Annotated in this window: 98 protein-coding genes and 1 riboswitch (2 of these 99 cut by a window edge); of the genes, 24 read left to right on the forward strand and 74 right to left on the reverse strand. The window is 48.3% G+C overall.

Annotation, left to right across the window (positions count from 1 at the left end; translation table 11 throughout):
* Positions 1 to 530, reverse strand: the 5' portion of a protein-coding gene (locus tag ABEW34_RS10615; protein WP_430158003.1) for a YhcN/YlaJ family sporulation lipoprotein. It extends 259 nt beyond the left edge of the window; only the first 530 of its 789 coding nucleotides appear in the window; its start codon is at positions 528 to 530; its stop codon lies beyond the left edge, outside the window.
* 168 nt (positions 531 to 698) lie between these two features.
* On the opposite strand from ABEW34_RS10615, the gene ABEW34_RS10620 reads away from it, so the two are divergent.
* On the forward strand, positions 699 to 1,742 hold the full coding sequence (locus ABEW34_RS10620; RefSeq protein WP_430158005.1) for a ketoacyl-ACP synthase III: 1,044 nt from the start codon (positions 699 to 701) through the stop codon (positions 1,740 to 1,742).
* A gap of 35 nt (positions 1,743 to 1,777) precedes the next feature.
* On the opposite strand, the gene ABEW34_RS10625 is transcribed toward ABEW34_RS10620, so the two are convergent.
* The 12 genes from ABEW34_RS10625 to ABEW34_RS10680 all read right to left on the reverse strand — a co-directional run bounded on the left by ABEW34_RS10625 (position 1,778) and on the right by ABEW34_RS10680 (position 16,315).
* Entirely contained in the window at positions 1,778 to 2,899 is a 1,122-nt protein-coding gene (locus ABEW34_RS10625; RefSeq protein ID WP_430158008.1) for a CgeB family protein, read from the reverse strand.
* A complete protein-coding gene (locus ABEW34_RS10630) occupies positions 2,892 to 4,010 on the reverse strand; it encodes a CgeB family protein (protein WP_430158010.1) in 1,119 nt (372 codons plus the stop codon). The genes ABEW34_RS10625 and ABEW34_RS10630 overlap by 8 nt, the downstream gene beginning before the upstream one ends.
* Before the next feature lie 292 nt (positions 4,011 to 4,302).
* Positions 4,303 to 4,587: a hypothetical protein gene (locus tag ABEW34_RS10635; protein ID WP_430158012.1), complete on the reverse strand. Its 285-nt coding sequence runs from the start codon at positions 4,585 to 4,587 to the stop codon at positions 4,303 to 4,305.
* Positions 4,584 to 4,904 carry a hypothetical protein gene (locus ABEW34_RS10640; RefSeq protein ID WP_430158015.1) on the reverse strand — a complete coding sequence of 107 codons (321 nt, stop codon included), beginning with the start codon at positions 4,902 to 4,904 and terminating at the stop codon, positions 4,584 to 4,586. The genes ABEW34_RS10635 and ABEW34_RS10640 overlap by 4 nt, the downstream gene beginning before the upstream one ends.
* Positions 4,901 to 5,239, reverse strand: a complete 339-nt coding sequence (locus tag ABEW34_RS10645; RefSeq protein ID WP_430158018.1) for a restriction endonuclease subunit S — start codon at positions 5,237 to 5,239, stop codon at positions 4,901 to 4,903. Before ABEW34_RS10645 ends, ABEW34_RS10640 begins: the two co-directional genes overlap by 4 nt.
* A gap of 25 nt (positions 5,240 to 5,264) precedes the next feature.
* On the reverse strand, positions 5,265 to 5,552 hold the full coding sequence (locus ABEW34_RS10650) for a nucleoside-diphosphate sugar epimerase (protein ID WP_430158020.1): 288 nt from the start codon (positions 5,550 to 5,552) through the stop codon (positions 5,265 to 5,267).
* Between the two features lie 127 nt (positions 5,553 to 5,679).
* Positions 5,680 to 7,038 (reverse strand): glycosyltransferase family 2 protein, encoded by a 1,359-nt coding sequence (locus ABEW34_RS10655; RefSeq protein ID WP_430158023.1) that lies wholly within the window; start codon positions 7,036 to 7,038, stop codon positions 5,680 to 5,682.
* Positions 7,035 to 7,760 (reverse strand): sugar phosphate nucleotidyltransferase, encoded by a 726-nt coding sequence (locus tag ABEW34_RS10660; RefSeq protein ID WP_430158026.1) that lies wholly within the window; start codon positions 7,758 to 7,760, stop codon positions 7,035 to 7,037. The genes ABEW34_RS10655 and ABEW34_RS10660 overlap by 4 nt, the downstream gene beginning before the upstream one ends.
* Before the next feature lie 31 nt (positions 7,761 to 7,791).
* Positions 7,792 to 8,646, reverse strand: coding sequence for a glycosyltransferase family 2 protein (locus ABEW34_RS10665; RefSeq protein WP_430158029.1), 855 nt, complete (start codon positions 8,644 to 8,646; stop codon positions 7,792 to 7,794).
* A gap of 261 nt (positions 8,647 to 8,907) precedes the next feature.
* Complete coding sequence (locus ABEW34_RS10670; RefSeq protein ID WP_430158032.1) at positions 8,908 to 13,959, reverse strand: WIAG-tail domain; 5,052 nt, start codon at positions 13,957 to 13,959, stop codon at positions 8,908 to 8,910.
* Between the two features lie 272 nt (positions 13,960 to 14,231).
* Positions 14,232 to 15,266, reverse strand: coding sequence for a FecCD family ABC transporter permease (locus tag ABEW34_RS10675; RefSeq protein WP_430158034.1), 1,035 nt, complete (start codon positions 15,264 to 15,266; stop codon positions 14,232 to 14,234).
* A gap of 2 nt (positions 15,267 to 15,268) precedes the next feature.
* Positions 15,269 to 16,315 carry a FecCD family ABC transporter permease gene (locus ABEW34_RS10680; RefSeq protein ID WP_430158037.1) on the reverse strand — a complete coding sequence of 349 codons (1,047 nt, stop codon included), beginning with the start codon at positions 16,313 to 16,315 and terminating at the stop codon, positions 15,269 to 15,271.
* A 224-nt stretch (positions 16,316 to 16,539) separates the two neighbouring features.
* Here ABEW34_RS10680 and ABEW34_RS10685 point away from each other — a divergent pair, with 224 nt between their 5' ends.
* On the forward strand, positions 16,540 to 17,121 hold the full coding sequence (locus ABEW34_RS10685) for a TetR/AcrR family transcriptional regulator (protein WP_430158040.1): 582 nt from the start codon (positions 16,540 to 16,542) through the stop codon (positions 17,119 to 17,121).
* Between the two features lie 63 nt (positions 17,122 to 17,184).
* The gene (locus tag ABEW34_RS10690) at positions 17,185 to 17,757 is read left to right on the forward strand and encodes an NAD(P)H-dependent oxidoreductase (protein WP_430158042.1); all 573 of its coding nucleotides are present in this window, start codon (positions 17,185 to 17,187) and stop codon (positions 17,755 to 17,757) included.
* 47 nt (positions 17,758 to 17,804) lie between these two features.
* On the opposite strand, the gene thiC is transcribed toward ABEW34_RS10690, so the two are convergent.
* The 3 genes from thiC to ABEW34_RS10705 all read right to left on the reverse strand — a co-directional run bounded on the left by thiC (position 17,805) and on the right by ABEW34_RS10705 (position 21,560).
* Positions 17,805 to 19,574, reverse strand: a complete 1,770-nt coding sequence (gene thiC, locus ABEW34_RS10695) for a phosphomethylpyrimidine synthase ThiC (protein WP_430158045.1) — start codon at positions 19,572 to 19,574, stop codon at positions 17,805 to 17,807.
* A 290-nt stretch (positions 19,575 to 19,864) separates the two neighbouring features.
* A riboswitch (TPP riboswitch) is annotated at positions 19,865 to 19,970 on the reverse strand.
* Positions 19,971 to 20,003: 33 nt separating this feature from the next.
* On the reverse strand, positions 20,004 to 21,173 hold the full coding sequence (locus ABEW34_RS10700; protein WP_430158048.1) for a glycosyltransferase family 4 protein: 1,170 nt from the start codon (positions 21,171 to 21,173) through the stop codon (positions 20,004 to 20,006).
* A 90-nt stretch (positions 21,174 to 21,263) separates the two neighbouring features.
* Positions 21,264 to 21,560: a hypothetical protein gene (locus ABEW34_RS10705; protein WP_430158051.1), complete on the reverse strand. Its 297-nt coding sequence runs from the start codon at positions 21,558 to 21,560 to the stop codon at positions 21,264 to 21,266.
* Between the two features lie 458 nt (positions 21,561 to 22,018).
* On the opposite strand from ABEW34_RS10705, the gene asd reads away from it, so the two are divergent.
* A complete protein-coding gene (asd, locus tag ABEW34_RS10710; protein ID WP_430158054.1) occupies positions 22,019 to 22,807 on the forward strand; it encodes an archaetidylserine decarboxylase in 789 nt (262 codons plus the stop codon).
* A 45-nt stretch (positions 22,808 to 22,852) separates the two neighbouring features.
* On the opposite strand, the gene ABEW34_RS10715 is transcribed toward asd, so the two are convergent.
* Together ABEW34_RS10715 and ABEW34_RS10720 are read right to left on the reverse strand one after the other, a co-directional pair.
* Entirely contained in the window at positions 22,853 to 22,975 is a 123-nt protein-coding gene (locus ABEW34_RS10715; protein WP_430158057.1) for a hypothetical protein, read from the reverse strand.
* 4 nt (positions 22,976 to 22,979) lie between these two features.
* Entirely contained in the window at positions 22,980 to 24,467 is a 1,488-nt protein-coding gene (locus ABEW34_RS10720; RefSeq protein WP_430158060.1) for a PLP-dependent aminotransferase family protein, read from the reverse strand.
* A 195-nt stretch (positions 24,468 to 24,662) separates the two neighbouring features.
* On the opposite strand from ABEW34_RS10720, the gene ABEW34_RS10725 reads away from it, so the two are divergent.
* Positions 24,663 to 25,304: a pyridoxamine 5'-phosphate oxidase family protein gene (locus tag ABEW34_RS10725; RefSeq protein WP_430158062.1), complete on the forward strand. Its 642-nt coding sequence runs from the start codon at positions 24,663 to 24,665 to the stop codon at positions 25,302 to 25,304.
* 132 nt (positions 25,305 to 25,436) lie between these two features.
* On the opposite strand, the gene ABEW34_RS10730 is transcribed toward ABEW34_RS10725, so the two are convergent.
* The gene (locus ABEW34_RS10730; protein WP_430158064.1) at positions 25,437 to 26,231 is read right to left on the reverse strand and encodes a helix-turn-helix domain-containing protein; all 795 of its coding nucleotides are present in this window, start codon (positions 26,229 to 26,231) and stop codon (positions 25,437 to 25,439) included.
* A gap of 199 nt (positions 26,232 to 26,430) precedes the next feature.
* Between ABEW34_RS10730 and ABEW34_RS10735 the strand changes: the two genes are divergently transcribed.
* The 3 genes from ABEW34_RS10735 (at position 26,431) to ABEW34_RS10745 (ending at position 29,586) form a co-directional block, all read left to right on the forward strand.
* Positions 26,431 to 27,726, forward strand: coding sequence for an aminotransferase class I/II-fold pyridoxal phosphate-dependent enzyme (locus tag ABEW34_RS10735; RefSeq protein WP_430158066.1), 1,296 nt, complete (start codon positions 26,431 to 26,433; stop codon positions 27,724 to 27,726).
* Positions 27,727 to 27,862: 136 nt separating this feature from the next.
* A complete protein-coding gene (locus ABEW34_RS10740; protein ID WP_430158069.1) occupies positions 27,863 to 28,582 on the forward strand; it encodes a response regulator transcription factor in 720 nt (239 codons plus the stop codon).
* Positions 28,579 to 29,586 (forward strand): sensor histidine kinase, encoded by a 1,008-nt coding sequence (locus tag ABEW34_RS10745; RefSeq protein ID WP_430158073.1) that lies wholly within the window; start codon positions 28,579 to 28,581, stop codon positions 29,584 to 29,586. Before ABEW34_RS10740 ends, ABEW34_RS10745 begins: the two co-directional genes overlap by 4 nt.
* A 50-nt stretch (positions 29,587 to 29,636) precedes the next feature.
* On the opposite strand, the gene ABEW34_RS10750 is transcribed toward ABEW34_RS10745, so the two are convergent.
* Positions 29,637 to 29,924 (reverse strand): DUF1330 domain-containing protein, encoded by a 288-nt coding sequence (locus tag ABEW34_RS10750; RefSeq protein WP_430158075.1) that lies wholly within the window; start codon positions 29,922 to 29,924, stop codon positions 29,637 to 29,639.
* Positions 29,925 to 30,144: 220 nt separating this feature from the next.
* Here ABEW34_RS10750 and ABEW34_RS10755 point away from each other — a divergent pair, with 220 nt between their 5' ends.
* The 4 genes from ABEW34_RS10755 (at position 30,145) to ABEW34_RS10770 (ending at position 34,477) form a co-directional block, all read left to right on the forward strand.
* Positions 30,145 to 30,915, forward strand: a complete 771-nt coding sequence (locus tag ABEW34_RS10755) for an ABC transporter ATP-binding protein (protein ID WP_430158077.1) — start codon at positions 30,145 to 30,147, stop codon at positions 30,913 to 30,915.
* Positions 30,890 to 32,830 (forward strand): ABC transporter permease, encoded by a 1,941-nt coding sequence (locus tag ABEW34_RS10760; RefSeq protein ID WP_430158080.1) that lies wholly within the window; start codon positions 30,890 to 30,892, stop codon positions 32,828 to 32,830. Before ABEW34_RS10755 ends, ABEW34_RS10760 begins: the two co-directional genes overlap by 26 nt.
* A 119-nt stretch (positions 32,831 to 32,949) precedes the next feature.
* Complete coding sequence (locus ABEW34_RS10765) at positions 32,950 to 33,885, forward strand: AEC family transporter (protein WP_430158083.1); 936 nt, start codon at positions 32,950 to 32,952, stop codon at positions 33,883 to 33,885.
* A 94-nt stretch (positions 33,886 to 33,979) separates the two neighbouring features.
* On the forward strand, positions 33,980 to 34,477 hold the full coding sequence (locus ABEW34_RS10770) for a nucleoside kinase (protein WP_430158085.1): 498 nt from the start codon (positions 33,980 to 33,982) through the stop codon (positions 34,475 to 34,477).
* Positions 34,478 to 34,613: 136 nt separating this feature from the next.
* On the opposite strand, the gene ABEW34_RS10775 is transcribed toward ABEW34_RS10770, so the two are convergent.
* The 4 genes from ABEW34_RS10775 to ABEW34_RS10790 form a co-directional block, all read right to left on the reverse strand.
* Positions 34,614 to 35,903, reverse strand: a complete 1,290-nt coding sequence (locus ABEW34_RS10775) for an ABC transporter permease (protein WP_430158087.1) — start codon at positions 35,901 to 35,903, stop codon at positions 34,614 to 34,616.
* Positions 35,900 to 36,652: an ABC transporter ATP-binding protein gene (locus ABEW34_RS10780; protein ID WP_430158090.1), complete on the reverse strand. Its 753-nt coding sequence runs from the start codon at positions 36,650 to 36,652 to the stop codon at positions 35,900 to 35,902. Before ABEW34_RS10780 ends, ABEW34_RS10775 begins: the two co-directional genes overlap by 4 nt.
* A 267-nt stretch (positions 36,653 to 36,919) precedes the next feature.
* A complete protein-coding gene (locus ABEW34_RS10785) occupies positions 36,920 to 38,458 on the reverse strand; it encodes a DEAD/DEAH box helicase (protein ID WP_430158092.1) in 1,539 nt (512 codons plus the stop codon).
* 26 nt (positions 38,459 to 38,484) lie between these two features.
* Positions 38,485 to 39,258, reverse strand: coding sequence for an SDR family NAD(P)-dependent oxidoreductase (locus tag ABEW34_RS10790; protein ID WP_430158095.1), 774 nt, complete (start codon positions 39,256 to 39,258; stop codon positions 38,485 to 38,487).
* 150 nt (positions 39,259 to 39,408) lie between these two features.
* Here ABEW34_RS10790 and ABEW34_RS10795 point away from each other — a divergent pair, with 150 nt between their 5' ends.
* Positions 39,409 to 39,666 carry a DUF2625 family protein gene (locus ABEW34_RS10795; RefSeq protein WP_430158097.1) on the forward strand — a complete coding sequence of 86 codons (258 nt, stop codon included), beginning with the start codon at positions 39,409 to 39,411 and terminating at the stop codon, positions 39,664 to 39,666.
* Positions 39,626 to 39,757, forward strand: coding sequence for a hypothetical protein (locus tag ABEW34_RS10800; RefSeq protein WP_430158577.1), 132 nt, complete (start codon positions 39,626 to 39,628; stop codon positions 39,755 to 39,757). The genes ABEW34_RS10795 and ABEW34_RS10800 overlap by 41 nt, the downstream gene beginning before the upstream one ends.
* 91 nt (positions 39,758 to 39,848) lie before the next feature.
* On the opposite strand, the gene ABEW34_RS10805 is transcribed toward ABEW34_RS10800, so the two are convergent.
* On the reverse strand, positions 39,849 to 40,310 hold the full coding sequence (locus ABEW34_RS10805) for a chemotaxis protein CheX (protein ID WP_430158099.1): 462 nt from the start codon (positions 40,308 to 40,310) through the stop codon (positions 39,849 to 39,851).
* Positions 40,311 to 40,473: 163 nt separating this feature from the next.
* On the opposite strand from ABEW34_RS10805, the gene ABEW34_RS10810 reads away from it, so the two are divergent.
* Positions 40,474 to 40,653, forward strand: a complete 180-nt coding sequence (locus ABEW34_RS10810) for a hypothetical protein (RefSeq protein ID WP_430158102.1) — start codon at positions 40,474 to 40,476, stop codon at positions 40,651 to 40,653.
* A 65-nt stretch (positions 40,654 to 40,718) separates the two neighbouring features.
* Here ABEW34_RS10810 and ABEW34_RS10815 read toward each other — a convergent pair whose 3' ends face one another.
* Positions 40,719 to 41,720 (reverse strand): HRDC domain-containing protein, encoded by a 1,002-nt coding sequence (locus ABEW34_RS10815; RefSeq protein WP_430158103.1) that lies wholly within the window; start codon positions 41,718 to 41,720, stop codon positions 40,719 to 40,721.
* Positions 41,721 to 41,979: 259 nt separating this feature from the next.
* Here ABEW34_RS10815 and ABEW34_RS10820 point away from each other — a divergent pair, with 259 nt between their 5' ends.
* Positions 41,980 to 42,264: a hypothetical protein gene (locus ABEW34_RS10820; protein ID WP_430158104.1), complete on the forward strand. Its 285-nt coding sequence runs from the start codon at positions 41,980 to 41,982 to the stop codon at positions 42,262 to 42,264.
* Positions 42,265 to 42,468: 204 nt separating this feature from the next.
* Here ABEW34_RS10820 and ABEW34_RS10825 read toward each other — a convergent pair whose 3' ends face one another.
* The 14 genes from ABEW34_RS10825 to ABEW34_RS10890 all read right to left on the reverse strand — a co-directional run bounded on the left by ABEW34_RS10825 (position 42,469) and on the right by ABEW34_RS10890 (position 59,140).
* A complete protein-coding gene (locus ABEW34_RS10825) occupies positions 42,469 to 43,878 on the reverse strand; it encodes a phosphodiester glycosidase family protein (protein ID WP_430158105.1) in 1,410 nt (469 codons plus the stop codon).
* A gap of 108 nt (positions 43,879 to 43,986) precedes the next feature.
* Positions 43,987 to 46,209, reverse strand: coding sequence for a helix-turn-helix domain-containing protein (locus ABEW34_RS10830; RefSeq protein WP_430158580.1), 2,223 nt, complete (start codon positions 46,207 to 46,209; stop codon positions 43,987 to 43,989).
* Between the two features lie 170 nt (positions 46,210 to 46,379).
* A complete protein-coding gene (locus tag ABEW34_RS10835; RefSeq protein ID WP_430158108.1) occupies positions 46,380 to 47,189 on the reverse strand; it encodes a helix-turn-helix transcriptional regulator in 810 nt (269 codons plus the stop codon).
* Positions 47,190 to 47,223: 34 nt separating this feature from the next.
* Positions 47,224 to 47,739 carry an adenylyl-sulfate kinase gene (locus ABEW34_RS10840; RefSeq protein ID WP_430158109.1) on the reverse strand — a complete coding sequence of 172 codons (516 nt, stop codon included), beginning with the start codon at positions 47,737 to 47,739 and terminating at the stop codon, positions 47,224 to 47,226.
* Complete coding sequence (locus ABEW34_RS10845; RefSeq protein ID WP_430158111.1) at positions 47,736 to 48,791, reverse strand: hypothetical protein; 1,056 nt, start codon at positions 48,789 to 48,791, stop codon at positions 47,736 to 47,738. The genes ABEW34_RS10840 and ABEW34_RS10845 overlap by 4 nt, the downstream gene beginning before the upstream one ends.
* A gap of 20 nt (positions 48,792 to 48,811) precedes the next feature.
* A complete protein-coding gene (locus ABEW34_RS10850) occupies positions 48,812 to 49,549 on the reverse strand; it encodes an NTP transferase domain-containing protein (RefSeq protein ID WP_430158113.1) in 738 nt (245 codons plus the stop codon).
* Between the two features lie 17 nt (positions 49,550 to 49,566).
* The gene (locus ABEW34_RS10855; protein ID WP_430158114.1) at positions 49,567 to 50,340 is read right to left on the reverse strand and encodes a class I SAM-dependent methyltransferase; all 774 of its coding nucleotides are present in this window, start codon (positions 50,338 to 50,340) and stop codon (positions 49,567 to 49,569) included.
* Positions 50,318 to 50,977: a gamma-glutamyl-gamma-aminobutyrate hydrolase family protein gene (locus tag ABEW34_RS10860; protein WP_430158116.1), complete on the reverse strand. Its 660-nt coding sequence runs from the start codon at positions 50,975 to 50,977 to the stop codon at positions 50,318 to 50,320. Before ABEW34_RS10860 ends, ABEW34_RS10855 begins: the two co-directional genes overlap by 23 nt.
* Entirely contained in the window at positions 50,944 to 53,274 is a 2,331-nt protein-coding gene (locus tag ABEW34_RS10865; protein ID WP_430158118.1) for a PEP/pyruvate-binding domain-containing protein, read from the reverse strand. Before ABEW34_RS10865 ends, ABEW34_RS10860 begins: the two co-directional genes overlap by 34 nt.
* A 20-nt stretch (positions 53,275 to 53,294) precedes the next feature.
* Entirely contained in the window at positions 53,295 to 56,069 is a 2,775-nt protein-coding gene (locus ABEW34_RS10870; protein ID WP_430158119.1) for an AMP-binding protein, read from the reverse strand.
* Positions 56,047 to 56,871, reverse strand: coding sequence for a hypothetical protein (locus tag ABEW34_RS10875; RefSeq protein WP_430158121.1), 825 nt, complete (start codon positions 56,869 to 56,871; stop codon positions 56,047 to 56,049). The genes ABEW34_RS10870 and ABEW34_RS10875 overlap by 23 nt, the downstream gene beginning before the upstream one ends.
* Before the next feature lie 3 nt (positions 56,872 to 56,874).
* On the reverse strand, positions 56,875 to 58,044 hold the full coding sequence (locus ABEW34_RS10880) for a beta-ketoacyl-[acyl-carrier-protein] synthase family protein (RefSeq protein ID WP_430158123.1): 1,170 nt from the start codon (positions 58,042 to 58,044) through the stop codon (positions 56,875 to 56,877).
* 14 nt (positions 58,045 to 58,058) lie between these two features.
* On the reverse strand, positions 58,059 to 58,334 hold the full coding sequence (locus ABEW34_RS10885) for a hypothetical protein (protein ID WP_430158125.1): 276 nt from the start codon (positions 58,332 to 58,334) through the stop codon (positions 58,059 to 58,061).
* Positions 58,331 to 59,140 (reverse strand): acyl carrier protein, encoded by an 810-nt coding sequence (locus ABEW34_RS10890; RefSeq protein ID WP_430158128.1) that lies wholly within the window; start codon positions 59,138 to 59,140, stop codon positions 58,331 to 58,333. The genes ABEW34_RS10885 and ABEW34_RS10890 overlap by 4 nt, the downstream gene beginning before the upstream one ends.
* Positions 59,141 to 59,284: 144 nt before the next feature.
* On the opposite strand from ABEW34_RS10890, the gene ABEW34_RS10895 reads away from it, so the two are divergent.
* Entirely contained in the window at positions 59,285 to 60,562 is a 1,278-nt protein-coding gene (locus ABEW34_RS10895; protein WP_430158131.1) for an MFS transporter, read from the forward strand.
* Positions 60,563 to 61,141: 579 nt separating this feature from the next.
* Here ABEW34_RS10895 and ABEW34_RS10900 read toward each other — a convergent pair.
* The 3 genes from ABEW34_RS10900 to ABEW34_RS10910 all read right to left on the reverse strand — a co-directional run bounded on the left by ABEW34_RS10900 (position 61,142) and on the right by ABEW34_RS10910 (position 65,829).
* Positions 61,142 to 62,251 carry a Gfo/Idh/MocA family protein gene (locus ABEW34_RS10900; protein ID WP_430158134.1) on the reverse strand — a complete coding sequence of 370 codons (1,110 nt, stop codon included), beginning with the start codon at positions 62,249 to 62,251 and terminating at the stop codon, positions 61,142 to 61,144.
* A gap of 330 nt (positions 62,252 to 62,581) precedes the next feature.
* Positions 62,582 to 64,990, reverse strand: coding sequence for a hypothetical protein (locus ABEW34_RS10905; protein WP_430158137.1), 2,409 nt, complete (start codon positions 64,988 to 64,990; stop codon positions 62,582 to 62,584).
* 86 nt (positions 64,991 to 65,076) lie between these two features.
* Entirely contained in the window at positions 65,077 to 65,829 is a 753-nt protein-coding gene (locus tag ABEW34_RS10910) for an SDR family NAD(P)-dependent oxidoreductase (protein ID WP_430158583.1), read from the reverse strand.
* Positions 65,830 to 66,217: 388 nt separating this feature from the next.
* Between ABEW34_RS10910 and ABEW34_RS10915 the strand changes: the two genes are divergently transcribed.
* Positions 66,218 to 67,474, forward strand: a complete 1,257-nt coding sequence (locus ABEW34_RS10915) for a helix-turn-helix domain-containing protein (RefSeq protein ID WP_430158140.1) — start codon at positions 66,218 to 66,220, stop codon at positions 67,472 to 67,474.
* Here ABEW34_RS10915 and ABEW34_RS10920 read toward each other — a convergent pair.
* From ABEW34_RS10920 to ABEW34_RS10975, 12 genes are all read right to left on the reverse strand, one after another.
* The gene (locus ABEW34_RS10920; RefSeq protein ID WP_430158586.1) at positions 67,464 to 68,354 is read right to left on the reverse strand and encodes a carbohydrate ABC transporter permease; all 891 of its coding nucleotides are present in this window, start codon (positions 68,352 to 68,354) and stop codon (positions 67,464 to 67,466) included. The two genes, ABEW34_RS10915 and ABEW34_RS10920, sit on opposite strands and share 11 nt — an antisense overlap.
* Before the next feature lie 12 nt (positions 68,355 to 68,366).
* Positions 68,367 to 69,296, reverse strand: coding sequence for an ABC transporter permease (locus ABEW34_RS10925; protein WP_430158142.1), 930 nt, complete (start codon positions 69,294 to 69,296; stop codon positions 68,367 to 68,369).
* 115 nt (positions 69,297 to 69,411) lie between these two features.
* Positions 69,412 to 70,917: an ABC transporter substrate-binding protein gene (locus ABEW34_RS10930; RefSeq protein WP_430158144.1), complete on the reverse strand. Its 1,506-nt coding sequence runs from the start codon at positions 70,915 to 70,917 to the stop codon at positions 69,412 to 69,414.
* 154 nt (positions 70,918 to 71,071) lie between these two features.
* A complete protein-coding gene (locus tag ABEW34_RS10935; RefSeq protein ID WP_430158147.1) occupies positions 71,072 to 72,265 on the reverse strand; it encodes a cytochrome P450 family protein in 1,194 nt (397 codons plus the stop codon).
* A gap of 280 nt (positions 72,266 to 72,545) precedes the next feature.
* Positions 72,546 to 74,180 (reverse strand): response regulator transcription factor, encoded by a 1,635-nt coding sequence (locus tag ABEW34_RS10940; RefSeq protein ID WP_430158149.1) that lies wholly within the window; start codon positions 74,178 to 74,180, stop codon positions 72,546 to 72,548.
* A gap of 17 nt (positions 74,181 to 74,197) precedes the next feature.
* Positions 74,198 to 75,937 carry a sensor histidine kinase gene (locus ABEW34_RS10945; RefSeq protein ID WP_430158152.1) on the reverse strand — a complete coding sequence of 580 codons (1,740 nt, stop codon included), beginning with the start codon at positions 75,935 to 75,937 and terminating at the stop codon, positions 74,198 to 74,200.
* 195 nt (positions 75,938 to 76,132) lie between these two features.
* Positions 76,133 to 78,604, reverse strand: coding sequence for a glycoside hydrolase family 3 N-terminal domain-containing protein (locus ABEW34_RS10950; protein ID WP_430158155.1), 2,472 nt, complete (start codon positions 78,602 to 78,604; stop codon positions 76,133 to 76,135).
* An 88-nt stretch (positions 78,605 to 78,692) separates the two neighbouring features.
* Positions 78,693 to 79,253, reverse strand: a complete 561-nt coding sequence (locus tag ABEW34_RS10955; protein WP_430158589.1) for a Gfo/Idh/MocA family protein — start codon at positions 79,251 to 79,253, stop codon at positions 78,693 to 78,695.
* 283 nt (positions 79,254 to 79,536) lie between these two features.
* On the reverse strand, positions 79,537 to 82,062 hold the full coding sequence (locus ABEW34_RS10960; RefSeq protein WP_430158158.1) for a glycoside hydrolase family 3 N-terminal domain-containing protein: 2,526 nt from the start codon (positions 82,060 to 82,062) through the stop codon (positions 79,537 to 79,539).
* A gap of 265 nt (positions 82,063 to 82,327) precedes the next feature.
* Positions 82,328 to 83,875 (reverse strand): ABC transporter substrate-binding protein, encoded by a 1,548-nt coding sequence (locus tag ABEW34_RS10965; RefSeq protein WP_430158161.1) that lies wholly within the window; start codon positions 83,873 to 83,875, stop codon positions 82,328 to 82,330.
* Positions 83,876 to 83,921: 46 nt separating this feature from the next.
* Complete coding sequence (locus ABEW34_RS10970) at positions 83,922 to 84,818, reverse strand: carbohydrate ABC transporter permease (protein ID WP_430158163.1); 897 nt, start codon at positions 84,816 to 84,818, stop codon at positions 83,922 to 83,924.
* A gap of 15 nt (positions 84,819 to 84,833) precedes the next feature.
* On the reverse strand, positions 84,834 to 85,754 hold the full coding sequence (locus tag ABEW34_RS10975; protein WP_430158166.1) for an ABC transporter permease: 921 nt from the start codon (positions 85,752 to 85,754) through the stop codon (positions 84,834 to 84,836).
* A gap of 153 nt (positions 85,755 to 85,907) precedes the next feature.
* On the opposite strand from ABEW34_RS10975, the gene ABEW34_RS10980 reads away from it, so the two are divergent.
* Together ABEW34_RS10980 and ABEW34_RS10985 are read left to right on the forward strand one after the other, a co-directional pair.
* A complete protein-coding gene (locus ABEW34_RS10980) occupies positions 85,908 to 87,491 on the forward strand; it encodes a response regulator (RefSeq protein ID WP_430158169.1) in 1,584 nt (527 codons plus the stop codon).
* On the forward strand, positions 87,488 to 89,284 hold the full coding sequence (locus ABEW34_RS10985) for a sensor histidine kinase (protein ID WP_430158172.1): 1,797 nt from the start codon (positions 87,488 to 87,490) through the stop codon (positions 89,282 to 89,284). Before ABEW34_RS10980 ends, ABEW34_RS10985 begins: the two co-directional genes overlap by 4 nt.
* Before the next feature lie 270 nt (positions 89,285 to 89,554).
* On the opposite strand, the gene ABEW34_RS10990 is transcribed toward ABEW34_RS10985, so the two are convergent.
* From ABEW34_RS10990 to ABEW34_RS11040, 11 genes are all read right to left on the reverse strand, one after another.
* Positions 89,555 to 90,415 carry a 5'-3' exonuclease gene (locus ABEW34_RS10990; protein ID WP_430158175.1) on the reverse strand — a complete coding sequence of 287 codons (861 nt, stop codon included), beginning with the start codon at positions 90,413 to 90,415 and terminating at the stop codon, positions 89,555 to 89,557.
* 63 nt (positions 90,416 to 90,478) lie between these two features.
* On the reverse strand, positions 90,479 to 91,714 hold the full coding sequence (locus ABEW34_RS10995) for an aminotransferase class I/II-fold pyridoxal phosphate-dependent enzyme (protein WP_430158178.1): 1,236 nt from the start codon (positions 91,712 to 91,714) through the stop codon (positions 90,479 to 90,481).
* A 7-nt stretch (positions 91,715 to 91,721) separates the two neighbouring features.
* Entirely contained in the window at positions 91,722 to 92,105 is a 384-nt protein-coding gene (locus ABEW34_RS11000) for an arsenate reductase family protein (RefSeq protein ID WP_430158181.1), read from the reverse strand.
* 109 nt (positions 92,106 to 92,214) lie between these two features.
* On the reverse strand, positions 92,215 to 93,210 hold the full coding sequence (locus ABEW34_RS11005; protein WP_430158184.1) for an RluA family pseudouridine synthase: 996 nt from the start codon (positions 93,208 to 93,210) through the stop codon (positions 92,215 to 92,217).
* Between the two features lie 17 nt (positions 93,211 to 93,227).
* Positions 93,228 to 93,800 (reverse strand): cob(I)yrinic acid a,c-diamide adenosyltransferase, encoded by a 573-nt coding sequence (locus ABEW34_RS11010; RefSeq protein ID WP_046233090.1) that lies wholly within the window; start codon positions 93,798 to 93,800, stop codon positions 93,228 to 93,230.
* A 211-nt stretch (positions 93,801 to 94,011) separates the two neighbouring features.
* A complete protein-coding gene (locus ABEW34_RS11015; RefSeq protein ID WP_430158187.1) occupies positions 94,012 to 95,229 on the reverse strand; it encodes an aminotransferase class I/II-fold pyridoxal phosphate-dependent enzyme in 1,218 nt (405 codons plus the stop codon).
* A 12-nt stretch (positions 95,230 to 95,241) separates the two neighbouring features.
* On the reverse strand, positions 95,242 to 95,733 hold the full coding sequence (locus ABEW34_RS11020; RefSeq protein WP_046233088.1) for an Lrp/AsnC family transcriptional regulator: 492 nt from the start codon (positions 95,731 to 95,733) through the stop codon (positions 95,242 to 95,244).
* A gap of 97 nt (positions 95,734 to 95,830) precedes the next feature.
* Positions 95,831 to 96,238 carry a spore coat protein gene (locus tag ABEW34_RS11025; protein WP_056034411.1) on the reverse strand — a complete coding sequence of 136 codons (408 nt, stop codon included), beginning with the start codon at positions 96,236 to 96,238 and terminating at the stop codon, positions 95,831 to 95,833.
* Between the two features lie 36 nt (positions 96,239 to 96,274).
* Positions 96,275 to 96,499, reverse strand: coding sequence for a hypothetical protein (locus ABEW34_RS11030; protein ID WP_430158191.1), 225 nt, complete (start codon positions 96,497 to 96,499; stop codon positions 96,275 to 96,277).
* 282 nt (positions 96,500 to 96,781) lie between these two features.
* On the reverse strand, positions 96,782 to 97,447 hold the full coding sequence (locus ABEW34_RS11035) for a DUF2642 domain-containing protein (RefSeq protein ID WP_430158195.1): 666 nt from the start codon (positions 97,445 to 97,447) through the stop codon (positions 96,782 to 96,784).
* 112 nt (positions 97,448 to 97,559) lie between these two features.
* Positions 97,560 to 98,276, reverse strand: a complete 717-nt coding sequence (locus tag ABEW34_RS11040) for a DUF6897 domain-containing protein (RefSeq protein WP_430158198.1) — start codon at positions 98,274 to 98,276, stop codon at positions 97,560 to 97,562.
* A gap of 353 nt (positions 98,277 to 98,629) precedes the next feature.
* Here ABEW34_RS11040 and ABEW34_RS11045 point away from each other — a divergent pair, with 353 nt between their 5' ends.
* Entirely contained in the window at positions 98,630 to 99,760 is a 1,131-nt protein-coding gene (locus ABEW34_RS11045) for a CotH kinase family protein (protein ID WP_430158201.1), read from the forward strand.
* An 8-nt stretch (positions 99,761 to 99,768) separates the two neighbouring features.
* On the opposite strand, the gene cysK is transcribed toward ABEW34_RS11045, so the two are convergent.
* The 5 genes from cysK to ABEW34_RS11070 form a co-directional block, all read right to left on the reverse strand.
* Positions 99,769 to 100,686, reverse strand: coding sequence for a cysteine synthase A (gene cysK, locus ABEW34_RS11050; protein ID WP_430158203.1), 918 nt, complete (start codon positions 100,684 to 100,686; stop codon positions 99,769 to 99,771).
* Between the two features lie 28 nt (positions 100,687 to 100,714).
* A complete protein-coding gene (locus ABEW34_RS11055) occupies positions 100,715 to 102,058 on the reverse strand; it encodes an MFS transporter (protein ID WP_430158206.1) in 1,344 nt (447 codons plus the stop codon).
* A 335-nt stretch (positions 102,059 to 102,393) separates the two neighbouring features.
* A complete protein-coding gene (locus tag ABEW34_RS11060) occupies positions 102,394 to 102,924 on the reverse strand; it encodes a hypothetical protein (RefSeq protein ID WP_430158209.1) in 531 nt (176 codons plus the stop codon).
* Between the two features lie 115 nt (positions 102,925 to 103,039).
* Positions 103,040 to 103,462 carry a DUF350 domain-containing protein gene (locus ABEW34_RS11065; RefSeq protein WP_430158212.1) on the reverse strand — a complete coding sequence of 141 codons (423 nt, stop codon included), beginning with the start codon at positions 103,460 to 103,462 and terminating at the stop codon, positions 103,040 to 103,042.
* A gap of 73 nt (positions 103,463 to 103,535) precedes the next feature.
* Positions 103,536 to 105,905 (reverse strand): endonuclease MutS2, encoded by a 2,370-nt coding sequence (locus ABEW34_RS11070; RefSeq protein WP_430158214.1) that lies wholly within the window; start codon positions 105,903 to 105,905, stop codon positions 103,536 to 103,538.
* A gap of 202 nt (positions 105,906 to 106,107) precedes the next feature.
* On the opposite strand from ABEW34_RS11070, the gene ABEW34_RS11075 reads away from it, so the two are divergent.
* The 3 genes from ABEW34_RS11075 (at position 106,108) to ABEW34_RS11085 (ending at position 108,037) form a co-directional block, all read left to right on the forward strand.
* A complete protein-coding gene (locus ABEW34_RS11075) occupies positions 106,108 to 106,485 on the forward strand; it encodes a phage holin family protein (protein WP_056034380.1) in 378 nt (125 codons plus the stop codon).
* Positions 106,486 to 106,699: 214 nt separating this feature from the next.
* Positions 106,700 to 107,071 carry a cupredoxin domain-containing protein gene (locus ABEW34_RS11080; RefSeq protein WP_430158217.1) on the forward strand — a complete coding sequence of 124 codons (372 nt, stop codon included), beginning with the start codon at positions 106,700 to 106,702 and terminating at the stop codon, positions 107,069 to 107,071.
* 285 nt (positions 107,072 to 107,356) lie between these two features.
* Positions 107,357 to 108,037, forward strand: a complete 681-nt coding sequence (locus tag ABEW34_RS11085) for an SDR family NAD(P)-dependent oxidoreductase (protein WP_430158220.1) — start codon at positions 107,357 to 107,359, stop codon at positions 108,035 to 108,037.
* Positions 108,038 to 108,205: 168 nt separating this feature from the next.
* On the opposite strand, the gene ABEW34_RS11090 is transcribed toward ABEW34_RS11085, so the two are convergent.
* The 3 genes from ABEW34_RS11090 to pheS all read right to left on the reverse strand — a co-directional run.
* A complete protein-coding gene (locus ABEW34_RS11090; RefSeq protein ID WP_430158223.1) occupies positions 108,206 to 112,111 on the reverse strand; it encodes a hypothetical protein in 3,906 nt (1,301 codons plus the stop codon).
* 578 nt (positions 112,112 to 112,689) lie between these two features.
* Positions 112,690 to 115,134 (reverse strand): phenylalanine--tRNA ligase subunit beta, encoded by a 2,445-nt coding sequence (pheT, locus tag ABEW34_RS11095; protein WP_430158226.1) that lies wholly within the window; start codon positions 115,132 to 115,134, stop codon positions 112,690 to 112,692.
* 24 nt (positions 115,135 to 115,158) lie between these two features.
* On the reverse strand, positions 115,159 to 115,343 hold the 3' end of the coding sequence (gene pheS / locus ABEW34_RS11100) for a phenylalanine--tRNA ligase subunit alpha (RefSeq protein WP_430158229.1). Its footprint extends 847 nt past the window's final position; 185 of the gene's 1,032 nt are visible here — the last part of the coding sequence; its start codon lies beyond the right edge, outside the window; its stop codon occupies positions 115,159 to 115,161.

Here is a 115,343-nt window from a genome sequence, read left to right on the forward strand (position 1 = left end):
CCTGGCTTCACCTTTCTGACTTCCTTGGCAATTTCAGCTTTAATTTGGTGGGTCAAAGCATTTTCGCCCGTGCTCATCGTATTCATGCCGCGTTGGTAATTTGAGCCGTCACGGCCCATATAGCTGGAGTTGGTGCGGCTCATCAGCTTTTTATCACCATTTTTGAGGTTGTCCTCAAACGATACCGCCACATAAGCGTTGTTATCGGTCAGCAGCACGTTTGCGGACTTAACGTTATGCTTATTGGTAATACGTTTCGCAATTTCTTCGCTCATTTCCATTTTATAATTTTTATGACTACCTACAATGTTATTTCCATAGATGTTTTTTCCATTCACATAATTTTTCTCATTCATATGATCATTAGCAAAACGATCGTTTAAAACTCTGTTTCCATTTGCATCTTCCCTTACCATTTTGGTGCGAATGTTTTTATTTCCCAAATCACCTTGATTGGCTGCACAGCCTGTCAACATGGCACTAAGCAGGGCGCCTGCGGACAAGACAGCAAGAAAATTCGTTTTACGCATGTGCTGTATTCCTCCCTTGTGGTTGTTTACAGGCCTCATGACCCGCTATTAGGATGAGCGTTCGCGATTCAGACTATGCACCAATTGGACTTGACAAAATGTATGGAGAGGAGTAATTTATTATCAGGTATTAGCATCTGGTACTAAATTATGAAGGAGTTGTTTTTCATGACCATTTCCACACTCGTACAATCCCATGCAGCAGTAACGGCTATCGGCACTTATGTACCTGAACGCATTTTAAGCAATCCAGATTTAGAAAAGCTTGTAGACACTTCGGATGAATGGATTTTTCAACGTACAGGCATCCGCGAGCGCCGAATAGTAGGAGAACAGCAATTTGCCAGCGATTTAGCCATTGAAGCTGTGCGCGATTTGATCCACAGATATAATAAAACCGTTCATGATGTCGACTACATCATCGTCGCAACCTCTACACCGGATTCTTTCGTTCCAAGTGTAGCCTCACGAGTACAGGCGTCATTCGGCATGAAAGGCTGCGGAAATGCTGATTTGCAAGCCGCATGCGCTGGCTTCACTTCCGCCCTGCAAATGGCAAATGGCCTATTGCTTTCCAAGCTATGCCGTAAAATTTTAATTATTGGCACCGAAACGCTTTCACGGGCTACAGATTACACAGACCGGACGACCTGCATTTTATTCGGCGATGGCGCAGGTGCCATGCTCGTTGAAACGACCGATACGGGATCCGATATTAGCAGCATGGCTGCCGCTGGTTCTACACTGCCTGCTGGCGACATACTCGCTTCAAATGCGAGCACCGATGGTGAGCAGGGTCATCACGTATACCGCAGCAGCCTGGCGCCACACATCGGCAGCTTCGAGCTTACACAAAATACCATGCTCGTCCAAAATGGCCGGGAAGTATATCGCTGGGCATTAAGCCGCGTAGCAGCAGGCGTTCAAGAGCTGCTGGATGGCAGCGGCTACACCGCTCAGACGATTGACTGGTTCGTTCCGCACAATGCCAATCAGCGTATTATAGATGCTTTATGCGAGCGTATCGGTTTTGAAGCGCAGCAGGCGCTGTCCAGCATTGAGCATTATGGCAACACCTCTGCCGCTTCCATTCCGCTTGCGCTGGATGCAGCCGTCAAAGACGGCAGAGTGAAGCCGGGTCATCTGCTGCTGTTATATGGTTTTGGAGGCGGACTTACGCAATCTGGCGTTATTATGCGGTGGTCCATTTAAGCTGCCGCAGCCAGTACAACATGCCCCAAGCCTCATTATGAAAATAAAATGGACAGCATCGCATGCAGCCTATGGGCATAAGTATGCTCGCTCAGCGTGCGATGCATGCCGCGAATGGCAATTTCCTTGCGCTCATTTTCATGATTCAAATAATAGTCCAGCTTTTCCACCATGTCCTGCGGAGATTCATACGTCACAATTTCTACACCCGGTGTGTAGAAAGAAGCCAAATCTTCCCGCACATCCGTTAACTGGAGTACAGCACAAGCCGAAATTTCAAATGTGCGCGGATTTGGCGAAGACGCCGTTATTCCTAGACTGTTGCTGTTAAATAAGGCATCATCATGAGCCCGGTGCATATTAATGACGATTTTGGACGCATTATAAGCAAGCGCCGTATCCTGCGGAGTCATCCATTCCCCTAGATTGATTTTAGATCGCAGTCTATCGAAATTTTCCAGCCGATCCCACCAAATCCCCGATATGAGCGTATCTTTGCTGGCCAAATAGGAAGCAGCCTCGTTAAAATATTGAACTCTGTTCAAATAGCCCGAGCCGATGAAGCTGATCTCCTTGCGCTTGCTGCGCTGCGGATTCATCGGCCTGAACTGGGCGGGCATGACGCAGAATGGCAAATAATGCACATTGTCACAACCTCGCTCCTGATAAAGCGCTACACAATTTCGATCAAGCGTAAACACGGCGTCATAATGCGGGGCAAGCGTTATCGTGATATCCGCGTAATAAGGGTCATCTGTAAACCAAATAGCTGTACGTATGCCTAAAGCGCGCATGGCATCAATTTGTGCTACATCAAACTGCAGCCCATCCAGCACAATAACATAGTCCGGACGAGCTTGCGCGGCGATTTCTGCTACAGGCTCACCCGTCTTCACGACAGTTAGCTGAGCGACCATTCCCGTTAATGTAGCGGCTACCGCTTCATCAAGCGGCGAATAAGGAAATCCCTTTCCTGTGGACACGTACATGACATGTACAGGCCATACTCCTGCTATGGGGGGGATATGGCTAATAACCGACTCGCATTGGCCAAACCAATAACCGTCCTCCCAGCCTTCATGGTAGCCTGCAGCTCTCCCTAGTTCTACTTCAGTGGGCGGATTCTGCCTTTGTCGCAAAGCCGATCGTTTAGCCATTCGACTCTCCCTCCCTCATAATAAGCTGTAATAACTGCACGGCACGTGATCTGAATGTATGGTCCCTCAGCGTGCGGCGCAGACCATTAACTGCAATCCGGCTGCGGGCTTCCTCATTTTCCAAATAAAAATCGATTTTTGCTGCGAGCTCCTCAGCATCTTGAAAAGTCTCAATTTCCTGTCCAGCCGTGTAATAATACGGCAAATCCTCACGAATATCCGTTAGTTGGAAAGCGCCGCAAGCGGCAATCTCATACGTTCGCGGATTGATCGAGCGCCCCGGGCTCTGTAACGCATTAAAATTGTCTGAGCCTGCCTCCGTCGTTCGATGAATATTAATGACGATTTTGGCGTTGTTATAATAAGGGATCGTCTGCTTTGCACTTAACCAGTCGGTATGAATAAACGGCTGCAACCGCTTATAGACCGCTAAACGCTCCCATAGACCCCCGGACAAAAAGATTTTGCGCCTCTTTGCCAGCAGCCGCTCGCTAATGGCATCAATTAGCCCGATTCGGTTCCAAAATCCTTGCCCAATAAAGCAAACATCGCTGGCAAAAGCTGAATTCGATCGCTGCGGCCGATACAAGCCGGCATGCACCGCCAGAGGCAAATAATGTACGTTGGTGCAGCCAATGCTGCGATACAGCTCAAGTGTCCCAAGCTCATGCGTCAGCACGATATCATAATGCGGCGCTGCTGCAACCGTCTTCTCCGTCATATAAGGATCATCTACGAACCATACTGCTGTACGGAAGCCCCGCTGCTTGACCTCGCCGATCTGCTGCAGATGATTGGCTGGAAAAGTATGCAGGCCGTTCATCACAAGCACGATGTCGGGGGAAATAGCTGCCGCTTGCTCGGCAAGCTGTTCTGCGCTTCCAACATGAAGCTCGGTCACACTCGCTTGCAGCGCCTCAATGAGGCCCGTGTCAATGGCCTCAAACCCTTGCGGGATATAGAGCATCCGCATGGGAACGGGCGTTAGCTCCGGCGAAGGCAACAGTCCGCTTAACGCTTCGCAAGCGCCGTCTCGCCAGCCGGTATGAAAGCCAGTTTCATACCCACTTTGCCGCACTTGCTTGCGGGAATTATTTTTTCTGGCCACCATTAGCTGCACCGCCTTGCTTCGATTTTAATCGCTGCACAACATGCTTCCAATATGTATATGTCAAAAAGCAGTCCAGCTAAGCGGCATTTATCCCTGCATCGCAAAAATTGGCGTTTAACCTGCTTTTTCCGTCAAGATTTTTGCCATATATGGATAGGAACACAGCTTGTCCTCAAGCCGGTAATCCAAAAAAACTCTAACCTGCTGGTGGCGAATAAACCATCAAGCAGGCAGAGCTAATTTAAATAAAATGTTCGCATACTTCCGAAAAGCATGACAAGGTACGTACGGCTTACGGCGTTTGCTCATACGCCAGCTGATGTCCATCTTCGAAGCCTTTCGCAAATCCAGCATTATAACCCGCATTATACGTCTGGTTGAAGCCCTCATTAAAGGTCTCCGGCACAATTACGCGTTGTCTGACCACTTTCCTGCGGCGGCGCAGCGATGAGCTGCTACCTGTTTTTTTCCCTGTTGCCCTGCGCTTACGCGAGCTTTTTGGGCGGCGCGTTACAGCTTTGCTGGCAGAGCGTTTCGTTGCCCGTTTGCGGACGGACACGCGTTTTTTTATACTCAATTCCCATTCCTCCTGTTCACTTGCGGATGCCACCGCACCTGCTTTCCTTGCAGCTCGTTACGGAGCCATGGCTCAGGCGGCTTGCCCTTCTTTACCCGGTAGCTGCGCACTGGCCAACCCGTCACGCTTTCCGCTAGCTGCTCCTGCATATTGGTCAGCAAGCGCACATTTTCACCAATTCGCTTGGCTGTTTGAGGTGCCAGCTCCGCTACATCAGCCACGCTGTTCAAAATGCGGGCAAGCGCGAGCTGGCTCCGCGCAATCGAAGCCAGCACCTCCAATTTAACCTCTCGCTCGCGGCGCACTATTTCTCTCAACGCCCGCCTCCGAATCCGCCACCAAAGTTGAAATCCGAACCACCGGAGGAATCGCCTTCCTCCCCGTCCTTCTGCAAAACGGCTTTGAGTACGGATACGATGCCTTGACTCATTTTATTAATACCCTCAATCGTCTCGACCATCTGGTCATGTACACCTAGCGTCTGCTTAAGCTGCGACTGGTCGCCTGGAAAAGTGCCCGAATGAATATGATTGCATATCCAATTGCGGGCCTTCTCTGCTTCCTCCGCCTTCGCCTCCAAAATTAGCGCCACGTTCCACTGCATATTGGCAGTAGCGCCCAACATGCGCATATAGGCTTGCTCTCGGTCCATGACATGCGCTCCCCTTTTCGCTCCGTCATTCTTCCTCACCCGGGTTCAATTCTTTTATCGTATAAGACAGCTGAGACGCCAGCGTCTCCTGCAGCTCAGCCATGCTGTTTAAATAAGCAATAACACTGCCCAGCAGCGCTTGCGATTCCCCGAGCAGATCATCTACGCCGCCAAAATTCGGTTGATGATCGGGTAGGCTTTTCACAATTTCGGCCATTCGTACCGTGACATGGCGCTTTGCCTCCAGCATTCGTGCCATCTGGCTGTTGGAATGGGATAAATGCTCAATAATTTCGGTTACGATATGCTGCATGGACAACGATCCTCCCTCAGGCTGTGGCTTGACTCTGTGCCGCCACTTGAATAGGTGCAGCTAATTACAGCATATGCACGGCAATACACAGTGATACTTGGCAGCAATCAGTGGCTCGAAGCCCATTCTAAAGTTGTTGGCGAAGCTTAACCGTTGGAATAATCGGCAATCCTTCCGGAATCGCATGCAGCTGCTCCAGTGTAAGCTGGACTGATGGCCTTGCCTTAAGCGCCCAGCCTTCAAAAGCAGCTTCCGTTATCATTTTCCGCTTCAGGCCCTGCTGCATATAATAATGAAAACCATCAAGCCCGCTAACAGTTTTGCCATGAAGGTCGCTGCCTTCCATCGCCAGCATTCGCTGCCACCTGGCATGAACCTCCTCGCTAGATATCGGCGAGCCCAGCGGCCAGCGTCTAATGTCAATTTGTCCAATGCGGACGGCTTCTCCGCTAAATTCGCCTTCAACAGGGCGCCTGTTGCCCCCTTCAATCCAATATACTCTACCATTTAATGAAGTAACGGCAATGCCATCCGGGTAATAGGCTGCTTCCCCAAGTGCCGCCAGCTCGGCCTTTAGCGCAGGCTGCTCGGCAGCACGATGCTTCATGACGCTGACCAGTTCATGCGGATTGCCCCATTTATTCATATAATGCTGCAGGTTGCGGTTATTGACCTCCTCAAGCTGTGCACCTAATGCTTTAATGCTGACACTGCCAAAATGATGAATAAACGAATCACGGGCAATGACAAGCGAATACCCAAGCAGCTTCACCCGAATGTTATAGTCATCATCTTCAAAATTGCCAATTTCAAATCCTTCATCAAAATAGCCAATTTTCTCCCACAGTTCTCTGCGTAGCAAGAGACAGAAGCCCGTCAGCCGTTCAACCTGCTGCCAGCGTCTGGCATCTGGCACATTATTAAGTCTAGCAAAGTCCGGCATATCCGCTACGTTCGTATAGGGAACCTCTATCAGCTGCTCCCCGCCAATATAATTCGTGACAGGCCCAACCATGCCAATTTGCGGATTGCTATTCAAGCAAGCCATCATATTGACCAGCCAATTGTCGGTTACGAGTGTGTCATTGTTCAATATAAGCATCATCGTGCCTTTAGCCATCATCATGCCTCTGTTGACTGCCCCAGCGAAGCCGTAGTTTTCGCTTAAAATCCGGTAGCGCACCTGCCCATCAAGCTGGGCCAAATAGCTTCCCGTCCCATCGGTTGAAGCATTATCAATAACGATAATTTCATAAGCAAGGTCCGTATGGTCCATAATGCTTTCAATGCACAGCTTCAAATATTGGAGCTGATTATAGCTCGGGATAATGATGCTCGTTCCTTGAAACTTTTCATTATAGCTAGTAAGTCCCGCTAGCCGACCATCCTGATAGCCTTGCTCGACCCCTTGGGCATACCACGCTTGCTGCTGCACGTGAGATTGTTTTGTAGTGCGGGGCCGCTTTCTTGCTGCTTTTCTTCTCATTCTCCCGTCTCCTTCAATAGCCTCGCTGCCGCTTCATGCAAGGATTCGAACGTGCCCGCATCCGACCACCATCCTGCAAGCGTATGGGAAGCGAGTGTTCCCGCACGGGCATACATATTGTTTAAATCGGTAATTTCCAGTTCGCCGCGGTCTGACGGCTCCAACCGATCAATCGCTGCAAAGACGCTGGAATCATACATATAAATGCCCGTTACACATAAATCCGATTGCGGCTCAGCTGGTTTTTCGTCTATATAAGCAATTTGTCCTGCTTCCTGAAACACCGCTATGCCATAGCGATGGGGGTCTGGTACTTGTTTGAGCAGCACCATCGCACCTTCCCGCTGCTGGGCAAACTTCCGCACATATGGAGCCAGATTATCCTCGAACAAATTGTCGCCGAGCAGTACAATAAACTTTTCATCATTCCGAATAAAATCGCGCGCCAGCACCAGCGCCTCAGCGATGCCGCCCGCTTCCTCCTGAATACGGTAAGTCAGCGAGACACCAAGCTCGCGGCCGCTTCCTAAATACGACGCAAACAAACCTATCGACTGCCGTCCTGTCACAAGCAGCATTTCTGTAATGCCTGCCTGATGCAGCTTATCAATGCCATAAAAAATCATCGGATGCTTGCCTACGGGAAGCATATGCTTATTCATTAAAGTGGTCAGCGGTTTTAGCCGCGTCCCTGTTCCTCCTGCCAAAATGACTGCTTTCACGGGTTAACCTCCATACCGCTTTAGCCATAGCCTAAAGCGCAAACTCGCGGCAGCGACGGTAATCCTCAAAACCGCCACGTTCATTCGATTGTGTAATGAGCCAGTGGATCGCTTCCAAATGATCCCCAACAATGAGATGCTCCAGCGGATTGCGCCGTTCGCGCTGCGGCCTGCGCCTGTTTATTTTGCCAACATTGACCGTATGCACAGCTTCAACCTTCAAACCAAGCCGAATAGCTCTCGCATGGGCAAGTGGTGGGACGCACAGCGCCTCTGCTCCGATTAGAGACAGGCCTTGCCTGCTTATGGCATGGGGGATTGCTGTGAAGGAGGCTCCTTTCAGATCCGGGCGTTCCAGCACAATATTGAGCGTGTGCTTCGCAAGCACGACGCTGTGCACAGCGGTTTTTTCCACGGGGCCGGTATAATCATTTAAAGCAGCATCTACGCCGCGATGCAGTATTGCATAGACAAAATGCCGCAATTGTGCGGTGCTGATGACCATATCTCCATCCACAAACAGCAACACCTCACCTAGGGCAGCCCTCGCTCCAACGCTTCGTCCAACATCATGGCCAAGCGCCTTTTCATAGCGGAGCACTCGTGCTCCTGCACGCTTGGCAATTTCGGCTGAACCATCCGTCGAGCCATTTGCAACGACGATAACCTCAGTCCTGGGATGGACACCCGCCGCCTCCCTTATGACCCTGCGAATGGTAGCCCGTTCATTCATGACGGGAATAATAACGGATACGACTGGAGACTGCATCGGCTGCGCATCTCCGGCATATTCGTCTGCGGCCAAACCGCTCTGGGCAGGATGCGGCTTTCTCACAGCGCGGAAATTCCGGGCTTTTTTCCCCTTCGCACCCTTCGCTTTCTTCATCCGCTTTGTTCACCTCGGTATACGCCTATAGTTCAAAATGGTGCTGCAACGTAATTACACCACATAATATGTACCTCCATCATCTGCGCAACGGCAAATGTACAACTCCCATGATGTCTGTCCCGCACCCATATCAACGGCTGTAGGCGGTTAACAGAAAAAAAATTCCCCTCGCGCCTTGCGTGAGAGGAATTTTTTTCCGTACTGAATTACAGCGTCTTATCAGCAAATCGCTGATGGCATTTTCATTTTAAGCAAGCCTTATTGTCCGATTGCAATCCAGTTAATGGTGCCGATGAAAGCCTCACTGAAAAAGCGGCGATTAATGGATAGGATGACATGCCCCGGCTCCTTCGCTTGAATGCATATATAGCAGGCCGGGTGATCGGTCGTTGCTGTCAGCACATATTGGTTGCTTGCGAACGGTTCGTCAAATAGAATAACCTGCTCTAACTGCTGTTTCTCAGGTGGAAAGCTGTACGGGCATAACCCAAATTGCTGCTTGCTAATGCTGCCGCTCCGACCAACGATTGGCGAAAAAGCAAGTGCCGATAGCGTTACGCTGGCAGGTGCTAGATGCTCGGCGGTGACAGCACCATCCGTGATTTTGTCACTTGTTACGCTGTCGGTCGACAGATGCTCCGCCTTCACGGCTCCTTCCGCCAGCGCTTCACTGCCTACGCTCGCAAAGCCCAGCTTCGATGACGTTATGCTCCCTTCACTCAGCTTTTCCGTTGTAAAGCAGCCATCCGCTAGCTTTTCGCTCGTTATGCTCGCTGCCGACAGATGCTCCGCCTTCACGGCTCCTTCCGCCAGCGCTTCACTGCCTACGCTCGCAAAGCCCAGCTTCGATGACGTTATGCTCCCTTCGCCAAGCTTTTCTGTTGTGACGCTGCCTTCCGCTAGCTTTTCACTCGTTACGCTATCCGTTGCCAAATGCTCGGCGGCAACAGCACCATACGTGATTTTGTCGCTCGTTATGCTGTCCGTTGACAGATGCTCCGCTTTCACGGCCCCTGCTGCCAGCGCCCCACCATCTACGCTCGCAAAGCCCAGCTTCGACGACGTTATGCTCCCTTCGCCAAGCTTTTCTGTTGTGACGCTGCCTTCCACTAGCTTTTCGCTCGTTACGCTATCCGTTGCCAAATGCTCGGCGGCAACAGCACCATACGTGATTTTGTCGCTCGTTATGCTGTCCGCCGACAGATGCTCCGCTTTCACGGCCCCTGCTGCCAGCGCCCCACCATTTACGCTCGCAAAGCCCAGCTTTGATGCCGTTATGCTCCCTTCGCCAAGCTTTTCTGTTGTGACGCAGCCACCCGCTAGCTTTTCGCTCGTTACGCTCTCTGCCGTCAGATGCTCGGTGATCACGGCTCCTTCTGCCAGCGCCTCACTGCTTACGCTCGCAAAGCCCAGCTTCGACGACGTTATGCTCCCTTCGCCAAGCTTTTCCGCCGTGACACTGCCATTCGCCAACTTTTCGCTTGTTACACTCTCTGCCGTCAGATGCTCGGCAATCACGGCTCCCTCCGCCAGCGCCTCAATGCCTACGCTCGCAAAGGCCAGCTTCGACGACGTTACACTCGCTTCGCCCAGCTTTCCCGTCGTGATACTACCATTCGCCAGCTTATCGCCCGTTACACACTCTGCTGTCAGATGCTCGGTAATCACGGATCCTTCTGCCAGCGCTTCACTGCTTACGCTCGCAAAGCCCAGCTTCGACGACGTTATGCTCCCTTCACCCAGCTTTTCCGTCGTGACACTGCTATTCGCCAGCTTATTGCCCGTTACGCTCCCTGCCGTCAGATGCTCGGCGATCACGGATCCTTCCGCCAGCGCCTCAATGCCTACGCTCGCAAAGGCCAGCTTCGACGCCGTTACACTCGCTTCGCCCAGCTTTTCCGTCGTGATACTACCATTCGCCAGCTTATCGCTTGTTACACTCTCTGCCGTCAGATGCTCGGCAATTACGGCTCCTTCTGCCAGCGCTTCACTGCTTACGCTCGCAAAGCCCAGCTTTGACGACGTTACACTAGCTTCGCCCAGCTTTTCCGTCGTGATACTACCATTCGCCAGCTTATCACCCGTTACACACTCTGCCGTCAGATGCTTGGCAATCACGGCTCCTTCTGCCAGCGCTTCACTGCCTACGCTCGCAAAGCCCAGCTTTGACGACGTTACACTCGCTTCACCCAGCTTTTCCGTCGTGACACTGCTGTTCGCCAGCTTATTGCCCGTTACGCTTTCTGCCGTCAGATGCTCGGTGATCACGGTTCCTTCCGCCAGTGCTTCACTGCCTACGCTCGCAAAGCCCAGCTTCGACGCCGTTACACTCGCTTCACCCAGCTTTTCCGTCGTGACGCAGCCATCCGCCAGCTTATCGGCACGGATCGTGCCATTTTTCAGCTTGCTTCCAAAAATGCTCTCATCCTCAGCACGGTCAACCGTAATAACATCGGCTGCAAGATGGGCTAATGAAAGCGAGTTTTTACGAATATGATAGCCCTGCACCGTTTCGGCCCGAAGATGCTTGCCGGCTATCGTCTCCAGTTGCAAATGCTCCCCAGACACGGAATCCTTTCCAAGCTTTACCTCTGTCACACTGCCATCCTGCAAATTAGCACTGGCGATGCTGTTTATTGCTAAATGCCCCTCGCTGATGCAATACGGCTGAATATGCTTTTCTCCTACGGAAAGCGGGGCCAGCTGTTCAGCAGTTACCGCCTGACTTTGCAAGTGCTCCGTACTGATAATAAGTGGTTTGAGCGCTGCACTGTCGATTGCCGCCTCCTGAATATGCTCGCTTGCAACGCTTGCTTCCGCCAGATTCGCCGCCGTTACAGCTCCTTCCGCTAAATGAACATCGCGAATGCTACCTTCCTGCACGTGAATGCCCAACACCGAACCATTGGATAAATGACGACTGTGTATCGCTTCGCCCGCAATATGCTTCGGCTTCACAGCATCCAGCGCCAATTTCGCCGAGTGAACCGCCAAATCAGCAAGCTGCTCACTGCCAACCGCTCCTGGCTGCAAATGAGGGGCTGCAATAAGCCCGTTTTGCAGATGCTCTTTCGCAAGCGAGCCTGCCTGAATATGCTTGCCTTCAATTACAGCTGGAGCGATATGCTCGCCTTGCACCGTACCTGGAGCAAGCTTCGTTCCCGTCACGCTGGCTTCAGCAAGCTTTGCTCCTGTTACGCTGTAATCGGCCAGCTTATCTGACGTCACCGCTTCTGGGGAAAGCTTGAGCGAATTAACGCTGTGATCTGCCAAATGATGGGAAGATACAACACCAGGCGCAATATATCTTTCTGTCACAGCTTCATAAGCAAGCTTTGCGCTCGTCACGGCGCTATCATGGAGCGTTCGAGTTGTAATCGCATCATCCGCCACATGCTTCTCATGAACAATATGCGGCTGCAAATGATTAGCAGCTATCGCATCAGGAGACACAGCTTCCCCCGTCACAGCTCCATTTGAAAAATGGTACGCCCGCAGCGCCTCCGGCGCGATTTTGTGAAACGTAATGGCTTCATCGCGCAATTGCCTCGTATCTACCGAATTGTCTGCAAGATGTGCAGCAGAAACGGCTCCTGCGGCAAGCTTTGTTGATGTAACGCTTTGCTGTGCAAGCTGTCTGCTCCCCACAGCCGCATCCGTCAGATGCTGCACCCGAATCGCTCCCGGCGCAATTTTCTCATCGGTGACGGAGCTGCTGCGCAAATGCTCCGTTCCAACCGCCTCTTCCCGCAGCTGGACGCCGGATACGGTATTGACCGCCAAATGGCGATTGTGTATCTGTCCGTCTGCTATTTTCTCAGAAGTTATGCTGAGACGGCTCAAATGACGGGTTTGCACCGCATCATCGGCGAGCTTCGCCGCGGTTACACTTTGCTCCGAAAGCTTGGAAACGGTAACCGCATGATCAACCAGTTTGATCGTCGATACGGACTGATCCATCAGCTTGGAGGCCGTTACGGCTTGATCACCGAGATGCCCGCTTTCGATTTGGCGAGGTGAGATATGCGGCCCCAGAACGGCCCCTGCCTGCAGATGTGCGCTGGATACTGCTCCGCTTGCTAGACGCTCTGCGTCTACTGCGCTGGGCTGCAATTCCCTTGCTCCGACCGCGCCGACTGCCAGATGCTGGGCGCCTATTTCGCCTGGGGCCAAATGCTTTCCCAATATGACTCCGACGGCAACATGCTCGGCGAGCAATACGCCCGGTTTAATATGCGTAGAATCGATCGCCCCTGCAGCAAGCTTCTCTGCATGCACAGCGCCATCGCGCAGCTTGGAGCGTGTTACAGCTCCATCGGCGAGCTTGGAATTGTTTACTGCATCATTCGAAAGGTGCTCAGGACGGATGGCTCCGCTTTTGATTTTGCTAGAAGTAACAGATTGCTGCCCAAGCAATTCCTCCGTTACAAACTGTCGTTTCAAATGCCTCGCTTCAATTGATTCATCGGCGAATTTGTCGGAGCCGATCGTACGATCGGCGAGCTTCTCGGAAGTAACGCTGTTATTTTGCAGCTTATCTCCCGTAACGGAGCCATCTGCCAGCTTAGATCCCGCGATCGCATTGTTCGCCAGATGATCAGCTATTATTGATTCTGGTGCAATTTTGCTGCCGGATATAGCTCCCTTAGCGATATGAATCGCTTCAATCGCATAATCCTGCACCGCTGCTGTACCTACGCTGCCCGCACCTAGTTTGGTGGAATCAATAGAAGCTGGTGCAATTTTGTCACTGGTAACCGAACCATCTACTAAATCGTCGGTATAAATAAACGGATTCGGCCCGCCGAGCTCAGGATTTTGCTTCTCCGCTGCCAACGCCAGCTTCTCTTCATGGCTCAGTTCGGCATTTTCTTCATCTTCACTGGCAATTTCAAGCTCAATTGGCTGGCGTACGTCTAAAGATATTTCCTCCTGCCCGCCGTGCGAAGACGTCTCTTGCTTAAATGTTTGCGATGGCACTCCTCCTTGCTGCCCATCCAAACGTATACTTTGCGTTTCTGCTGCATCCTCGTCTGGCAGCTGCTGTTCGTTTTCAGCTTGCGGCTGCTCGCCTCGGAATGATACTCTGGACGGCGCTTCCGGAGCCGAAATCGCATTAATGCGAACCTCCTTCGACTGCCCTGCATCCGCTTGCTTTGCTTCAGCCTGCTTCTGGGCCACTTGTGCCTGGGCTTGCGCCTTTTTGCTATTTAATTCATCGAGCCATTTCAATTCAGAAGCATTCGGATTATCAACGTAAAAAAGCGGCCTTTTTCTTCTCGAGCTTCCTGTTTTTCTGCTTTTCGCCATTGCCCTCTCCTTCTTCCACCTGATTTGTCTTAGGCAATATATGCACAAACCTATGGGCTCGTTACTTGATTTTCAGGGCTGGCGGGCAAAACGTTGACAGATGACCGATTACTTTAAAGCAACCACCCCCAGCAATTACGCACAAGCTCAAAAGGACATTCCCGTTCTCTCACAGCATCGCCCGTCTCACTTTTATACAGTAAAAGGCCTTCCGAAAACGCAAAGCGCTTCGAAAGGCCTGAACAAACGATTATAAACGGAGCTGCAAACGCCTATTTGGAACGGGATAGCAAGTAAAGGAAATAGGGAGCGCCAATGACGGCGATTACGATTCCCGTCGGAATTTCCGAAGGCTGGAACGCCCAGCGAGCCAGCGTATCGGACACAATGACGAGCAATGCTCCCGCCATCGCGGAAGCTGGTACGAGTATTTGATGCGTCGGTCCAACAAGACGGCGAGCCAAATGCGGACCGATCAGTCCGACAAAGGAGATACCGCCGCCAACGGCCACACATGTTGCAGCCAGACCTACCGCTGCTGCAAGCAGCTTCATCCGATCCTTCTCAACCGGCGAACCTAGTCCTGTTGCCATCTGTTCGCCAAGGTTCAAAACGTTCATTGTCCGCGACTTGTACATCACGTATGGAATTAAAATTAAAATCCACGGGAGAGCTGCACGCACGAAATTCCAGTTTGTTCCATAAATATCTCCTACAAGCCAAGTTTGAACGAGTTGATAGTCATTCGGGTCAAGCGCAAGGCTGAGTACAATCATTAGCGCACTTATCCCCGCCTGCACCGCAACACCGACCAAAATCATACGCGTAGGCAGCAGTCCGTGGTATCGCTTGTAAGACAACATATAAATTAGCAAGGCAGTAAGCGCAGCCCCGCCGAATGCAAGCATCGGCATAAAATATGGCGAGGCCATCTGGTTATCACGAAAAAAGGAAACATACAAAATAACCATTAGTCCTGCTCCAGCATTAATGCCGAGCAAGCCTGGGTCTGCCAACGGATTGCGGAACAGCCCCTGCATGACACAGCCGGAAACCGCAAAGCCTGCACCAATCAATACGGAAATAACGATGCGAGGCAGCCGAAAATCAAATAATATGAGCTCTTGCTTCGCCGTTCCATATCCGAATAACGTTTTAAATACATCAAATGGAGTAAGCTTAATATAACCTGTATTCATACTAATTACAAAAGCCGTAATAATGAGCACGCCCATAATAGTCATCACTACTATAGCTCGTCTCGTTCTGCGCTGTTCGCTTTTTGGAATTAAAGCAGCGGTGCTCATAACTATAAATTCCCCCTTTGCTTAACGGCAAGATAAAGGAAGAAGGGAACACCGATAATCGCAATCAGTGCGCCAACCGGCGTCTCAGATGGACTATTAATCGTACGCGCTACAATATCAGCTACGATGAGCAGAAGCGCACCAAGCACGGCGGAGCAAGGAATGATCCAGCGGTAATCCACGCCTACCAAATAGCGAGCCAAATGGGGAATAATAAGTCCGATAAAGCCGACCGCTCCGACAACGGATACCGATGCGCCGGCCAAAATGAGCGTGACGATAATGCCGATCGTCTTCGTCAGCTTCGTACGCTGACCGAGGGACACCGCCACATCATCGCCTAGACTGAGTAAGGATATAGAGCGTGAAATCGCAATGGCTGCCAAAATGCCGCCGATAATCCAAGGGGCAACGATTCCGATTTGCGACCATTTAGTACCAGCAATGCCCCCCGCATACCAGAAGGCTATATCCTGTCCAATTTGAAAGTGAATTTGAACCCCTTCCGACAGGCTCACGAACAACGTACTAATAGCTGCGCCCGCAAGCGTCAGCCGGACAGGCGTCAAGCCGCCCTTGGCGAGCGAGCCGATCCCGTAGACGATACCTGCGGCAAGCGCCGCTCCAGTGAAACAAATAAGCATAATTTCCAAATGCGACATGCCGCGAAAAAAAGCAAAGCAAAGCGCCAGCGCAAAGCCTGCGCCAGCATTAAGCCCCAGCAAGCTCGGATCGGCCAGCGGATTTCGGGTCATCCCCTGCATAACGGAGCCTGATACCGCGAAGGCGGCCCCTATAAGTGCAGCTGCAAGCGCCCTTGGCATTCTCAGCTCTTGAATAATCTGATGCTGGGTAATATCCGGATTAAAATTAAAAACGGCAGTCCAGACCGTGGATAAGCTAATTTTAGCCGCTCCGACTGAAATAGATAAAGCAAGTCCAAATAATACAGCGGCTGTGCCAACGATAAGAATGATCGTCGCTACTAACGGCCTTGATCGCTGCCTCATCTGCTTTAATTCCTGTTTTTGCTCCTGTTTCAACGACATGATGCAGCTACCTTTCCCTTCACACCAAACCAAATGGTATCATGATAACGATTCTCGTTTTCAAATATACCAAAGTTTGTTTGTTTATTCAAGCGAAAACGGCTACCGCCATCCTCTGGCGGCAAAGCTACCATTTCAATGAAAGAATAGTATCCACTTAAAATCCATCCTCTCTACTTTTATGGCCTCTTGATTTTTAGTTAGTGTTCACTTACAATAAAAACATGAACAAAAAATCACATGCCGATAGTAAAAAAAAGGATATTTTGCAGGCGGCGATGCTGCTCTTTGCGACGAAGGGTGTTGACGGCGTTTCCGTCAAAGAAATCGGGCAGGCTGCAGGAGTAACGGATGCGGCGATTTACAAGCATTTTAAAAGCAAGGATGCCGTTGCTTTGGAAATCTTTGAGCAGGATTGTGCCAGCTACACCGCTTTAATCGATTATTACGTGCAGAAGGATGGAAGCAGCGCCAGCCGGTTTCGCCAATTAATCGACGAGGTGCTGCATATGCACGATGAAGACCAGTACGGACTGCTGCTGCTTTCCCAGCAGCATGAGCTGTTTTATACAGCAAGGATGGAAGGGCAGCTCAGGCAGCCGCTTGATGCATTAATAGACTTTATAGAGCAAGGCATTGAGCGCGGCGAGCTTCCAAAGCAAAATGCACGCCTGTCGGCTGTCATGGTGATTGGCATTATAACCCAGCTAGCCGTGTCAAGCATGCATGGCGATCTTCCCGCACAGCTTGCGCCGGACGCCGAGCAAATTAAGCTGCATCTATTAGCCTTAATAGGTCATTCGTGACCTTTTCTTTTTAATCCATTGGTTAGTGTTCATTAACTAAAATTCGAGGAGTGTTTCAAAACGATGAAAAACATTTTAATTATTCAAAGCAATCCCGCTGAAGGAAGCTACGGCGAGGCGCTGGCTGCCGCTTATGCTGAGGGTGCCGCTGGCGCCGAGGTTCGTACCATTCACTTGTCCCAGCTCGACTTTAATCCCAACCTAGTCGGAGGCTACAACAACAAAGCACCGCTGGAGCAGGATTTGCAGGAGGCGCAGGCGCATATCAAATGGGCCGATCATCTTGTTTTTGTATATCCAACCTGGTGGGGCGGGCCACCCGCTTTGCTTAAAGGCTTTATTGACCGCGTCTTCCTGCCCGGCTTTGCTTACAAATATGTGAAAGGAAAGGCGCTTCCCGAGCAGCTGCTCAAAGGAAAAACAGCCCGGATCATCGTTACGATGGACGTACCGGGCTGGTACTATCGTTTTTTCCAAGGCATGGCTGGCCACAAAATGATGAAAATCAACACTCTGCAATTTTGCGGCGTCAAATCCGTCCGTTTCACCACGCTGTATGAGGTCAGAAAATCATCGCTTGCCAAAAGGCAAGGCTGGCTTTCCAAAGTGAAGCAGCTCGGGGAAAAGTTCGCCTAACAGCGCCTGCCTCCCCCTGCTTATAGCAGCCTTTTGACTGTAATCGTCTATGTCCCGCTAACATATATATGGCTTCCCGCTTCCTTGAACGCCTCGGACTTTTCCTTCATTCCTGCTTCAATGGCCTCTGTCGTCTCCAGCCCTTTCTGCTCGGCATAATCCCGAATGTCTTGCGTAATGCGCATGCTGCAAAATTTAGGTCCGCACATCGAGCAGAAATGCGCGGACTTGGCTGCTTCGGCAGGCAGCGTTTCATCGTGGTACGCCATGGCGCGCTCAGGATCCAGCGATAAGTGGAACTGGTCGCGCCAGCGGAACTCGAAGCGCGCTTTCGACAGTGCATCGTCCCGCAGGCGGGCCCTTGGATGGCCCTTGGCCAGGTCGGCGGCATGGGCCGCTATTTTATACGTAATAACCCCTTCCTTCACATCATCCCGATTCGGCAGCCCCAGATGCTCCTTCGGCGTCACATAGCAGAGCATCGCGGTTCCGAACCAGCCGATCATAGCTGCGCCAATAGCCGATGTAATATGGTCATAACCGGGAGCTATATCCGTTGTCAGCGGCCCCAGCGTGTAGAAAGGCGCTTCATCGCACACCTCCAGCTGGCGGTCCATATTTTCTTTAATCAAGTGCATAGGCACATGTCCAGGTCCTTCGATCATCACTTGGACGTCATGCTTCCAGGCGATTTTCGTCAGCTCGCCCAGCGTATCCAGCTCGGCAAACTGCGCTGCATCGTTGGCATCGGCTATCGAGCCCGGACGCAAGCCATCGCCTAGCGAGAACGAAACATCGTAAGCCTTCATAATTTCGCAAATGTCCTCAAAATGCGTATATAAAAAGTTCTCTTGATGGTGGGCCAGGCACCATGCCGCCATAATCGACCCACCACGCGACACGATGCCTGTCACCCGCTTGGCTGTTAGAGGAATATAGCGAAGCAATACGCCAGCATGGATCGTAAAATAATCAACCCCCTGCTCCGCCTGCTCAATAAGCGTATCGCGGTATACCTCCCAGGACAGATCCTCGGCTTTGCCATTTACCTTCTCCAGCGCCTGATAAATCGGCACTGTGCCAACCGGAACCGGGGAATTGCGAATAATCCATTCGCGCGTCGTATGAATATTTTTCCCTGTGGACAAATCCATAATCGTATCCGCGCCCCAGCGCGTCGCCCATGTCATTTTCTCTACCTCTTCCTCAATAGAAGAGGCTACTGCTGAATTGCCAATATTCGCATTGATTTTCACATGAAATTGCCGCCCAATAATCATCGGCTCGATCTCGGGATGATTAATATTGGCTGGTATGATCGCACGCCCAAGCGCAATCTCCGAGCGGACAAATTCAGGGTCCATCCCTTCTCTGATCGCAATAAACTCCATTTCATGCGTGATGATTCCCTGGCGCGCATAATGAAGCTGGGTGACGTTATGTCCTTTTTTCGCCCGCAGCGGCCGCGTCTTTATTGGAAAAAGCTTTGCTCCGCGCTCATTCGCCTTCTCGGCCGTCATAAAACCGTTATCCTCCGGCTTTACGCTGCGTCCGTCATACCGCTCCACATCACCTCGCCCTTGGGTCCATTCTCCCCTTACATGCGGCAGCCCTTTGTGAACATCCGCCTCATAAGCGGTATCGGTATATGGCCCACTCGCGTCATATACGCGGATCGGCGCATTCGGTATTTTTTCTCCGTTTCTGCCTGTACTCGCTTCGAGCTCAATTTCGCGCATTGGCACCCAAATATCCAAGCTTGCTCCTGATTCGTACACTTTGCTGCTGCCCGGCAGCGGATTCATAAAGATCGTCATATGCTAAAAAACCTCCCATGGCATTATGAAGATCCACCAGGAGGCCTTTAGACGTAAATTCAGCTGGAAAATGCAGCGCCCGGCGCCTGTTCCTTTGCTCCCATTCCATTAGGCGAGATGACGACGCCCCACAAACAAATACGCCAAGAGGCGCTCCGCTTGCATGCATGCTTGTTCAACCAGAGGGCAACAAAAAAGCCGCTCCGGCGAAGAAGCGGCAGAATGTGCAAACATACGCGAATAACAGAGCTTCCCCAATGCTAAAAAAGCAAAACGAAGCTGCTCGCGATGAACTCACTTTCCCACTTTCCTACGCTGGCATAACCCAGATCAGGTTCAAAGGGACCAAAGCTCATTCGCTTTATCTCAGCCATGAAGGCGCCCCTAGTGGATTTCCTTGTTAGACTATACCGCCCCGTATACTGGTTGTCAATCCAAATCGGGCAATTTCCGTTCATTCAGCACATTCATCCAACTGCGTCCCGTATGCTTCCAGGTATAGTATTGCTCCACCCGCTCACGGCTCTTCTTTCCCATGCTCGCCCTAAGCTCGGAGCTAGCGAGTAGAGCAAGCAGCTTGGCTCTCAGCTCATTTTCCAGATTTTTCTGCGAGATCAAATAACCGGTGACGCCATCCCGGACGATCTCCTTCATGCCGCCTGCCCGTGTTGCTACTACCGGAAGACCCGTTGCCATTGCTTCGACGTTCACGAGACCGAAAGCTTCACGCTGTCCCGAAGGGACGATCGCCATATCTGCGGCCAAAAACCATCCTGGCACTTCAGTATATGGCACATAAGGAACGAAGCGTACATGATTCGGATAAGCGCGGCCGAGCTGCTGGAGCTTGCGGGAATAAGCGGTGGAGCGGTGCGAGCCATAGAAGGGGCTGCCGACGATAACGGCCAGCATATTCGGATGTTTTTTTACCAGCTCAGGCATAATATGCAGAAGATGGTGAGCGCCTTTGAGCGGAATGAGCCTGCCGAGAAAAATAACGACCTCGCGGCCCTCCAGCTTTTTCGCCTGCCGCTCCCGCTGCCGCTTATCTCTCCCTTCTGAGGTAAATCGCGATGGAAAAAGCTCCGTCTCCACGCCGGGATACACGACCCGTATTTTCGCCGCAGCTTCAGGTGCCCTCGTCGCAACGACGCGGCGTAAAAACTCGCTGTTTACAATAATCCGATCAGCCGCTTTCAGGCTTCGGTGCAGGCTGGACGGCGAAATATGACGGGGACTTAGAAAAGTAGAGGAATGCAAGCTCAGCCAAATTCGGGCGGTCGGCAGCTTTTTCTTAAGGACAAGCACGTTATGGGGACGATTCTCCACCTGAATAACATGCGGCTTGTAAGCAGCTAGGGAACGTCCAACAGCGGCAATATAGCTTGCTTTGTTCACCGCTGGGAATCTGACGCAGGCTACGCCATGGACTAGCCCATTGCGTTTAAATCCTTTTGTCGTCCGCCCATAAATGCGGGGATGAATCCGATTTTTCAGAAGTGGAACGAATTTTTCGACTACCCGTTCGACCGAGCTGCTTTTTGCGGATGGGATCGGAAATGACCCTGGCGTAACAAACGCCACTCTGGCAAACGTCATTTCGTTCAACGGCCTCCTAGCTCATTAAAATGGCAATAAGTTTTTGCGATAGCATACGCGCTATTTCCGCAAATTGCCACTAGCTTGCCGCTATCCGGACGGCCGGAGCACATTTATGGCCATTCGCGCGGGAGTATAGATGGCTAAATAAGCCCCTCCTATTATAAATACAGGATTAAGTAGAACCGCATGAATTTCCGTCATAAACACCGTGCCCTTCAGCATCGTTCTCGCTATAGCTGAAGCGATGGTAACAAACGTTGCAAAAAGCAAAATGGCTGCCAGCGCATCCATAACAAGCAGCGCCTTCCGGCTGCGGCAGCCGATCCATCCTGCTGCCAGACAGCAGGCCGCAAGTATAAGTGTGAATGAAACGGTGATGGTCATTTAAGCAATTCCCCCTTCTCAGTTTGGGTTTCTTACATGAAGCTTGAGCTTTTTGTTCAAGAAATAAACAGGAAGGCGTGAAATAAATACAAGGCATGGTGTTTATTAGATATTTCCTTCCAGTCCCAAGTTAGGTTTGGCGAACACAGCAGCAGCTATTTCAACCGGATCATAGGTTATGGCACAGGGTGCGGACTCAGGAGCCGCTAAAGCGCTGCAAACGGCCATTTTGGAGGGAGGTTTTACATATTCGCATTTCTCTTTTTAGCTCATTTACCAAGCATCCATGTGCTGGATCGAGCATCCTTATAAAAAATTCAAATCGGTTAATCGTCCCTTCCTGTTACCCAACCTGTAAAGGTCGCGAATCGAACCTATTGCTTTGTGATGCGGGTTGTGGCACACTGTTTGGGACAAGCACCACTATTCGAAGCAAGAAAGGACGTGACGGTACGAGCATGCTAGATGGATTACTTCGTGCCATGACGGAATTAAGCTCACGCAAGTCGATTTCGAGGATGACTGGGCGTTTTGCACAATCCAGAGCGAGCCGCCGTTTTATTCCGCGCTTTGCTGCCATGTATGGAATTAAGGTGGCGGAAGCCGAGAAAACGCTAAATGAATACGCTACACTAAATGAATTTTTTACCCGCCGATTAAAACCAGGCATGCGACAAATAGACATGAGTGCAGACAGCCTTGTAAGTCCGGTTGACGCTCTTATTACAGGCATTGGCCCGATTGAAGACGGTACAATTGTCAATGTAAAAGGACAGGACTACACGATAGAAGAGCTGCTGAACCGTTCGCCAAGAGCGGAAAACTACCGCAACGGTCATTATTTTGTCCTGTATTTAAGCCCGACCGATTACCACCGAATTCATGCTCCTGTGGATGGCACAATTGTGGAGAGTGAGCATATTCCCGGTAAGGTATATCCGGTCAATGAGTTCGGCTTAACCAAAATGCGCCGGGTGCTCAGTCGCAATGAACGGCTCATTACGTATATTAAACATGGCGGCGGCGAAACGGCTGTCGTGAAAGTCGGCGCCATGAACGTCAGCAGCATCCGCTACGTTGACCCGCTGCCGCCGCATACGGTAAAGGGTGGCGATCTTGCTTATTTTGAGTTCGGATCTACAGTCGTGCTGCTGACTGAAAATAAAACCTTCTCCCCGCTGCCTAGTCTAAAGCTCGGCCAAAAGGTGAAAATGGGCGAGGCGCTTGGCCGCTTGCTGCCGCGTTAACCCACTCGCTCGCCATTCGAGAGTAATTACAACATAAACGTCAAATTAAAAAAAGCTCGCTGCCCGTGCGGAGAAATCTCCGCCAGGTAGCGAGCTTTTGTCTGCTTCAGCAGTTGCAGTTGCTGCTGTTGCTGTTGCTGTTGCTGTTGCTGTTGCTGCTATTGCCATTGCTTCAGCCGCGTTGCTGCTGAACGTCCTCCCAGCATGCGGCAATCCGCCGCATGCCTTCCTTAATATCGGCTTCGGCCAAATGCGCGAAGCCGAACAGCGCCGCCGGAGCGCGCTGCTCCTCCGGCTGCCGCCACAGCCGCTCGCCGCGGTTCCAGCTGACGCCTTCCCGCTGGCAGCGCTCAATCAGCCGCTCATAATCCGCGGCTTCCCCAAGCCATACGCCGTACTGATGCAAGCCTGCATCCGACGGCGTAAACCGGAACAAGCCCGCGAGCTGCTCCGCGGCTTGTTCCTTAAAGAGCTTGAGGCGCCGCCCGCAGCTGCGCCTCATCCGCCGCAAATGCCGAACATACTGCCCGCTCGCCATAAATACGGCGAGCGCCCGCTGCTCCGCGATTGAGCTTGGGCTTGGCTCAAGCAAAAACTTCGCCTGCCGCAGCGGTTCCCGCAGCGCATCCGGCGTAATGACATAGCCAAGCCTCAGGTCGGCGTACATCGTCTTGGAGAAAGTGCCGACGTACACGACACGCCCCTCGTGGTCGAGCGTCTTGAGCGGCTCCGCCGGGCGTCCGCCCCAGCGGAATTCGCTGTCATAATCATCCTCGATGATGACAGCGTCATGCCGGGAAGCCCATTGCAGCAGCTCCAGCTTGCGTTCAGGCGCAAGCTGGGCTCCGGTTGGATACTGGCGCGTCGGTGTTACAAACAGCAGCTTCGCATCCCAGTCCTGCGGAACGATTCCATAATCGTCAACAGCGGCATCTATAAGGACGCCGCCCGCAGCTGCAATCGCCCGCCTAATGCCAGGGTAGCAAGGGTCTTCAACTACAACCTGGTCACCCGGGTCAATCAATAGCTGGGCGAGCAGGGCAATGCCATACATCGAGCCGCTCGTAATAAATAAATGGTCTACATCTGTGATCATGCTTCGCTCGCGGCGCAGCTCGCTAGCAATCGCTTCTCGCAGCGGCAAATGCCCTTCTATCACCCCGTAATCCTCATACTGGCGCTCCAGCACTCCTCTGACCTGTGCGAACATGGCCGTCTTCCATTCATCCTGCGGAAACAGCTCAGCATCCGCATAGCCAACATCAAATGCTATGCAATTCTCCTCATGTGCAGGCCGCTTCGTATACCCTTTAATCTGCGGCAGCCGCTGCGCCCAAGCGGATAAAGCAAGTGTACTCGCCTTGCCTTCCAGCTCAGCCCCAGCTTTGGAAGCTGGCGGCTTGCTATAGGAAACATAGGTGCCGCTCCCCCTTCCCGGCCGAACAAAACCTTCTGCATACAGCATATCGTACGCTGCATTCACCGAACCGCGCGACATGCCATAGCTTTCGGCCAGCCTTCTGCTGGAGGCGAGCTGCTCCCCATCCTCCAGCATCCCCGCGACTATAGCTTCGCGCAGCGCCAGAAACAGCGCATCCGCCTTGCGCCCCATCTCCTCATAATACCGCTCATAAGCCGCACGGCAGCGATCATCCATCATTCAACCTCCTATGATCATCCTGTTGCCTACTACTTCCTCCTGTTTCCTGCTATTGCGAAAGTGGTTCAATAAAATTACTGTAAAGTGGATCTTTTTATATGTCAATATTCCGTTTAAACTTGCCATTAACGAGCTGAACGCTTGGCACATCCCCTACTCAAGTTATCGCTATTGTAACGAAAGGAGCAGTCCGCTATGCGCAGAAAAGAATTTGCAATCGGAAGCGAAGATGAACAAGAGATTACCGCCTTTTTGGAGGAAATGAGCTATGGCTTTCTAGGAACAGCAAGAGCGGATGACGCCCCTTCCATTACCCCGCTGAATTATATTTATTTGAATGGAAACATTTATTTTCATGGCAGCCGCGCAGGAGATAAAATGACACTGCTCGGGGCAGATTCGCGCGTTACCTTCTGTGTGGCCAAGGAATATGCGATTATTCCTTCCCATTTTACCGATCCGCTGATGGCCTGTCCGGCAACCGCTTTTTTCAAATCGGTCATTATTGAGGGCACGGCAGCGGTGGTCGAGGATTTGATGGAGAAAGGCGAAGCGCTGCAAGCGCTGATGGCCAAGCTCCAGCCAGAAGGCGGGCATTTGCCGATTGCCGGAGATGATCCCGCCTACAGAGGCAGGCTCAAGGGCGTTGCCGTCGTGAAAATCGAGCCGCAGCACATCAACGCGAAGTTCAAATTCGGCCAAAATGCCGACGAGCACAAACGCGAGGCTATTACAACGGGCCTGCTGGCACGCGGACGGGAGCTTGATGCGGAGACGGTCGACCTCATGCGCCGTTACTGCCCGCACCATAACGAAAACGCTCATCCGGGCGACTAACTATACTCAATCCGTTTGCATCTGTGACATTTATACATCCTCATTTATCAAAAAAAGCCGAGCGCCTCTCCCCCTCTGTTGTCGGGAATAAAGGCCGCATCGGCTTTTTTTATGAACTGCTTATTCTTACGACTAACGGATTTCCGACGGACTCCGTCCGGTGTATTGCTTGAATTGGCGGCTGAAGAAAAAAATATCGCGGTAGCCGAGAGCGTCCGCCACCTCCGTCACATTCATGCCTGCGTGCATCAGCAGATGCTGGGCGCGGTCAATGCGGGTGCTGATCATATACGTCTGGACCGACATGCCGATCAGTTCCTTGAACTTCATTGAAAAATAACGCGGCGACAGCTGGGCGCGCATTGCAAGATCCTCGACCCGGTGGGCAATGCCGGGATTTTGCCGGACATAATTGGCGACCTCATGAATCGCCTCAGTCAGCTGATTGCTCGCTTTTTTCTCCACGGGCGTTTGCTTCGTCGCACGGTCCTCCCGCAGCAGATGGATCATCAGCTGCTTCAGCACTAGGCGCGCTTCAATTTCCGCCGCATAGGTTTTGACCAAAAACAACCGCACATAACGCGACAGCATATATTCAAAATCTACCGTATCAAGCAGCTGGCGGTACCGTTCCGGCACCAGCACCGGCTCTTCTGCCGTATCAAAGTGTATGTAAGTAAGGACTAGAGGCTTCTGCGGATTATGGGTTGCGCTCGTATAGTCGCCTGGACGGAACAGGAAACAGCTTCCTTTACCCACTGGGTAATGAATGCCGCCCACTTCGACTTCCCCTTCACCGCTCCACACATAAAATAAATCGAAATTAGCCATCGGCTTTTCACGGCGCTGCCATTTCCAATTCGGCTCGCAAACGATCTTCGCGAAAGGCGGCAGCAGTAAATAGGCATCGGGTGTTAAATGCAGCATAAAACCCTCCTGAAACGTAAGCTTATGCCGTCATCATACACCAGCGCGAAACTTTCGCGCAACCCCAGCTGGAAGTCGTCACATTTTCCAAAAAAATTTGAAATTGAAATGGTTCCGACACGTTAAAAAATGATATAATAGCTCCCGATAAGTATGATCAGAAAATGAATTGATTTTTCGGAAGGATGGAATGAAGTTCATGAACCCACTTGCTCAGCAGTTGAATGAGACGCTCTCGGCAGAAAGTCCGAACGTCCATGCCATGTTGTCAGCTTTAGGAAAAGCCATTTATTTCCCGAAGGAAGGCATACTTAGCCAATCCGCGGAGGCGAAGGCGAAGGCGCGGACGTTTAATGCCACAATCGGCATTGCGATCGAAGGCGGACAGCCGATGCATCTTAAGGTAATTCAGGATACGCTGACTGCTTATAACCCTAAAGATCTATATGAATATGCGCCCCCTGCGGGCAAACCTGAGCTGCGCGCAGCTTGGCTTGAGAAAATGCTGAAAGAAAATCCTTCGCTCGAAGGCAAGCGTCTGAGCAATCCTATCGTCACAAACGCTTTAACGCATGGGCTGAGCATTGTCGCCGACCTGTTCGCAGAAGCGGGCGATACCGTTATTATTCCAAATAAAAACTGGGAAAACTACGAGCTGACCTTCGGCATCCGCCGCGGCGCGGAAATTGTGGAATACCCTCTGCTTAATGATAGAAACACATTTAACAGTGAGGGCTTGCGCGAAGCGCTGCTTGCACAGAAGGACAAAGGCAAAGCCATCGTTTTGCTTAACTTCCCGAACAACCCGACTGGCTATACGCCAGGCCTTCAAGAGAGCGAAGAGATTGTAGCCGCTGTCAAGGACGCTGCGGAGGCAGGCATTAATGTCGTTGTTGTAACCGATGACGCTTACTTCGGCCTCTTCTTCGAGGATTCGGTTCACGAGTCGCTGTTCGGCAAATTTGCCGATCTGCACCCTCGGGTTCTAGCTATCAAAATCGACGGCGCAACGAAAGAGGATTATGTGTGGGGCTTCCGCGTCGGTTTCATTACGTACGCTGCAGCTTCGGACAAAGTATTAAATGCGCTAGAGCAGAAGACGCTCGGCATTATTCGGGCTACAATTTCCAGCGGACCACACCCTTCGCAGACGTTTGTGCTGAAGGCTTTGCAATCGCCTGAATTTGACGTGCAGAAAGCGGAGAAATACGATATTATGAAGGGTCGTGCCAACCGCGTCAAAGCGCTGCTTGATAGCGGCCGCTATGGCGATACGCTTGCCTATTACCCGTTCAACTCCGGCTACTTCATGTGTCTCAAGCTTAGCGGCGTGTCTGCCGAGGCTGTACGTGTGCGCCTGCTTGAAGAATACGGCATCGGTACCATTGCTCTTGGCGAGACCGATCTACGCGTCGCTTTCTCCTGCATAGAGGAAGCGGACCTGGAGTCGCTTTACGATACGATTTATAAAGCAGTAACCGAACTGCTCGCTTAATCCCTTCAGTATTTCATTCCTTCCCCTTAGGTAGCAGCCGTGTATAATCGGTTACTATCCAAGGGGTTTATTTTGTTTTATGATAAAATGAGAACAACTGAAATAGAGCCTATGCTGCGTAAGGAGCGGAATAACGATGTATACGATCATGATTGTCGAGGACGATGCGAAGATCGCTGAGCTTCTGCGGGCGCATATTGAGAAATATGGCAACACCGCGATTGTGACGACTGATTTTGCCGGTGTCATGGAGCAATTCAGGCATGTAAAGCCGCATATTGTGCTGATGGATATCAACCTGCCAAGCTTTGACGGGTTTTATTGGTGCAGGCAAATTCGCACCGTTTCCACCTGCCCGATTATTTTCATTTCCGCCCGCAGCGGTGAAATGGATACCGTGCGCGCCATCGAAAATGGCGGGGACGACTATTTGACCAAGCCCTTCCATTATGAGGTCGTAATGGCGAAAATCCGCAGCCAGCTGAGGCGTGTTTACGGCGACTATGCCCAAGCTGCTGGGGAGCGGATGGTCGAGCATGACGGTTTGATTTTGTATCCCGAGCGAATGGAGCTTCATCTATCAGGACAATTTGTAGCTTTGACGAAAAAGGAAACCGTGCTTGTGGAGACGCTGCTCCAGCGCTGCCAAAGGCTTGTAAGCCGGGAAACGATTTTGGAGAAGCTGTGGGATGATTATACATATGTCGATGACAATGCGCTTAGCGTCAATATAACGCGAGTTCGCAAGAAGCTGGCTGAGCTGGGCATTGAAGGAGCGCTCGAAACGGTGCGCGGCACAGGCTACCGCCTGAACGACAGCTGGACAAATGGCGAGCAGCAGAGCGACCGCCGATGAAGCTTTTTTTACGGGACCAGCTTGCACTCGTATTATTTATGCTCATCCAGCTCGTCGTAGTGACCGCCGTGTTCTGGCTGGACGGCTATAAAGATATGGTTATCGCCTCGTATGCCCTGCTGCTTGGCCTCTGCGTATTTATTGCGTTTCTGGCTTACCGTTATGTGACCCACCGCCGATTTTATACGCTGCTCAGCAGCAGACAGGCAGGCCTTGAAGAGTCGATCCAGCAGCTTGAGTCTGCCCCCCTCCCTGCGTCGCTTGCCGAGCTGCTGCAGCTTCAATATCGCCACTACCAGAAACAGATTATTGAAGGCGAGCGCAAACAGCAAAGTCATTTGACCTTTATGAACCAGTGGGTGCATCAGATGAAAACGCCGCTCTCCGTGCTGGAGCTTATGCTATCGGAGGAAGCAGACGCCCGTAACAACAGCATGAGGGAAGAAACAGATCGCATTCGCAAAGGGCTTGATATGGTGCTGTACGTCGCCCGATTGGAAACGTTCGAGCAGGATTTTCAGGTGGAGAAAATGCAATTGCGGGAGCTTGCCAACGAGGTGATTTTGGAAAACAGACGGCTGTTTATTCGCAGCCTCGTGTACCCGGATATGCAAATGGAGGAAAATTTAGTCGTGGAGACAGACGGCAAATGGCTGCGTTTTATTATGCAGCAGCTGATTGCCAATGCGGTCAATTATTCAGCGGGCAGCGGCGCAAAAATAACGATTAGCGGCTTTCGAAGCGAGCGCTCGGTCATCCTTGAGGTGAAGGATTATGGCGTCGGCATTCCTGCCTCTGATTTGGGACGCATTTTCAACGCCTTTTTCACTGGGGAAAATGGACGGGCTTTCAAGGAATCGACGGGCATGGGCCTTTATATCGTCCGAACCGTGCTCGATAAAATGAATCATGCAATCGAGGTTGAATCTAAAGTAGGGGAAGGCAGCGGTACGACGATGCGGATTATTTTCCCCTTTGCCGCTATTCAGTCCGTTGATCATTAAACGTACAAGCAGACTGCCCTTATGATGGCAATCTGCTTGTTTTTCGTAAATTACAAGCCTTCCACGACGATCGCTTTCCCGGTAGAGTTTGCCCATCTGATTTTTTTCAACGGTTCGTACATTTTTGAATTGTAGAAGGCCTCGATGCTCGGTTTGTTAGGAAACTCCAAAATGACAATTCTCTTCGGCTGCCAATCTCCTTCCATCGTCGTTACGCTGCTATCATGAACGATCGGGCGGCCCCCGAAGTGTGCTATGACAGCAAAAATCTGATTTTCGTATTCCTTGAAGTCAGCCGGGTTTGAAATATCAATATCAATTACAAGGTAAGCGCTCAATCCCACAAGCTCCTTTCGTTGATGAGGAAAGGCCATATTCCCCTTCCATGCATTCAGTATACGAATTAGAGCAGGAAATGGATCACGCAGCCCTTGAAGATGCAAAAGCGGGCAGCGTTATCTTACAAAGCTGTAAGGTAAATGAAAGCTATGCTCATAGGAGCGGACGCGCATGAGGGGTATACTGGGTTTATTGATAAACAAGCAAGGGGAGATCAAATTGGAATTGCTATTTGCACGAAATCTGAACAAAATTTATCCCGGCAAAGTAACCTATAAAGCGCTGACCAACATTGATTTAACGATCCAGCAAGGCGAGTTCGTCGGCATTATGGGGCCATCGGGCAGCGGCAAAACAACGCTGCTGAACATGGTATCGACGATCGACAAGCCCACTTCCGGCGAGCTGCGCATTGCGGGCCAAGACCCGTATGAGCTGTCGCGGGAAAAGCTTGCTTTTTTCCGTCGGCGGGAGCTTGGCTTCGTCTTTCAATCATTTAATTTGCTTGATACGCTGACGGTCAGCGAAAATATTATGCTGCCGCTCACGCTCGACGGCTCGAACATCGTGGAAATGAAGCTGCGGGCCGCCTCCATCATGGAAAAGCTCGGCATTGCTGAGCTTTCAGACAAGCGGACCTATGAAATATCCGGCGGCCAGGCGCAGCGTACGGCCATTGCCCGAGCGCTTATACACAGCCCAAAGCTGCTGCTCGCCGATGAGCCGACCGGCAACCTCGATTCAAAATCAGCCCGTGATGTCATGGAGCTGATGAGCAGGCTCAATCGGGAGGATAACACGACGATGATGCTCGTTACACATGACGCTATGGCGGCGAGCTATTGTCACCGGGTTATTTTTATTAAAGATGGCCAGTTTTACAGTGAAGTGAATTGCGGCGACAACCGCGCGGCTTTTTATCAGAAAATTATTAATGTGCTTGCTCTGCTTGGAGGGACTGAAAATGAATTTCCGACAGTTCGCGTTTAATAACGTACTGCGCCGCAAACGGACGTATGCTGCACATTTTATGAGCAGCTCGTTCGCGGTTATGATTTTTTTCATCTATTCGGTGCTGCTGTATCACCCGGATTTGCAGGGGGAAATCGCCGCTAGCAGTCCAACGGCCTCTATGCTTGGGACGATGGGGCTGAAAATTTCGCAATATTTAATCGTAATTTTTTCATTTCTGTTTTTGATGTATTCGGCTGGTGCCTTTCTGAAGGCGCGTAAACGTGAATTCGGCATTTTGATGCTGCTGGGCATGTCCGACAAGCAGTATCGCAGGTTGATTTTTGTGGAAAATATGATCATTGGCCTCATCTCCACTGTATTTGGAATCGGCTTTGGCATTTTGTTCACCAAGCTGTTTTTGCTTATAACCGAACGGCTGCTGCTCCTGCAGCAAGGGCTCGAATTCCTCGTTCCTATCCAGAGCGTGTTTATAACGGCAGGCGCTTTTTTAATCGTATTTCTGCTTCTGTCCATACTCGCGTCGCGCCTTGGGCGGAACACTCAGCTGCTTGAGCTGATTCGTTCGGATGAGAAGCCGAAGAAGGAGCCGAAAGCTTCTGTACTGCTGTCGCTGCTCGCTGCTGTTCTGCTGCTCGCAGGCTATGGCATGGTCTTTTATTTTGTACTCGGCCGCGCCTTCTCACTGGCACTGCTCGCAGCCGCCGTTGGCTGTGTCATATTGGGGACGTATTTTCTGTTTACGCAGCTCAGTGTCTATGTCATTCGTGCGCTGCGCAAACGGGAAAGCCTGCTGCTCCGAAAAATCAATTTGCTAACACTCTCCGATCTCGCTTACCGAATGAGAGACAATGCCAATATGTTTTTTATGGTGGCAACGGTAACGGCGGTCGCCTTGTGCGGTATGGGCACTTGCCTTGCGATCGGTGATCCGAAGCTGTCGGAAAAAGACAATCCTTACGCTTTTATTTATGAATCCTTTGGCGGTGATAGCGAATCTCTGGCGCAAAGTGAATTACAAACGAAGCAGCACCTGGCGTTATTGGAGCATAGACTATCAGAGGGCGGCTTTACTTATACAAAAGGCGCTTCACACATTAAAAACACGGAAGAATGGCAGTCGGTCATGAGCCTGTCCGAATACAATCAGCTTGCCACTGCACTCGGGTTCGCCGCCGAGACGCTAAATGTGCCCAGCGAAGCTTTTATCGCCTCAGGCAAAGTCTCGCGCGCCCAGAACGTGACGGCCTTTGAGCCCATTTTGGATTTAGGAAACGTCGCGCCAGGCGAAAAGCAGCGGAAGCTTACTGTAGTAAAGAGACTTCCTTCTTTCGTATTAAATAATTACAATGATGTTTATGTCGTTTCGGACGATTATTTCCAAGCAATGAACCGCATGAAAGACGACACGAACCAGGTCACGTATTATTATGTCATTCCCAATTGGATCGACACGATCGGCGTGGCGCAAAGCGTTATGAAGGAAATCCCACAGGACACGCAGGGCTATTATAATATACGGTCACTCGTGATTGAATGGTATGAATTCAAGCAGCTTAACGGGCTATTGCTTATTATAAGCGTGCTTGTGGGCGGGGTCTTTTTCACCTATGCTGTCAGCTTTATTTACTTTAGGCTGTATGCCGATTTGGAGCGGGATGAGAAGCAATACCAGATGATTAGCAAAATCGGCCTCAGCGGCAAGGAGCTGAATCGGCTGGTTACAAGGCAACTGCTCATTATGTTTTTCCTGCCCTTTACGATTGCGCTTGTGCATGGCATCGTCGCTTTTATAAATATTGCGCTGCTGCTCGATATTTCGATGCTGAATGCAGCATTCCTGATCTATATTAGCTTTTTCCTCCTCCAGCTAACGTATTTCCTCATGATTCGCTGGCGGTATTTGCGCCATATGCATCTGAAGCTGACGTAGGCGAGTGGGAAAACCGTATATAGCCAAAGCTTATGAGTATATAGGAAAAGGGTCTTGGACGCTAACAGACGCTTTATGCAAAAATAAGGCATATTGATTTAGGCAAAGGACTGATTCGTATGCTGCATTCATTTTTGCTTATCGTATATGGCGTGTTTCTGCCGATTTCGCTGCCTGTGCTTGGAGGAGCAGCCTTGAAGCGCTGGCGTGGACTGGAGACGAAGCCCTTATCGACCATTGCCCTTTATTTGCTCAGTCCGGCTCTTATTTTGGAGACGCTGATCAGCGCCAAGCTGTCAATGGCAGATATTATTCAGACGAGCGCATTCAGCATCATTAATCTGGTCGCTCTCTGGCTCATCGCCGTTCTTGCCTCTAGGCTGCTGCAGCTTTCTCCAGCAGATCAAGCCGGCCTCACGCTTGTGTCTGTATTTACGAACTGTGTCAACTATGGACTGCCGCTGGTGCTGCTCGCCTTCGGTCAGCTGGGGCTAGCCAAAGCATCCGTCTACGTCATTTCGCAAATGATTCTTGTCAATACCGTCGGTGTTTATTTCGCTGCCCGCTCCCATTTCTCGGTGAAAAAAGCGGTCCAATCGGTTTGCAAGCTTCCCGCTTTATACGCCGTTGTGCTCGCCGTCATTATCCGGTTCACCGATTTGATTATGCCTGGGGCTGTGGCAGAAGGCCTATCCATGCTATCGAGCGCCTATGCGCCTGTCGTGCTGATTTTGCTAGGGGCACAGATGGCCGGGGCGCGCAGCAGCAAAAAATCAGCAGATTCGGTCATGAGCAAGCCGCTCTGGACAGCTATCGCGATCCGGCTGCTGCTTTCTCCAATCATAGCAGCGCTGCTGCTCTGGCTGCTGCAAGTAAAGGGCATGCTGTTTGCCGTCCTGCTTATACTGGCCTCTATGCCGACGGCAGTCAACGCCGTCATTATGGCGGAGCAATTCGAAGCATCGCCTAAGCTCGTTTCCCGCTGTATTTTGTGGACGACGCTCGCCTCCTTTATCGTGCTGCCTCTGTTGATTGTCCTTGTACAGCCTACATGACTATTTATCCAGCTCGACGAATAACAATCCCCTTTATATCGTTCAATTACACGCTATAGTTGTTTCATATGAATAGATTAAGGGGGCATAAAAATTGGAAAATAGGCTGCCATTGTTTGTTGTAACAGGTGCAAGGGGGTCAGGAAAAACATATGTCATTAAACAACTACGAGAAATAATGCCGGAATTCGATGTCTTCGATCCTGATAACCTGGTTGAATTTATTGGACATGATTGGGAGAAAATGCGAAATATTTGGCTTCGGGTTGCACGAAATGTCGCTCAAAGTGGACGTATGACGATCTTATGCGGTACTATGATGCCTTGGGATATTGAAAAATGTATAGACTTTCCTTACTTTAAACATGTTTATTACCTGAACCTGCATTGTAATGAAGAAACTCGTGAGAAGCGTTTGCGTGAAAGAAATTGGACAGATGAAATGATTCAAGTCCACATAAACTTTGCTGAGAAGTTGCTTGAAATTGCCGATAAAGAGTATAATCCACCCATGCCTACTATTGATACAACGGAAACGGATGTAACCATAGTTGCATCACATATAAAAGAGTGGATTCTGCGATATACTTGAACTCCCTCGGGAGACGCCTAAAAAAAACCGTCCAAACCCACATGTTTCAGTGGATTTGGACGGTTTTTGCGAGCTTTTCGCCGCAAGAGCTGGGCTCTCATCTATTATAAGCAGCCACCCTGGCAGTTGCGGGTGCCTAATCCTCTTCCGCATCAGCAGAAAAAGCGCGGCGCAGCCTCAGCGGGCGAATCGTAAACAAATAGACGAGCGCTGCAAGCGGTGCTGCTGCAGCAGCCAGCAGGCAATTGGCACGCAGCAGCATGACGCATGCAGGAAGCCACATAAGCAGGGCAATGATCAGCATCGTCCAGCGGTCCAGCCGGATGAGACTTTCCATCCTTTGGGCATCAGGAAGCGGATAAACATGCCGCCAAACCGTATAACGATGCGTATGGCGAAGTCCGCCGAGCTGGGCCCCGACAATGAGCATAAATACCGCATAGGCACAGGCAGCCCCCCAGCCGGACAACCAGACCGCTTCCGCCATCCAATAGGCAATAAGTGCGAACAGAACGAGCAGCCTTAGCAAAATGCCTCCCATTTCCATTCGCAGCATAGAAGCTGCATATAAATAATCGTAAGTAAAGCGGCGGCGATACGGAATAATGTTCATGATCCAGGAAAGATATTTTCGGCCGGCTGTTCGCGATGGCATCGTAGGCACATCGATAAACAACCCGAAAAAGACGTAATACCTTCTTCTTGTCGCCAACTCTTCTTCGACCAGCCGTTCCCAAGGGATGACGAATCGGCTCGGAAGCTTGTACAGCAGGGCAAATAGCAGGATGAGCAAAATAATAAAGCCTCCCGCATACAGCGGCGCACGAGTAAGCATCCCCGTCCAAGCAAGCGCTGTAGCCCCCCAGCGAGCTACTCGAAACAGTATTCTCATGCCGCTCCAGGCCAGCTGGCGTTCGCGCCATGCAGCTGCTGTATTGGCTAAACGGAGCACAGCCGCAGCCAAAACCAGCAGCCACATATCCGCTGGAGCGGTGCCCTGCGTGTATATAGGCCAATAAGCGAGCAGCAGGAAGGCGCATAAAGCAGCCATAGCGATTATGCTTCTCTTAAAGGAAAGCCCCCAATAACGGCGCATCGCCGATTCCTGCGGCATATGGAAGACGACATCTGCCGCTTGCAGAAAGGTGCGGAAGGGGCTCCAGCAAAGCACAGGCACGAGTGCCACTATGCCAACCAGCGTGGTCGGAAAATCTGCCGGAACGTCCCGAATCAGCTTAAAATAGCTGAGCACTCCGGTAATGACAAACAACGAAAGAAACAGCGGGAAGCCGCTTTGTCCCATATAGCGAAAATACGGCAGCGTCTCCTGGCGGAAGCTTCGCGCACGTTTTTTCCATAACTGCTGCATCGCCTGTTCCTTCAACTGACGCTGCTCTTGATTGGCTGCTTGCGATTTCGCCGTCATAGCTTGTCTCCTGCAACGAGCTTGTAGAACGCATCCTCCAGCGTTCCGCCGCGCATTGCCATGCCCGCCGCTTCGCATACATCGGCAAGCGTTCCGCTGGCAACGATGCGTCCATGATGCATCACAATAAACTTGTCGCAATAAGCTTCGACCGTAGCCAAAATATGTGAGCTCATCAAAATAGCCGAGCCGTTCCGCTTCACTTCTACAAGCCGTTCCAGCAAGGAGCGAATGCCGAGCGGGTCCAGCCCCAGAAACGGCTCGTCAATGATATATAGTGGCGGCTCGGACAGCAGCGCATTCATAATCATAACCTTCTGCTTCATCCCTTTGGACAGATGGGCGGCAAAAGCTCCTTTTTTCGCATTCATTTGGAACTCGTTCAATAAATCTATTCGCTTCTTATCAAATTCCTGAACAGAAACGCCGTAGGCCATTCCTGTCAGGCGCAAATGCTCCTCAACCGTAAGCTCGTCAAACAGCACCGGCGTTTCCGGCACATACGCAAAGGCGGAGCGGTAACGGTCCGGATCATCCTCCAGCTTGACGCCAGCAACTTTAACCTCACCCTGCTGCGGCTTCATCAAGCCGAGAATATGTTTAATCGTCGTGCTTTTGCCTGCGCCATTGAGGCCAATTAAGCCGACCATTTCGCCCGGATGCAGCTGGAACGACACATTATGCAGGACAGGACGGCGCGGACTGTATCCACCTGTCAAATCGGCAACTTCCAATACGGGCTTTATCATGATCCATTCACCTTCATAACTATAAAATTAATATCGCTTATTCAGCATACCGAATTTCAAGGCAAAATTCAAAATTTCCCATCCGTATCGTTTCAGCATCGTTTCAGATCTTTGCTTAAAATTAAAAAAAGCCACCACTTTCGCTAATGGCTGAAGCTAAAACGGCTTGCGAAGCACCCGAAAATAATGGTTGGCCGCTCGCTTGTCTCTTCATTCCATTATGCTGGAAATGGGGCTTGCATGATAAACTTATTTTTGCTTAAAAGCTTATTCCTTCGTATCGCCCGACTCGCGCTTCGCTTTAAGCCATTTTGGCGCACCTTTATCCTTGCTCTTCTTCTGGCGCTCCTGCTTGGACAGCACCTTCGCCTTCGGTTTTGCCTGAACAGCCGCTTTCTGCGGCTCGTTAGCTGCGGCAGCGTCGCTTCCCGCTGTTCTTGCCCGCCCTGCACCGCCTGCTGCATCCGTTCTGCGGCTGCCTGGCTGATCATCGCCTAGGCGTCTGTCGCCTTGAGGAGCTTGCCCGCCGGCTCCTTGTCTGAACTCGCCACGCGGCCTCTCGCCTCTCGCGGCCTCTACTTGCGCGAAGTCGCTGCCCGACGCCTGACGGCTCTTCGGTGCTCCCGTATATTCCGAGCGTTTGAATGAGGCTTTATCATTCCGCGCTTCCTCAGGTGTAACCAGCTTGCCTCTTAACATCGCCTTCTCTGGAAGATCAATGCCAAGCTGCTTGCGGAACTTGTCCATAATAAAATGCTCCTGCGGCGTAACTATGGAGATAACCGTTCCCGTGCGGCCCATGCGGCCCGTCCGGCCAGCCCGATGCACATAATGATCGGCATCAAGCGCCGGCTCCAGGTTGATCACGAGCGGCAAGCCTTCAATATCGAGTCCCCTTGCGGCAACGTCGGTCGCAAGCAATAGCTGGCAGGCGCCTTCGCGGAAGCGCGCAAGCGTAGCAGCACGGCGCTGCTTGTCAGCATCGCCGTATAGCGCCTCTACCGTAAAACCCTCATAGCTGAGCTTCGCTTCCCAGTTTGAAATCGTATCCGTCTCATTCAGAAACAGCAATGCCGATTTGGGCTTGAGCATCCGAATGATGCGACGGGCGATATCCGGCTTGTCCCTTTTGTCGCATACGAAATAATAATTCGTAATCGTCTCGGATACGCGATGCTCAGGCGCAACCTGAATGCGGTACGGCTCATTCATCCAGCGGCCTTCAAAGCGGGCCATCTGCTCGGGATAAGTCGCCGAGAAAAAAGCGATTTGACGATTTTGTCCCATTGCAAAAAGAATCGTCTCCACTTCGCGCGTCGAGCTCAGCTGGAAAACTTGGTCCACTTCATCAATAACGACCTGATTGACCGCATGCAGCTTGATTTTGCGCAGCTTAAGCAGCTCGTGAATACGTCCCGGCGTACCGATGACAATTTGCGGATGCAGCTTGAGCTTCTCTACTTGACGCTTGAGCGCTGCGCCGCCAATTAGCTGCTGCACACGGAGGCCCAGCGGCTTCGCATAATATTCAGCTACCCGTACAATCTGCATAGCCAGCTCCTGTGTTGGAGCAATGACGACACCCTGAATTTCCTTCGACGAGGCATTCAGCTTCTGTAGCAAAGGCAGCAAATATGCCAGCGTCTTGCCTGTTCCCGTCTGCGAACGTGCGGAAACGTCCTGCCCTCCGAGCAGTACGGGTATGGCCTCTGCTTGCACCGCAGTAGGCTCCTGAATACCCTCTTCAACCAGCGCTTCTGCCAGCTGTTCATTTAAACCTAAATCCAACCAATTTTGCTTACTCATGTTCGAGTCCTCTCTTGTTCAAAACACTATTTTCGATCCAGCATACCGCCGAATACTCGGTCAATTAGACGTGGAAAAAGCTGATACAGCTTAATGCCAAACGCCGCCGATTTCGGCAAATTAATTTCCGCCTTCCTGCGCTCAATAAGCCGCACGATGGCTTTGACTACATAGTCGGGCTTCATCATAAAGAAGCTGACATTTTTCACATAATTGCCTGACGGATCTGCCAGTGAGAAAAACGGCGTGTCAATCGGTCCGGGATTTACCGCCGATACGACAATCCCTTTGCCCCGCAGCTCCATCCGCAGCGAATTGGTAAAGCCGAGCACCGCATGCTTCGTTGCCGTGTAGGCCGTTGACTTGGCTGAGCCGATCTTGCCTGCGAGTGAAGCAATATTTACGATATGACCGCTGCCTTGGGCAAGCATATAGGGCAGCACGGCCTTCGTGCAGCGAACGATACCCATATAATTCGTATCCATCATCTGGTCAAATGCCTCGACCGGCATCGTCTCAAAATATTCGAACTGTCCATAACCAGCATTATTAATCAATATATCGAGACGCCCATGCTTTTGTACTACAGCTTGAATGACCTGCTGCACATCTTCCATGCTCGTTACATCCATCTGAAAATAGGAGCTATTGCTGCCGATTTCTGCCGCATGCGCTTTCAGCTTCTCCACATTTCGTCCGGTCAGCACCACAATGGCGCCGCGCCGCGCAAGCTGCTTTGCAGTAAGCGCTCCAATCCCGCTGGAAGCGCCGGAAATAAGCACAACTTTGCCATTTAACATCCGTCATCACCTAAAGCTAATTCTACTTGATCAGGGCGTTATAAGCAAAGAAACCTTTGCAAAACATTGCATAGGCTCACGCCATTTTTTTGATTTTGGACAATAGGCCTCTACCTCAGTACAATAATAGGGAAAGGAAGGTTAAACAAAATGAAATCCTACAAGGAATTAATGGTGCCGGAGGACGCATGGGGAGAAATTCAAAGCCTTGTATCCGAGGCCGCCAATCCCGTTACTATTGTAAGCTGCTCGATCGATGATGGCAGAAAAACGCTGGAGCATCTGCAAGTTACGAATCGCTCCTATTTGGGCGCAATTGCTTTGGAATGCGGACTCCCAAACGATACAAGGCGATCAGGCCTTCTCCATCTTCCCTTACCTATGGACGGCCGAAGGGCAAAATATTGAGCAAGCATCCAAAAAGCCCGTAAGCGTACTCGAGCTTTATAAGCTGCATCAGGAAATGGGCAAATCATTAAACCCCCTATCCCAGCCATAAAAGCTTGTGCCTCCAAGAAGATGAAAAGATAAATTCAGCTCTTATAAATGAAAAACAAAAAAACTCCCGAAGGAGTTTTTCGTCATTCCAATTACGATGCTACCAGCACCTGTATGTCCAGTTCACCAATTCCCTCCATAATAAGCGGAACGGTTAATGCCTTCTGTGTTTTAAAGCCAGCAGCTGCTGCAGATTGAATAACCTTCGGCGGTGTAATATCTACATGGACGCCTTGATTCGATAACATCGTGCTCGCATTGCCGCTAATCATGTTGCCAAGCTCGGAAATTGCGCTTCTGCCCATTTCATCAATTTCAGAAATCGAGAAGCCGCCCATCATAGCCGAAATCATCTTCATCGCTACCGATTCGCTTAGTCCAAAAACGATATCAGCGTTCATTTGTCCGTTCAGGCCGATTTGTATCCAAATGTAATTTTCAACGAATTTAACATCTTTCAAGCCTAATTGCCCTGTCGACGGCTTTATCTGGATGACCTGCTCAATTACACTTTTTGCCGCTTCAAGAAACGGATTAATATACTCAGCCTTCATAACGGGAATACGCTCCTTTTCGACAAAGATCGCGATTTTTTATATACCTCATTATACTTTCATAAATAGGACAAGTATACTATTTTTATCATTTTTGAACCTTAAGACCTATGAATTTATGTTCATTTTCAAATGCATTCCAATCCAATTTGGAGGTTTTTTCGTGCCAAACGTATGGGCCCCTTTTATTTTCGGACATAAAGTACTAGTTGAACAAGGTAAAAAGAGCTATGTAATCGGCTTTGCTTTGCACCATATTCTGGATCGCATTAGCCTATTCGTTATGCGCAGCCCATTTGGCCAGATGGCGGACTCGCAACTCCTTCGGACAAATAACGAATAATACGTTACCCATTGATTCATCCAATCCGGTGAAGCTCTCTCCCGCCATCCTTTGATGAGCTGAATTTATATAGCTTGCGCCTGGGTTGCATGAGCTTTGCGGTAACGGATTCTAAGCAGCCGCAGCCGCTCATACAGCATATCCACCTGTTCATGCTTCATGCCCTCTGCTCCGTATACTTGCTGAAGCACGGGCTTCAAGTATCGGTCTCCCGACTGCTCGAACGTCTCCCAGACAAGCTGCTGCTCCGATTCTGGCATATGCAGCAGCTCGCGTGCAATAAGCGGCTCCACGTCATAGCCTTCAGCCTCAAGCTGCTCGATTCTATCCATTAATTCCCTACGCGACAGCTCTAGACCTGCGCCTAGCTGCTCCAGCGTCTCCTCACTGTTCAAACAGCTGAGAATCCGCTTTTTCTGCAGCTGCTTGTCCATCTCGTTTTTGAATTTCACTTCCTTCTGCTTGTACAGCCACCTCGTAAAATCTGCCTTGTCCAACTGCTGCTCAACCCAGTCAAGCGGAAAACTCGTTTCACGCGCGTGGTTCTCTGTAATCGCTAAAATTTCAGTCCCATATCGTTTTTGCTTGCTCTCTCCCCAGCCGGGAATTTGCAGCAGCTCCTCAGCCGTATGCGGTACAAATGTGCTGAACATCCATAACATCCGGTTCGTTGCAATAAGGTAAGCCGACCGCTTCTCTCCTCCTGCTTTAGCCCTGCGCCAATCTCTTAATTGCTCAAACAAGGCTTGATCCGCATTCAGCTCGCCATAACACTGCACCATAGCCTGCAAGCTTCCCATTCCCGTATTGCGCCGGCCTTCCAGCATGGATTCAATGACTGGCGTATAGCCCTCTCCCATTCGTACTGCCACCCCATGGCGAAAGGCGAGCAGCATGTCCTCCCAGGAGATGCCTTCAAACCAGACATCAGGTGCAGCTGCCGTATACTCGCCATCGGCCCATAGCACCGACCAAATGCCCTCATGTTCACAAATTGACAATTGCGCAGTTTGTACGCCCTCCTCCATCGAGGATTTTTCAAATGTGTTCAAAAAGAAAATTTGCATCTTCTCATCTCTCCCAGTTTGCTTCAATTTCAAATAAAAGGACATAAAAAAAGCACCTCCCTATAGCTCAACCAGAGCAATAGAGAGGTGCTTCCTCACGTTCAAATATTCGATTAGCAGTATAGTATCATATGATTTTCAATCTGACAAGCTTTTATATACAGCGGCAACCATTTGTTTTGCATGATGCCCTGTGAACAGGGAACAATGAAAGCACGGGTGTTGCAATTGCAAGAAGGACTAGGAAAGGATGATCCACATGGACGGCTTTACCAAAGAAGACCGCAAACGCTTCACCGATGTCTCTACCGTAGAATCACAGCGAAATGATCTTGTGCCGGAGGAATTCCCTGAAGGGCCTTACGCAGCGGAGCGGCCAGGCCTTCCGCTTGGCAAAAGCTCGCCATGGCGCCAAGACCAGCGTCCTAACAACCGGTTCAGCTATGAAAACCGCTCGCTGCATGCCGATTTGAAACGTGAATATCCAGGAGCGGATGATGCATTTGTGCTCTCCTCCGAGACAGAAGAAGAGGAGCAGAGCTAGATACGGCCAATGGCTCAAGCCTGTTCAACAAGTTCTACGTACAACCGGCGAGCAATCAGCAACGGAAGAAAGCGTTCAGCGAGACATCGTCTCACTGAACGCTTACCTGTCTATTGCCGCTTCAATGCAGGCCATTATCTTTTTCACACTATGCTGCCATAGTTGTGCTGTCAAGCATTCCATTAAAGAGCTTGGAAGCAGCCGTTACCATTTCGGCAACGAGCTGAATACAAGCGCATTGCTGAGCTCGCGTCCGGCTGGCGTAATTTGCTTGCCGTTCGCATACAGGCCGGAAGATGCTCCCCCGTCCAAGTTCATCGCCTGCTTAGCCCCTAAGCTGACCATAATTTGTCCCCATTGCTTCATCGTCGCAGCCGGAACCGTAACTAGCAAAATCGAACCGTCATTCATAATCGCAATGCCGCTGCGAGCACCAGAGTCGGTCAAAATTTTCGGGCTCACGAAACCTTCATTCGCCGGATCAACGGCAAGCTTGCCATCCTTCACTAGACGGGGGCCCGCACCAATTGCGGTATGCACCTCGCTCCAGTCAATCGCTTTGCCGGAAACATCGTTATAGCTGACGGTGTAGTCAACGTAGCTGCCTTTTTGGAAACGGCTCGCCAAATGCTCCTCCTCACCTGTAAAGAAGAGGACATATCCGTCCTTCGGAATTTCGACATTCGTATTTTTGCTGACCTTCGTTACGACACCTTTGCTCACCGTGACGGCAGAGCCAGTCGTCATGCCGATTTTGCTTCCGCGCTTCGGCGTATACATGATGGCTGCCGTTCTTCCTGGAGTAGGCGTCCGATTAACGAAATACACATACCAGCTTTGCGAGGATTTCCCGGCGCTGCTTACTTTGCCGCTCATCTTCACCTGCAGCGTGTCCATTAGCGCCGACCCGTCCCATTGAAAACCGATGCTCGTTCCTGTATTGCCAATATGCTCGACAACGCCATCGCTAATGATGTTGCCATAAGGCTCAGGAATGCCGCCATAGGATTCAAAATACGTGCCATTAATCGCGGCCGCTGCATTGTACAATGAAGCAATTCCAGATAACCCCTGCGTCAACCCGACCGTTCTGCTAGGCAAGCCTGCTGTTACGGGCATTCCTTTCGGAATCGCTACGGTTTGAACGTTGAAGGAACGTCCCCCTGCGGACACGCGCTTCGAAGCAGCCACCGCCTTGTAAGAAGTTGATGCTCCGCGGATCGTTACCGGAAGCTCAAGCTTACCTTTATAGGAAGCAGAAGTCACATGAACGCGGATTTTAGTTTTCCCTGCCGCGACAGGGATAATAACGCCATCGCTGTTCACGCGCGCTACCGCACCATTGCCTGATTCATACCTCAGCGCCACCGGCTCTGACAGCTTTAGCTTCGCGAGCAGCGGAAGCCTTTCATTCAGCGCAACCGTTACGGCGGATGCCGGGTATGTGATTGTAACATTTTTCACTGTCGATTGTGCTTCAGCAGCATAAGCCGCACCGCCCAAGGTATAGGCCGTCTCGCCGCCCGCCGAGCTTAGCAGAAGCATTGCCGCCCCGCCGACCAAGGCTGTGCGCTGCATGTTTTTTTTCCATGATGACTGGTTTAATGATTTCATTGCTGTTTCTAGTCCTCCCTATTCAACTCCAAAATTAGGCTCTTATACCTATATCGGCAGAACTAGGGAACAAGTGAACCATTTGGGCCAACTTTGTCTATTCCCTCATCATTTCGATTGGACTCGGTGTATGTTTCGATATTCTCCCGGGGGAATATCTTGAACCTTTTTGAACGCTCTGTAAAATGAAATGACGTTCTGATAACCAATTTGCTCCGCAATGGATTGAATCGGTTCATCCGTCTCTGATAATAATCGCTTTGCATATTCAAGCCTGACTCTCAGAACGTAATCAATGAATTTCTCGCCTAGCTCTTCCTTAAAAAGCTGGCTTAATGAACTGGGCTGAAGTTTAAGATAGGCGCTGACCCCCGAAAGAGAAAGAACGGGATCAGCGAAATGCGTGTCAATATAGCTTTTGGCTTGGAAAGCGATGCTATGATGACGTCTAGCTTGACGATCTTGAGCTGCAATAGCTTCGAATGCCGACATTGTGCTCATAAACTCTTCCTCAAGCTCTTCCAATGTTTCCGACTGGTTACAAAGCTCGGTGAACTTATACAGGAATTCATTCTTCCATATCTGTTGAATTCCCGGATACAATACGTTGATTTCTTTCTCCATTTGCATCACAAAGCTTTGAACGAATGCAGACATCTCCTGTTTGTCAAATCTCATTTCTCTTAGATGCTTGAACAGCTTTATCAGTTTTTCCTTCCAATCGCATTCATTCTTTCGGAATGAATGTACAATACTCTCTATAGCTTGCAAATAGGCGTAATAGTCGATACTACCTTTTCCTGAGCTTAGACGATTATCGATCACCGTATTCGTCCCAATAACTGGCTTTAAAGAAACATTCTCCTTAGCATTTCGATACGATTCCGCGATTGTCTCAATGCTATCTGAATCAGCTCCAACCCCTATCGTTACCGTCAAGTCCAGATTGTGCCCAATCCAGGCTTGAAATTCACTCGCAAGCTCTGCTGTAGATTTCAAAACCGATGCTTCTGACTTGCATTGATGGACTACAAACGCGATACGATTCGGCTCCATCCAAGCATGCCAAACAAAAAGCTTACACTGCTGTCCTAAATCGTGAAAAGCGTTTTCTATAATAAATTTGAGTAATTGCTGATCACTTGGTTTATACTTTTCCGTGAAACATGTATAGTAATCCATTTCAACGATGATGACTCCGAGGCGATCGAATAGATACGGCATGTTAAAAACAGTCATTTGGGTCTCGAACTGCTTGTCAGTCAAGGTTCGATGCCCTGCCAGCAAATCATAGAATAGACGTTGCTGGTGAAGCAGACGATCTTCCTTATACAAGCTTTCATAGTCTGAGGACTTTTTAAGCAGCTGATCCAATGCCATTTCAATGAACGTAAATTCATTATTCACATGAGCTACGCCGACCTCGTCACTTTTTCTAATAGAGCTTTGTCCCATCTTATTGAGGATGGCTTGAATCGGTTTATAGAATATATGTGTTACTAGAGTAAATCCAACCAGGGCCAATACGATAATAATGACTACTATTAACATCCATCTGCCGGAAAAAACAGATAGCGCTGCATAACTTTTATCAGCTGCACTACTCGAATAGTACTCCCAGCCTGTATATTCGGAATAAACAATATTCGTGGATTCAGCTATCTCCTTCTTCGAATTTACAAGCTCAAGATTTCTATTATCTATTAATCCAAATGAATTGAAATCGCTTTTAATAGTGCTGTTTATATAATCCAAGATTGAGTTAACCTTCACGTTAACAACGACCGCGCCCTGCTTCTTATTCCCATGATAATAATGCTTCATGAGCGAAACAACCTTCTGCGAGCTCCCGTCGAAGCCCCATTCCTCTGCTAATCGCGGGGCCGTCCATTTCTCAGTGGTGGAATGCGCATAATTGGCCTGAATGAAGGGGCTATCTCCGAATGATTGCAGGGAGTATATACCTGAATCGGAAATGATTCGTTGCTCAGCTTCATTATAGATATATATCGAATTTGGTAATGGAAAGGATGCTTTCAATTCGGTTAATTTTTTCTGAATCTCAAAATCATCAAAGGCTGTCTTTGGATGATCTGAGTAAAATTTCTGCAGCCATTTATCCGATAAGAGCTCACTGACCATATTCCGTTCGATCAGCTTTAAGCTAGCGTCCGTATTATATACCATCCGTTCCAGAAGGGCTTGATTAGTCTCAATATTTTTATTGTCCGAATCATGATGTAATACCATAAAGAAAATAAATAGGAGGGAAGAAATGACAACAGAGAAAATAGAGGTATAGGATAGTAGCATACGGTAATACCAATTCATCTTCTTCACAGAAAACACTCCCATTCTGCGGACAGTCTAACATATCGTCCAATCTACTCATTAATTATATATAATATGGAAAATAAAGAAAAGATGAGCACCTATAGTTTGTACTTTGTAAAGTATAGTTCCAACAAAAAACGCCCCATAGACATGGGGCGTAGCAAGACTCAATAATGTGGTTCTATCCAATTCGTCTTCATCATGGCAGCTACTCGATCCCGATTTGGCGAAACACCATAATAACGTTTGTAAATGGAGCCAAATTGGGAACTGGATACATAACCTATCGAATGGGCAATTTCTTTCATCTTCATAGTCGTGCTTCGAACAAACACACTAGCCTTTCTCATACGAATCTGCTGCAAATGCTGCATCGGGGATACCTGATACACTCTTGTATATACACTGCTCAAATAGACTGGATGACAGCCTACTAATTTCGAAAGGTCATGTAGCGTAAGCGGCTTCTCATAATGCAGCAGCATATAGCGATAAACAAAGCTTATACGCTTGTCGATCTGTTCATATGACCTGTGGACTGATTCCATTCCACATCCTTTTCTAGTCGGATTCGACTGGATGAATAAACGAAGATATTGCTCTAAGGCATGGATATCCTGTTCAGTCTGAACAGGCTTTTTCAATAGCTGCTGTGCCATTTCCCGATCAGCGGGTTTGGTGAGTGAAATCGTCCACTCCGCTTTCTCGTCTGAGGGATCACCTTCTATATTGTAAATGATCCCTTTATAGCTAATCATAAAATCATGCTGCGGCGCGATGCACAGTGGCCCGGTGGCAAGCAAAATCTCCTCGCCACCCAAAGAAATGGCTCGCTGCTCCTGCATAAGCTCCATCGGATTAAGCGCCAGCAGCAGCATGATTTGATCCCCTTGGATCAGCTGCAATGGCCGTTGCGACTCCCTGTTTATCGTAATCGACTGTTGAGATATTAAGGAATAAAATTGAATCTTCAACATAACCTTGTTCCCCCGTCTCTCCGCCAAATCACGATTATTCAGGCAGCTTCAAGATTTGTGTAACAATCGCTTCTAAAGAAGCAGAGGCCTCATTAACGACAATTAAGTCAGGTTGCGATGGTTCTTCAAAATCCATATCCATACCAACAACCTCCTGTACCTGTCCGTTCAAAGCTCCAGTGTACAGCTCCTTCTGATTACGAGCCATTAGTGTATCTTTGGATACGCGCAAGTAGATTTCATAATAATGTGAAATATTCGCCTTGTTCCAGGCCCGGCAGGAATGAAACATTGAGATTGTCGCGCATACCACATCCAATCCTTGTAAAGCCAGCATCCTGCACATCCTTGCATTACGCATGGCGCTTGCATGTCGGTCAGCGATAGAGTAGCCAAGATCATGACCGAAAGCCTCTCTTACCATATCGCCGTCAAGAAACACAACCGCATCGCTTTGTGCCTTCAACCGGGTATATACTTGTTTACCTATTGTGGTTTTCCCTGAGCCCGCAAGTCCCGTAATCCAATAAACGCGGCCCGATTCGTTCAAATTGTTCCCTCCTCGGCTCTATTCAAGCAATCTAGCAGCTGCATGAGAAGCTCGCTTTCTTTCATGCAAGCATCCAAATAAGGCCGTATAGTCAACGCATAGGCTTGCGCATTAGGCCGATCCGGCTTGACATAATATTGAACGACCTTGGTTCGGATTAACGTCCAATTGTTGTACAGATCAGTGAAGCCCTTGTGCAATTCTTCATAAACATTGCTTTCGAATATACCTTGCTTTTTCAAATAGTCAATAAGCATTAGATTGCGTTCCTGATAAAATAACGAGTATGTCAGTCGGTGAGTCATATTGGAGTTGAGAGCATTGGCAGAGAGAATAATTTCACTAAATTGATCGCGAAGGTGCTCCAATACACCTAGACCTCTCTTTATTGTCAGTTCCTCGGAAACTATAGATTCGCCGTAAAGCTGTTTTTCAATATTCGCTTGGATGATCCTGTAAGGCAGCTGCGGCTCCAGTTGCTCCTTAATAACGCGCAGCCCTAATCCAAACAACTGATCTGCGGGAATCGAGTCGTAGGAAAGCTGAAAATCCTGGTAGCTTATTTCATGCTTAACGATATTCCCTGGTGGAACGCAGTCTTCCACCATATAGAAAGTGGATAGCTCGTCGCTATACCCATAGACCAAAACGGGATGAATCAAATCCGTTTTACGGCATTCAAGGCAGAAGGGAAAATGGAAACGATTCAATCGTAGAATACAATACATACCCTGATTCAAATAACCTTTGACGAGCTCGATAGCATCGGTATCTCTGTAGAGTGGCAATTCAACCTTCTGAAAATATTCATCGTATAGCACGTCTGGCAAATTCCTTGTAACATACGGGACCAATGCGCCATTCTCTTGTTTTTCCTTGTAAGCTGCGTCAGTTATTAATTCACGATTGGGGATCTCTATTTCATATCGAGATGTAATAAGAGGGACCAGGCATTCGAATGCCGAATCCCTCGTCATTAAAATGGCGATCACATTATTCCAGTAACAATCAATTCGGTTCGTGTTATAGGGTACAAAATCCAGTTTGAACACCGTCATTCTCTCCTTCCTTTTTATAGCCTGTCTCCATACTCGTTCTCATAGAGCAGCAGGTCTGATTCGTGATCAACTTCTAACCATAGTCCGCGATAAGGAATTGCCTTAATGGTAATCCCCTGTTCGATTAATCCGGCTAGCAAAGCCGTCAAATCCATGTGCTCCACTAGTCTTTGATCCTGTATGGAGAGAAATTGCTGAATGTTCCGCCACCCCTTTGGTGAAATACGGAGCAGCCCCATGAATTGCCCTTCCACCTCCTGAAGAGTTGCTGGCTTACCGCCGATTTCAATCACTCGGCTGTCGCTCCCCAGTCTGAACGTTTCGGCATCGCTTAACGGATTAGGGAATCGGGCTTCCCACAAGGGAAGCCAGTTGATATTGTAAGGAATGACAATATCGTCATCTTCATCTGCGCCCAACATAAGCTCAATAACATCAGACTTATAGACGATATCGGTATAGCTAACGATGCAAGGCTCGCGCTCCAGCCAATCGGAAGCACAGCGCAGACTGGTAAGCATATTCGTTCGTTCCCACTCACCATTCTCGAAGTATGTTGCTCCAGCCACCTGTATCCTATCTCCCATATAACCTCGAACGATCGCGATATCGCGGATGGAAGCCTCGCGGAATGCTTCAAGCTGTCGATCAATTAACCGTTTGCCTAGCAGCATGGTGCGGCATTTCGGCTCATGCAGGGTATGGGAGCCTAATCTGCTTCCACGTCCTGCCGCCAATAGAATAGCTTTCATCTCATGCAACCCGCTTCCTATATCGCTTGGACTGTCCAAGCTCTTGTCTTGTAAGGCACCTCAATTTCATCAATATGGCTTAGGCATAGGCTAATCTCGTCCATAATCTTCTCGAACAGAATCTGCCCCGCTTGCACTTGAATATCATTTACTGAACGCCAAGCGTTTAAATAACGTTCTTTTGTCATAACAACGGTATGCGGAGCCTCCATAAATATTAAGCGATCGAACTGCCCCGTAGATAGCAGCACCTCCTCGACGCCGCTCATGTGGCTTTGAGAGCCAGATGAAACACGCTTTAAATCAGGAACATAGTGTCTTATTATACTTTCAATCTGCTGCTGCAGTTCATTTCGCTCAACATCCCGCGGATTCCATAAAGCTGTAAAATGTCCCCCTTCTTTCAAGATACGATGAAACTCGCTTAACGCTTGCTTTTGATCAGTCCAATGAAAGGAAGAGGCCATAAACACCCAGTTTACCGAATCATTCGCTAGGCCCGTTTCCTCCGCAAAACCTTTTTGCCAAGCAAATTGCTTATTGCAAGTATCCAGACGAATACCTTCTTCCCGCATCGCATCGTTTGGCTCGACCGCTATACCCCTCATCCCGAGCTTGGCCAGTATTTCGGTTAACTTCCCCGTTCCCGCACCTACGTCTGCTGCCACAAAACCCTCGCTAGCTGCCCCCGTATGCGACATCAGCGCATGGAGAATATCTTCCGAATAACCTGGTCGGTTGACATATTGTTTGGCCAGCAAAGTAAAATCACCGTGCATCATTGTATTCATTTTCATTCTCTCCTCCAAATAATTGTTTTATCATGCTCATATCGTTTGGCTCGAACGGCATTTCCCGTTCTGGATGCCACATAATTCCTTTGATGCTGGCATGCTTGTGCATTACCGCCTCAATGGTCCCGTCGGCAGCCCTTGCGGTTACAACGAGCTCCTCCACAGACCTTCGGGCTCCGTAGCGGTGATAGCTGTTTTTACTCAAGCTGCCTTCGTTCGTGTGCACAGCATGATGCACCGCCACGTGGCCTTCAATTCTCTCCAGTTCAATGCCCCAGAAATCCTGAAGCATTTGCATGCCTCTACATACTCCCAGCAAAGGTATGCCGCTGTCACATGCATATTGAATGAGAAATCGCTCTGCCTCATCCCTCTCCGGTGACCTCCCGCCATACTTTAGAAGATCGTTGCCTCCCGTCATAATCATGCCTCTGATCGGCAGACTGCGCAGCATTTCCTGAACGGTTGGCAAATGATTAGGCAGTAGAATCGGCATATAGCCGCAGGTGGCTAACAGATTGATCCAGCTTTGGTCAATAGCGTCTCTTCGCTCACCACGGCTCGCTACCTCTTCGACACGCATCGTAATGCCAATCATAATCATTGGATGATCCTCATGTTTTTTCCCGCGCAATCGATGGCAAGCACCTTGGCATTGCCGTAGTGGTTATACAAGTTTTCTCCTACTCCAATTACCGCGGGAATCGACAGCTCGCCAGCACGAATAGCCATATGTGAATTGACGCCTCCGTACATCGTTACCAGGCCAGCGATTCCTTTGGAAAAAATCCAGTCATAACCGGGATCGGCACTCGGAAGGAATAAAATGCTTCCCCGCAAGCTTTCATGATCCTCATTTGAGAATGCAATCTTGCTGGTGACCTGATTCATGGTAATAAAATTCGGCTCAAGCTCCGGTTGACTGAAAAACCATACATTGGAGGGCTCGGTGATCAATGGCGGCAGCTCCAGCTGCAAGGTTGCCTCATATCTTTGTCTGCCAGCCTTAACACTATCCAGCAGCAAGCTCTGTATATCGCAATCTGACTCGTAAGCCCGTTTGATCACCTCGATATTGGCAAAGGAAGCCTCCTCCTTCGAAATACCGTATTCCTCCGCCAATTGGCCGAATAGCCTAATCGCCTCACTCAAGCTTTTTGTAAATACAAACTTGGAATATTCCCTACCCTCAATCGCGGTCTTAAAAAAGTCGAATAATCCAAGCACATTGCCATCTAACAGGCCATGCTCAATCAGCAAAGCTTGAATCCGTTTATATTGAGCAAGCGAAAGGGTGAAGGATGGCTTCTCTATCACACGGTTAGGCTCGCGCGAAGAAGAAAATTCAAAATACTGATCCGGTGCCTCGTCATAACGAAGCGAACAAATCTCATAGGTACCAGGTCGTAAATGTCCATATTTCGCTAGAAATTCCTCCATGTCTAGCTGAGCGTAATCCATACTGATTTGTGTACTGACTGTCTCCAGGCTGCTCATATAACGATGGTAGTCGCTTTCCGAAAGAATACCAATGGAGACGAGGGAGCGAAGCATTTGTACGGCTACGAATCCCCCCCTTGCCAGCCCAGCAAAGGGCAGCGTACCATAACGCTTGCAATCCTCCAGCAGCCAATAAATTTTTGATACCTTGTCGATTGAGCTGTCCAGCAATTCTGAACGCCTTGCTTCCAGCTGGTTGATTTTACTCAGATCATTTTGTAACAAGCCATTTTCCGTACATACGATATGATTCGTGAGATCCTTCAGACAAAGACTAAGCTGCTTCAACTCCGGCTTTGTGAATCCATGCTCATAGAGAATCTCCAGCCTGGTATCCAGATCGAAGGTAAAACAAGAGAATATGATCTCAAACTCAACCTTGTCATGATTCTGAGGGTTATCGATCAAGCTTTGCATATAATAATTCAGAAGCTTCTCGCTTAATTCGGCATCCAGCTCCTTGGGCAAAAAGGAGTTGAAGCTGACTCTTACATCGATATATGGAAATCCTCCCAGATCGATGAGCAGAGGAAAGCTCCTGACATTCTTATAACCGTATTGACTTCGCTGATAGGCCCATATGCTGTCAGTCACTAATTCTTTGTACAGCGATAGCGCGAGCGGACGGGGCCGAATGCCGATGATTTCGGCCGGATTCCAGTCCGGCATGACACCATAGACCGTTTTGTGTCCATAAAGGTAAGGCTGCCTCGCTTGACCTTGTCCTACTTTGTCATAAATCCGTTTTAGTGTCGCGGATTGATGGTCAAGGCTTGCTAAATCGCAGTTTAATAACAAGGGCCGAACCTGAAAAAGATAAAGCTGGCCCGCCTTGTCTACTGCAAACTCAATATCCAGCCTGGGTGTTTCGAATATGTGCTCCAGTTCATCCATCAAGTCAACAATTTGATTCAGTGGCCTCCCTGCAGGCAGTGGCGAGCCCTTGAAATAATGATAGGTTTTGAGATGATTGGTTGTGCCCGAGGTGACAGCATCGGTTGCACCGCTCACATCATCGTAGTTGATGACGATATAATTCCCGCCATTATTTGGATTAACTCCAAAAGCAACGCCACTGATTGCGACATAAGGAAGCATCGGTTGTATGAATACATGATGGACCGGATCCTCGTCTTGATAGGATGCAAGCACCCTGTTAACGGCCTGTATGGCTTCGCTCTCTCCAAACACGTCAAGCACGGAATCATAGCGCCCTGCATAGGAAGCGGCAGGACCATCCTCCCAAGCCGCGCTGCTTCGTACAATGAGTGGCGCTCCCGACCATGAGAGCTGCTTAAGGCTGTCTAAAATTTCCGATTGGCGATAACGCCACTCATATGCGGTAAATTGAAGCTGGGGTAGAACGATTGCACACTTGACTAGTCTCTCAAGCCTCTCCAACGTTTCTGATTTTGTACCGAATTGGATCAACCCACTCTCACCCAGCTCCCTTATCGCACTGCATGGTCAACTTGACGCTCAGACAATAATTGGACTTGATATTCCAATCTGTCGGTGTCGCCAAGCTCATGCTCTTCTGCGAGTAATTTCATGCATAGACGATGGACCATCGTACGAATAATGGCGGGGTTCTCTACGAACTCCCCATATTGCTTCTCAAACTTAAACGGGAATGCCAAAAGCTCCATCAGATTATCGTAGTTGTAATAGTCGTGTCCCGGATATCCCCATGCCCGATATTTGATTCGAAGCATGCTCTCCAGCCTGAATTTGTCGAAAGAAGACAATAACTCATCATAAGATTTTGAGATGGTACGTGTATTAAATCCGGATACAACCTCAGATGTTAATGAATTCCACCATTTCATGCCGCCAAACGTGCTGTGAAGCAAGCTTTCATCCCAATCGATGCCCAGATGCTTGCATATCAGCTCAAGAGTAACCTCCGGCTTTACATGCAAATCCTCTAGTTTTACCAAATACGTCCGGTCTGTCCAGCGCGCTGATACAGGGACACCATGGAACAGAGCTTGCAGTTGAAAGCATAAGTTATAGATACTCGCTTTGCCTGCATGCAATTGGTAGTTCAATGCGGAGGCAAATGCAATAACGGGATTTCGAATCATATGAAATAATTTAGCGTAGGGAAAAAGCTCAATGAATTGTTCGGTCTCCGCCACACTCGTTCCGAAGTGAATGCCTCCTTCAATAATGACCGGAAGCTCCGAGGCGAAGTCACAGGTTTTTCCCATCGCGCAGGATGCCGCAAGCTGTACGGCTTGATAGAAAAATGTCATGTCCATCAGATCAGCCGTCTCCGTAATTTCCAGGAATGCCGACTTAAATCGGGCTCGGTCAATTGTGAAAATCTGATCTCTGCCTTCACCTAAGGCGCACATCCCGTTCAGCCTCTGTTCTTCGATAATGCAGCCTTCGTTGAACTCGCCAGGGAACGTTTTGAATATCGCATCAACGATTTCCTGATTGTCCATGCGCCCTTCACGCGGTTTGATCGTTGATTGCCACAGCCTGAAAATTTCCACACCGTTCAACATGGTTAAAATAATATTCGGATGACCGTCCAGCAAACTTTTCATCAAATGCGTGCCGCTTCTGCCGTAGCAATAAATACTTACCACTTTATTTAAAGAAGCCGCATAATCTCTCTTCGTGAATGCAACGCTCTCCATAAGAATGTGAATACGCGCAAGCTCTTTCTCAATCTCGGGCATATATTCACTAGAGACTGAAACACGTTTCGCTCTCCTATAGAGGTCATTGGCTTCGAGCAGCCGACCTTGCTTTTCGTATACAGCTCCGAGCTCAAGCAGCAGTGACACCTTTTGAGGCACCTGGTACAGCTGCTTCTGCAACCGTTCCTCCTCACGATTCAGTGAATGGGGATTCATCCGAATCAACTTGCCCGTCGATGTTCTTGGAAGCTTGCTTGTCCAATAAAACCTTCGAGGCACTTTATAATCGGCCATGTGTTCTCGGCACCATTCCAGCAAGCTGGACTCCAGCAAAGATTCTTGCCGCTCGACATGAGCTTCAATAATCTTGTTGTCCTCTGACAAACAGACAAGCGCCTCACGGATATTGGGGTGGTTCTTCAGCTTAAGCTCGATCTCCTGGAGATTCACCTTAAGTCCGCCGATAATCTTGATACTGTCTGAACGCCCGGCTAAATATAAAATCTGCTCCTCGTTAATGGAACCTGTATCCGATGTGTTGAACCATCCCTCGCTCCATCTTTCGTTTACGGTGCGAGGCAGATAAGGAGATTCCAGCAATTCCGCCAGCACCTCATCGTTCTCAATCCGCAAGCTTACTCCAGGCAACGGGCGGCCGACACTCTCCGGATATTTCCCGTCCCAGTCCATGGTCAGAACGCCGGTCTCGCTTGTCCCGTATTGCTGACCGATCCTGACTCCATATCTGTCGTAAAAAGCTTGATAAACCTCTAGAGAAAGAGCCTCCCCAGCAGAAATGGCATGCTTAAGCTCAGGGAGAAGCCCCGGTCCCGGCGCTTGTCCTAATAATTGATAATGGAACGGAACGCCATACATCACCGTAATCCTTTCCTCCCGGAGTGTCTGAAGGATGGAGAGGCTCTGGTGATTTCGCGGAAAATATAAGCAAGCTCCTGTGAATAACGTGAGCAATAGTCCATTAAGCAAACCAAATGTGTGCGTAAACGGAGACAAGGCAAGAACACGATCATCGCGTGATAACAAAGGTACAGCTGTCAATTTGTGCAGATCGCCAAGGATCGCTTCTGCCGTTCTACCGATTGCTTTCGGCTTGCCCGTAGAGCCCGATGTGAACATTTGAAGCACGTTTTCAGGCTCGCAGCCTTTGCTTTGCTGGAGCTTCACGATTTCGAAGGAAACTTTTTCGGCAAAGCTTGCTAATGGATGGCTCTGATCGGTTGAGCAAATATAGTAGTGCGGACGATATTCCTGCAGCAGCGCATCGGTTTCCGTCGGTTTCAAACGGCTGTCCAGCAGCATCGCCTGAGCCCCTTGTTTCCATACGGCAAATAACAAATAAACAAAAGTCAGGGAGCTTTTGACTTGCAGTGCAATGAGATCCCCTTCCTTGACGCCTGCTTCCGCTAGCTGCTGCCTTTGACTTTCGATTTCCTCGAAAAGCTGCCCATACGTTACGGAAGAAGAGAATTTCATCGCCAATCGAGAGGGCTCTGCTGAGTTTGAAATCAACGCCTGATAGAATGCTTGCTTATCGATTGAGTTTAATCGCATGGCAGCCTCCTCCGAATTCATAATCGTAGATAATAACCGGGGCGGCTACTTCCCTTTTTTTTAATCGATCGACTGCAATGACCAAATCCGCTAACCCTTGATTGCCGGCAAACGGTAATGCAGGCAGCTCGGTGCTCAAGGGCTCAGTCAAGCTTTCGACTGCTTCAATATAAATAGGAAGCTCGTCGCCAGAATCTGAGAAATCATCTCCCTTGGCGCATTCCAGTAAGAGTGAGATGGCATGATCGCATGATCGCAAGGTCGCCTCTGAATCAACAAGCTGCGCAAGCAGTTCGTCGGAACGGCTGCTTTGCAGCTCCACACCAATGACTAGTACCTGCTCAACATCTGGTTGATCCATATAGATTTCAGCTAGATCGAGCAAGGAGACAAGTCCATTCCCGAAGTGGGACACCGCTGATATCATACCGGTAAAGCCAAATTGTTTAGAAGCGTAGCCAAGAATGGAATTAGGAACGGATTGATAAAATAATAAAGGGTTATGGACTTTGCCTTGAAGCAAATTCTGGCTCGCCCGATCTGCAGTAGCCGTATCGCCAAATGCACTGCCAAGCAAGATAGCCAGCTTCTGATGAGAGCGAATCGTCCCCGACTCCACTTGGTTTTTCAAAATCTGATACACCATGGGATTGAAGGCGGATTCGATAAAACCGGGGACGGGTTCTATCGCAATCGACCGGGCCTGTTCTTCCTCTGCTTTAAGCATTTCCGCATAATCGGCCAGTCCTTCGATGGAATGCCCCCATGGACCGATGCAGGCAGTCGCTGTCACCTTCAGCATAAATTACCCCCTCTCAACCGATTTTTGCAAAACAATAGCCGTATTGTTGCCTCCGAAGGATGCATTTAAATTGATAACCTTGTTCAGCTGCTTCTTCCTTGGGTAATTCGGTACATAGTCCAAGTCGCAATGGGGATCCTTCTCCTCATAACCCATCGTGGGCGGAATCGTATTATGCTTCATAGCCATGATGGAGAGAGCCGTCTCAACCGCTCCCGTACCTTCCAGAATATGTCCCGTCACCGTCTTCGTCGATGAGATCGGTGTATCATAAGCCCTCGTGCCAAACGCCCGCTTAATTGCCGCCGTTTCTGCACGGTCATTAAGAGGAGTGCCTGTCCCATGGGCATGAATATAATCTATCTCTTCCTTCTGAATAGAAGCAGCAGCCAATGCCCGCTCAATGGCGAGCGCCATACCGGCTCCATCCGGATGAGGCTGGCACACATGGAAGGCGTCGCAGGACAGCCCCCAGCCAAGCATTTCGGCAAGAATCGTCGCGCCGCGCTTCTCGGCATGCTCCAGGCTTTCGAGCAGGAGCATAGCGCCTCCGTCTCCCAGCAGCATTCCTGATCGATTGGCCGAAAATGCCCTTACTCGGCCGTCAGCCGCAAAGGTGCGGCCCGAATTGAACTTCGCAAACATCTCCTCGGTCACCAGGGAATATCCGCCGCAAAGCGCAGTATCCGATTGCCCCCTCCGGATAAGCTCGTAAGCGACGCCAATCGCGTTGCTGGAAGCAATACAGGCGTTGTTTAAACTTATTTTTTTGCCATTGCCCTTAAGCCGATAAAGGTCAGCCAATACCTTCAAATGGTAGGATGGGAGAAATTCCGATAGCGGTATAGCTGAATGTTGCCCCGAGGATTTCAACCTCCAGTACTGTTGAAGCGCATTGTAATCGCCTTGCAGGCCGAGTACGATAGACGAATCCGATAAATCTTGTAGGCCGGAGGAAGCAACGGCCTCCTCGGCCAAGCGTTCCCCCAGTCCGAGCAAGGTTCCCTTGAAATCGGACTCCGCTGCGAAAGCAGTCCGGAAAGGCGTGCTGTCAAAGCGTGTAACCGGCCTGAAACGATGCTCTCCCGCAAGCACGCTTCTCTTAACGGCCTCTTCTCCGAAGCCGCTTGGAATCATTAATCCGATCCCTGTTATCACTACCCGATTGAACATCGCGTACTCCTTTCTCACATCGTGTTCGTATGCCTTTTGATCATTACTCCCTTCTCCTGGATAAGCCGGTAAATGGCATGGATGGAGTCGAAGCGCTCGTAGTCCCCGTCTTCTAGCTGCAAATGGATATGATTGCGATGCTCCAGCATGTCGAGAAACCATATGAGGCACAATGAATCCATCATAATAAGCGAATCATCGTTTAGCTCATCCGGCCTTGAGACAAACAGCTGATTTTCCAGCAGCAGCCTTTTGATGCCCTCCTTACTTATTAACGGGCTCTCGTTCATACCGCATTGGCTCGCTCATGCAAAGTGCCGATCAGTTGCCCTACTGTGTACCCGCTAATTTCAATGAGCTCGCTATCGGCTATAGTCAACCCGAGCTGCGCCTCTATTCTTGCAGCAAGCTCGATAATTTGAATAGAATCAAGCGCGAGCCCCTCATCCCCAAGCGGCATCGTCTCATCAACCTCGTCTGGATTCATCTGTATATTCATCTGTCTAGTGATCATATTCATGACTTCATCGAACATTTGTTGTCTGTTCATCCTATCGTGGTCCCCTTCCTCATCCATAAATGGCTGGGTCGATTTGGTGTTCATTCGGATTATATCCGGATTAAAATATTCGATGAGATGCACCCCACTATCCTGAAAGGGAGGAAAAGTCATCTTATATTCCTTGAATGGAACCCGGCGATGCTCTTGAAATTGAAGGCGATATGGTTTATCAAATAAATCCACGGCCTCGGCTGTGAGCCTCCAGCCGTTCTGAATCATAGTTCTAATATCCCGAGTATGGCTTGCTCTCAGCACATGGCCGATTCCCTCCCTCTCACTGATAATTCGCTCCAGCAGCACAGGGGGAACATAGGCCGGATCAATTAAAACGATATTCTGCGATACATATCGTCGCTCACTCTCCGTAATCAGGAACGACTCGCGCAATATCTTCCCTCCGGACACATGAGATTGTCTCGCAACAATGGGCAACAGCCGATCCATCGTTATAATCTCGAGCATATCCGTCGTACGGCTGTTTGAGGTCACGAGCATTTGCAAGATGATCCATTCCAATCGACTCAGATCTTCCAAATTGTATTCACCTCCTTTCTATTGATCGTTAATAGCTGAAATCGCATAATGTATCCACATTTTAAGGTTCTGTTGTAGGTGCGGGCGGTTCGTGGTATTTTTAATCAAAGATGGAAAGATCAAGATTATTAGGAGCGATCAATCATGGTGCAAAGAGTAAAACGTTTTTTATCTGCATCCGATTTTTTCGGGAACAAGTTTATACGCGTCATTCTGATATCGAGTCTGTTTCTGCAAATAGGCGTCTGGATGCGGAACTTTGCCATTCTACTGTTCGTTATGGAAATGACGAACAACGATACCGTTGCCGTGTCGATGCTCTATGTCGCCGAATTTGCTCCGATTCTCATCTTCTCTGTCATCGGCGGAACCTTTGCGGATCGTTGGAAACCAAAAAAAACTATGATTTACTGCGATTTGCTCAGTGCCCTATCACTGCTGGCCATCTTGGCAGCCTTATTGTTAGGCTCATGGAAAGCGATATTCTTCACGACGCTGCTATCAGCGGTTCTATCGCAATTCTCGCAGCCCTCCGGGATGAAATTATTTAAGCAGCATGTACCGGAGGAGCATATTCAGACAGGCATGGCGATGTACCAAACGTTGACTAGCATCTTTGTTGTCATAGGTCCGGTATTTGGTACTTTCGTTTATAGTGCATACGGCATCAATGTTTCGCTCGCATTAGTAGCCATCGCATTTGTTTTGTCAGCCGTCACTTTAACCTTGCTGCCACCAGACAAGCTGGGCAAAACCGGGGACAAGAGGGAGTCCTTCTGGTTTGAATTGCGCGGCGGCTTTACATATGTCCTTCAAAATCCGATACTTCGTTTGCTTGGCATCGCCTTCGGCCTAGGGGGACTTGCGGTCGGCATCATTCAGCCGCTCGGCATTTTCATCGTCGTTGATCAGCTGCAATTGGATAAAGAATATTATCAGTGGTTTGCCAGTACCAATGTTGTAGCAACCGTTGCTGGAGGTTTATTGGTTGTAGGAATCTCGAAGCTTGTGCCCTCTCAGAAAATTTTAGCCATCGGCAATCTCTTTAGCGCCTTTTCCGTGATCGGCATCGGATTTTCAACGTATCTCTCCTTATCTCTGGCGATGCAGTTCATTCGCGGTTTTGTCCTCCCCTTCATACAAGTCGGAATAAACTCCATTGTCATGAAAACGACGGATGAAGCTTATGTTGGAAGAGTTAACGGGGCTTTTGGCCCGATCTTCATGGGCTCCATGGTACTCATGACGATGGTTTCCGGATGGCTTAGCACATTCCTGCCATTAGCCTTCATGTACCTGTGCTCGGGTATTTTGTTTGTTGTCTCCACAGCTGTCATCTCTCTTATGTTCCGTTTGAAGCTTCAGATCAACCCGCTTGCCGATAGCACTAGCAATAATCAACAAACTTCGCAATCCATGTAACGACTATACAATTTCGATCGATTCCAAGATATTATCTATATTTTAAGGATTAACATTTATTAAAATGTGTGGATTCACCTTTTTTCAACCTTTACCATTTTTTAATATTAGCTCTATTCCTCTATGAAATTGGCGCTGTTCACAAGTGTAGTCATGCATAGAGGGGGGTACAAATCAAACAAGCCCATGCTCGTTTGCATGGGCCTTAGAGTGTTGAGAAACCCTTGCTTTTTCCAAGCAATAGGTTTCCTTTTTTTGTTTTTAGATATTCGCTACGTAGCACATTCCAGCTCATTCCCGCGCGACCTGCTCTCCATCAGAACGGTCAAGGCCAGGCCTTGAGCAACATAGGGAGAGAGTACTTTCGCAGTTTACCATTATACACCTAAACTATGAGCCTTTTATTATTCTCAAGTTCCTGTTTTGGAAGGTTGTCCTGATGCTTTGCTTCTAACAGATTTAATATAGACTCGCCTTCTATATGTACATAACAATAGACCGTCAAATGTCAAATTTGGTTTTCTGCGCAAAAAAAGCAGATCGGCATTACCGCTCTGCTTTTTATTCTGGGCAAAATCTTTATTCCAGCCTATTAAATCCCTGATGAGTCAACCCTAGCGGCAAGAGCTCAGGCTTTTTGCAGACGCTGCTCAACTGATAATGCTGCCCGCTATCCGAAGATATATAAAAACCATGCATAACTTCCAATACATGATATCCGAGTTCGCCGCTGGCACGATGTGCCCTACCCTCTCTGATGGCAAAAGCCATATCCATTAAACCTATGCCCCTATTATTGGTTGTAAACCCATGCGTCAGTGGCATCTCGACGAAATCGGCATAATCTTGCCGCTTGACCAGCACCTTTCCTCCAAATTCATTAGGATCGCTGAGGATCATTGAACCAGTCGTCCCGTGAATTTCAATAAAAGGCAGTCTTGTCCCCCAAACATCAAAACTCATGACCATCGTCGCAATTGCACCGTTTTGAAAATCAAGCACACCTGATACATGAGTAGGCGTTTCAACGGGGAACCTCCGTCCATAGTTGACCTCACTAGTAACCATCCGTTCCTTCGCATAAGACGCTGCCGAACCTGTAACTCGCTTGACCGGTCCCATAAGATGGATGAGCGCCGTCAAGTAATACGGTCCCATGTCAAAGAGCGGACCCGCTCCCTTTTGATAAAAAAAGTCTGGATTAGGGTGGAAACTCTCCGGCCCATGACTCATGAGGAAAGCATTGGCAGAGATCGGCTTGCCAATCCAACCATCATCTATCAGCTTGCGCCCAGTCTGCAGCACGCCACCTAGGAAAGTATCTGGAGCTGATCCGACGAGCAGGCCTTTCTCTGCCGCCAAGTCCAGTATTTGTTTCGACTCTTCCAGCTCGATAGCGAGCGGTTTCTCACCATAGGTATGTTTGCCTGCCGCTAAAGCCTTTAGATGAATATCAGCATGGCTTGAGGGGATAGTCAAGTTCAAAATTAATTCGATATCCGGTTTTGCTAAAAGTTCTTCCACACTGCAGGCAAGTGGAATTCCGTATTTTTCTGCCTGCGCCCGTGCTCGCTCAATATCCAAATCGGCACATGCAACGATATCCAGTATGGGGAACTTTGAGTCTGCTTCGAAGTAGATGGAGCTTATATTTCCACAACCAATAATGCCTATACGAACTGGTTTCATTATTTGTCTTTCTCCTCTCAATGTTCCATTGATTTTATGAATAATGAAAAGTTGATTCTCCTCATCTTTTCAACACTCGATTCAGCAATTAAATTATTCAATTCGTATCATTCGAAAGCTTTATCATTATCATGACGGATCGACAGTACAAATTAAACCAGACAGAATTGTACTTTAGCCAAATATATTGTGCTTTCAGTTTCTGAATTCTGTACTCCGATGCACTTTGAAGAGCACAAAAGCCGGTCAAGTTGAGCTTGACCGGTTTCATCTCATATGCTTTTCTTCCGCCCAATACATGTATCCTGAAACCTTCGTTAAGAACTCCTATTACTTCAATTCCAACAGGAAGTTAACAGCAGGAATTGTACCATCCAGACCGATCATCAGACCGTCATTAACGGGTGTCCCTTCGATACGAGCTATAGGCGTGCCAACTGTGTCCAAGGCAGTAAGCGTTGCAGATTTGCTGCGTACGAAAAGAAAGCCTTCAGGGGTATCCGCGTACAACTTACCCTGATGATCGACAGTCGTAGTAAAACCATCCGTAGTAAAAATCGTTTCGTCCATGCCAGTATGGCCGATTAACGTGAGAGTGTAAGATTCTGCAACATCAACGGAACCGCCATTCACCGGCAGCAAAGCCGCAGAGATACGTTCATTGCTGAGATTCAGGGTGATATTCTTCGTTAATGTGATACCGCCAACTGGATTACCGCTAAAGTAGGAACATTCATCGGTGTTGATACGGAAAGTTCCCGCGATTGGATCAAAGGACAACTCGCCGGTATCGGAGACGAGGGCATTGCCGACAAGACCACGGTCATCAGGCAGAAGGCCCCATCGCTTGAATGCAGCATCCAGGTTTTTCGCAAAAGCGGTATAATCGCCGTCGCCAGCCAAGGCTGCTATATCATTAAATACCAGAACGCTGTCTCCCAGTTTCGCTCCTGATAATTCTTCATCGCACTGCTCAGCCAGTCTCTCCAATCGACCTTCACCAGTTGCATGCCTCATGGCGTCCCGATATGGCGACCAAGAAAAATAAACAGCGCGTTTAGCCTGAGATAGATCACCGTTATTCACAAAGCCAGCGGTAACAGCGACGTCGGCATTGCCGGTATAAGTGTCGCCTTGTTCCAGGAATACGTTGCGCATATTGGTGATGTAAGGCAGGAACGTGTTCGGCATACTAAAGGAAAATGGCAGAGTCTTAAGATCATTTTTCGTGAAGACCAGGTCCACCTGATGCTCAGCCGGGCGTACCAGTCTACCGAGAAATAATGCAGCCATAAAACCAAACTGACAAATAAGAGATGGATCGTTGTAAGCATCGAATATGTCAGTAATGACATCGTCGGGCTGGTCATTCCAGCTTTCTGACGTATGGTAGCAATAGAGCATGAGACCGTCCCAATCGTTCAGGCTGGCATAAGCTGCCATAGAAATAAAAGCCGTAGAGTGAAAAGGATTAACACCGTATTCATTCCATTCGCTCAGGATGAACGGTTTCCCCGCAACCACTGCCGTCGTGGCCATTTGCAGCATCTCGGTGCGAAGGAACATACCATCACTGTGCACGGTCAATGGGTTAGACGTGACATATTCCCGCATCCCCGGCACAACCAAAGTTTCCTGATGAAAAGGCGGCATTGGGTGGTTGAAGTACGTATTGTTCATCATAATATCGCCATCCGTATGGGAATATACATCCGCAGAACCATTTAAGAGGTTGCTGGTGTTAATAGGTACTTTCGCCCCTAAGGAACGAACATGGTCAATCATTGTACCGTAGTATCTACGGTTCACACTAATACCGAAATCCATGAAATCAGCATAGCGAGCGGGACTTACACTGCCCGTCCATTCACCCATCGGATTATTGTTAACCTGATAGAAACTGCCCTCCGGAAAAAGAACGGTACCCGCCTCTGGATCTTCCTCTTCACCAAGCGCACAGGCACCATTAAACGTCCAAGCCTCAGCCAGATGCTTTCTAGTGTCATACTTGGCAAGCAGGAAGCGGTTGAAGCGGCGTTGTAGTTCCTGCCGATACGGCTCGACCCCCTGTGCATCTTTGATGTCTTCTGTACCGCGAAAAACGGAATCCTCGTTATTAATCTGAATGGTCATGACCGCTGGGTCGTCAATTAAAGCCAGTCCCGTATACGGATTCACGTGGCAGAGAAGCTTAGTTGCAAATTCCTTCTGAAGCTGAATCAATCTTTCATTAAAATGGGAGAAGCTTTTGTAGAAGATTGACGGCGCATCGGGATATGCCAAATCATCTCCGTCTTGGAAGACACGAGCCACCAGTAAATCTATTTGTAGATAAATGCCTTTTTCCTTCAGCTTCGCAACTAAATAGTCAAAGCGATCAAGACCCTTTTCGTTAAAAATTCGACTCGATCCGCTGTCATAATCAATTAATGGGTTTTCGAGGCTTGAACTCCATCCGGAAGCACCTAGAGGGGCATCAGCAGCATGAAGACGGATGACGTTGACACCTAGCGACGCAAAGCGCTCAGCCAATAGCTCCGCAGTATGGTGGTCAGGTGTATTGGACCGAGTAGGTAAGTTGAAGCCAATGAACTTCGCGCGAGTGCCATCCGCAAAGTACAAATGACCGTCTCTAACCTCAGTGAAACCATGCTTGCCCGCAGGGGCATCCAACAGGTAGGAAAAGTCAAGTGCTCCTTTATTCGGCGAAGTCTTATCGATTTTAATTCTCTGTTTCATATCAATTCCTCCACGGTTTATGATTAAATTGAAATTTACGAAAATCGTTACCTCGTTCTTCCAGTTTTAGTTGACTTGACTAAACCTTACAACGTCAAGCCGCCGTCCACCGCGATGATCGAACCCGTCATGTAGCTGGACTTGTCTGTCGCCAGAAACACGACCATTTCTGCGATCTCGGAAGGCTCCGCAAAGCGTCCGATCCGCATGGATGGAAACTCTTCTGGTGTATAACCAGATTCTTGCATCATCATAGGAACTGCCTGAGTAAGCGCCGTATCGACACCACCCGGACATATGGCATTCACCCTTATACCCTTACGCACGTATTCAATCGCCGCTGCCTTCGTCAGACCAATGACGGCATGCTTGCTTGCTGTATAAGCAGCCATGCTATGCTCAGCGCGAAGCCCTGCGGTAGATGCCGTATTGATGATCGAGCCATACCCTTGAGCGTTCATTACTTTAAGCACTTTTTTTAAGCCTAAGAACACGCCGCGAACGTTTACACTCATAATCCGATCGAATTCTGATGCCTCAAGGTCCTCAAGCAATGAGAACTTTTGCAAAATACCGGCGTTATTGAAAAAGACATCAATTCGACCGTAAGCGTCTATAGCAGCCGTTGTGTACCTTTCGACATCCTCTTCCTTGGAAACATCGGCTTGAATAAACTGCCCTTCCCCACCTTGTGCGCGGATGAGATCAACAGTCTCTTCTCCCGTCGCCGTGTTGAAATCGACAGCCACAATCTTGAATCCAGCCTGTGATAGCTTAAGCGAGGCAGCACGCCCGATACCACCACCTGCTCCGGTAACGATCGCCACCGAATCATTTATCGCGAGGGGCTGTTGAGGGCTCTCGTTTTGGATGTTCTGTTGCGGACTCGTCGGATCGCCTAGTGTAATATTTGATAAATCTAATACGATCGCGGAAAGGATTTCTACGGAAATATTCGCCTGAGGGATAGCGCTAAGCTGCTTCAATGTGAAGCTCTTCCCCATGCTTGCCATCGGATTCGTCGAGATGCCCGGCAAATGTTTCTCCATAATTTTAACGGTCGTTTCGTTGGAAAGCAGTTCACCTAAGGTTGAATTTTCTGTAAATGTCATTTTCATTACCTCCATACCAAGTATGTTATTCATTTTAATACTCATCATGTATAATTTATGGTACGATTCTTAGTAAAAGAGTATGAATTAACGAACTTATAGGATGTGAATTGCAATGAGATCAGACGAACGTAACAAGCTTCTCCATTCATCATGCAAACTGCTTCTAGAAAGCTTGCAACTGCCCGTGTTTTACGCTTTGATGCACGGTGATGACGAAATTCATTCTTTTTTTATGAATGAGATACAGAGCAATCCATTTTTTGATAACCAATCGGAGTTTGTTCAGTTTTTGAAGCAACAAGTCCAGCATTCGAATGTACCAAATATTCATACGACCAGCTTCGGAGAGTCCTTCATTCTTGTTCCTCTGCTTCAAGATGGAGCCCAGGTGGCGACTGTTGTTATTGGCCCTGCCGTAACCCTGCAAATGACCGACGAAATCATCCAAGACATGCTAAGAGACTTTAATATCGCCGAGACTCAGGAATGGACTTCCTATCTTCTGCAATTACCACTTGTATCGTCAAAAAGGCTTTATCATATCGGTATTTTGGCATACCACCTATTGAACGGAGCCATGCTCAATGTAACGGACATCATCGAAACAAAATTTCAGTTCGAGCAGCCGGCTCACTTAAAGAAGCATGCTGAAATTGTTATTTCCGATCGACGGGAATCATTAGAATTCCGAGATATCTTTGAAATTGAAAAGCAACTGCTCAGATCCATTCGGAACGGGGACAAAACCGCCTTTTACAATATGACGCTATCCACTAATTTTGACGGCCCTGGCATCCTTTCGAACTACAACGAATTGCGCAACATCAAAAATCTCGGCATTTATGTGATAGCGCTCGCCACCCGAGCAGGGATTGAAGGCGGTTTATACCCAGAGATCGGATATACCCTCAGTGACCTCCATATTCAATATATTGAAGAACTTCGTGACTATCGCGCAGTGGTAAATGCCATCGGTGATGCCTTAATAGATTTTGTGGACCGAGTCTCTGAGAGTAAAAGAAAACATCTTTCCAAATCTATTGCGACATGCCAAGAATACATTTTCAATCATCTGTATGAAACTATTCCTTTGTCTCATTTAGCGGACAAAGTCGGTTTACAGGAAAACTATTTATCACAGCTGTTCAAAAAAGAAACTGGCGTAACCATTACGCAATTTATTCAACAAGAGAAAATCGAAGAAGCAAAAAAATTATTGGAGTTAACTTCCGATCCGATTGCTGCTATTGCTTCAAAGCTGAATTTTTATGATCAGAATCATTTCATTAAAATCTTCAAAAGATATATCGGCTTAACACCGAAGAGATACAGGGACAAGAACAAGTTTGATATTTCGATCAACCTTTAACCGCACCAATAGCCAAACCTTTTACGAAATACTTCTGAAGGAAAGGATAAGCAATCATGATCGGAGCAATGCTGATCACGGCAATCGCCATACGGAAGGCTTCGCTAGGCAACTCTTGCATCGAACCGCTTGCCAAGGAGCCTACGGAGCTATTACTGGCCAAAAATTGAATGTTGCTCATCAATTGGTTCATCACGGTTTGCAAACTGTATAGATTGGGATTAGTAAGATAAACCAATCCATTGAACCAATCATTCCAATACAAAAGTCCCTGTAACAGGCCGACCACTGCCAAAATCGGCAAGGAGAGCGGCATCACGATTTTACGGTAAACCGTAAATTCTGAGGCACCGTCTATACTCGCCGATTCCAAAACCGAGGACGGTACGGTCGTCATAAAAAAACCTCTCATCATCAAAACGCTAAACCCGTTCATTAAGAGTCCAGGTATAATAAGAGCAGCCAGCGTATTTTTCAGCTCAAATAGTTGGGTATAGATAATATAAGTCGGAGCCAGTCCGCCGTTGAACAACAAAGCAAAAAATAGAAGAAAAGCAAAGAACATTCCACCAGGCAAATCTCGGCGCGATAGCGGATAAGCCAGCATTGAGGTAATGATCAAACTGCTTGCTGTTCCGAATACGGTGACAAAAATAGTGATTCCATAGGCATTAAAGATTAATGAAGATTGCTCCCATATATATTGATAGGCTGCCAAGCTTAGATCCTTCGGAAAAAAGGAGTAACCGTTTTGAATAATGGATTGTTCATCGGTTAACGATGCTGTGAAAAGAAGCAAGAATGGACCTATACAGGCAAGAGATAACAACAGTAAAATAATATGAGAACCCCATTGCCATAAACGTTTTTCGCGAAATATAAAAATCCCCTCCTAGAATAAAGCATTATCTTTGCTGAACTTTCGAACCGCATAATTCGAAAGGATGACAAGTATGAAACCAACTACAGATTGATACAAACCTGCCGCAGCCGACATCCCGATATCCCCTAGCTGCATGAGTGCTCGGAACACGTACGTATCAATGACATTAGTTGTACTAAATAGAGCTCCCGAGTTCATAGGCACTTGATAGAATAATCCGAAGTCCGAGTAGAAAATGCGCCCTATACTAAGCATCGTCATCATGATGACGATAGGAGCTATTAAGGGAATCGTAATCTTTCGTATTTGCTGCCACTTACTCGCCCCGTCTAGCATAGCCGCTTCATAATAATCCTTATTAATACCAATAATAGCGGCCAAAAAAACGACACAAGAGAAGCCGATACCTTTCCACAAATTCACAATGACCAATATAAATGGCCAATACTTGGGCTCATTGTACCAAGAGACGGGGTCTATCCCGAGTGCTGGCAGTATCGTCTTATTCATAAAGCCCACATTAACGCTTAATAACGAATACACCAAATAGCTAACCAGTACCATTGAAATCAAATACGGAAGCAGTAAAACACTTTGATAGAACTTGACTGCTAGTTTATTCTTAATTTCATTCAAGAAAATAGCTGTTCCAACCCCAACGATCGTACCTATTACAATAAAAGCTGCATTATACAGAATCGTGTTGCGAGTAATAAGGTAGGCATCTGATGAAGAAAATAAAAACTTGAAGTTTTGCATACCGTTCCAGTCGCTTCCCCAAATCCCCTTTGCAAAATTAATATCTTTAAACGCAATCGTGATTCCATACATGGGCAGATAGTTGTTTATGAGCAAATAGGCAACCCCCGGCAGCATCATAAGATAGAGGGTACTGAATTTCCATATTTTCTTTCTCACATTTCCCAGTCTGACACTCATCGTTCATATTGCACTCCCTTCGATCTCAGCCTTGTAAGCGAACCGCTTAAAGTCAGGCAGGAAGTAGAAATGGTCATGTAATCGCATGACCATTTCTACCATTCAGAAAACTTCGTTATTGCTTTGCCTTTGCCCATTCGTCAAGTTGCTTTTGCTTTTCCGCAATGACCTTGTCTATACCGGCTGTTTTCAAGTTTTCTATAAACTTCGGCAGAACTTTATCTGGATCAACGCTTCCCGTTTCAAGAGGGAGGCGATACTGGGTAAGAACATTTCCAATGGCAGCAGCCTCTGTCTTAACCGGAGTCGGGTCGAACGTGAAGCCTAATGCCTTCGATTTAGTAGCCGACGTATTAAACGCTTTCACTTTCTCCCACAAATCGGGGTCAGTTCCATTCCAGAGGTAGGAAATGAATTGATTACCAAATAGCCAACCAGCATTCAAGTAATATCCAGAATTCGAAGCATCCACACCTTCGGGAAAATCAATGATATTTCCTGACTGGATTACATAATGCTTCCCCTCAATTCCCCAAATCAACAAATTTGCAATATCTTTATCCGAGTACATCAGATTAAGAAATTCCATCGCTTTTTCCGGAGCTTTAGAGTTTGCAGTAATTCCCCACATTGTATTCGTTATTTGAGACGTCGTGGATACGGCTGGTTGGGAGAATGCTTCCGTTTTCATAGGTACACCACCAGTAGCACCTTCATTAAGTGCTGCAGGATGTGCACTAAGCAGGAATGCAAAGCCACGATTTGATTTCACCAGATCGAGCGGGTTGGTTTGATTGGTCGAAGCATCCTGAAGAATCAAACCTTCTTCGTACCACTTTCTCATCAGTTTAAGCTGCTCTGCATATTCTTTTGTCTCAAAAAGATTTACTAATTTTAGATCATTGTCAAAATTGGGAAGAACCCCAAGATGATTACTGAGCTCGTCAAATGTTTTATAGTCATTTAGCATAGATGCTCCTATAGTCGACGGCAGTAAAGGAGCCATATTGGGTTCGCCCGCTTTAACTGTTTTTAATACGTCCTCCAGATCTTCAAGGGTTTGCAGCTTGCTGGTATCTATTTGATATTTTTCAACAATTTCCTTTTGCATTGTAATGCCATTAACAGATGCCATTTCGTGCAAGGTTGGAACACCATAAATGGTGCCTTTCACTCTGGATGCATCTAGATATGCCGGATCCAATGCTTGAATAATTCCTTGCCCATGTTTCTCCAAAAGCTCGTCTAGAGGAATCAATTGACCTTGTACAACTGCTTGGTTGTAATTATAGATAGTAGGCATCAGATCGAGTTTTTCACCGCTAGAAAACATTAAATTCGTTTGCTGCATCCAATTCGAAAAGCTTATAGGCATTAATTTAACCTTAGCATTGATTTTCTCAATCGCGATTTTGTTTACGGCATCCTCGATCAAAGACATATCTTTCGGCTGTGCCGCAAAAAGCGGAAACGCGACTGTTAATTCAGTCGGTTTTCCCGCAGCTTCTGCGGACTGACCCGAATCTGGCGCCACTTCTCCATTGTTGTTACCGCCGCAAGCAGACAGCAGCAACAGAGAACCGATGAGCAGCATACTCAGCATCTTTAATCTTTTCTTCATAGTTATCCCCCATTAATAATAAATTTCCACTCATTTATCTAATAGTTCCAATCAGTGAATAGTTATAGTTTACGCAAGAGCATACTTATACTCTGCTCCACCACCGACTTTTCATTGTTAAATTGACGACTTCCAAGAAATAATCAAATAATAATCAAAATAATAATGGAATTTCTCTGACACCACGAATAATCATGCCGGGCCGCCATTCCAAATCTATGATGTCGCTGTTCAAACGAAGGTTTGGCATCCGACGGAGCAGTGCTCCGATCGCAATCTCGGCTTCCAATCTGGCTAGAGGGGCACCTACGCAGAAGTGCACGCCTTTACCGAATGCAATATGGTTGTTCACTTCTCTTGTAATATCAAACGTATCCGGTTCAGGAAATTGCGCAGGGTCCCGGTTCGCCGAAGCGAACGCAACAAAAAGCATTTCACCCTGCCGAATCCGCTTGCCACGCAGCTCTGTATCTTCCGTCGCCCATCGAATATTGCTAACTTCCGCAGGCCCGTTATAGCGTAATATCTCCTCGATTGCTGCATGTATAAGCTCCGGTTCATTTTGCAGCTTTTCTTTTTGCTCCGGATGCTCGATGAGGGCAAGAATGCCATTTCCAATCAGGTTAACTGTCGTTTCGTGTCCTGCGATAATCAGGACGAATACTAGCGCATACAGCTCATGTTCGGAGAGGACGTCACCTTCGTCTTCAACTCTGAGCAAATCACTAATTAAATCTTCCTTCAATTTATCTCGTCTTTTCGCAATCAGCTCCTGCAAATATTCGACGAAATGCTTCATGACAGAATCACTTTGTTCCATAAGCGAAGGATTATTAAAGCCTTCCATAATCACATCAGACCAGTGCCGAAATTTATCCTGATCCTCAAAAGGGATGCCCAGCATTTCACAAATCACAATAATAGGAAGCGGAAAAGCAAAATCTTCAATAAGATTCATCTCGTTCTTGTCTTGAACCTGATGAAGTAATTCGTTCGTAATTTCCTCAATACGCCCTCTCAATCGGTCGATCATCCGAGGCGTAAACGCTTTTTGAATCAGCCTCCTCAATCGGCGATGATCGGAAGGTGTAACTGTGAGTAAATTCCGGGAAATAATGGCTTGGTGGGCTGGCACATGGGATCCGACAATCTCATCAACATAAGGTGGGTTCGTTACAAATCGCGAATCATTCAATACGTTTACGGCATCGTCATAACGGGTCACGATCCAAGCATATTGACCGCTCGGCAACAGAAAGCGAAATACTGGATCTTGTTCACGAACTTCACTGTACACTGGATACGGATTCCGAATAAATGTTTCTTTTTGAAAATCGATTTTTGTCACTTTCATTCCACCTCTTTTTCAAATTTTTATTCGTTTTCATTCAGCTTGCCAGATGTTTGTTGAAGCATATATTTCCATATTTTATTTTATTAGTAACTCAAAGCTACCTCTACCCAATCACCGACTTCTGTTTGTCACTTCGCCGACCAATGCCTATCTTAAATTCCATTTATGGGAATAATGCAAAAAAATTGCTCCTTAGCTGGCCAAGAAGCGCAGTAAGAAAGCAATCATCATCATTTTATCCTAAAGCTATTTATTCTCCCTTTACTTCAACATACTAATTGTTATGCTCATCCACACTGCTTTTGTCGATACCAACCGAGGTGCGTTGATGCAGCTGCCGATATTCATTGGGGTTCATATTTGTGTGTTTTCTAAATGATCGTGAAAAATGAGAAAAATTTGTGTATCCGATATGGGATGCTACGGCGCCGATTGGCATATCCGTTTTGGCGAGAAGTTCTTTTGCAATTTTGAATCTTTCTTGAAACAAATAATCCGATAGGGCGATTCCGGTTTCTTTTTTGAAAATTCGGGTCAAATAATCAGGATTTAGATAAACATGATTGGCGATTTCTTCACGAGAAAGATCCTCTGAGATATGAAGTTTGATGAATTGAACAGCTTTCTCTACCACGCTCTGGGTCTGATTGAGAGAAAAGACATACTCCTTTGCTTTAATTACGGTATGTTTTACCCATTCTTGCAAATTGGCCAAGGAACGGGTTGCATTTGCTCCTGATTCCTGAGAGGAGGGATCGCTAAAAAGTTGGTGCGCTTGGATTCCTTTTGTTTGGAGGACATAATGCATCATCTGTTGAAAATCCTGATAGAACCGGTTCAAAAGATCAGCATTCCATACTTCCTTCTCCAGTCCATTTAAATATTGTATGGCTTCCATTAATACATCATTAAAAGCCCCCTCCTTTAACATCACACTCCATAAGCTTATGTCAGCTAGCTTATAATTAGGGGTATGGGCATTAGGAGTTGAAAGCAAGAAAACTTTGTTGTTATATGCAACATTGTTTCTCTCCATTTCATTGAGTTTAGTCACGAGGCCAAGCATTTCATGACCCTGGACTTTCTCCCCAATGTAACAAGATATATCACAATATACATAACGACTGCATGCCTCAATATATCGCTGCCCTGCCTCTTCCAATTCGGATAAATATTCTTGATGGCCATCGACCGAAAATATGGCTAACAGCTGTCTGCTGCTCAATGATAAAATCAATTGATCTTCCTGGGATTTAAAAAGGACCTCCTCTGCTAAGTTTTTAAGACCATATTCCAGTATTTTTTCATCCCGAAGACTAAATGGCTTGTGCCATCTTTGAATACTTACGAGAATTGGTATAAAAATCATTTCTTCAAAATAAGGAATATTTCGGTCTGTCGCTGCGCGGCTAATGGCTTTCGGATTTGAAGGAACCGTTTGGTTTAATATATCCTGCCAGAAACGCTCAATTAACATCGGTTGATGCTGGAACCAGTATTGACCTAATTTGCTGTTTTGATTAATTTCTGACTCCTTATTTAACTTCTCCTCGGCTCTTTCAATGACTTGTTCGAGCTCCTCAAATGGCACCGGCTTTAAAATATAATCTAAGCTTCCGAGTTGTAGAGCTTGCCTAGCGTATTTAAAATCTGCATGACAGGTTAAAATAATCGTTTCGGTTTTCGGATAATGCTCCCTAACCCATTCAGTCAATTCCAATCCCGATACCTGCGGCATTTCTATATCGCAGAGCATAATGTCGATACGTTCTTTCTCAAATACATCCTTGGCTTGTTTTACCGTATAAGCCTTAAATACGGCTGTAATCCTTAGCTTGTCCCAGTCAACACCTGAACATATGCCTTCTACTGCGTGAATTTCATCATCAACTATTAATATCTGATACATGCAGTAATCCCCCCTTTTTATTCATTTTCCTGATAAGGAAGTTTGATTTCCACTACAGCTCCATTCGGGAAGCCATTATAACAAGATAACGTTGCTTCCTCACCATACAGAAACGATAATCTTTTCTTAACGTTCCAGATCCCAATATGCTCCCCTTCATCGTCAACTATTCGATTTCCTGAACGAATGTTAGCCAAGACATCATCTGAAAATCCCTTGCCTGTATCTCTGATTTGAATATCGATATAAGGGGCTAAACCCGTTTCCTGTAAATCAAGACTTACGGATAAATGCAATGGCTCCTCCAGTGTGACACTATGCTTAATCGAATTTTCTAGAAATGTTTGAATCAATAATGGGGGAACCTGTATGGTCTCCAAAAAGTCCGGGTAATCGATTGTGCATGTCAAATGATTAGGAAATCGTAACTCTTGAATCCGGATGTAGTTGCGCACATGCTGAACTTCCTCCTGTAAGGAAACAAAGGATAGATTACTACGGAACATAAAACGAAAATACCGAACTAAACACAAAGTCATTTCTTGAATAAGCTCATAATTTTTCACTTGCGCCAGATTAAACAAAATATTTAAAGAATTCATGAAAAAATGTGGATTAATCTGAAGCTGAAGGTGCTGTAACTCCGCTTTCTGCTTGTTCAACTGCTCCTCATAGACATTTATTTTTAATGCCTCTATTTGCGATATCATTCTATTGAAGGTTTGGTTCACAAGGAGAAATTCATCAGAGGCATTGTAGTTCTCGACTCGAACATTCATAAACCCCTTATCGATTTTCTTCATGACAATGATTAAACGTTTAAGCGGAACTAACAAGATCCGATGCATAAATAATAAACTCAGTGGCAATAATGCAATGGCTGCAAACGATAACCACCCAATTAATTGCGATATTTTGGGCAAGTGCTGAAGGATTTGCTCGTCGGGTATGACTGCGGCCAGACTAAAGTCGCCCTTTCGGGATTTTTCACCAACAACCAGCAAATGATCATGACTTCCGGTTAAATAATACTGCTGAAAATCACGTGTTAGATCAACCTGCTTATCTTGAAACAATTTTGTGTGAATCATTGCCTCGCCTTGAGAGCTAATGAGCAAAGCGTTACCTTTAGTGCCTAAATCCATTAGGCTCAAAGGTCCGAGAAGCGTCTGTGCTTTAACCCAAGAACCGATGTAAAGGTTGCCGAATTTGATGATACGAAGAATATAGTGGGTGCTTCCAATTTCTTTGACATACCAATTAGAAGCTGTCGACACTGACGAAATTGCAAGTTGGTTAAGATGGCTAACAAGATAATTTTCAACTACTACTCTTTCCGAATAGGTAACGGTAGGCTGTATAACTTCAAGCATATCTTGGCGTCCATTATGAAAAATAAAGAAGGCATCAATTGAGTTATAAAAAAGAATATCTTTTGACAGATTTTGCGATAAATTGTATTTTGCAAGCTGATAATCGTCTTCAGATATAGGTGTATCCATGGACTGAATATCATAATTCGATGTAGTCAAGCTCAGTATATTTTTTTCCGCTGCTTCCAGTTGCGTATCCATTTGGCTCATATATAATGTGATCAAGTTTTTATTGGATATGGCTACTTGGTTATGAACGACATTAATGCTGTAATGATTGCTATAAATGAGCAAAGTTAAAAGTGGTACTGTAACGAGGAATAGTCCTACAACAAGCTTTAGCCGAATGGAATTCCAAGAAATATGCGGGAATCGTCTACCCATAATAGATCCTCCTAAACACCTGCCGTGAATTTGACCGTCACACGTACACATTCACATTGCTCTTATTATTATCATTTCACACATAAAATTTATAGCACAACAAATGACTAAAGAAAGGCTCGGAAACGCGTGATTACGTCTCGAACCTTTCTTGCTAGAGGCTTTTAGGCATTCTTGTCGTTGCCATGCCATTTTTTATGCAAGGATTTGCACCTTCGACGAAAAAGTCTTTCGTTCAACAAGTAGTTTTTCACCTATTATTTCAAAAGCACCTTTTAATCGAATATCTTGGGATGAAGCACCTATAAACACTTCCATTTTCCCCGGTTCCACAACTTGCTCCATATTCAAGTCATGAAAAGCCAGTTGCTTCATGTTCACTTTGAAAGCGATTTTCTTTGTTTCGTTAACATCCAAAGCAACCCTAGCAAATCCGACTAGTTGCTTCACAGGTCTTGCAACACTGCTCACTTTATCCCGGATGTAAACCTGAACCACTTCATCCCCGGCAAGCTGTCCCACATTTTTCAGCTTCAATTCTAGATTCAGTTCTCCGTCTGCCCGCACCGTTCCGTCGTGCTTCAAGTCACCGTATTCAAATTGTGTATAGCTTAATCCATGTCCAAATGGATATAACGGTGCATTTTGGTTGGTTTTAATATATTCAGCCCACTCATTAATATCCACATAGAGCGGCAATCTGCTGTTATACATTGGAATCTGTCCTGTTTCTTTTACAATGGTCACCGGCAGCTTTCCGCTCGGATTCTTCATGCCTGTAAGGATATTCACAATGGCTTCAGCTCCAGACTGTGCCGGAAGCCATGAATACAAGACCGCTTTACTATGCTCACTTATAAAAGGTGTAGATAACGGCCGGCCATCAATGATAATTGAAATAACCGGTTTGTTCAGCTTAAATACTTCTTCCATCATTTCAAGCTGAGGCTTTTCAAGACCAATGTTGATGTTATCCTTGTTTTCACCACAAGTAGCTTCAGGATCAATCATGCTTTCTTTGCCGCCTAGCACTGCAATTACAATATCCGCCTGTTGTACCGCAGCTTTTACTGCTTCAATTCCCCCATCTATGGCCTTGAACATATTGCAGCCTTTGGCGTGGAGTACTTGATCCTTGCCAAACTCTCCTTCCAAAACCTCCTTTACAGATTTACAATCCGGATAAAACATTTGCACAAATTCTTCATTCGTTTTATAGATTTTATTTGAGGATTCATCAGAATTCAAATTCTGCCTAAGCATATTCATAATCATTTCTTTTTGCTCAGGGGTTGGCTGATCCTCAAACTCAATTCCCATCGCTTTTAAAGACTCTTTATTGTCGGTAATAGTCCCTGTATAAATCATTCGCAAAAAGCTGTCCTCTTCGGATTTATCAAAATCACTGCTTTTTGTACTAGCCGATCCTACTGAAGAATATCCCCCAAAGAAGTTGGTTTTGGTATCTGCATTTGGACCTATTAGCGCTATTTTTAGCTTCTTTTTGAGCGGCAAAATGAAGCCCTCATTCTTCACTAGAACAATCGATTTCTCAGCAATTTCTTGCGATAATTCAGCATTCTCCGATTTTTCAACTTCGGAAAAGAAATCGCCATCTTCATAAGGGTTCTCGAATAGTCCTAATGTAAATTTGATCGCAAGAACCCGCCTTAACGATATATCTATATGTGACTCTTCGACTTCACCCAATTCAACAGCTTCTACCAGGTGCTGGTAACACTGGTTGCCCGGCTGTTCTACATCCATTCCAGCTTTGAATGCCAGAATGCCTGCCTCCTTAGCATCTTCTGCCACTCTATAACGCAAATAGGCATGCGTGATACTGCCATAATCAGCTACAACCAGCCCTTCAAAGCCCAGCTTGTCTCTTAGAATGTCTGTAAGAAGCCATTTAGACGTAGATACAGCCTGCTCATTTAACATCCCATAACTATTCATTACAGCTTTTACGTCTGCCTCATGAATGGCTGCTTCAAATGGAAAACAGTAACTATCCAACAACTTTCTCTCAGATATTTGCTGTTCTCCGCCGCCTCTTCCCCCTTCAGCATTTCCATAACCGACAAAGTGCTTGGCGGTAGCCATTACTTCATTATTTCCTTGTATACCCTTAACAAAAGCCACACCTGTTTGTGCTACTAAATAAGGATCTTCACCATATGTTTCCCCCACTCTTCCAAACCTTGGATCACGACTTAAGTCGAAAAGGGGAGAGTGTACGGCCTTGAATCCAAAAGCCGATAATTGTTTTTTAACTACCTCACCCATTTTGTGCGCTAACGCAGGATCCCAGGTAGAAGCAAGGTTAAGAGACTGTGGAAAAGTTGTTGCACCAGGTATCTGCGCACCTGCTATTCCCTCACTATGAATAAGCGCCGGAATACCTAATCTCGTTTCCTCAACAAGATACTTTTGTATACTCTTTATAGTCTCCTTATCCTTTTTAATATCACCTGTAAAGGAGTCATTCAAATAGCTTATGGTCCCAATTCCATTCTTTAGCTTCTCGGTTCTGGTATCATAAACGGATTCTCCACCATATGAATTTGCGCAAAATAGCTGAGATACTTTTTCCTTCAATGTCATTCTGCCAATTAAATCTTCCACTCTCTCGTGAATAGACTTACTTGCATCTTTGTAGATCATTTTTTACCTCCTAGAAAATTTGTTGCCGTTTCTATATACGATGCAAATTGTACGATTCATGCCGTTTAACATAGCAAAGTAATGATGGTTAATATACTAAGCCCCATTGGGCTCTGAGTTTGTCTAAGGTTTGCATAATCTCAAGTGTTTCATTAATTGGCATAATCGGGCTCTCCTTGAGACCTTCACGCAAGCATTTCATGGCTTCCTCAGCCTCAAAAATATAACCGTGAGTCATAAGCTTCTTCTCAAAGTGAGCAGGTTCCTCATTCGGAATATGCAGAGTTGCTGATCTACCAAACAAGAAGCTAGTAAGTTGAATATAACCCTTTGTTCCATAAATGAAAGCATCGTGGGATGTTCCTAGCTGCACACCAGCACTAAGCAGAGCCGTCTGGCCACCCTCATATTCAAATAATGCCGAAAACCGCTCATCCACACCCGTCTCACCGATATAAGCATTACTGCTAATTCGTGATGGTTGTTGGCCGAACACCATCGATGCGAAAGAAATCGGATAAATACCTGCGTCTAGTAGTGCGCCACCGCCAAGCTTCTTATCCAACAGTCGATGATCAGGCTCCCAACCTAAATTGAAGCCAAAGTTCGCAGTTAGCATCTTCACATCACCAATTAGACCTTCCTTAATCCACTCTCATGCTTGCACGATAGGCGGCAAGTAACGTGTCCACATGGCTTCCATGACGAATACATTATTCTTCCTCGCTGCTTGGATAACCTCTTCAGTCTCTTGTGCGTTCATCATAAACGGCTATTGTAATAAATCAGATGCAAAGCTACGCGAAATTCCACCTGCACCCATAATTCCCCACTTTATTTTTCCCATTAATTATTCACTCCTCATTTTTTGTACCTTGATATTGTGCTCGAACGAGAAATCCTCGATTTTTCGATAAACAGGTTTATTTTGTTTATGGTATAAGCTCGAATGACGCCTCTTTCACATCACGAGAATTGGACCCGATATACACTTTGAATTCTCCAGGCTCAGCTCCATATTGCTTATCAGCGTTCCAATAAGCCAAATCAGCTTCGGTTATGGTGAAGCTGATCTCTTGTTTTTCTCCTGCCGCTAATTTCACCTTTTTAAACCCCTTAAGTTCTTTCGCGGGACGGACCACACTGCCGTAGAGGTCTTGAATATAGAGTTGAACGGTTTCCTCTCCTTGCTCGGCTCCGGTATTAGTCACCGTTACCATCGCAACAATCATCTCCGAAGACTCCATCTCCATTCTTGTTTGAGATAACTGAACATTGGAATATGAAAAGGAGGTGTAGCTTAATCCGTAGCCGAAAGGATATAACGGGTCATTGGAACCATCAATATACTTTGAGAAGAATTTCAGATGCTTATTACTCTCAGTTACAGGCCTCCCGGTGTTAAAGTGGTTGTAGTATACGGGTACTTGTCCGATATGTGCAGGAAAACTCATCGTCAGTTTTCCTGTTGGGTTATAATGACCAAAGAGCACATCAGCAATAGCATGACCGGCTTGGGAGCCTAGGAACCATGTCTCTATGATGGCATCGACATGGCGCTCGAACCAATCCAGCACAAGCGGTCGGCCATTCGTCAGAACCAGTACAACCGGCTTGCCTACACGAATAATGGCCTCCGCAAGCTCCTGCTGGACCTTCGGCAGTGAAATATCCATGCGGGATGATGCTTCGCCAGACATTCCACTGTTCTCACCTAGGGCAAGGATGACGATATCCGCTTGTTCCGCCGCAGAAACTGCTCGCTCCACTCCTCCAACAATCGTCTCTTCAACCTTGCAGCCTTCTGCGAACAATAGATGCGCCACCGGTATCTCCTGCTCCTCAATCCCTTGCCTGAGCGTAACCGTTTCATTCGAATATCGGGTCCATTGCCAAGGTCCCAGCAGGTCCTTACTATCACCGAAGGGACCAATTACAGCTACCTTCCGCTCCTTGCTTGCAATCGGAAGCACACCGTTATTTTTCAACAAAACGATCGATTTCTGTGCGAGACTCCGACTTGCTGCCAAATGACTCGCATGGTAGTGATATTCTTTTTCCTTCTCTGGTCGTACGTAACGGAAAGGATCGTCCATAATACCGATCTTATACTTAAAGGTCAGAATGCGCCGGACGGCTTCGTCCAATTGTTCTTCCGTAACGAGACCTTGCTCGATTAATTCATGCAGATGATCATAGGAACGAGTCACCATCTCAATATCCATCGTTGCATCAAGCGCTTTTTTTGCTGCTTCTTTGCTGTCTTTTGCATTCCCGTGCGCAATGATTTCATCAATGGAGCCATAGTCAGAAATCAATATTCCGTCAAAACCCAATTCCTTTCTTAACAAATCTTTAAGCAAGTAACGGTTTCCTGCTACTGGTACCCCTTGGTAAGTATTAAAGGAGTTCATCACAGACCCAGCTCCTGCTTCAATCGCCGATTGGAACGGCGGCAAGTAAACATTGCGCAAGGTGCCTTCTGAAATATCTACTGTATTGTAGTCTCGTCCTGCCTCAGCTGCACCATATGCGATGAAATGCTTTAAACAAGCAATCAAAGTCTCAGGATCATGTAAGCTGTTACCTTGGAAGCCTTCGACTTGTGCTCTGGCAATCAAGCTTCCCAGATACGGGTCTTCACCAGCTCCTTCCACGACTCTGCCCCATCGTGGATCTCGCGTAATATCAACCATTGGGCCGTGATTATACGTAATACCGCTTGCAGTAGCTTCCCTTGCAGCAATTGCGCATGCTTCTTGAATGGCTTCCATATCCCAACTGCACGACCATGCAAGCGGTACGGGAAAAATCGTCTGAAACCCGTGTATAACATCAAAGTTAAATAGTAATGGAATACCGTGCGGAGATTGCTCCACTGCAACTTTCTGTAGTTCAAATACACGGTAGCTATTTACAGCCGCAAGTACCGATCCCACACGCCCCGCCTTAATCAATTTCTCCGGAGACTCGGATTCTATATCTGTTCCCAGGGAGATGTTCGTAGACATACACTGACTCATTTGACCGATTTTATCGGTTATCGACATCTTGTCGAGCAGTACTTCTACGGCTAGGCTGATGTCTTCGCGATCCCTTTGCAACACATCATGTTTCCGATAAGGAGCAATTTCTGAAATAAGCATATCCTCAAGTGTAGGGCCAGATCCTTTCGCACCTTGCACCTCAAACTCATCCTGAAAGGGCAATTTAATCTTGCCCTGAAATTCCTGCTCTTCAAAGGTTAATTCAATTTCAAATTGCTCATCCGGGACAAAAGGCGATGTGCCTTTGGCCCAAAGCGCATTTCCTTCAATTGTCAATGTGTCAACGCTGATCGGGAACGGGTATGGCTCCAGTACAATGGATAGCCTATAGGATTCATTTTTCTCAATGATAAACTGCATTTTAATACTGGATTGAGGTGTTTGATGCAGAAAATGCCAAGTTCCGATCATACGTATCATCTCACTCTTCAAGTTATTTGGACCAACATTACGTTTTGCTAGCTTCAGAGTCTGGGATTCTTCGACACTATCCAGAATAGTCTGAACGGTGTCTTAATCTCTGCCCCCTCAAAGACATTTCATTGTTCCATTTCCGACTTTTCTCAAACAATAGGGTCAAGCTTTATCATGACAGAGACCCGCAGCGTTCAAGCGCCGCGGGTCTCTATCCCTTACTTTTCTTTCAAGCTAGACAACCAGGAAACATATCCTTTGCTTAAGGATTGTTAGCTTTGTATTCATCGAGCTGCGCTTGCAGGTCTTGCAGCACTTTATCCAAACCCGCTTTCTTGGCAGCCGATTCAAATTTTGCATAAGCTGTTTCGTAATCGATCAGGCCGACGCTGGCTGGATTCATATATTGTTGGGCGAGATTGTGAACTGCCGCATTCTCGTTCTTCACATTGGCGTCATTGTAAATGAAATTCCCCCCATATGGATATTCGTGTACAACCTTTCTAAAACTCTGTAGTTGTTCAACGATCTCGTCAGGCGATTCAACGCTCCATCTTTCGTTCGGTCCGCGCCATCCCCAAGGGTCATTCGCTCCCGGTGGATAATTAGCAGAATCTGCAAGCGCTTTGAATCGATCGTCACCGACAGGCTCCCAATGCTTGCCCTCTATTCCGTACCAAGTCAAATCCGAGTAAGCCGTATTCCATTTCAATAAGTCAAGGAACATGAGCGCACGCTCGGGATTTTTTGATCGCGCATTAATAGCGACACCATTTTGCATGTAGTTAGAAGGCGGTTCTATTCTCTCTGGGATGAATATTTCCGTCTTCCATTCCGGATGAGCTTTGTTTACGGCTACAGTTATATTTGAAATCTGATCCAGTGACGAAATCGCTACTGCAGATTTTCCTGCCTCATACAGTTCAAATGATTTTTCTTTTTGCGACAACGCGTTTTTCGAGAGAATACCGGCTTGCTGCCAGCGGTACATTGTCTTTGCAAAGTTTTTATATTCATCACCCGTGAAGTGATTGATAGCATTCATTCCTTCTTTGCTGAACATGTTCCAACCCAGTGCCATATTAGATGCTGCAACTCCGGATTCATAGGCCTGTGGATTCGGATCAAACAAAGTTTGGATGAATGGTTCCGTTGCATGATGATAGGCAAATGGAGTAATCCCTTGATTGTTCTTAGCAATCGCCGTTAAATAAGCATCCAACCCTGCCATGTCTTTAACTGGCTGCGCATTATATTGCTCCCTTAAATCTCCGCGCACCATGAATCCGATTGCCCCGCTCTCTTGCACCGACTGCGGCACAGCAAAGACCTTGCCATTAACTTTGACCTGCTCCCAAGCAACTGCCGGTGTTTTCTCCCACGTAATCGGTGCGTTTTTGGACAGAAGGTCCTCTGTCAGCTCCAGAAATCCGTTCTTTCCAGCATAACCTTGATAATCAGTCCAATTCGAGGCGTAGATCAGGTCGAAATCTTCTCCGGCGGAGAAAAGGAGCGGATACTTCTGCGACCACTCGCCCCATGTAAAATTCGTAACTTCGATATTGGCATTGATATCTGTCTTCGCCATTTTGTTTAATTCTTGATAGACGAGATCAGCATCGGCTGGCTTGTCCCCAAGCAAAATCATCTTAAGCGTGACTTCTTTCAGAGCGGTGTTCTCCCCCTCGTTCGGATCGGATGAACTGTTTGTCTGGGAATTCTCATTGTTACTACCACATGCCGACAAGACAAATGTACAGAGCATCACAACTGCCAGAGCGATAAACCACTTGTTCAGTTTGTAATTCATATTGACCCTCCTATGAGTAATATATGTTAAATCGGTAGTACCGAAGTTAACCTTTCACAGCGCCTAAAGTCAGTCCTTTTACAAAAAATCGTTGTATAAACGGATAAAGAAATAAGATTGGGCCTATTGCAATCATGGTGACCGCCATTTTAAGCGAGTTTTGTGGCATGCTGCTCAAGTCGATCGATGCTCCACCGCCAGATAAAGCCGAGATTTTTCGCAGCTCATCGGCGTTCGTGACCATATTGTAGAGAAGCAGTTGAAGCGGTCTCAAGTTCTCATCCGAAATAAACAGCATGGATAAATACCAATCGTTCCAATATTGCAGGGCAATGAAAAGCGTAACCGTCGCAAGCACCGGCTTGCTTACAGGTAAAATAATCGAATTAAATATGCGAAACTCACTCGCTCCATCCATGAATGCAGATTCGCTTAGCGCTTCCGGCACCCCACGCATGAACGCTTTCAGAACAATGATGTAGAATACATTGAACAAAACAGGCAATATGAGTACTAACAAATTGTCTTTCAAATTCAAGTATTTGATGATCAGGATATACCAGGGCACCAGACCGGCATTAAACAGCGTAGTAAAGAAAAAATAAAATGCTAGGCCGTTCGCAATGCGGAACGTACGCTTATGGATGACATACGCCGTCATCGACATCAGGTATACGCTGGAAATGGTACCAATTACGGTCACCAGCATTGTCACACCGTAAGCCCTCAGAATAATCTCAGGATTCTTAAAGGCGACCTCATAAGCTTCGAACGTAAAGGAAGACGGAATTAAAGTATAGCCGTTTTGTACAATATCCTGCTCACTGGTCAAGGACGAAGACAGGACCATTAGAAATGGCACGATGCACAGGATTGCAAAGACTCCAAGCAACAGATAAGCTACGATATTGAAGATCACGATATCTGGAGATGTTTTTCTCAAGCTGATGCCTCCTTTCTAGAACAATGAGTAATCTTTGTTATATTTCTTGACCATATAATTCGCAATAAGGATCGTAATGAAGCACAGTACCGATTGGTAGAAACCTGCAGCTGCCGCCATACCTTCCTCCCTTGTGGTTAGCAAGGAACGGAAGACGAATGTATCAATAACATCGGTCTTGTCGTATAGTACGCCATTGTTCTGAACAAGCTGGTAGAACAAGCCGAAATCACCTCGGAAAATATTCCCGATTGCGAGGAGCACCAAAATGACGATAGTCGGGATAAGAAATGGCAAGGTCAAATGCCAAATTCTGCGGAAAATGTTCGCCCCATCGATTTCTGCAGCTTCATAAATTTCGGGATCTACACTCATAATTGCGGCCAAGTAGTAGATCATACCGTAACCCACTGACTTCCATGCACTGACAAGGATAATCAGGAAAGGCCAGTATCCCGGAGAATTGTAAATGTCGATTGGATCGGAGCCGCTCGACCGCAAGAAGCCGTTAATGATGCCCGAATCAAAATCAGCAAATCCGTAAAGCAGTAGCCCTACAGTTACCCATGAAACGAAGTAAGGCAAGAACAGCATCGACTGCGTAATCTTGCGAAACCACTTTCCTGTAATTTCCACAAGAGCGATCGCCAGAACGATTTCTAAAATGTTGTTAATGACGATAAAAGCGAAGTTGTACAAAAAGGTGTTAGTTGTCACAAGCAAGGCCTTGCCTGAAATAAAGAAAAATCGAAAATTGTCAAATCCTGCCCATGGGCTTCCGAAAATCCCGTCTTGATAGTTGTATTGCTTGAAAGCAATAACCAATCCGGCAATGGGCAAATAGCTGAAAATGAAGAAGAAGATGACTGCCGGCAAAGACATCATCACCAGCATCCTATTCTTAATCAGGTGCCGGAGCAACGATTCGCTTTTCAATGTTGGAACCTCCTGTTCTATTAGTGTTTTATCACGAAAACGTTAGCTTTATTATGATGGACAACTAACTCATCTTATACCCGACAGAATTGTAATTTAGCCAAATATATTGTACCATCGGGGGTAATACGTATTACGAAAGAAGGACTTTAGGTGCTGAAGATTATAATCGCTGATGATGACCCTTTTACGCTTGAGGGGATTATTGGGGCAATTTCTTGGGATGAACTTGGAATCGGGAAGGTGTTCAAGGCAAGCAATGGGAGCAAGGCATTCGATATCGCACGACGGGAGCACCCACAGTTGTTGTTAACCGACGTACGAATGCCCAAAATGGACGGTATAGAGCTTGCCACTGCTTATCGGGAACTAGATCCGAATTGTCAAATTATTTTCATTAGCGGCTTCTCTGACAAGCAATACCTGAAATCGGCCATTAAGCTTAGAGCTGTATCCTACGTCGAGAAACCCATTGAAATAAGTGAACTGCAGGACGCTCTTCGGCTCGCGGTTTCGCAGACACGGTTGACAAAACTACATTCCAATACGGAGCCGAATTCGTTCTCTGCTGCTATGCCGCTCATCTCAAGCGAACTGGCGCTAGCGATCATAAAACCGCAAACCGATAAAGAGCGAATAAATGAGCTGACTACATTAGCTGGATATACGTTCCCTGCCCGGATGCGTTTGCAAACGCTGCTTGTCAAAGTCCGAAAAAAAAATATGTTGAAACAGGAACAAATGGAAATGACATCTAGTTACATTTATGGTTTGGTAACTAGTTTGTTAACTGAATCTAATACTACTGGCATTGCCGCCGTGAAGGACGAGTCTCATATCGTCATCCACTTGTATGTCGCATCCGGCATTTTGGACGACCTCCGTGACGCTGCCGATCGGTTCTCCTCAAATCTATTGGATATCCTGCCGGACAAGGACATTGTGTTCCTCGCATTAGGCAAGCCAGCCATAGGATTGACTGGTGCTGTAGATTCCTATCACACGGCCATCATTGCCTTGCAGCATATGTTCTATAACGGTTATTCCGTCTATACTTACAATGAAAATCAGGCACCCGCGTATCCCTTTAATACTCAATTAGTGACCATGTTCGGAGAACATCTATCTCGGAATGAAATCGATCAAGCGCTCCGGCTTATCTCCAGCCTGACGTTTGATATTAAGCAGTATAAGAATACTATGGTTAATAGCGTAAAAGACATTTATTTCCAACTTCTAATTACACTGATTCGTCTATCGGGAGATCGAGGCATTCGTTTGTTTGACAATGCCGATAATTCTGGACTCCTATGGAACATGATGAACGAATTCGACACCTTAAACGAGCTGAAGGGGTTTCTCGTGATGAAAGTGGAGCGCTATGCAGCGCTGATTACGGAACAATCCCCTTATAGCGGCATTGTAAACGGAATCCTACAATTCGTGCATGATCATTACGCGAACGCAGATCTATCCATCGGTCAAATCAGCGCCCACACGCTGCTTACAACTTCGTATCTGTGCAACCGATTCAAGCAGGAAACGGGGCAAACAATTAATCAATATATTACGAATTACCGTATAGAAAAGGCCAAAGAGCTTCTTCGAGATCCTTCACGCAAAGTGGCCGATGTATCGATAAGCGTTGGATATAACAATGGAGACTACTTCGCGAAGTGTTTCCGTAAGATTACTGGAAGCAATCCATCGGAATACAGGGAGGAACTCGGAGGATGAGATGGAAGGCATTTCGGTTTTCCCAGTTGTTCTTGGATCTGAAACTTAGACATAAACTGATTCTTTCCTTCTTCGTGTTAATCGTACTTCCGCTCGGCGGTTATTTCTATCTGTCTTCAGAGCAACTTTACAAACAATTTTTGAATAGAACCTCATTCTCGCTCGAACGAAATTTCGACCAGTCATTCTCCTTCCTTTCCTATAAATTTCAAAAAATTCGAGCTGCGAGCGATATTCTTTTGTCGGAGAAGATGCTTACCGATGTATTAACCTCTGATGTGAGTACCGATGATTTCTTCATGCAGTACAAAGATTTTCTTGATTTGCGACCGTTCTTATCCTCCTTCGAGGATCAGCGCGATATTCAAAGTGTCAAATTGTTTGTAAATGAGGAATTGTTTTATTCGGAAGATAACGTCAATCTATTCAGTTTGCAAAAAGCACGTCAGACCTACTGGTTCAAGCAGTTGATGGACAGTGGTGAAGGGATTTTATGGGCTCCCAACTCATACTTCACGGAATCCGATGGATTCGACAATGATTTTTTGGCAGTTCTCCGGCCATATCGCAACCCCAATGATTACTCTGAGTTTCTTGGTGTCATCCGCTTGGACATTCCGGTAAATACAGTCATTGAGATCTTAATGAACACCGCGCCAATTGGGAATAGCCTGACCTATATCGAGAATTCCAGTGGAAATAACGTCGCCAGCTCAAATCTCAAACTTCAACAGGAATATAAAATCAGTAAGGATGAGGTGATTCGCTCCGCTAAGAGTGGTCCTCATTTTGTGGAACTGGCGAATTCATCACATCAAGTATATCTGCAGAGCAGGATGATACCCGGGACTGATTGGTATATGGTTACGGCAATTCCGCTGGAGGAGATTGCTTCTGAGAGCAAAGCAATGCTGCAGAATTCACTCATTTTGCTCATCGTTATCGCTTTAATCGCTTTTGTCCTATCCATTCTGATTTCCAATTACATGACTTCACGCTTAACCCAGATCATGCGTAAAATGCGCAACGTGCAAGAAGGCAATGTCGTAGCACTCTCTTTGCCTCCATCAAAAGACGAGTTCGGAGAGCTGATAGAGAATTACAATTATATGGTCGGCAAAATCGGTGGATTGCTGGAGGACCAATTCCGGTCCGGACAAGAAATCAAGAGTGCGGAGCTAAAAGCGCTGCAGGCGCAAATTAACCCACACTTCCTTTACAACACACTAGATTTAATGAAATGGATGGCTCGAAATGGAATGACTGACGAAATAGGACAGGTCGTAACCTCTCTCTCTAAGTTCTACAAACTTAGCTTAAGCAGTGGAAATTCGGTTATTTCCATCCGTGACGAGCTGCTTCACGTCAGTAGTTATATGCATATACAAAGTACCCGTTACGCGAATAAAATTCAGCTGGACATTCAGGTGGATGAAGAGATTATGGATTACGGAATTTTAAAAATAACGCTGCAGCCTATCGTAGAGAATGCGATCATTCACGGCATTCTGTGCACGGAAGAAGAATCGGGAACGATTCGGATTACAGGTGGATTGGACAAAGGGGACATCATGATTATCGTTTCTGATGATGGAGAAGGAATATCACCGGATATCGTTTCCAAACTACTCACGAATGAGCTCAACAATCGAACGAGAGGGAGCGGATACGGTCTGCGCAACATTAATGAGCGGATCCATCTGTTCAATGGTCCAGGTTATGGACTTGCTTTTGATAGCAAGCCAGGAATAGGGACGGCTGTTTCGATACGTATACCCGCTCGGAAAATTTAATATAAGTAGGGTTATATATCTCAAATGCCTTTCTGGATCTTTTGCAAAGCCGATCGCTCACTCTGGGGATTCCAAGCAAGCGTAATCGGCGAGCAAAACATCCGTTTGATTATGAAACGTATAAAGATCGGAACCTCATTAAATGTTTTTTCAACAAAGAAAAAATAATCGACGCCTAGCCGCTCGCTATGAAAAAACGGCGAGCATGTTTATGACTTAAATAGGCTTGCCTACAGGCATTAGATGGTGTTCTCATTTTGTGCGATCTGTTTAAATGATCATTTTTAACAGGGTAGTCAGACGATACTTTTCAAATACAGATGTCGCTTCCTCTAAGGGCACTGACCAAACACATTCCTCAAAGTTACATTCAATTGGAACTTCAACATTAATTCTCGCAAGAGTTCTTGATAATTGGAGCATGTCTAAATCTGACTCGATCTTGGTCTTTATGCTCTTCGGCAAAATAGCAAGGTTGTTTAAAATTCCATCTATCGATTCATATTCTAAAAGCAATTTTAACGCCGTTTTCTCCCCGATCCCTTTTACGCCAGGATAATTATCACTTGTATCGCCAGTTAAACCTTTCATTTCGATTACTTGGAAAGGATGAATTCCTTTATCCGTTTTAAGAAATTCTAAATCATATACGGCGTAGTTAGATCTGCCCTTTTTCATAATGACAACATGAATACGCTCCGTCACAAGCTGAAGCATATCTTGATCACCTGTAAGAACATAAACATGTCCAAGATCACTAAAACGTTTCGATACCGTTCCGATGCAATCATCCGCTTCGTAGCCCTCAAGTCCAATATTTGGAATTTGAAGAGCAGCAACAACATCCTTTACTAAAGAGAACTGTGGAATTAAATCTTCAGGTGCGCTTGGCCTGTTTGCTTTATAATTTGAATACAAGTCAGATCGAAAAGTTTTACTTCCCATATCCCAACAGCATACGACATGCGTCGGCTGAAATTGATTTACCGCATCAAAGAAATACTGAAAAAAACCAAAGATGGCATTTGTGGGAGTTCCATCTTCCAAACGTCTAGCGCTATACGATTGAGCAAAATAAGCTCTGAAAAGAAGAGCCATTCCGTCAACAATTAGAACTTTATTTTCGTTCATTTACATGCTCATCCTTTTCGTCTAATATCAGCTTTAATAGGCCTACTTTCTAGGCTCTCTCTTCTACGTTGTCGAACGTTGATGCACACGCGCTTCACCGCGAATGAAACGGCCAATGCGCTCCGCTGCCTCAAGCAGCCGCGCCTCATCGACCACAAGCGCCAGACGCACATAACCTTCGCCCTCGCTGCCGAATGCTTCGCCTGGAATGACCGCCACACCCGTCTGTTCCAGCAGTTCACGGGCAATCAGACGCGAGGTCCAAGGCCCATCCGGATGCATCCACTCCATAGCCGGCAGCGCTGCCCAAATAAACATCGTCGCTTTAGGCTTTTCCACCTGCCAGCCTCCTGCACGAAGCGCTTCGATGAAAACATCGCGGCGGCGCTCATACAGCTGTCCCACTTTAGGTGGAGCCGCCTTGGACATCGCTTCTTTCAGCGCCGCAACGCCTGCCTCCTGCACAGCAGCAAAGATGCCATAATCAATATTATCCTTCAGCTCACGCAGCGCGCCAACCGCTTCCCGGTTGCCTGTTACAAAGCCAATGCGGCAGCCTGCCATATTAAAGCTCTTCGATAATGAGTGAATTTCAATCGCGCTCTCCATCGCCCCATCGGCAGCAAGAATGCTAGGCGGCTCAAAGCCGTCAAACGCCATTTCAGAATAGGCGGCATCGTTTATTACGAGCACATCGTATTTGCGAGCTTTGTCCAGCACCTTGTCGAACAGCGCCATATCCGCTACAGCAGATACCGGATTTCCTGGATAATTGAGCAAAATAAACCTAGCACGGCGCCATTCCTCTTCCGTAATAGCCTCCACATCTGGCAAAAATCCACCTGCTGCCGTGAGCGGGTAAAAAATTGGCTTTACGCCAGCAATCGCAAGCGACCCTGCATATATTGGATAACCCGGATTCGGCAGCAGCACCTCGTCGCCCGAGTTGCAGACCGCCATCGCCAAATGAGCCAGCCCATCCTGCGAGCCCATTAAAGAAAGCATTTCCGACTCGGCATCTACCTGCACGCCAAAGCGGAACGCCATCCATTCTGCTGCTGTGCTGCGAAAAGCGTCGCTTCCCCGCGTACCCATATAGCCATACTGATTCGGGCGAAGCGCAGCATCGCCAAGTGCCTGCATAACAGCTTCGGAAGGCGGCTTGTCCGGACTGCCGATATCTAAGTCAATCACATCCGTGCCTGAAGCTCTAGCCTGCTTCTTCCACTGAATGACCTCGGCAAAAATAGAAGAGCCCAGCTCGTCAAGCCGATTGGAACGCCACTTGCCTGTTGTCATCCTACGCTCACCCATTCCATTCCTGAACATATTGCTCTTCTTTAAAACCAACTGTCGCTTTTGTGCCATCCGTCGCAATCGGACGTTTGATCAGCATGCCATTCGAAGCCAGCAAGGCAAGCTGCTCGACCTCGTTCATGGAACCAAGCTTGTCCTTGAGTCCAAGCTCGCGATATACGTCGCCGGAGGTGTTAAAAAACTTCTTCAGCGTAAGTCCGCTGAGCTTGACCAGCTCTTTAAGCTGCTCCGCTGTCGGCGTCTCCTCCACAATATGCTTCAGCTCCAGCTTATTGCCTTTCGCCTGCAGTGATTTCACCGCATTGCGGCATGTTCCGCATTTGGGATATTGATAGACGGTAATCGTCCCCGCTTGCCAAGAATTTGCACTCATTCACGTTCTCCTCCATAGCTTAAACCAATAATATAATAGGGCAACTTAGGCCGTATCCTGTTTCACTTATTTGTTTATTTATTTGTTTATCTATTAGTGTCTTTCTTTATTAAGTTGCTTCTGGCTCGCTTTCTTGCTTTTGTTCCAGCAATTGCTCCAGCAGCTTGAGCTGCTCTGGCAGCTCAGCGCGCCACTCCATCCATTGCCCCGTCATCGGGTGCGTCAGGCCCAGCATCTCCGCATGCAGAGCTTGCCTGCCGGCTGCCTGCTCCCACACTGCGCAAAGCTCGCCTGCTTCTGGCGGCAGCCCATACATCGCATCTCCGATCAACGGGCAGCCGATATATTTCATATGCACGCGAATTTGATGCGTGCGTCCCGTCTCCAGCCGCAGCCGTACGAGCGAAGCAGCGCCATCTCCATACTCCGCCGCAATCTCATAATGAGTGACCGAAGGATAGCCATCCGGCGTCACAATACGGACATGCGGCGAATCCGGATCACGGTCAATCGGCTCATTAATCGTACCTGCCTGCTCGGGCGGAACACCATATACGAAAGCCGCATAACGCTTCGTAATGGCATCCGCTTGGAGCTGGTCGGATAATTGCTGGTGGATATACGGACTCTTAGCAACGACAACAAGTCCTGAGGTATCCTCATCCAAGCGATTTACCGGGCGGAAACGCACCTTCTCGCCCCGTTCCCGCCAATGGTACACCACGCCATTGGCCAGCGTCCCCGTGTAATGCCCATGCGTTGGATGCACGACAATGCCGGGCGGCTTATTGAGAATAAGCAAATGCTCATCCTCAAACACGATTTGGAGCGGGATCGGCTCCGGCAAAATATCTTCCGACGTCTCTTGCTCCATCCGAATGCGAATGATATCCCCTTCCGCAACCGTCGCGGTCGTGTAGACACGCTGCTCATTGACCGTAATTCCATGCTCAGTCAGCTTAACCCGCGACAGCAGGCTGCGCGATACGCCAAGCCTTCGCTCCACTATGGCGCGTACGGACATCCCCGCATCCTCCGCCCGCACGACGACCATCAGCGGCTTATAATAATTAGCATCTATATCCATTATTCCATCGGTATTCATCAAATCGCCCGCATCCATTATTTTTTCCGTTTCCGGAATACTTCCTTGCTTCTAATATACTCAGTATCCGGCACGCCGAGCTTGGCGTTCGCCACACGAGCAGCCGCAAAAAAGAAATCCGAGAGGCGATTCAAATATTTCGTCACCTCGGGGTTAGCCGGATGATCCGCAGCCAGCGTCACGACGCGGCGCTCAGCCCGGCGGCATACGGTACGGCATACATGCAGCAGCGATGACAGCGGACTTCCCCCTGGCAAAATAAACCGTGTAATTTCCGGCGCCTCCGTAATGTATACATCAATAATCTGCTCCAGCCGCTCAGCCGGTTCCGGCGTCACTTTAAGCGGCGCTCCCGGCCTCGCATAAGCAAGGTCCGATCCGCAATCGAACAGCTCCTGCTGAATATCGACCAGCAGCGCTGCCATCTCCGCAAGCTGCTCATGCTGCGCAGCCTCCGCAGCCGCCTGCCCAACGAAGCAGTTCAGCTCATCAATCGTGCCATAGGCTTCCACCCGAATATCATCCTTGCGGACACGCCCTCCAATTAATGCCGTTTCTCCACTATCTCCCGTACGCGTATATAATCTCATGGCTATGCATTGCCCCTCTCATTACACTACCGTCTGCTTTTAAAAAGCTACTATACACTATACCATAAACGGCCTCTCTGCCGAAGCATTCCCTGAGCATCTGCCTGTGTCCAGCACAAAAAAACGGCATTCCAGCTCAAACTGGAATGCCGCCATTGCTCAAAATAACCGTATAAAAATACTACAGAACAAGGCTCTTCGAATTTGCCTCTTAGCCCTGCTTCAGTTTGTGCACAAAGCCGCCAATGCGATCTAGCGCTTCGGCCAAATTTGAAACTGAAGTTGCATAGGAGCAGCGCAAATGCCCTTCGCCGCCGAGTCCAAATACATCGCCCGGAACAGCTGCTACGCCGCCTTCCTCAAGCAGGCGTTCGGCAAATTTCTCTGATGAAAGCCCCGTCGCCTTAACCGAGGGAAACGCATAAAACGCGCCCTCCGGCTCATGGCATTCCAGCCCGATATCGCGGAAGCCCTTCACAACAAGGCGGCGACGCTGGTTATAGGCATCGACCATCCGGTCTTTCTCTTCCAATCCTCTCGTCAACGCTTCTACACCAGCATATTGCGCCATGGCCGGAGCACACATCACCGTATATTGATGAATTTTCAGCATCGCGGCAATGAGATCAGGATGTCCGCAAGCGTAGCCAAGCCGCCAGCCTGTCATTGCGAACGCCTTCGAGAAGCCGCTGACGAGAATGGTGCGGTCCCGCATACCCGGCATCGCCGAGAAGCTGCAATGCTTCGTTCCGTAAGTAAGCTCGGCATAAATCTCATCTGAGATGACAATGAGATCGTTATCCTCGACCACCTTGGCAATCGGGAGCCAATCCTCATAAGTCATAATGCCGCCAGTCGGATTGCTCGGATAACATAAAATAAGCACCTTGGAGCGCGGCGTAATAACCGCTTCCAGCGACTCAGCCGTAAGCTTGAATTTGTCTTTGGCGAACGTCTCAATGCCAACGGGAACACCGCCGCCCAGTGCAGTTATAGGAGAATAGGAAATATAGCAAGGTTCGGGAATTAAAATTTCATCACCTGGCACAATGAGTGCCCGCAGCGCCAAATCAATGGCTTCACTCCCGCCAACCGTTACGAGAATTTCATTTGCCGGATCATACGGCGTCTGGAATTGGTCATTTAAATATTGGCCGATCGCTTCGCGCAGGGCAGGAAGGCCCGCATTGGACGTATACTGCGTCTTGCCTCGTTCCAGCGAATAAACAGCCGCTTCGCGAACATGCCATGGCGTAATAAAATCCGGCTCGCCAACGCCAAGAGTAATAACATCTTTACGTGTATTAACCAAATCAAAAAAACGGCGAATACCCGATGGCTTAATATTTTGGACAGAAGGTGTCAAATAGTCGGTCATCGCTTGACGCTTCACCTTCGTCCGTACCAGCTCTTCCTCTTCTTTAATCATCACATTCACCTCTTACGGCGAAATCATCAAACGATCGTCACCCTCATGCTCCTCGAAGATAATTCCATCCTGTTTATATTTTTTTAAAATAAAGTTCGTCTTTGTCGATAACACAGCATCGATTGGGGACAGCTTATTCGATACGAAGGAGGCAACCTCCTTCAAGTTCTTCCCTTCGATCTCAACGAGCAGATCATAGGCTCCTGACATCAAATAAACGGATTTCACTTCCGGATATAAGTAAATGCGCTCGGCAATGCCTTCGAAGCCGCGTCCGCGCTCAGGTGTAATTTGCACCTCAATCAGCGCCGTTACCTTCTCATCATCTACCTTGCTCCAGTTTACGATAGTCGCGTATTTGACAATAATATGATTATGTTCAAGCTCGGCTATTGCCTGCTTTACTTCCTCAGCGGGAGCACCTAGCAAAGTGGCGATTAAATCCGCATCACGTCTGGCGTCTTCCTTGAGCAGCTCTAATACTTTGAGTTGCAATTCGTTCATCATATACTCCTTCCAGCAAACCTGAAGTTATTAACCTTCATATTACAACGAATTCGGGCTTCCTGCAAAGAAAAAAACAAAAGACCCCGAAGGGTCTTTACATGTAGTAGGGCTGATGGGAATTTTGCTGGTTGTGCTGTTGCTGCTGTTGTACCATATGGCCGTATCCTGCTTGCATCGCATGCGACTGGCTGCCCATACGCTGCTGCAAAAATTGCGATGTTTTTTGCTGGGTTTGCTGGTACTCCTTCAATTGCTTGTCGATCTCTTGTCTGAGCACTGGGGATGCGGTGTTGTACATATTTTGCGACTGCATCACTTGATACAGCTCGCCCTGCATTTTCAGCGTGCTGTTCAGCAGGTTCGTAAACATTTGGCGGATGGATGGACAGGCAGCCTCTGTGGCCGCCGTCGCGTATTCGCGGGTTACCCGTTTCAAGTCGCTAAGTACCGTGTAGGCCAGATCCTCTTCTGGCAAAAACGATTGCGCATATTGCTGTTGCATCTCTTTTTCCTCCTTATGTCTGCTTGCCAAATATGCTTATTGCTGAGGCTGGGTCGGCGCCATGCTTTGATGCTGCTGAAGCATGTGCATCAATGTCTGATAATGCTGCTGATGCGTATTGAGCATTTGCGAGCATACCTGACGCAGCTGTTGGGTGCTTGCACCTACAGATACGGCTGAGCATTGCTTGATCAGCAAATCCTCGTTGGACATCGAATCGGCTATATACTCGAGTTCTTTCGCAGTCATTGGCTGTAACATCGAATTTTCTCCTCCTTAACTTTCGTTTGATTGAATACATATGGACAAACGAAGCTTATAGCTCCGCCCGGCTGAACGAATGTCAACCTTTACGTATTATGGTTCAGTCTCCCACTAATTATGTACGGGTACACTACCTTAATTTACAACGCCGTCCATTAGGCTTATCTGCGTGCTTGTCTGCAACGTCGTTTAATCATGCAAAAGCGCCTATCCCCTCTTCGCAAGGTCAATAGGCACTTTCACCTTCATCATACAATTTACGGGAGACGGAACGAACCTTTAAGGCAAATGAACGGTTTTCACATGGTCAAAATGTAAAAATACCGAAGCACCGCTCGCGGTAGACAGCTCAAGCATGCTTTGATCAATCGCTTTAAGAACGCCCGTTTTATTTGAGTTTTCTCCCAAATCGAGCACGACGAATTCGCCCAACAGCTTGCGCAGCTGCTGATCGAACGTTCGCGACAAAGTGACGGGGGATGGCCTTAATGGAAACTGCTCGGGAGTCAGCTTATATGGCGTGACATCGGGGTTGTAGGGAATTAAATATTTCAGATGGTGCAAAGACACCATAACCGTGTGGTAAATCGGGGAATAAAACACAAAATAATCATTCATAACTGTCGTAACATAGCCATGGATCGATTGATTCCCGGTAATGTACAGCTCGGAAAACATCCCTTTGGCATTCATTAAAATTTTGCGGTAAGAGACCGTTTCATTGTAGGCTTCAAAGGGCAGCTCCGGCACCTCGAATGGGTCATACTTGTGATTGGACAGACGCAGCTGCTGCAAATGAATGAGCGGGACATAAATAAATTGCAAACCCGTATGCAGCACTAAAATATCCTGCCCGAATTCAATCAGCTTGCCACGAATGGAAGCAACTTTTCCCGATATGTCCAGCTCTACTTGCTGGTCAAGCAGCGGATGGCGATTTTTCACAGTTCCTCTCTCCTTTCTGCCGACTTTTTTAAAGGAATACCGGGCTTCGGCACCAAGTGCCTGACCCGGTATTTCACTAGCATCTAATGCGCTGTGCAATTCTCACAAAACGTTAATTTCTTTTGCCAGAGCGGTTTCTGTTTTTGTTTCCGCTTTTATTGCGGTTTTTGTTTCCTCCGCTGTTCGATCCACCTGTACGGTTTTTATTTCTTTCATTGTTCGATCCACCTGTGCGGTTTTTATCTCCTCCGCTGTTTGATCCACCTGTGCGGTTTTTATCTCCCCCGGAACGGTCGCCACGGGAAGTGTTTTGTCCAAGCGGCTTAATTGTTTTAATGTGGAACAATTGAATTTGAACAACTTCACGGTTTACGACCAGCAACAAGGATGTGCTGCCAACTTCGGCGATAAAACCTTCGATTTTCTCCGGACCGCCCCAGTTGATTTGCACAAATTTTTGGTTGAGTGCACGGATAACGCCGATGAAGCTGGAAGCCTGAATATATTGGGGAGTGCGGCCTTTGCTTTTGTTGCTAGGGAAATCCGTAATGCTCTTGACATGGCTCGTGCTCACATACACAATGCCTTCCTTTGTCCAAAGCACTAGGTAGTCATTTTTCACGGCAACTAGCGTACCTTGGAGGGATTCTGGACCACCACGGTTGATTTTCACAAATTGTCCAACGAGGCCCTCAAGAAATGTTTTAGTGCCATTGCCTTTCGAGCTCTTGTGCTGGTTGCTTTTGTGCTGATTGCTTTTATGATGGTGGTTCATGTTGCCCGAGTTGCGATCCTGTTCTCCACTTACATAGTTGCAGCAATAATTCATAATAAAATCCCTCCAAATGTTTAATGTGCCATGCTAGATTTACATCAATCTTAAAAGCTATTCATTCTGTTCCTGCTTGCCGTTATCACCTTGGCCTGAGTAGCGAGCATCCCTCCAGTGCTTGATGCCGTTCATCTGTCATGGGAGACGATTTATATTACATTTATATGTATCCCTTATATAAGAGGTACTAGATTAATAACTATTTATTAAAGGTATAAGCATATAACTAGAAAAGATTCATAGAGTCGCTGCTTCAGCAGTAGCAAAACACCCTGCGGCAGAATAAGGTAAATCAGCAAAAGCCTATCTGAGGACGATAGGCGGATCTGCCTGATGGAGGTGGAAGCCCTATGTCAACCCAAACGCTGCCGATTCGTGAAATTACGATTGAACCTGATCATTTACAGGAGCTGCAGGAGGATTCCTGGAGCCATACGTTCCAGCCCGTTCAGCTAAATATGAATGGAAAATCTAGAGAAGCCACTTTTGGCTATCGCGGCGGTCATACGAGGAATTATTTTAAAAAATCCTATGAAGTCAGAACGACAACCGGCTTGACGCTGCATTGGAACGCCGAGTTTGATGATCCTTCGATGATTCGCAATGCGCTGTCCTTCCAATTTTTCAATCAGATTGGCGTGCCATCGCCGCGTACCCGTCATATTTGGCTCGTCATTAATGGCGCCCCTCAAGGCGTCTATTTAGAGATTGAATCCGTCGATCCCAGATTTTTTCGCAGAAGAGGCATTGGCTGCCGCGCCATTATTTATGCGGTCAATGACAGCGCAAACTTCAGCCTGATAGATCCCATTACGGAGCGACGGAAGGATTCGCTCTTTGACGGCTATGAACTTGTATCGGGACTTGCGGCCTCCGAGCTGCGCCTAATCCGCTTCGTAAGCGGCATTAACCGCAAGCATAAAACCCGCCTGCAATGGAGCTCTTGGACGGAAAAACGCCTGGATGTCGACCAATATTTGCTCTGGCTCGCGGGAGCTGTGCTTACGGGGAACTATGATGGCTTTGATCAAAACTACGCGCTTTATGTACATGGGAAAACGGGAAAATACCGGATGATGCCTTGGGATTATGAAGGAACATGGGGAAGAAATTGCTACGGCAAGCCATGTGGAAGTGATCTGGTGCGGGTGGAAGGTTATAATACGCTGACGGACAAACTGCTGGCCATTCCGGCCTATAAACGCAAATACCGCTCCATCCTGCTCCGTTTGCTGCAAACAGCATTTACGGAGGAACAGGTGAAGCGGATGGTGAGCGCGATGTACAGCAAGCTGACGCCAGCCATTCAAGAGGATTACACGCGAAAAAGCAGCTTTAATACGTATTTGAGTGAGCCCGACTTCATATTGAATTATGTGAAGGAGAGGCGCGCTCTTATTAGAAACGCTTTAAAAAGCTGGAAGCTCACGAAGAAGACAGCTGATGTTGATGTTGCCGCCCTTAAAGTTAAAATTCATTAAAGCCGCTTTTAAAATAACTCCATGCTTAAGTAACGCTCACCTGTATCGGGTGCAATACTGAGCACTCTGCTGCCGGCTCCAAGGCGGCGAGCCACCTGAAAAGCCGCCCATACGGCAGCTCCTGAAGAAGGGCCGAGCAGCAAGCCTTCCTGACGGGCCAACGCCTTCATCATAGCGATTGCATCGTCATCTGCCGCCTGAATGATTTCATCATAGACGGAAACATTCAGTATAGCCGGCACAAAGCCGGGACTTGTGCCCACCAGCTTATGCGGTCCAGGCACTCCCCCGGACAATACAGGCGAACCCATAGGCTCCACAACGGCAATATGTAAATTCGGAAGCGCGGCTTTCAGCGTCTCACCGGTTCCTGTAATCGTGCCGCCTGTACCTGAGCAGGCAACAAAAGCATCGAGCGACCCTTCCATCTGCTGCAATATCTCCCTTGCTGTCGTACCGCGATGAGCATCGGGGTTTGCTTTATTTTCAAACTGATTCGGAATAAAGCTGCCTGGAATATTCTTCGCCAGCTCCGCCGCCTTGGCAATCGCACCAGGCATTCGCTCGGCCGCGGGTGTCAATACCACTTCCGCGCCATAGGCACGAAGCAGCTTAATACGCTCCTGAGACATATTGTCCGGCATGATCAAAATAAGCTTGTAGCCTTTAGCTGCCGCCCCCATAGCCAGTCCAATGCCCGTATTTCCGCTAGTCGGTTCTATAATCGTGGATCCCGGCTTAATATGGCCGCTAAGCTCTCCAGCTTGAATAAGGGAAGCTGCCGCCCGATCCTTAACGCTGCCGCTCGGGTTAAAATATTCCAGCTTTACGAAAACATCTCCGCAGCCTTCCTCCGCCAGACGGTTCAGCTTCACAATAGGCGTTTCACCCACTAAATCAATAATGCTTGATACGATTTTTGGCATAATTGTTATACCCCCTGTTTCCCATGAATCATGATGTCTCTTGTTCCAACAATGGCCGCATCATCCACCAGCCAATAACAGGCACCGAGCCGACTACGAACAGCAGCCAGACGATCGCCAGCGGAGAATGATTTTGCGTCAGCACAACCAGATAGCCGCTCAGCCCAAGCACCCGTCCAAGCGTCAGACCCGCTTCCCGCAAGACGATATATTCCTCGCGTTCTCCACCGCTGGACTGCGATTCCCCAATTAAATCAAATACCCTTGAAGTCATCGGTATAATGTAGAGCGGCATAAATATCGACGTCCCAATACCGAATAACAATAAATTCGTAAAATTCACCTCGTAAAACAAAGGCAATATGACCAGTCCATTCATGACAGTCCCAACTAGCATCGCCCGCTTGCGATTGCGCGGGGACAACCGCTTGCCGACCAGCCAGAAGCTGATTAGGGCAACGAAAGAGGTTATGAGCGTAAAGCTGCCCAGCTTGGCCTCATTTTGCGTGGCGATATAGACGGTCAAGCCAACTAAAAAAAGAAATACACCTTCTCGTACTCCTTGAGCTACGACAGCTGGCAGCATTCTACGCCACGGATTGCCGGGAATGGCAAGCTGCTGAAAGCCATGCGTCCAGCTGTAACGCCTGCCTTCCTGCTTTCGTTTCTTCAGCCAGAAGCTCAGCACAACCGAAAAGGCCAGTATGACAAGAGATGCCGTAAATATGATCTGATAGCCGCGCTCGTCGCGCATCGAGGTAATAAGCAAGCCTGATACCCACGGCGCCAAAATCCCCGCACCAGAGCCAAGCAGCCCAGACCAGCCATTGAAGCGGTCGCGATTGTCCGGCTCGGTAATTTCAAAATATATGACATCAAATGCGACCCAGAATAACCCCAGCGCTAAGCCATTCAATATCCCCAGCGGAATAATATAGCTCGCCGCCAGCTTGCCCAGCATGAGTACTGTGAAATAAAAAGTCCCCGACAGCACGATGCCTGTGCGGAGACTGTTCATTTTATTATATTCTTTAACCCATTTTCCCGCCAGCCAAAAGGTAATGCCGCACGTTAAATACTGGCTCATCGTAAACCAGCCGACCAGCATATAGGATGAGCTGGCTTTCCATAAGTAGATAGGCACGAATGTTCCTGAGAGCGCAAGCGCAATGCCGAATAACGCTTGAACAGCCAGAAGCAATATGGCCTGGCGATCCAATACGCCGCCTGTAGGCGTTCTTCCCAGCATGGCTGGGCGGCCAAATGGCCCCAATTTCATCGATGTTTTCATGCGTGTTTTTGCCCCAGTACCTCCATCAGATCCGTCACTAGATCCAGTAATAGATCTGAATTCACCTTTGTTCTGTTTCATTTTCGCACCCCTTCCCCGGCAACCGGCTGCATAGGCTAGCTAGCTTTCCCGCCCGGTATGCTGCCCCTGCATTTGTTTAGGTGGATATAAGGTTCCCTACTTGCGTCAGCTGCATGCCGCTGATGATGCTGGCATTTATAGGCTAGAGATAAAAACGTAAACGGCTATTGCCGTTCTCTGGCTGCAAAGCTACCGCTTCGAGAGTGAAATATAAGCCGTTAATAAGGGGAAACTTATAAACGCTTATATTTCAAAAAAAGCCGGAGCAAGCGCGGTGACCTCGTCGAATCAGGTCAAAACCGCGTTGTCCGGCTGTTTAATATTAACTTTTGATATTAATCTTCAGAAGCGAGTGCCCTCAGCATTCCTTCCCGGTCATTGCCGCTTAGCTGCGATGCCGTATGGAAGCATGATGGGCACACATAAAGCTTTAGCTCAAAAGGGGGCTGAAGCAAAGACTGTCCCAATGCGGGATGCAGCGTTGGCTCGAAGAAGCCTGTCGCTATCTTATGCTTGCCTGCTTCCAGCATATACTCTCGGCAGGAAGGACATTCCGGCGCCTCCTCCTGCTCATTAATGATTTGCTGTACTTTGCCTTGCGCTCCAATCCAGTCGCGGTGCGTTCTGCGGAAGCCATCATCTGCCTCATCCCAGCCACTGCCCGCTGCCTGATCGCTGCCGTCTTCCTGCTCCCACTCCGGCTCCTCTTCCTCATCATCCTCATCGCGGTCATTATCGACGCCGAATTGCAGCGTACGGTAGCCATCCAGCTCATTTTCACAATGCGGACAATGCTTTTCGGGACCGATTTCCTCATCCCATACAATTTCCGTCAAACACCATGGACATACCACTTGCTCTTCCATCCTTGATTGCCCCCCATTTAATTGTTGATTACGTAATAAACCCCGATGCTAAAAAAAACAATGGCGAGAGCCAGCAATGTTCCCCATAAATATTTCATGTCGATCCTCCTGCATTCTAGCTCACAATGGCACCGCCAATGACATACGAAAGTGAAACGGAAATAATCATAGCAATTAAGCCAACAGCCCGGTTATCGCGTGCGATTTCATCATCGATGCGAAATACCGGTGTCAAAAACTCAAAAAGGAAATAAGCGCCCAGCAAAATAACAAAACCAAATGCTCCCCAAATCATGCTTTGGTAAATGGAATCATTCGCTTCAATCGAAAATCTGAAAATATTGCATATCCCGAAAATTTTCCCACCCGTCGCCATCGCGACAGCAACGTTGCCATTTTTAATTTCTTTCCAGCAGTTGTAGCGGGTAACGACTTCGAACACCCATAAAAAAACGAGAAGCGAGAGAACCACAATGGATATATAAAGCAGCATTGCCAAGTAGGAATTGTCAAGCAGCACATCGACCTCATTGCTCATGGCGTTACTCCTCCTTTAACCGAATTGCGAAAATGATACAGCGGCTGCGCCTTGCAGGCTACAGCCAGCTCAATTAGTTCAGCTCGGCAACCGTAACGCCGGCTCCGCCTTCACCATAGTTGCCCAAGCGGTATTTTTTCACATGGCTGTGCTTGCGCAAATATTGTTGTATGCCTGATCGCAGCACGCCAGTGCCATGTCCGTGAATAATATAAACCTGACCGATGCCGGAGAGGAAGGATTCATCGAGAAATTGATCAACCTCCATAAGTGCCTCCTCTAAATTCGAGCCTCTGAGGTCAAGCTCCATCTTCACATTTTCATCTCTGGAGCGCTTCACGCTGGCTGCCTGCTTAGGCTGCTGCTTCAGCGGAGCGGCGGGCTTAATCAGCTCCATATCGGCAACCGCTACCTTCATCTTCATTATGCCCAGCTGCACGGTCGCATCCGTTCCATGCACCTCGACGATAAGCCCTTTCTGATTCAGGCTGTAAACCATAACCTCGTCTCCGGCTTCGATTTTGCGAGCTGCCTTCTGTTGTCCGGCATTAGAAGGACGATTTTTCTTCTTGTGCAGCTCAGGCACCGCTTCATCCAGCTTGCGGCGGGCTTCAATGAGCTTATGCTCCTTGACAGAAGCGCCTTCCTCCAACGCCAGCTTGCGCAGATCCGAAATAATCTTCTCGGCCTCCAGGCGTGCTTTTGCAACTGCCCCGCGCGCCTCCTCCTGAGCCTTCTCAAGCATTTTGTCGCGCTGCTCCTCGAACTTGCGCAGCTCCGCCTCATGCCGTCCACGCTGTTTCTCCATATCCTGCCTCAGCGACTGCGCCGTCTGGCGATCACTTTCCGCATTCAATCGGTCGGCTTCGAGCGAAGCGATCATATTTTCAACTCGCTGATCCTCTTCACTCACTTCGCCGCGCGCATGATCGATAATCGTTTTGCTCAGGCCAAGCCGCTCTGCAATCGCAAAAGCGTTGCTTCGGCCTGGAACACCTACAAGCAAACGATACGTTGGGCTTAGCGTAGCAATGTCAAACTCCATGCTTGCGTTGATGACACCCTTGCGGTTGTAGGCATACGCTTTAAGCTCGCTGTAGTGGGTCGTGGCAATAATACGACTGCCCATGCTATGAATATGCTCCAGCATCGCAATGGCTAAAGCTGAGCCTTCAGCCGGGTCAGTGCCTGCGCCTAGCTCATCGAGCAGGACGAGGCTTTTCGCCGTCATGGATTTCAGAATGCGAATAATATTGACTAAATGGCTGGAAAACGTACTAAGGCTTTGCTCAATGCTTTGCTCGTCACCGATATCGGCATAAATAGCGTCAAATACGCAAAGCTGGCTGCCGTCCTCAACCGGAACGAACAAGCCGGACATGCTCATCAGGCTGAGCAAGCCTACTGTTTTGAGCGAAACGGTTTTACCGCCTGTATTCGGTCCCGTTACGATAATGGCTGTGTACGTATTGCCAAGCTCGACATCAATCGGCACGATTTTGTCCGCCGCAATGAGCGGGTGACGCCCTCTTTTGATTTTCAGAAAGCCTCGATCATTCATCCGTGGCAGCGTCGCCTTCATCTCATGCCCAAGACGCGCCTTGGCAAAAGCAAAATCCAGCCTGCCGAGCAGCTCCTGGTTATACAATAAATCCTCAACATGATCGGCCGCTTTCGCGGTCAGCATTTGCAAAATTTTCTCAATTTCGCGCAGCTCTGCCGCTCTCAGCTCACGCAGCTTGTTGTTCATGACAACCGTTGCTTCCGGCTCAATAAACAGCGTAGCCCCCGAGCCAGACTGGTCATGCACAATGCCGCCAAAATGCGAGCGGTACTCCTGCTTCACCGGAATGACATAACGGTCGCTTCGCAGCGTAATAATAGCGTCCTGGAGCATTTTCTGCACCGAGGAAGAACGAATCATTTGCTCCAGCTTCTCGCGGATGCGCGATTCGCCTCCACGAAGCTCCCTGCGTATCGAAGCGAGCTGGACACTCGCGCTATCCATAACTTCACCTTGATCGTCAATGCAATCAAAAATCGCATCCTCTAGCTCCTTGTGCTCGCTGAGCTGGTCAGATGTTTCATGCAGCAACGGAATCGGATCATCCTCATGCAGATTTTCCAAATGACGTTTAACCCGCCTAGCCCCTCTGGACGTCGAAGCAATTTCCATAAGCTCCACCGGGTTCAACGTTCCACCGATGCGCGATCTGTGAAGCGAGCTGCTGATGTTGGTAATGCCGCCAAATGGCGGATTGCCCTTAAGACGGTCGGCCTTATAAGCCTCATCCGTCGCTTGAAGCATCAGCTTAACCATTTCCAAATCGGAGCTTGGAGCAAGCTTCTCTGCCTCAGCCTTGCCGAGCGATGTCGCTGCGTGCTGTGTCAATTTATGTATAATTTTGTGAAATTCAAGTGTTGTTAATATTTTACTATCCAAGCGTAACACTCCTCTCGCCCTTATATTATAGCCGAATCAACGCTTTGATGCACGGGCATGACGTTACCTTCCATACATGTTCCGGCGAAAACTGGCTACAATACGAAGGAATCACAATATCCAGCCTGGTCGACATGCAAAATCCGTTGATTTTTCACAGGCCGTAGTGAAGGATTTCAAATCAATTGAGGAGGTTGAATGCATGAGCTTTTTAGGCCATGTTGTTCGGTTCATCGTAGCAGCTCTTGTATTAATGCTTGTGGGCTTGATTGTGCCGCAGTTCAGCGTGGGTGGTTTTTGGAGCGCTTTAATGCTGGCTATCGTCATTGCTGTGTTGGGCTGGATAATCGAAGCGATTTTCGGCAAAAAGGTTACGCCATTTGGACGGGGCATCGTCGGCTTCATCGCCAGTGTCGTCGTCATCTGGATTGCCCAATTTATCGTCAGCGGCGTTTCGGTTACTTGGCTCGGTGCCATTCTGGCTGCGCTCGTGATCGGGATTATCGACTTGTTCATTCCCGTCAGCACGCCATATGAAGCCGGACGATCCGATCACGACCGCCGCAGCAGCGACCATTAAAGCATTAATCCCGATGCGTCGTTAGCGGAAGCCGTACGCTTGTCAGCCCTTGTCTGTCGCTCTCTGAGTGATGGTCAAGGGCTTTTTCATCAAGCCATTCAACAATTTGTCACCTTCAGATGCTGTCAGTTTGGGAAAATTGGGTTACAATAAAAGCGATGCGGAAAATAATTCCGAGTCATAAAGCGTGTAGACAGAAAGGGAGCCGAACAAGATGAAAAAGTGGATTTATCTTGCTGCCGTGATGTGCTTCGTTGCAATCATTGCCGCATGCGGGACAAGCGGGGGGTCGAGCGAAGCCGGCGGCGTTATAGATACAGATGCCAGTGCAGCTGAAGTTGTTATTAAAGCAAAGAGCTGGGAATTTGAGCAAGCCGAATACAAAATCAAGCAGGGCGAAGCTGTCAACCTCAAGCTTGAGTCAACGGATGGCGTTCATGGCCTCCAGGTTACCAAAACCGATATTACGATTCCAAACAATAAATCCAAAACCATTTCGCTGAAAGCTGGCGAATATACCATCGTCTGCAATGTGCCTTGTGGTACAGGCCATACTAAAATGCAAGCAAAGCTTATTGTTGAATAAATTTGCATGGATTGGAGCTTGTTGCATCCAGCATCCAGCCGCCGTACGCTCATCATAAAGAGAGTGCTGGCGGTTTTTATTGTTTATGCATACTCAAATTATATTGCGATCAGTTTAAGTCTTTTAAGATAATGGACTGAAATATCATTTTTCTTTTGCTACCCTGTAAGAAAAATTGATAACTGCCGCACTTTCACTTCCCGCTTCCCTTTGATAAGATGGTCATTATAGCTAAAAGTTAGCGCTTACGAAGTTTTTCTCGCAAAAGCCGAAAGGAGAGATACGATGAGCCTTTTAAATGGGCGTGTGGCAATTGTAAGCGGCGCAGGCAGCGGGCTCGGAAGGGCCGCTTCTCTATCGTTCGCAAAAGAAGGCGCAGAGGTCGTGCTGCTGGGCCGGCGATTGAACAAGCTCCAAGAAACCTTTGAGGCGATAAAAGAGGCTACAGGACGGGAATCGCTTGTTATACCTACAGATGTCACCGACGAACAGCAAATTAAGCAAGCGGTTATACTAGCTGTCGGCAAGTGGGAAAAAATTGACATTTTGCTCAATAATGCCGCCGTGCTGGAGTCTGGACATGTTATTGAGTTGACTTCTGAAAACTGGCATACGCAAGTTGCTACTAATTTGACAGGACCCTTTTATTTATCCAGAGCTGTCATTCCATATATGCGTAAAGAACGCTATGGACGCATTATTAATATTACATCGGGCCTTTCCTGGAACGGTGCCGGAGGTTATGGCGCTTACAGTGCCGCCAAAGCAGGACTTGAATCGCTAACCCGGACACTCGCTGATGAAGAACATGAATATGGCATTCTCATTAATTTATACAATCCTGGCACGCTACGTACCGAAATGCATGCCACAGGCAAGGACCCGGCAGTTGTCACACCAGATTTGCTGCGCCTCGCAAGTCTGCCTCGCGGCGGCCCAACAGGCAGTACGGTCAGCTATGGATAATCTGACGAGCTGCTATATATCAAAATCCCTGGAATGAAGCACGGGTAATTGCTCGCTGCTTTATTCCAGGTTTTTTTTGCGCCACCGCAGCGCAGCAATATGCACAAAAAACCGTTTATTATCGCTGTGCCGGGGCACTGGGCGAGATAAACGGTTTTTTGTGTAAAGCTAGCTTTGCTCGATTAGTTCAATCCATTCATTGTATTCGTTTTGCAGCAAGGAGTACTCGTGCGCCAGCTTGCCATGCTCGATCGCAAGCTTCTCGTGCTCTGCCCGCAGCTGCTCCGCCGAGTGAACGGCCTCAGACCACTCCAGCTCAAGCTGCTGCCTGCGTTGATCAACTTGCTCACTCTGCTGGGCTGCCGCAGCGGCTTGCGCCAAAGCGGCCTCCAGCTGCTCCTTCAGATGCTCCTCGCCAGCTTGACGCTCGGCTTCTTCCGCAATCATTCGGTTCAATTCATCTGTCAATTGCTCAGAGCGCTTGCGTTCTTGCTCCATTTGCTCGTCCAGCTCCTGCTGTTTGTGCAGTAATATGTCGAGCTGCTGAGCTGCAATACGCTCCCGTGCCGCAATCAATTCAAGCTGCTCTGTAAGCTCCTGCTCGTGCCGAGCCAGCTCTCCCAGCTTTTCATCCAGCTCCAGCTCGTGGAACTCTGCCCGTTCTACTTTCGCCTGAAGCTCCTCCAGCTTGCTTTGCCATGCAGCCTGTTCATCCTTATGCTGCTGCTCCACTTTCAGCTCGCGTTCACGGTATTGCTCGTCGAACTGCTGCTTCTGCTGCTCAATGAATCTAGCGTATTCCGCTTGCTTCTCGCGGAGCTGCGATCTTAACTCCGAGCAATCACGTTCCAGCTGCTCCGACTGCTCCATTTGTTCTAGCTTCAACAGCTCCAGTTGATCGGCAAAATCCTGCTTGAGCTGGTTCGCTGCATCATCCCGCTGCTGCTCCAGCATAGCAAGCTGCCGCTGATGCTCCTGTGCAAGCTCCCCATGAGCAGCTTCGCTTTCCCGCTGCTTGGCTTCGAGTGCTTGCTCCAGCTCACGCAGCTTAAGCGCAAGCTCTCCTCGAGCTGCTTCGCCCTCACGCTTCGTTGCCTCCAGTGCTTGCTTCTGCTCACGAAGCCGCAGCTCCAGCGCTTCACGCTCTTCTTCGAACTGAATTTCTTGCTCCAGCTGTTTTTCTTCCGCATTCTTTTTCCATTCTTCATGAAGCTGGATCTGGGACTCTAGCTGTTGTTCAAATGCTGCAAGCCGATCTTGATATTGCTGCTCTTGCTCACTTCTAGCCTGCTCAAAGTGAGCTTGACGATCTTGCTGCAGCTGCTGAAGCTTGGCAAGCTCTTCCTGCAGCTCCATTACACGCAATTCAGCCGCATCCGCTTTAACCGCTTCATTCGCCAAATGCTTAGCCTGCTCAGCAATTTGCGCTTCGGCTTCCTTCAATCTATTGCCTAACTGCGAACGCGTTTCGGCATGCTGCTCATTTATAACATGCAGCTCGTCCAGCTGCTGTCGAATTTCGCTTAGCTCGGCGTCACGCTCCTGGCGCTCCTGCTCTAGTACTGCAAGGGAGGAGCGCAATGCTTCTTCCTGCTCCATAGCTTGCAATAAGTGGTCATCTGCCACGGAAATACGCTGTTCAAGCGCAGCTTTTTCCTTGACAGCTGTTTCTTGAAGCTCGGCAACAGCTCTTTGCAGCTTAGCCCGCTCTTCTTCCCAATTTTTATATCGCAAAGCGAGGTCAGCCTTCAAGGTTTGCTCCTGCTCCGTTAACTCTTTCATATGTGCGGACACCAGCTTTTCGACATTAGCCGATGCTTCTGCAAGCAAACGCTGCTCATGCTCGTCAAGCTGCTGCTGCTGCTGTTCAGCCGTATTAGACAGCTCCAGCTTCCATTCCTCTTCACGCTGCTCAAGCTTCGCTTGCCAACCTTGCTCGAGCTGGTTTACACGCTCGGCTAGCTGATGGGCAGCAAGCTCAATCGCTTGGGCTTTAGCAGCACGCTCTGCAGACAATGCCGCTTCCGCTTCTTCAAGCAGCTCTGCGGCAGTTGCCTGCTCGCGTTGCAGTTCTGCTTGTGCTGAAGCTTCCAGCTCCGCTAGCTTCGCTGCCGCTTCCGCACGTTCACGTTCGATGCTAGCTCGCGCGGCCGCCTCGGCTTCAGCCAGCTTCGCAGCTGCTTCCGCTTGTTCGCGTGCAAGCCCCTCATCTGCGGCAATCTTCGCCTCCACTAGCTTCAATGCTGCATCTGCCTGCTCGCGCTCCATTCGCTCCTGCAAAGCTTTCTGGACTTCAGCAAGCTTAGCCGCCGTTTCCGCACGTTCGCGCTCCAGTTGCTCTTGTGCAGACGCTTCTGCCTCTGTCAACAGCTCCGTCGCTGCCGCGCGTTCCTGCTCCAGCTCCGCTTTTGCTTCCAGCAGCTTCGCTTCGGCTTCTAGCCGTTCGCGCACCACTTGCTCTTCGGCAGCATGCGCTTCCGCTTCGGCTGCTGCCAGCTTGGCTGCCGCTTCCTCACGCTCGCGCTTCAGCATCTCTTCCGCTACGCGCTGCGCCTCTGCGAGCTTCGCAGCAGCGGCTTCGCGCTCCCGCGCAACCTCTCTTGCCGCGATGCTTCTTGCTTCGCTGGCTCTTGCTTCAGCTTCCACCAGTTTAGCAGCTGCTTCGGCACGTTCACGCTCCAACTGCTCCTGCGCAGATGCTTCCGCCTCCGTCAACAGCTCCGTCGCTGCCGCGCGTTCCTGCTCCAGCTCCGCTTTTGCTTCCAGCAGCTTCGCTTCCGCCTCTGCCTGCTCGCGTTCCCGCTCCGCCTTCGCAGTCGCTTCGGCCGCCGCCAAGCTTGCAGCGGCTTCCGCGCGCGCCTCTGCAAGTGCCGCTTCCGCTCCGCTCCGCAATTCCGCCTGCTTCACGGCGGCTGCCTCGCGCTCACGTGCAAGCTGCTCCTCGGCGGTTAATTCCGCCTCGATCAGCTTTTCCTCTACTTCCGCAATTTTCGCTGCAGTCTCGGCAATTTTCGCTTCCGCTTCGGTTAGCTTTGCCGCAGCTTCAGCTCTCTCACGCGCAAGCTTCGCTTCTGCTCCACTCTGCGCTTCCGCAAGGCTAACTGCCGCTGCTTCACGCTCACGCACGAGCTGCTCCTGTGCAGATGCTTCCGCTTCGGCTAGCTTTTCAACCATTTCCGCAAGCCGCTCTGCCGCTTCGGCACGCTCGCGCTCCAACTGCTCCTCGGCGATCAATTCCGCCTCGATCAGCTTTTCGGCTGCTTCCGCACGCTCGCGCGCAATCGCCTCATCCGCCGCACTCCTCGCCTCAGCGAGCTTCGCTTCTGCTTCCGCTCGCTCACGTTCCAGCAGCTCTTCCGCTACGATTTCCGCTTCGATCAGCTTTTCGGCTGCTTCCGCCAGCTTCGCAGCCGCCTCAACGCGCTCGCGCGCCACTTGCTCTTCAGCAGCTGCCTCGGCTTCCGCAAGCTTTTCCGCTGCACTGGCCTGTTCACGCGCAAGCGCGCCTTCAAGCGTCAGCTTCTGGGCAGCAAGCGTCTCCGACGCTTCCTCGCGCTGGCGCGCAAGCGCTTCCGATGCTTCCTGCTGCTGCGCTGCAAGCCGCTCATCGGCTTCTGCCAGCATATCCTTCAGCTGATTTTCCGCTACTGCGAGCGCATGCATCAGTTCCTCGGCCGCTTTCTTTTTCGCCTGCTCCAGCTCTGATTCAAAAACCTCCTGCAGCTCCTGCAGATCGATTTCCGCCTTTACCTGCAAAGCCTGATACTCCTCGCGCAAGCTTGCCATCATCCCTTGGAGCTCTTCAAGCTGCTCGGCAAGAACTAGCCGCTTCGCCTCAGCCTCATGCAGCGACTCATTGTCGCGGCGCAGGCGAAACACTTCCTCCGTCATCTGCACAGCTGCAAGCACTGCGATTCTTGGCAGGTCCAGCTGCGGATAACCTTTAGCAATTTTATTCATGCTATCATCTATCATTCCGGCAATACGCCGCATATATTCTGAGTTGGAATGGCCCTTCAAACGATATTGGTGCCCATATATATCAACGGTTACTACAGTTTGCTCAGTATCCATAAAGCATTATCCTCCTATAGGTGTTTCTCGCTCCCTTATCAATCAGCAGGATGGTTTCCCCAATCCTTATATATAGAAGAACATATCACATAGAGTCTTATATTATAGTTTTATTATAGCAAGGTGAAACGGCTGTCGCCATCCTCTGGCGGCGCGGCGCGTTTCACTCCGAGAAATATAGAGAAGGGATGGCCATATCTATCCTTTCCTATATTTCAAGGTGAAACGGCTGTCGCCATCCTCTGGCGGCGCAGCGCGTTTCACTCCGAGAAATATAGAGAAGGGATAGCTTAAAATATACCTTCCTACATTTCAAATATAAGTGTAACCGACTGCTTATGTCTCCGGTATGAAGCTTTTCTCATCTTTATATTTCAACCCATAATCCAACACAGACTCGCAAGCAACTATTTATCCATGTTTCAACTAACAAAAAGAACAAGTTTTGATGACAAGACGACACGGGCATCTGCCCAGGAAAATCCGTCCAAAGGCCTGCTCCTGCTCAAAAACAAAGCAAAAAGCCGTATCGTTAGTTCACAAGGAACTATTTCGATACGGCGTGGAAGGTTTCCTGCCTATTTTCTTAATTCTGCTGCAAAAGATTGTTCTAATCCAGCAACGACCTTCGCATGCAGCTCGGTCACTTCTTCATCGGTCAATGTGCGTTCTGCGTGACGGTAAACGAGCGAAAGCGCTACGCTCTTTTTACCCGCTCCCAGCTTCTCGCCCGTGAAGACGTCGAACACGCGTACAGACTCCAGCAGCTCGCCAGCCGTTTGCCATGCAAGGGCAGTCAGCTCGCCTGCAGGCACTCCCATATCGAGCACAACAGCAATGTCACGCTGCATTGCCGGATAACGTGGAAGCGCCTTGTAGACGATGTCGTCGCCTGCCAGCTGATAAAGCGGCGCAAGCTCGATTTCCAGCACATACGTATCCGCCAGATCACTTTCCAGCTGCAGCGTTGGGTGAAGCTGACCCACGTAGCCGATGACTTCTGTTCCATGCTCGGTTTCCAGTTGAACAGCCGCCGTTCTTCCCGGGTGAAAATGCTCCGGCTGCGCCGCGGCATAGCTCACCTTATCAGTAATGCCAAGTACGGCAAACACCGTTTCCAGAACGCCCTTGGCATCATAAAAATCAACAGCTACCGCCTTGCGGTTCCACTGCGGCTCTACACGGTTTCCCGTCAGCAATGCCGCGAAGCGATGCTTCTCTTGAGGAAGATGCGTCAGCTTCTCTTCTTCGGTATGGAACACGCTGCCGATTTCAAAAATGACAGCCGACTCGTTTTTGCGATTGCGGTTATAAGCTGCCGTTTCCAGCAGTTGCGCGATCAGCGTCGTTCGCAGCACGCTGCGCTCCTCGCTCATCGGCATCGACAGCTTGACAGCCTTCGTCGATTCGCCCGACAAGGCAGGGAACAGCTGTGTCCGTTCAGGTCCTGTGAACGAATAGCTGATGACTTCATGCAGGCCAGCATCCGTCAGACGCTTGCGCAGCTCGCGGCGAATCGCTTGCGGCTTCGTCAGCGCAACTGGCGTTACATCGCCGAAAATCGGTGTTGTCGGAATGTTGTCATAACCGTAAAGACGGGCAACCTCCTCAATCAAATCCACATCATACGAAATGTCGCCGCGGCGCGATGGCACTTCCACTTGGAATACATCTTCCTCGCTAACGCTGTAGCCGAAGCTTAGGCGATTCAGAATCGTCTGCACTTCAAGGCTGGACAGTTCGGTGCCGAGGTAGCGGTTGATTTTAGCCAAGGCTACTTCAACGACCTGCTGCTTCGCCGGAGCTGTCGTCACTTCCACGATACCCTCCGTAGCGAGTCCGCCTGCAAGCTCCGTAATCAACGCAGCTGCGCGGTTCAACGCCGGAATAACGCGGCCCGGGTCCACTTCCTTCTCGAAGCGAATGCTGGATTCTGAGCGCAGACCAAATTGGCGCGATGTTTTGCGAATGGTACCACCATCAAATCTAGCCGATTCCAGCAAAATATTAACCGTATCGCCCGTTACCTCCGAGCTCGCTCCACCCATGACGCCCGCAAGCGCGATTGGCTTCTCGCCGTCTGTAATGACGAGCATTTGCGGCTCAAGGCGGCGCTCTTGATCATCGAGCGTAAGCATCGTTTCGCCTTCTTGCGCCAAACGCACGTCGATTCGTCCACTTTTCACTTGATCTGCATCAAAGGCGTGAAGCGGCTGGCCATACTCAAGCAGAACAAAGTTTGTTACGTCAACGACGTTGTTGATCGGACGAATGCCTGCGGCAATAAGGCGATTTTGCAGCCATAGCGGAGACTCGCCAATTTTCACGCCTTTAATGTAACGCGCACTGTAGTGGAAGCACTGCTCAGGAGCGCTGATCGTCACTTGTACATGACTGTCTGTGCGCTCGGAAGCATGTGCAATAACCGGCTCAGGAATACGCACCTCGCGGCCAGTCAATGCGCCGATTTCATACGCCGTGCCGATTACACTTAGGCAATCCGAACGGTTCGGTGTCAAGTCCAGCTCCAGCACCTCGTCGTTCAGCCCAAGCACATCCTCGATTGGCGTTCCGATTACCGTATGCGGCGGCAATACGAGAATGCCTTCCTGCTGCTCCTTCGGCAGCAGCTTGTCATTAATGCCAAGCTCTTTCGCCGAGCAGATCATGCCCTGCGATTCTACGCCGCGCAGCTTCGCGCGCTTAATGTGCAAATCGCCCGGCAGCTTTGCTCCAACGGTAGCGACCGGAACGAGCTGTCCCGCATCGACATTTTTGGCTCCGCATACGATTTGCAGCTCTTCGCCTGTGCCTACGTCCACTTTGCAAATGTTCAGCTTATCCGCATCCGGATGCTTTTCGCGCGATTTGACATAGCCGACAACGACGCCTGTCACTCCCTTGTTGCGGGATTCCACCTCGTCGATCTCAATGCCTCCGCGCGTCATTTTTTCGGCAAGCTCTGCGCCCGTAAAGCCAGATAAATCAACATATTCATTCAACCATTGATACGAAATTTTCATCGCTTTGCTCCCCTTCCTTTCCTGCTACATTCTCGCGAATTGTTGTAAAAACCGAAGATCGTTCGTATAGAAATGACGAATATCGTCAATGCCGTATTTCAGCAGCGCAATGCGCTCTACCCCCATGCCGAAGGCGAAACCGCTAACTTCCTTAGGGTCATAGCCGCCCATCTCCAGTACGCGTGGATGCACCATGCCGCAGCCGAGAA

Origin of the sequence: Paenibacillus algorifonticola, assembly GCF_050481745.1 — a bacterium.
Taxonomy (GTDB): Bacteria; Bacillota; Bacilli; order Paenibacillales; family Paenibacillaceae; genus Pristimantibacillus; species Pristimantibacillus algorifonticola_A.

Coding starts and splice junctions, on each gene's coding strand:
- ABEW34_RS10620 (WP_430158005.1), top strand. CDS start 699: ATGACCATTTCCACACTCGTACAATCCCATGCAGCAGTAACGGCTATC.
- ABEW34_RS10625 (WP_430158008.1), bottom strand. CDS start 2,899: ATGGCTAAACGATCGGCTTTGCGACAAAGGCAGAATCCGCCCACTGAA.
- ABEW34_RS10630 (WP_430158010.1), bottom strand. CDS start 4,010: ATGGTGGCCAGAAAAAATAATTCCCGCAAGCAAGTGCGGCAAAGTGGG.
- ABEW34_RS10645 (WP_430158018.1), bottom strand. CDS start 5,239: ATGGACCGAGAGCAAGCCTATATGCGCATGTTGGGCGCTACTGCCAAT.
- ABEW34_RS10650 (WP_430158020.1), bottom strand. CDS start 5,552: ATGCAGCATATCGTAACCGAAATTATTGAGCATTTATCCCATTCCAAC.
- ABEW34_RS10655 (WP_430158023.1), bottom strand. CDS start 7,038: ATGAGAAGAAAAGCAGCAAGAAAGCGGCCCCGCACTACAAAACAATCT.
- ABEW34_RS10665 (WP_430158029.1), bottom strand. CDS start 8,646: ATGAAGAAAGCGAAGGGTGCGAAGGGGAAAAAAGCCCGGAATTTCCGC.
- ABEW34_RS10670 (WP_430158032.1), bottom strand. CDS start 13,959: ATGGCGAAAAGCAGAAAAACAGGAAGCTCGAGAAGAAAAAGGCCGCTT.
- ABEW34_RS10675 (WP_430158034.1), bottom strand. CDS start 15,266: ATGAGCACCGCTGCTTTAATTCCAAAAAGCGAACAGCGCAGAACGAGA.
- ABEW34_RS10680 (WP_430158037.1), bottom strand. CDS start 16,315: ATGTCGTTGAAACAGGAGCAAAAACAGGAATTAAAGCAGATGAGGCAG.
- ABEW34_RS10685 (WP_430158040.1), top strand. CDS start 16,540: ATGAACAAAAAATCACATGCCGATAGTAAAAAAAAGGATATTTTGCAG.
- ABEW34_RS10690 (WP_430158042.1), top strand. CDS start 17,185: ATGAAAAACATTTTAATTATTCAAAGCAATCCCGCTGAAGGAAGCTAC.
- thiC (WP_430158045.1), bottom strand. CDS start 19,574: ATGACGATCTTTATGAATCCGCTGCCGGGCAGCAGCAAAGTGTACGAA.
- ABEW34_RS10700 (WP_430158048.1), bottom strand. CDS start 21,173: ATGACGTTTGCCAGAGTGGCGTTTGTTACGCCAGGGTCATTTCCGATC.
- ABEW34_RS10705 (WP_430158051.1), bottom strand. CDS start 21,560: ATGACCATCACCGTTTCATTCACACTTATACTTGCGGCCTGCTGTCTG.
- asd (WP_430158054.1), top strand. CDS start 22,019: ATGCTAGATGGATTACTTCGTGCCATGACGGAATTAAGCTCACGCAAG.
- ABEW34_RS10715 (WP_430158057.1), bottom strand. CDS start 22,975: ATGGCAATAGCAGCAACAGCAACAGCAACAGCAACAGCAACAGCAGCA.
- ABEW34_RS10720 (WP_430158060.1), bottom strand. CDS start 24,467: ATGATGGATGATCGCTGCCGTGCGGCTTATGAGCGGTATTATGAGGAG.
- ABEW34_RS10725 (WP_430158062.1), top strand. CDS start 24,663: ATGCGCAGAAAAGAATTTGCAATCGGAAGCGAAGATGAACAAGAGATT.
- ABEW34_RS10730 (WP_430158064.1), bottom strand. CDS start 26,231: ATGCTGCATTTAACACCCGATGCCTATTTACTGCTGCCGCCTTTCGCG.
- ABEW34_RS10735 (WP_430158066.1), top strand. CDS start 26,431: ATGAACCCACTTGCTCAGCAGTTGAATGAGACGCTCTCGGCAGAAAGT.
- ABEW34_RS10740 (WP_430158069.1), top strand. CDS start 27,863: ATGTATACGATCATGATTGTCGAGGACGATGCGAAGATCGCTGAGCTT.
- ABEW34_RS10745 (WP_430158073.1), top strand. CDS start 28,579: ATGAAGCTTTTTTTACGGGACCAGCTTGCACTCGTATTATTTATGCTC.
- ABEW34_RS10760 (WP_430158080.1), top strand. CDS start 30,890: ATGAATTTCCGACAGTTCGCGTTTAATAACGTACTGCGCCGCAAACGG.
- ABEW34_RS10765 (WP_430158083.1), top strand. CDS start 32,950: ATGCTGCATTCATTTTTGCTTATCGTATATGGCGTGTTTCTGCCGATT.
- ABEW34_RS10775 (WP_430158087.1), bottom strand. CDS start 35,903: ATGACGGCGAAATCGCAAGCAGCCAATCAAGAGCAGCGTCAGTTGAAG.
- ABEW34_RS10780 (WP_430158090.1), bottom strand. CDS start 36,652: ATGATAAAGCCCGTATTGGAAGTTGCCGATTTGACAGGTGGATACAGT.
- ABEW34_RS10785 (WP_430158092.1), bottom strand. CDS start 38,458: ATGAGTAAGCAAAATTGGTTGGATTTAGGTTTAAATGAACAGCTGGCA.
- ABEW34_RS10790 (WP_430158095.1), bottom strand. CDS start 39,258: ATGTTAAATGGCAAAGTTGTGCTTATTTCCGGCGCTTCCAGCGGGATT.
- ABEW34_RS10795 (WP_430158097.1), top strand. CDS start 39,409: ATGAAATCCTACAAGGAATTAATGGTGCCGGAGGACGCATGGGGAGAA.
- ABEW34_RS10805 (WP_430158099.1), bottom strand. CDS start 40,310: ATGAAGGCTGAGTATATTAATCCGTTTCTTGAAGCGGCAAAAAGTGTA.
- ABEW34_RS10815 (WP_430158103.1), bottom strand. CDS start 41,720: ATGCAAATTTTCTTTTTGAACACATTTGAAAAATCCTCGATGGAGGAG.
- ABEW34_RS10820 (WP_430158104.1), top strand. CDS start 41,980: ATGGACGGCTTTACCAAAGAAGACCGCAAACGCTTCACCGATGTCTCT.
- ABEW34_RS10825 (WP_430158105.1), bottom strand. CDS start 43,878: ATGAAATCATTAAACCAGTCATCATGGAAAAAAAACATGCAGCGCACA.
- ABEW34_RS10830 (WP_430158580.1), bottom strand. CDS start 46,209: ATGAATTGGTATTACCGTATGCTACTATCCTATACCTCTATTTTCTCT.
- ABEW34_RS10835 (WP_430158108.1), bottom strand. CDS start 47,189: ATGTTGAAGATTCAATTTTATTCCTTAATATCTCAACAGTCGATTACG.
- ABEW34_RS10850 (WP_430158113.1), bottom strand. CDS start 49,549: ATGAAAGCTATTCTATTGGCGGCAGGACGTGGAAGCAGATTAGGCTCC.
- ABEW34_RS10855 (WP_430158114.1), bottom strand. CDS start 50,340: ATGAATACAATGATGCACGGTGATTTTACTTTGCTGGCCAAACAATAT.
- ABEW34_RS10870 (WP_430158119.1), bottom strand. CDS start 56,069: ATGCGATTAAACTCAATCGATAAGCAAGCATTCTATCAGGCGTTGATT.
- ABEW34_RS10875 (WP_430158121.1), bottom strand. CDS start 56,871: ATGCTGAAGGTGACAGCGACTGCCTGCATCGGTCCATGGGGGCATTCC.
- ABEW34_RS10880 (WP_430158123.1), bottom strand. CDS start 58,044: ATGTTCAATCGGGTAGTGATAACAGGGATCGGATTAATGATTCCAAGC.
- ABEW34_RS10885 (WP_430158125.1), bottom strand. CDS start 58,334: ATGAACGAGAGCCCGTTAATAAGTAAGGAGGGCATCAAAAGGCTGCTG.
- ABEW34_RS10895 (WP_430158131.1), top strand. CDS start 59,285: ATGGTGCAAAGAGTAAAACGTTTTTTATCTGCATCCGATTTTTTCGGG.
- ABEW34_RS10900 (WP_430158134.1), bottom strand. CDS start 62,251: ATGAAACCAGTTCGTATAGGCATTATTGGTTGTGGAAATATAAGCTCC.
- ABEW34_RS10905 (WP_430158137.1), bottom strand. CDS start 64,990: ATGAAACAGAGAATTAAAATCGATAAGACTTCGCCGAATAAAGGAGCA.
- ABEW34_RS10915 (WP_430158140.1), top strand. CDS start 66,218: ATGAGATCAGACGAACGTAACAAGCTTCTCCATTCATCATGCAAACTG.
- ABEW34_RS10925 (WP_430158142.1), bottom strand. CDS start 69,296: ATGAGTGTCAGACTGGGAAATGTGAGAAAGAAAATATGGAAATTCAGT.
- ABEW34_RS10930 (WP_430158144.1), bottom strand. CDS start 70,917: ATGAAGAAAAGATTAAAGATGCTGAGTATGCTGCTCATCGGTTCTCTG.
- ABEW34_RS10940 (WP_430158149.1), bottom strand. CDS start 74,180: ATGTATCAGATATTAATAGTTGATGATGAAATTCACGCAGTAGAAGGC.
- ABEW34_RS10945 (WP_430158152.1), bottom strand. CDS start 75,937: ATGGGTAGACGATTCCCGCATATTTCTTGGAATTCCATTCGGCTAAAG.
- ABEW34_RS10950 (WP_430158155.1), bottom strand. CDS start 78,604: ATGATCTACAAAGATGCAAGTAAGTCTATTCACGAGAGAGTGGAAGAT.
- ABEW34_RS10960 (WP_430158158.1), bottom strand. CDS start 82,062: ATGATCGGAACTTGGCATTTTCTGCATCAAACACCTCAATCCAGTATT.
- ABEW34_RS10965 (WP_430158161.1), bottom strand. CDS start 83,875: ATGAATTACAAACTGAACAAGTGGTTTATCGCTCTGGCAGTTGTGATG.
- ABEW34_RS10985 (WP_430158172.1), top strand. CDS start 87,488: ATGAGATGGAAGGCATTTCGGTTTTCCCAGTTGTTCTTGGATCTGAAA.
- ABEW34_RS10990 (WP_430158175.1), bottom strand. CDS start 90,415: ATGAACGAAAATAAAGTTCTAATTGTTGACGGAATGGCTCTTCTTTTC.
- ABEW34_RS10995 (WP_430158178.1), bottom strand. CDS start 91,714: ATGACAACAGGCAAGTGGCGTTCCAATCGGCTTGACGAGCTGGGCTCT.
- ABEW34_RS11000 (WP_430158181.1), bottom strand. CDS start 92,105: ATGAGTGCAAATTCTTGGCAAGCGGGGACGATTACCGTCTATCAATAT.
- ABEW34_RS11005 (WP_430158184.1), bottom strand. CDS start 93,210: ATGAATACCGATGGAATAATGGATATAGATGCTAATTATTATAAGCCG.
- ABEW34_RS11010 (WP_046233090.1), bottom strand. CDS start 93,800: ATGAGATTATATACGCGTACGGGAGATAGTGGAGAAACGGCATTAATT.
- ABEW34_RS11015 (WP_430158187.1), bottom strand. CDS start 95,229: ATGATTAAAGAAGAGGAAGAGCTGGTACGGACGAAGGTGAAGCGTCAA.
- ABEW34_RS11020 (WP_046233088.1), bottom strand. CDS start 95,733: ATGAACGAATTGCAACTCAAAGTATTAGAGCTGCTCAAGGAAGACGCC.
- ABEW34_RS11025 (WP_056034411.1), bottom strand. CDS start 96,238: ATGCAACAGCAATATGCGCAATCGTTTTTGCCAGAAGAGGATCTGGCC.
- ABEW34_RS11030 (WP_430158191.1), bottom strand. CDS start 96,499: ATGTTACAGCCAATGACTGCGAAAGAACTCGAGTATATAGCCGATTCG.
- ABEW34_RS11040 (WP_430158198.1), bottom strand. CDS start 98,276: ATGAATTATTGCTGCAACTATGTAAGTGGAGAACAGGATCGCAACTCG.
- ABEW34_RS11045 (WP_430158201.1), top strand. CDS start 98,630: ATGTCAACCCAAACGCTGCCGATTCGTGAAATTACGATTGAACCTGAT.
- cysK (WP_430158203.1), bottom strand. CDS start 100,686: ATGCCAAAAATCGTATCAAGCATTATTGATTTAGTGGGTGAAACGCCT.
- ABEW34_RS11055 (WP_430158206.1), bottom strand. CDS start 102,058: ATGAAACAGAACAAAGGTGAATTCAGATCTATTACTGGATCTAGTGAC.
- ABEW34_RS11060 (WP_430158209.1), bottom strand. CDS start 102,924: ATGGAAGAGCAAGTGGTATGTCCATGGTGTTTGACGGAAATTGTATGG.
- ABEW34_RS11065 (WP_430158212.1), bottom strand. CDS start 103,462: ATGAGCAATGAGGTCGATGTGCTGCTTGACAATTCCTACTTGGCAATG.
- ABEW34_RS11075 (WP_056034380.1), top strand. CDS start 106,108: ATGAGCTTTTTAGGCCATGTTGTTCGGTTCATCGTAGCAGCTCTTGTA.
- ABEW34_RS11080 (WP_430158217.1), top strand. CDS start 106,700: ATGAAAAAGTGGATTTATCTTGCTGCCGTGATGTGCTTCGTTGCAATC.
- ABEW34_RS11085 (WP_430158220.1), top strand. CDS start 107,357: ATGAGCCTTTTAAATGGGCGTGTGGCAATTGTAAGCGGCGCAGGCAGC.
- ABEW34_RS11090 (WP_430158223.1), bottom strand. CDS start 112,111: ATGGATACTGAGCAAACTGTAGTAACCGTTGATATATATGGGCACCAA.
- pheT (WP_430158226.1), bottom strand. CDS start 115,134: ATGAAAATTTCGTATCAATGGTTGAATGAATATGTTGATTTATCTGGC.